This is a genomic window from Selenomonas sp. KH1T6 (assembly GCF_900108415.1).
Lineage (GTDB): Bacteria > Bacillota > Negativicutes > Selenomonadales > Selenomonadaceae > Selenomonas_B > Selenomonas_B ruminantium_A.
Genome location: NZ_FNWN01000011.1, coordinates 1 through 103,376, shown reverse-complemented (window position 1 = coordinate 103,376; position 103,376 = coordinate 1). Strand labels below are relative to the sequence as shown.

At 52.1% G+C, this 103,376-nt stretch carries 93 protein-coding genes, 4 tRNA genes and 1 pseudogene; 89 read left to right on the top strand and 9 right to left on the bottom strand.

The features are described from left to right. A partial coding sequence (locus BLW59_RS17105; protein WP_139283609.1) for a helix-turn-helix domain-containing protein occupies positions 1 to 302 on the bottom strand: 302 nt, incomplete at its 3' end. Positions 303 to 877: 575 nt separating this feature from the next. Here BLW59_RS17105 and ileS point away from each other — a divergent pair. Both ileS and BLW59_RS08730 read left to right on the top strand, forming a co-directional pair. After that, a complete protein-coding gene (gene ileS, locus BLW59_RS08735; protein ID WP_074697477.1) occupies positions 878 to 4,006 on the top strand; it encodes an isoleucine--tRNA ligase in 3,129 nt (1,042 codons plus the stop codon). Next, positions 3,999 to 4,367 (top strand): metal-sensing transcriptional repressor, encoded by a 369-nt coding sequence (locus BLW59_RS08730; RefSeq protein ID WP_349254360.1) that lies wholly within the window; start codon positions 3,999 to 4,001, stop codon positions 4,365 to 4,367. The genes ileS and BLW59_RS08730 overlap by 8 nt, the downstream gene beginning before the upstream one ends. A gap of 292 nt (positions 4,368 to 4,659) precedes the next feature. Here the strand turns inward: BLW59_RS08730 and BLW59_RS08725 are convergent. Then, positions 4,660 to 4,749, bottom strand: a pseudogene (locus BLW59_RS08725) (isocitrate/isopropylmalate family dehydrogenase); the annotation flags it as partial. Between the two features lie 225 nt (positions 4,750 to 4,974). Between BLW59_RS08725 and BLW59_RS08720 the strand changes: the two are divergent. The 60 genes from BLW59_RS08720 to BLW59_RS08425 all read left to right on the top strand — a co-directional run bounded on the left by BLW59_RS08720 (position 4,975) and on the right by BLW59_RS08425 (position 60,768). Further along, the gene (locus tag BLW59_RS08720) at positions 4,975 to 5,454 is read left to right on the top strand and encodes a methylated-DNA--[protein]-cysteine S-methyltransferase (protein WP_413778183.1); all 480 of its coding nucleotides are present in this window, start codon (positions 4,975 to 4,977) and stop codon (positions 5,452 to 5,454) included. 206 nt (positions 5,455 to 5,660) lie between these two features. Continuing rightward, positions 5,661 to 6,737, top strand: a complete 1,077-nt coding sequence (locus BLW59_RS08715) for a BMP family ABC transporter substrate-binding protein (RefSeq protein WP_139283608.1) — start codon at positions 5,661 to 5,663, stop codon at positions 6,735 to 6,737. A 64-nt stretch (positions 6,738 to 6,801) separates the two neighbouring features. Continuing rightward, positions 6,802 to 7,827, top strand: a complete 1,026-nt coding sequence (locus tag BLW59_RS08710) for a BMP family ABC transporter substrate-binding protein (RefSeq protein WP_175463397.1) — start codon at positions 6,802 to 6,804, stop codon at positions 7,825 to 7,827. Then, complete coding sequence (locus BLW59_RS08705; protein ID WP_074697475.1) at positions 7,820 to 10,552, top strand: hybrid sensor histidine kinase/response regulator; 2,733 nt, start codon at positions 7,820 to 7,822, stop codon at positions 10,550 to 10,552. The genes BLW59_RS08710 and BLW59_RS08705 overlap by 8 nt, the downstream gene beginning before the upstream one ends. A gap of 225 nt (positions 10,553 to 10,777) precedes the next feature. Next, positions 10,778 to 11,590, top strand: coding sequence for a Cof-type HAD-IIB family hydrolase (locus BLW59_RS08700; protein WP_029544956.1), 813 nt, complete (start codon positions 10,778 to 10,780; stop codon positions 11,588 to 11,590). Next, on the top strand, positions 11,583 to 12,521 hold the full coding sequence (locus BLW59_RS08695) for a ComEC/Rec2 family competence protein (protein ID WP_029544954.1): 939 nt from the start codon (positions 11,583 to 11,585) through the stop codon (positions 12,519 to 12,521). The genes BLW59_RS08700 and BLW59_RS08695 overlap by 8 nt, the downstream gene beginning before the upstream one ends. Beyond that, positions 12,518 to 12,718 carry a DUF3006 domain-containing protein gene (locus BLW59_RS08690; RefSeq protein ID WP_074697474.1) on the top strand — a complete coding sequence of 67 codons (201 nt, stop codon included), beginning with the start codon at positions 12,518 to 12,520 and terminating at the stop codon, positions 12,716 to 12,718. The genes BLW59_RS08695 and BLW59_RS08690 overlap by 4 nt, the downstream gene beginning before the upstream one ends. 88 nt (positions 12,719 to 12,806) lie before the next feature. Continuing rightward, positions 12,807 to 13,880 carry an N-acetylmuramoyl-L-alanine amidase gene (locus BLW59_RS08685; protein ID WP_074697473.1) on the top strand — a complete coding sequence of 358 codons (1,074 nt, stop codon included), beginning with the start codon at positions 12,807 to 12,809 and terminating at the stop codon, positions 13,878 to 13,880. A gap of 19 nt (positions 13,881 to 13,899) precedes the next feature. Then, positions 13,900 to 14,499 (top strand): GerMN domain-containing protein, encoded by a 600-nt coding sequence (locus BLW59_RS08680; RefSeq protein ID WP_051650379.1) that lies wholly within the window; start codon positions 13,900 to 13,902, stop codon positions 14,497 to 14,499. Positions 14,500 to 14,639: 140 nt separating this feature from the next. Continuing rightward, complete coding sequence (gene tig, locus BLW59_RS08675) at positions 14,640 to 15,929, top strand: trigger factor (RefSeq protein ID WP_074697472.1); 1,290 nt, start codon at positions 14,640 to 14,642, stop codon at positions 15,927 to 15,929. A gap of 42 nt (positions 15,930 to 15,971) precedes the next feature. After that, on the top strand, positions 15,972 to 16,586 hold the full coding sequence (gene clpP, locus BLW59_RS08670; RefSeq protein WP_029544946.1) for an ATP-dependent Clp endopeptidase proteolytic subunit ClpP: 615 nt from the start codon (positions 15,972 to 15,974) through the stop codon (positions 16,584 to 16,586). A gap of 11 nt (positions 16,587 to 16,597) precedes the next feature. Continuing rightward, complete coding sequence (gene clpX, locus BLW59_RS08665; protein WP_029544944.1) at positions 16,598 to 17,863, top strand: ATP-dependent Clp protease ATP-binding subunit ClpX; 1,266 nt, start codon at positions 16,598 to 16,600, stop codon at positions 17,861 to 17,863. Positions 17,864 to 17,939: 76 nt separating this feature from the next. Beyond that, complete coding sequence (gene lon / locus BLW59_RS08660) at positions 17,940 to 20,252, top strand: endopeptidase La (RefSeq protein WP_074697471.1); 2,313 nt, start codon at positions 17,940 to 17,942, stop codon at positions 20,250 to 20,252. Between the two features lie 61 nt (positions 20,253 to 20,313). Next, a complete protein-coding gene (gene yihA / locus BLW59_RS08655; protein ID WP_029544941.1) occupies positions 20,314 to 20,943 on the top strand; it encodes a ribosome biogenesis GTP-binding protein YihA/YsxC in 630 nt (209 codons plus the stop codon). Positions 20,944 to 21,011: 68 nt separating this feature from the next. Next, positions 21,012 to 21,467: an AsnC family transcriptional regulator gene (locus BLW59_RS08650; RefSeq protein ID WP_074697470.1), complete on the top strand. Its 456-nt coding sequence runs from the start codon at positions 21,012 to 21,014 to the stop codon at positions 21,465 to 21,467. 30 nt (positions 21,468 to 21,497) lie between these two features. Further along, positions 21,498 to 21,980 (top strand): Lrp/AsnC family transcriptional regulator, encoded by a 483-nt coding sequence (locus BLW59_RS08645; protein ID WP_074697469.1) that lies wholly within the window; start codon positions 21,498 to 21,500, stop codon positions 21,978 to 21,980. A gap of 113 nt (positions 21,981 to 22,093) precedes the next feature. Continuing rightward, positions 22,094 to 23,281, top strand: a complete 1,188-nt coding sequence (locus BLW59_RS08640; RefSeq protein ID WP_074697468.1) for a pyridoxal phosphate-dependent aminotransferase — start codon at positions 22,094 to 22,096, stop codon at positions 23,279 to 23,281. Between the two features lie 183 nt (positions 23,282 to 23,464). Continuing rightward, positions 23,465 to 24,094, top strand: a complete 630-nt coding sequence (gene udk / locus BLW59_RS08635) for a uridine kinase (protein WP_074697467.1) — start codon at positions 23,465 to 23,467, stop codon at positions 24,092 to 24,094. A 115-nt stretch (positions 24,095 to 24,209) separates the two neighbouring features. Beyond that, positions 24,210 to 24,286, top strand: a tRNA-Asp gene (locus tag BLW59_RS08630). A gap of 5 nt (positions 24,287 to 24,291) precedes the next feature. After that, positions 24,292 to 24,366, top strand: a tRNA-Gly gene (locus BLW59_RS08625). 4 nt (positions 24,367 to 24,370) lie between these two features. Next, positions 24,371 to 24,445 (top strand) — tRNA-Gly (locus BLW59_RS08620). Between the two features lie 4 nt (positions 24,446 to 24,449). Continuing rightward, positions 24,450 to 24,523: transfer RNA gene (locus BLW59_RS08615), tRNA-Cys, on the top strand. 179 nt (positions 24,524 to 24,702) lie between these two features. Then, a complete protein-coding gene (locus BLW59_RS08610) occupies positions 24,703 to 25,185 on the top strand; it encodes a type II secretion system protein (protein ID WP_139283607.1) in 483 nt (160 codons plus the stop codon). A gap of 158 nt (positions 25,186 to 25,343) precedes the next feature. Then, on the top strand, positions 25,344 to 25,778 hold the full coding sequence (locus tag BLW59_RS08605; protein WP_175463396.1) for a prepilin peptidase: 435 nt from the start codon (positions 25,344 to 25,346) through the stop codon (positions 25,776 to 25,778). After that, entirely contained in the window at positions 25,775 to 26,278 is a 504-nt protein-coding gene (locus BLW59_RS08600) for a hypothetical protein (RefSeq protein ID WP_074697465.1), read from the top strand. Before BLW59_RS08605 ends, BLW59_RS08600 begins: the two co-directional genes overlap by 4 nt. Next, positions 26,271 to 26,678 carry a hypothetical protein gene (locus BLW59_RS08595; RefSeq protein WP_175463395.1) on the top strand — a complete coding sequence of 136 codons (408 nt, stop codon included), beginning with the start codon at positions 26,271 to 26,273 and terminating at the stop codon, positions 26,676 to 26,678. The genes BLW59_RS08600 and BLW59_RS08595 overlap by 8 nt, the downstream gene beginning before the upstream one ends. After that, a complete protein-coding gene (locus tag BLW59_RS08590; RefSeq protein ID WP_037377060.1) occupies positions 26,662 to 27,195 on the top strand; it encodes a hypothetical protein in 534 nt (177 codons plus the stop codon). Before BLW59_RS08595 ends, BLW59_RS08590 begins: the two co-directional genes overlap by 17 nt. Next, positions 27,185 to 27,640, top strand: coding sequence for a hypothetical protein (locus tag BLW59_RS08585; protein ID WP_074697463.1), 456 nt, complete (start codon positions 27,185 to 27,187; stop codon positions 27,638 to 27,640). The genes BLW59_RS08590 and BLW59_RS08585 overlap by 11 nt, the downstream gene beginning before the upstream one ends. Next, on the top strand, positions 27,606 to 28,850 hold the full coding sequence (locus tag BLW59_RS08580) for a PilN domain-containing protein (RefSeq protein ID WP_074697462.1): 1,245 nt from the start codon (positions 27,606 to 27,608) through the stop codon (positions 28,848 to 28,850). Before BLW59_RS08585 ends, BLW59_RS08580 begins: the two co-directional genes overlap by 35 nt. Continuing rightward, complete coding sequence (gene pilO, locus BLW59_RS08575; RefSeq protein ID WP_074697461.1) at positions 28,847 to 29,377, top strand: type 4a pilus biogenesis protein PilO; 531 nt, start codon at positions 28,847 to 28,849, stop codon at positions 29,375 to 29,377. Before BLW59_RS08580 ends, pilO begins: the two co-directional genes overlap by 4 nt. Positions 29,378 to 29,491: 114 nt before the next feature. Next, a complete protein-coding gene (gene aroC / locus BLW59_RS08570) occupies positions 29,492 to 30,661 on the top strand; it encodes a chorismate synthase (protein ID WP_074697460.1) in 1,170 nt (389 codons plus the stop codon). Next, positions 30,658 to 31,188, top strand: coding sequence for a shikimate kinase (locus BLW59_RS08565; protein WP_074697459.1), 531 nt, complete (start codon positions 30,658 to 30,660; stop codon positions 31,186 to 31,188). The genes aroC and BLW59_RS08565 overlap by 4 nt, the downstream gene beginning before the upstream one ends. Continuing rightward, a complete protein-coding gene (gene aroB / locus BLW59_RS08560; protein WP_074697458.1) occupies positions 31,181 to 32,281 on the top strand; it encodes a 3-dehydroquinate synthase in 1,101 nt (366 codons plus the stop codon). The genes BLW59_RS08565 and aroB overlap by 8 nt, the downstream gene beginning before the upstream one ends. Positions 32,282 to 32,593: 312 nt before the next feature. Beyond that, entirely contained in the window at positions 32,594 to 32,935 is a 342-nt protein-coding gene (rplS, locus tag BLW59_RS08555) for a 50S ribosomal protein L19 (RefSeq protein WP_029544913.1), read from the top strand. 74 nt (positions 32,936 to 33,009) lie between these two features. Then, positions 33,010 to 33,531, top strand: a complete 522-nt coding sequence (gene lepB / locus BLW59_RS08550) for a signal peptidase I (RefSeq protein ID WP_029544911.1) — start codon at positions 33,010 to 33,012, stop codon at positions 33,529 to 33,531. 19 nt (positions 33,532 to 33,550) lie between these two features. Next, positions 33,551 to 34,306, top strand: a complete 756-nt coding sequence (locus tag BLW59_RS08545) for an exodeoxyribonuclease III (RefSeq protein WP_074697457.1) — start codon at positions 33,551 to 33,553, stop codon at positions 34,304 to 34,306. 15 nt (positions 34,307 to 34,321) lie between these two features. After that, complete coding sequence (locus tag BLW59_RS08540) at positions 34,322 to 35,950, top strand: peptide chain release factor 3 (RefSeq protein ID WP_029544908.1); 1,629 nt, start codon at positions 34,322 to 34,324, stop codon at positions 35,948 to 35,950. Positions 35,951 to 36,606: 656 nt separating this feature from the next. Beyond that, positions 36,607 to 37,761 carry a cell division protein FtsZ gene (gene ftsZ / locus BLW59_RS08535; RefSeq protein ID WP_074697456.1) on the top strand — a complete coding sequence of 385 codons (1,155 nt, stop codon included), beginning with the start codon at positions 36,607 to 36,609 and terminating at the stop codon, positions 37,759 to 37,761. Positions 37,762 to 37,844: 83 nt separating this feature from the next. Then, positions 37,845 to 38,591, top strand: coding sequence for a tRNA threonylcarbamoyladenosine dehydratase (locus BLW59_RS08530; protein WP_029544905.1), 747 nt, complete (start codon positions 37,845 to 37,847; stop codon positions 38,589 to 38,591). After that, positions 38,588 to 39,628 carry a DNA polymerase III subunit delta gene (gene holA / locus BLW59_RS08525; RefSeq protein WP_029544904.1) on the top strand — a complete coding sequence of 347 codons (1,041 nt, stop codon included), beginning with the start codon at positions 38,588 to 38,590 and terminating at the stop codon, positions 39,626 to 39,628. Before BLW59_RS08530 ends, holA begins: the two co-directional genes overlap by 4 nt. 23 nt (positions 39,629 to 39,651) lie before the next feature. After that, positions 39,652 to 41,691, top strand: coding sequence for an NAD-dependent epimerase/dehydratase family protein (locus tag BLW59_RS08520; protein WP_074697455.1), 2,040 nt, complete (start codon positions 39,652 to 39,654; stop codon positions 41,689 to 41,691). Further along, positions 41,691 to 42,596 carry a hypothetical protein gene (locus BLW59_RS08515; protein WP_074697454.1) on the top strand — a complete coding sequence of 302 codons (906 nt, stop codon included), beginning with the start codon at positions 41,691 to 41,693 and terminating at the stop codon, positions 42,594 to 42,596. The genes BLW59_RS08520 and BLW59_RS08515 overlap by 1 nt, the downstream gene beginning before the upstream one ends. Next, complete coding sequence (locus BLW59_RS08510; RefSeq protein ID WP_074697453.1) at positions 42,589 to 44,409, top strand: DUF2194 domain-containing protein; 1,821 nt, start codon at positions 42,589 to 42,591, stop codon at positions 44,407 to 44,409. Before BLW59_RS08515 ends, BLW59_RS08510 begins: the two co-directional genes overlap by 8 nt. Next, on the top strand, positions 44,409 to 45,848 hold the full coding sequence (gene pelF, locus BLW59_RS08505) for a GT4 family glycosyltransferase PelF (RefSeq protein ID WP_074697452.1): 1,440 nt from the start codon (positions 44,409 to 44,411) through the stop codon (positions 45,846 to 45,848). The genes BLW59_RS08510 and pelF overlap by 1 nt, the downstream gene beginning before the upstream one ends. Continuing rightward, positions 45,836 to 47,317: an exopolysaccharide Pel transporter PelG gene (gene pelG / locus BLW59_RS08500; RefSeq protein ID WP_074697451.1), complete on the top strand. Its 1,482-nt coding sequence runs from the start codon at positions 45,836 to 45,838 to the stop codon at positions 47,315 to 47,317. The genes pelF and pelG overlap by 13 nt, the downstream gene beginning before the upstream one ends. Then, positions 47,314 to 49,581, top strand: a complete 2,268-nt coding sequence (locus tag BLW59_RS08495) for a hypothetical protein (protein WP_074697450.1) — start codon at positions 47,314 to 47,316, stop codon at positions 49,579 to 49,581. The genes pelG and BLW59_RS08495 overlap by 4 nt, the downstream gene beginning before the upstream one ends. A 19-nt stretch (positions 49,582 to 49,600) precedes the next feature. Next, positions 49,601 to 50,581 (top strand): endo alpha-1,4 polygalactosaminidase, encoded by a 981-nt coding sequence (locus tag BLW59_RS08490; RefSeq protein WP_074697449.1) that lies wholly within the window; start codon positions 49,601 to 49,603, stop codon positions 50,579 to 50,581. Positions 50,582 to 50,600: 19 nt separating this feature from the next. Beyond that, positions 50,601 to 51,365 (top strand): ABC transporter ATP-binding protein, encoded by a 765-nt coding sequence (locus BLW59_RS08485; protein WP_074697448.1) that lies wholly within the window; start codon positions 50,601 to 50,603, stop codon positions 51,363 to 51,365. Then, on the top strand, positions 51,365 to 52,111 hold the full coding sequence (locus BLW59_RS08480; protein ID WP_029544887.1) for an ABC transporter permease: 747 nt from the start codon (positions 51,365 to 51,367) through the stop codon (positions 52,109 to 52,111). Before BLW59_RS08485 ends, BLW59_RS08480 begins: the two co-directional genes overlap by 1 nt. Before the next feature lie 18 nt (positions 52,112 to 52,129). Then, entirely contained in the window at positions 52,130 to 52,975 is an 846-nt protein-coding gene (locus tag BLW59_RS08475; RefSeq protein WP_029544885.1) for a metal ABC transporter ATP-binding protein, read from the top strand. Further along, positions 52,975 to 53,817, top strand: a complete 843-nt coding sequence (locus BLW59_RS08470) for a metal ABC transporter permease (protein WP_029544883.1) — start codon at positions 52,975 to 52,977, stop codon at positions 53,815 to 53,817. The genes BLW59_RS08475 and BLW59_RS08470 overlap by 1 nt, the downstream gene beginning before the upstream one ends. A 40-nt stretch (positions 53,818 to 53,857) precedes the next feature. Beyond that, a complete protein-coding gene (locus BLW59_RS08465; RefSeq protein WP_175463394.1) occupies positions 53,858 to 54,811 on the top strand; it encodes an NAD-dependent epimerase/dehydratase family protein in 954 nt (317 codons plus the stop codon). 102 nt (positions 54,812 to 54,913) lie between these two features. Continuing rightward, entirely contained in the window at positions 54,914 to 55,201 is a 288-nt protein-coding gene (locus BLW59_RS08460; RefSeq protein WP_029544879.1) for a hypothetical protein, read from the top strand. After that, complete coding sequence (tadA, locus tag BLW59_RS08455; protein WP_029544877.1) at positions 55,188 to 55,670, top strand: tRNA adenosine(34) deaminase TadA; 483 nt, start codon at positions 55,188 to 55,190, stop codon at positions 55,668 to 55,670. Before BLW59_RS08460 ends, tadA begins: the two co-directional genes overlap by 14 nt. Before the next feature lie 195 nt (positions 55,671 to 55,865). Beyond that, positions 55,866 to 56,090, top strand: coding sequence for a FeoA family protein (locus BLW59_RS08450; RefSeq protein WP_029544875.1), 225 nt, complete (start codon positions 55,866 to 55,868; stop codon positions 56,088 to 56,090). A gap of 52 nt (positions 56,091 to 56,142) precedes the next feature. Then, positions 56,143 to 58,038 (top strand): ferrous iron transport protein B, encoded by a 1,896-nt coding sequence (gene feoB / locus BLW59_RS08445; RefSeq protein ID WP_074697446.1) that lies wholly within the window; start codon positions 56,143 to 56,145, stop codon positions 58,036 to 58,038. Positions 58,039 to 58,071: 33 nt separating this feature from the next. Next, positions 58,072 to 58,230, top strand: coding sequence for a FeoB-associated Cys-rich membrane protein (locus BLW59_RS08440; protein WP_074697445.1), 159 nt, complete (start codon positions 58,072 to 58,074; stop codon positions 58,228 to 58,230). Between the two features lie 127 nt (positions 58,231 to 58,357). Continuing rightward, on the top strand, positions 58,358 to 58,729 hold the full coding sequence (locus BLW59_RS08435; protein WP_074697444.1) for a RidA family protein: 372 nt from the start codon (positions 58,358 to 58,360) through the stop codon (positions 58,727 to 58,729). Positions 58,730 to 58,902: 173 nt separating this feature from the next. After that, positions 58,903 to 59,649, top strand: a complete 747-nt coding sequence (gene sigH, locus BLW59_RS08430; RefSeq protein ID WP_029544867.1) for an RNA polymerase sporulation sigma factor SigH — start codon at positions 58,903 to 58,905, stop codon at positions 59,647 to 59,649. 123 nt (positions 59,650 to 59,772) lie between these two features. Next, on the top strand, positions 59,773 to 60,768 hold the full coding sequence (locus tag BLW59_RS08425; protein ID WP_074697443.1) for a sirohydrochlorin cobaltochelatase: 996 nt from the start codon (positions 59,773 to 59,775) through the stop codon (positions 60,766 to 60,768). A gap of 104 nt (positions 60,769 to 60,872) precedes the next feature. On the opposite strand, the gene BLW59_RS08420 is transcribed toward BLW59_RS08425, so the two are convergent. Further along, positions 60,873 to 61,079, bottom strand: coding sequence for a hypothetical protein (locus tag BLW59_RS08420; protein ID WP_029544863.1), 207 nt, complete (start codon positions 61,077 to 61,079; stop codon positions 60,873 to 60,875). A gap of 224 nt (positions 61,080 to 61,303) precedes the next feature. On the opposite strand from BLW59_RS08420, the gene BLW59_RS08415 reads away from it, so the two are divergent. From BLW59_RS08415 to BLW59_RS17970, 6 genes are all read left to right on the top strand, one after another. After that, a complete protein-coding gene (locus BLW59_RS08415; RefSeq protein WP_029544861.1) occupies positions 61,304 to 61,750 on the top strand; it encodes an Hsp20 family protein in 447 nt (148 codons plus the stop codon). Between the two features lie 232 nt (positions 61,751 to 61,982). Further along, a complete protein-coding gene (locus tag BLW59_RS08410) occupies positions 61,983 to 62,768 on the top strand; it encodes a CheR family methyltransferase (protein ID WP_074697442.1) in 786 nt (261 codons plus the stop codon). Between the two features lie 51 nt (positions 62,769 to 62,819). Continuing rightward, positions 62,820 to 63,797: a phenylacetate--CoA ligase family protein gene (locus tag BLW59_RS08405; RefSeq protein WP_074697441.1), complete on the top strand. Its 978-nt coding sequence runs from the start codon at positions 62,820 to 62,822 to the stop codon at positions 63,795 to 63,797. Positions 63,798 to 63,871: 74 nt separating this feature from the next. Beyond that, a complete protein-coding gene (addB, locus tag BLW59_RS08400) occupies positions 63,872 to 67,441 on the top strand; it encodes a helicase-exonuclease AddAB subunit AddB (protein ID WP_074697440.1) in 3,570 nt (1,189 codons plus the stop codon). Further along, a complete protein-coding gene (addA, locus tag BLW59_RS08395; protein ID WP_074697439.1) occupies positions 67,428 to 71,285 on the top strand; it encodes a helicase-exonuclease AddAB subunit AddA in 3,858 nt (1,285 codons plus the stop codon). The genes addB and addA overlap by 14 nt, the downstream gene beginning before the upstream one ends. A 267-nt stretch (positions 71,286 to 71,552) precedes the next feature. Next, complete coding sequence (locus BLW59_RS17970; RefSeq protein ID WP_217634612.1) at positions 71,553 to 71,810, top strand: hypothetical protein; 258 nt, start codon at positions 71,553 to 71,555, stop codon at positions 71,808 to 71,810. 235 nt (positions 71,811 to 72,045) lie between these two features. On the opposite strand, the gene BLW59_RS08385 is transcribed toward BLW59_RS17970, so the two are convergent. Beyond that, on the bottom strand, positions 72,046 to 72,273 hold the full coding sequence (locus BLW59_RS08385; RefSeq protein ID WP_074697437.1) for a hypothetical protein: 228 nt from the start codon (positions 72,271 to 72,273) through the stop codon (positions 72,046 to 72,048). After that, positions 72,270 to 73,784 carry a DNA methylase gene (locus tag BLW59_RS08380; RefSeq protein ID WP_074697436.1) on the bottom strand — a complete coding sequence of 505 codons (1,515 nt, stop codon included), beginning with the start codon at positions 73,782 to 73,784 and terminating at the stop codon, positions 72,270 to 72,272. The genes BLW59_RS08385 and BLW59_RS08380 overlap by 4 nt, the downstream gene beginning before the upstream one ends. A gap of 220 nt (positions 73,785 to 74,004) precedes the next feature. On the opposite strand from BLW59_RS08380, the gene BLW59_RS08375 reads away from it, so the two are divergent. The 4 genes from BLW59_RS08375 to BLW59_RS18125 all read left to right on the top strand — a co-directional run bounded on the left by BLW59_RS08375 (position 74,005) and on the right by BLW59_RS18125 (position 75,990). Beyond that, positions 74,005 to 74,661, top strand: coding sequence for a vWA domain-containing protein (locus tag BLW59_RS08375; protein ID WP_029543178.1), 657 nt, complete (start codon positions 74,005 to 74,007; stop codon positions 74,659 to 74,661). Positions 74,662 to 74,802: 141 nt separating this feature from the next. Then, positions 74,803 to 75,216: a peptide deformylase gene (locus BLW59_RS08370; protein WP_074697435.1), complete on the top strand. Its 414-nt coding sequence runs from the start codon at positions 74,803 to 74,805 to the stop codon at positions 75,214 to 75,216. Continuing rightward, on the top strand, positions 75,216 to 75,677 hold the full coding sequence (locus tag BLW59_RS08365) for a YaiI/YqxD family protein (protein ID WP_074697434.1): 462 nt from the start codon (positions 75,216 to 75,218) through the stop codon (positions 75,675 to 75,677). The genes BLW59_RS08370 and BLW59_RS08365 overlap by 1 nt, the downstream gene beginning before the upstream one ends. Positions 75,678 to 75,846: 169 nt before the next feature. After that, positions 75,847 to 75,990 (top strand): hypothetical protein, encoded by a 144-nt coding sequence (locus BLW59_RS18125; RefSeq protein ID WP_318258445.1) that lies wholly within the window; start codon positions 75,847 to 75,849, stop codon positions 75,988 to 75,990. Positions 75,991 to 76,128: 138 nt separating this feature from the next. On the opposite strand, the gene BLW59_RS08355 is transcribed toward BLW59_RS18125, so the two are convergent. Next, a complete protein-coding gene (locus BLW59_RS08355; RefSeq protein ID WP_318258444.1) occupies positions 76,129 to 76,794 on the bottom strand; it encodes an Rpn family recombination-promoting nuclease/putative transposase in 666 nt (221 codons plus the stop codon). A gap of 579 nt (positions 76,795 to 77,373) precedes the next feature. Between BLW59_RS08355 and BLW59_RS08350 the strand changes: the two genes are divergently transcribed. The 14 genes from BLW59_RS08350 (at position 77,374) to BLW59_RS08285 (ending at position 100,609) form a co-directional block, all read left to right on the top strand. Continuing rightward, positions 77,374 to 78,366 carry a GHMP kinase gene (locus BLW59_RS08350; protein ID WP_074697432.1) on the top strand — a complete coding sequence of 331 codons (993 nt, stop codon included), beginning with the start codon at positions 77,374 to 77,376 and terminating at the stop codon, positions 78,364 to 78,366. After that, complete coding sequence (locus BLW59_RS08345; RefSeq protein ID WP_074697431.1) at positions 78,366 to 79,310, top strand: NAD-dependent epimerase/dehydratase family protein; 945 nt, start codon at positions 78,366 to 78,368, stop codon at positions 79,308 to 79,310. The genes BLW59_RS08350 and BLW59_RS08345 overlap by 1 nt, the downstream gene beginning before the upstream one ends. An 86-nt stretch (positions 79,311 to 79,396) precedes the next feature. Then, entirely contained in the window at positions 79,397 to 80,719 is a 1,323-nt protein-coding gene (locus BLW59_RS08340) for an HAD-IIIA family hydrolase (RefSeq protein ID WP_217634611.1), read from the top strand. After that, entirely contained in the window at positions 80,716 to 81,279 is a 564-nt protein-coding gene (locus BLW59_RS08335; RefSeq protein ID WP_074697429.1) for an SIS domain-containing protein, read from the top strand. Before BLW59_RS08340 ends, BLW59_RS08335 begins: the two co-directional genes overlap by 4 nt. Before the next feature lie 2 nt (positions 81,280 to 81,281). After that, positions 81,282 to 82,838, top strand: a complete 1,557-nt coding sequence (locus BLW59_RS17730) for a hypothetical protein (protein ID WP_074697428.1) — start codon at positions 81,282 to 81,284, stop codon at positions 82,836 to 82,838. Then, positions 82,828 to 87,150, top strand: coding sequence for a glycosyltransferase (locus tag BLW59_RS08325; protein ID WP_074697427.1), 4,323 nt, complete (start codon positions 82,828 to 82,830; stop codon positions 87,148 to 87,150). Before BLW59_RS17730 ends, BLW59_RS08325 begins: the two co-directional genes overlap by 11 nt. 16 nt (positions 87,151 to 87,166) lie before the next feature. Further along, positions 87,167 to 88,117 (top strand): class I SAM-dependent methyltransferase, encoded by a 951-nt coding sequence (locus BLW59_RS08320; protein ID WP_074697426.1) that lies wholly within the window; start codon positions 87,167 to 87,169, stop codon positions 88,115 to 88,117. Position 88,118: 1 nt separating this feature from the next. Then, positions 88,119 to 93,491: a glycosyltransferase gene (locus BLW59_RS08315; protein WP_074697425.1), complete on the top strand. Its 5,373-nt coding sequence runs from the start codon at positions 88,119 to 88,121 to the stop codon at positions 93,489 to 93,491. Positions 93,492 to 93,544: 53 nt separating this feature from the next. After that, positions 93,545 to 94,609 (top strand): DUF2971 domain-containing protein, encoded by a 1,065-nt coding sequence (locus BLW59_RS08310; protein ID WP_074697424.1) that lies wholly within the window; start codon positions 93,545 to 93,547, stop codon positions 94,607 to 94,609. A gap of 78 nt (positions 94,610 to 94,687) precedes the next feature. Further along, a complete protein-coding gene (locus BLW59_RS08305; RefSeq protein ID WP_074697423.1) occupies positions 94,688 to 95,614 on the top strand; it encodes a DUF1796 family putative cysteine peptidase in 927 nt (308 codons plus the stop codon). A 48-nt stretch (positions 95,615 to 95,662) separates the two neighbouring features. Then, the gene (locus BLW59_RS08300; RefSeq protein ID WP_074697422.1) at positions 95,663 to 96,133 is read left to right on the top strand and encodes a hypothetical protein; all 471 of its coding nucleotides are present in this window, start codon (positions 95,663 to 95,665) and stop codon (positions 96,131 to 96,133) included. 119 nt (positions 96,134 to 96,252) lie between these two features. Next, entirely contained in the window at positions 96,253 to 98,784 is a 2,532-nt protein-coding gene (locus BLW59_RS08295; RefSeq protein ID WP_074697421.1) for a heparinase II/III domain-containing protein, read from the top strand. 31 nt (positions 98,785 to 98,815) lie between these two features. Continuing rightward, a complete protein-coding gene (locus BLW59_RS08290; protein ID WP_081348458.1) occupies positions 98,816 to 99,055 on the top strand; it encodes an acyl carrier protein in 240 nt (79 codons plus the stop codon). Positions 99,056 to 99,076: 21 nt separating this feature from the next. Further along, positions 99,077 to 100,609, top strand: coding sequence for an AMP-binding protein (locus BLW59_RS08285; RefSeq protein ID WP_074697420.1), 1,533 nt, complete (start codon positions 99,077 to 99,079; stop codon positions 100,607 to 100,609). 192 nt (positions 100,610 to 100,801) lie between these two features. Here the strand turns inward: BLW59_RS08285 and BLW59_RS08280 are convergent, their stop codons facing one another. Together BLW59_RS08280 and BLW59_RS08275 are read right to left on the bottom strand one after the other, a co-directional pair. Beyond that, a complete protein-coding gene (locus BLW59_RS08280) occupies positions 100,802 to 101,044 on the bottom strand; it encodes a transposase (protein ID WP_413778184.1) in 243 nt (80 codons plus the stop codon). Positions 101,045 to 101,094: 50 nt separating this feature from the next. Next, complete coding sequence (locus BLW59_RS08275; RefSeq protein ID WP_074697419.1) at positions 101,095 to 101,970, bottom strand: transposase; 876 nt, start codon at positions 101,968 to 101,970, stop codon at positions 101,095 to 101,097. 75 nt (positions 101,971 to 102,045) lie between these two features. Between BLW59_RS08275 and BLW59_RS17725 the strand changes: the two genes are divergently transcribed. From BLW59_RS17725 to BLW59_RS08265, 3 genes are read left to right on the top strand one after another with little or no spacing between them, the layout of a single operon-like run. Further along, positions 102,046 to 102,210 carry a hypothetical protein gene (locus BLW59_RS17725; protein WP_175463391.1) on the top strand — a complete coding sequence of 55 codons (165 nt, stop codon included), beginning with the start codon at positions 102,046 to 102,048 and terminating at the stop codon, positions 102,208 to 102,210. A gap of 60 nt (positions 102,211 to 102,270) precedes the next feature. Further along, positions 102,271 to 102,738 carry a helix-turn-helix domain-containing protein gene (locus BLW59_RS08270; RefSeq protein ID WP_074697418.1) on the top strand — a complete coding sequence of 156 codons (468 nt, stop codon included), beginning with the start codon at positions 102,271 to 102,273 and terminating at the stop codon, positions 102,736 to 102,738. A gap of 15 nt (positions 102,739 to 102,753) precedes the next feature. Next, entirely contained in the window at positions 102,754 to 103,083 is a 330-nt protein-coding gene (locus BLW59_RS08265) for a helix-turn-helix domain-containing protein (RefSeq protein WP_074697417.1), read from the top strand. Between the two features lie 56 nt (positions 103,084 to 103,139). Here BLW59_RS08265 and BLW59_RS08260 read toward each other — a convergent pair. Continuing rightward, a partial coding sequence (locus tag BLW59_RS08260; protein ID WP_175463390.1) for a transposase domain-containing protein occupies positions 103,140 to 103,376 on the bottom strand: 237 nt, incomplete at its 5' end.

The window sequence follows — 103,376 nt, the reverse complement described above, 5'->3', positions numbered from 1 at the left end:
CAATTTCTTAGCTGATGTGTGTCGTGAATAGCATATTTGCGACATATATCCATCAAGCTGCCCTCACCATTCAAATAACTGATAACGGCCCGGGTCTTGAGTTCTGCTGTGTAAACACGATTGCGTTTACGCGGCGAAAAAGCTGAGGAGCCCTCCGATTCGTACTGATATATCCATTCGTCAATGGTTGTCCTATTTACTTGTAATAATGATGCGGCTTCACTACGTGTCATTCTACCCGAAAGGCATTCTTGGGCAACTCTGGTTTTCTCTTCTGCTGTTGCTTTTTGCTTACATGGCATGAAAAATCCCCCTATGATGACAGTTTTATTTTTTACTGTCTCTCATAGGGGGAGCATATCAGTCATGCCTTCCGGGTTTTTCTTATGTAAAGGAAACACTGATTAATTCAGCCACCCATCTTGACGTATCTTGTCTGCCCTCCCTGCGTTGACAAATCCTCGACATAGCCCGCTATGCCTCCGGTTTGTCGCCTTGGGAAGGACAAACAATCTGCGCCAATCTGTATGACTTCATTTAATCAGTGTTTCCTAAAATTTGTCTGCATTTGATTGAAAAATACTTTATCTTATGGTAGAATATTTTTTGTGTTAATATGTAAATGCGTTGATGGAGACAGTAGGCACGCAGGAACGTCAAAGCGAACCGGGGCTGGTGAGAGCCGGGGGCTAGTAGGGCGGGCTGAACATCACTTCGGAGCAGCAGGCTGAGAGTCCCTTGGGACACGTAAGCCCCGCCGGTTCTTCCCGTTACGAAGCAGCGTATGATGGTACGTGGCAAATAGGTGGTATAAGTGTAGGCAAGGCCTGCATCCTGTTTGGGATGCAGGCTTTTATATTTTTTAGGGGGAATAGAGTTGTATAGCAAAGTAGACACCAACCTTGATTTCGTCACCCGTGAGAAGGAAGTAGAAGAATTCTGGAAAAAAGAGGGCATTGCTCAGAAGGCCATTGACCAGCGTGAGGGCTGCGATACCTTCACTTTCTACGATGGTCCGCCGACGGCTAACGGCAAGCCCCATATCGGCCATGTGCTGACCCGCGTCATCAAGGACATGCTGCCCCGCTATCAGTCCATGAAGGGCAAGAAAGTCCTGCGCAAGGCTGGCTGGGATACCCACGGCCTGCCGGTGGAGCTGGAAGTTGAGAAGCTGGTGGGCATCAACGGCAAGGAGCAGATTGAGGAATACGGCATCGAGCCTTTCATCAAGAAGTGCCGGGAGTCCGTCTGGAAGTACAAGGGCATGTGGGAGGAGTTCTCTGACGTGGTCGGCTTCTGGGCTGACATGGACCACCCCTACATCACCTATGAGAATGACTTCATCGAGTCCGAGTGGTGGGCACTGAAGGAGATCTGGAAGAAGGGCCTCCTCTACAAGGGCCACAAGGTTGTGCCTTACTGCCCCCGCTGCGGCACCCCTCTTTCCTCCCATGAGGTGGCACAGGGCTACAAGGACGTGAAAGAGCGTTCTGCCATGGTGAAGTTCAAGGTCAAGGACGAAGATGCATACTTCCTGGCCTGGACCACCACTCCCTGGACCCTGCCTTCCAACCTGGGTCTCTGCGTGAATCCTGAGGTTGACTATGTGAAGGTCAAGGTGGCAGGCGTGGTCTACTACCTGGCTGAGGCTCTGGTGGATACCGTCTTCGAGGGCGTGGAAGGCGAGCGTGAGGTGCTGGAGCGTTACAAGGGCAAGGATCTTGAGCATCGCGAGTACGAGCCCCTTTACCCCTATGCAGAGGGCAAGCTGAAGAAAAAGGCTTTCTATGTGGTCTGCGATGACTATGTAACTACCTCTGACGGTACCGGCATTGTCCATATCGCTCCGGCTTTCGGTGAGGACGATAACCGTGTCTGCCGCAAGTACGATATGCCTTTCGTGCAGTTCGTCAACAACAAGGGCGAGATGACGGAAGAGACCGACTGGCCCGGCGTCTTCGTGAAGGATGCCGATCCCCTGATCATCGATGACCTGAAGAAGAGCGGCAAGCTCTTCAAGGCGCCCAAGTTCGAGCACAGCTATCCTCATTGCTGGCGCTGCGACACTCCGCTCATCTATTACGCTAGGGAAACTTGGTTTATCAAGATGACGGATGTGAAGGACAAGCTCATTGCCAACAATAACACCGTCAACTGGATTCCGAAATCCATCGGCGAGGGCCGCTTCGGCGACTGGCTGGAGCACGTGCAGGATTGGGGCCTGTCCCGCAACCGTTATTGGGGCACGCCGCTGCCGGTGTGGGAGTGTGAGTGCGGTCATCAGCATGCCATTGGCTCCATTGCCGAGCTGAAGGAAATGTCCGACAACTGCCCGGAGGAAATCGAGCTGCACCGCCCCTACATCGATGCAGTGACCATCAAGTGCCCTGAGTGCGGCAAGGAAATGCACCGCGTGCAGGAGGTCATCGACTGCTGGTTCGACTCCGGCGCCATGCCCTTTGCCCAGTGGCATTATCCGTTCGAGAACAAGGATATCTTCGAGAAGCGCTTCCCGGCTGACTTCATCTCCGAGGCAGTGGACCAGACCCGCGGCTGGTTCTACTCCCTGATTGCCATTTCCACTTTGCTCTTTGACCAGGCACCTTACAAGAACGTCATTGTGCTGGGCCATGTGCAGGATGAGAACGGCCAGAAGATGTCCAAGTCCAAGGGCAATGCCGTTGACCCCATGGACGCCCTCCGCAAGCATGGCGCCGATGCCATCCGCTGGTACTTCTACGAGAACAGCGCGCCCTGGCTGCCCAACCGCTTCCATGACGGGGCTGTGCAGGAAGGACAGCGCAAGTTCATGGGCACCCTGTGGAACACCTACGCCTTCTTCGTGCTCTATGCCAATATCGACGAGTTCGATGCGACTAAGTACAGCCTGGAGTACGATAAGCTCAGCGTCATGGACAAGTGGTGCCTGTCCCGCCTGAACACCATGGTGAAGGAAGTGGACAGCTGCCTCTCTAACTACCGCGTGACTGAGGCTGCCAAGGCTCTCCAGTCCTTTGTGGACGAGCTTTCCAACTGGTACGTGCGCCGTAGCCGCAGCCGTTTCTGGGCTAAGGGCATGGAGCAGGACAAGATCAATGCCTACATGACTCTCTATACGGCTCTGGTGACTACTGCCAAGGCTGCTGCTCCCATGATTCCTTTCATGACTGAAAGCATCTACAGGAATCTGGTCTGCAGCATTGACAAGGCTGCTCCCGTGTCCGTGCATCTGGCAGACTTCCCAGTGGCAGACGAGGCCCTCATCGATACCGAGCTGGAGCAGAACATGGAACTGGTGCTCTCCATCGTGGTGCTGGGTCGCGCTGCCCGCAACGAGGCCAACATCAAGAACCGCCAGCCCATCGGCCACATGTTCGTGAAGGCTGCCGGCACTCTGGATGATTTCTTCAAGGAGATCGTGGAGGACGAGCTGAATGTGAAGGAAGTTGTCTTCAAGGAAGACATGGAGGACTTCACCATCTATACCTTCAAGCCCAACTTCCGCGCTCTCGGCCCCAAGGTGGGCAAGAACATGGGGGCAGTGAAGAATGCTCTTGGGGCCATGAATGGCCGTCAGGCCAAGGAGTCCCTGGACAGCACTGGCAGCCTCAAGGTCACCCTGGCCGATGGCACGGAGTACAGCCTCACCTCTGAGGACGTGGAGATTTCCATGAGCCAGGCCGAGGGCTACAACTGCCAGAGCTACGGCGAGGTGGCTATTGCCCTGGAAACCACCCTCAGCGAAGAACTTCTTGAGGAAGGCTTCCTGCGGGAGATCATCAGCAAGGTGCAGACCATGCGCAAGGAGAACGGCTACGAAGTCACCGACCACATCAAGGTTGGGCTCTCCGGCAATGACAAGCTCCTGGCCATCGTGAAGAAGGCAGAGAACGAGGAGATGCTGCGTTCCGTGACCCTGGCAGATGAGGTGGTCTACGGCAGTGACGTGACCCATGCCAAGGAGTGGAACATCAACGGCGAGACGGTGGTGTTGTCCGTTGAGTGATGCGAAGCGTCTGGCCGTGGACAAGGACCTGATGGTGGAACTTGACCATGACCATGTGCTGGTGGATGGCAAGATCGTCCACCGCCACCCACATACCCATAGCCATACGCATACCAAAAGCGTGGTGAACCGCCTGGCCCGCATCATCGGCCATCTCCAATCCGTCAAGAAGATGGTGGAGGACGGCAGGGACTGCACGGAAGTGCTCACCCAGCTGGCAGCGGTGGACAGCGCTCTCAAGGGAGTCAGCCGGGTCATCATCAAGGACCACATGGAGCACTGCATCGTGGATGCGGTGCAGCATGAGGACCGTGAGGCCCTGGAAGAACTCAGCAAGGCTATAGACAGTTTCATAAAGTAAGGAACTATCACGAAATAAATCAAACATCTTGCTTGTCTAAATTTCTGCTGTCTGCGTTGTCGTCGTTCGGCGTAGCCGGCTACGCCTCGCTCCTCCGCCTTGACAGCAAAAATTTATCCTACGCAATCTGCATAATTTATTTCGTTCCAGTTCCTAAGCAAAGCGCCCAACCGCAATCCTGTTTTGCGGTTGGGCGCTTTTGCAATCTGAATTTCAATGGAGGCGGTGTTTTTAGAACTTGAACTGCCGCAGGGCCTGCTGCTGTTCGTGGGCCATGTTGGACAGGGGTTCGCTGGCCGACGCTCCAGATGGCAGCCAGGGGGTTCGCCAGACCTTGGCCAGCGATATCTGGGGCGCTGCCGTGGATGGGCTCGAACATGCTGGCGGCGTCCACCATTATTGGATATGGTTTGGCCGAGCTGTTTGATCTTCTTCATCTTGTTCCCTCCAGTCTTGTTATTTCAAGTCCTGTAAACAAGATGAAGTATATCAGATGTAAATGGAAATATGATGGTTGACTATGGAAACTAAATGAAAGATTATGTGCATACCTGCCGCCGTTTCCTGCATGACGGACTGAAGCTGAAGGAATAAGGAGTGGTCTATCTTGAAGTATTATGCTGGTTGTTATGAATCTCCCCTAGGCTCCCTGCTTATGACCAGCGATGGGGAAGCTCTCACCGGGCTGTCCTTTGTGGATGAGCCCTCGGCATTGCAGGTGACGCAGGCCCTGCCTGTTTTTGCGGATGCCTGCCGCTGGCTTGACTTATATTTTTCCGGTAAAGTGCCGGATTTTACGCCGCAGCTTTCATTGCAAGGGTCAGATTTTCGGCGGGCAGTGTGGGAAATACTGCTCACTATTCCCTATGGTCAGACAATTTCATACGGGGAGATAGCCGACATGATTGCCAGGGGACGGCAGCTGGGAAAAATGTCTGCCCAGGCAGTGGGCGGGGCTGTAGGACATAACCCTGTAGACATCATCGTTCCCTGCCACCGGGTGGTAGGAAAGGATGGCAGCCTCACAGGCTATGGGGGAGGGCTTTGGCGGAAGGAATGGCTGCTGAAGCTTGAAAACATCACATAGCATGGAGGTGGTACAATCCTGCCTCTTGGGCGAGCAAAATATCGTACACAAAAAGAGATTCTTTTGCTAAAATTATAAGTAACCAAGGTTTGAACATTTTTGTTTGTGCTGGACCATGTAGCAATGAAGCTGACAGGTGGCGGAAATTTTCCTGCGATATCTGTCGACTTTGGGAAAGGAGGAGCTTTGTGCGGAGAATCCTCATTTTGACAATTCTGGTTCTCATGGCGGTCATCGCGGGAATCCTGCTGATCAGAGATGATTGGCAGAGCGTGGATTTGGCCAATAAGACAACCAAAGTGGGACTGCTTCTGAACGGTTCACGCTCAGACCGCAGCTTTAGCCAAACACACTATGAGGCACTGGAATCCCTGCAGGACGAGCTGAATCTGGAAATCGTCTGTCAGGAGAATGTGTCCGCCGACTGTTACAAGGATATCGAAAGCCTCATTCGGGACAAGGGCTGCAAAATCATCGTGGGAGTATCCTTTGGCTTCGGTGAATCCATGCAAAAGGCTGCGGAGAAGTACCCGGATGTGTATTTCCTTCATGCTACGGGCACAGGACACAGCAGCAATCTGTCTTCCTTCTTCGGCAGGATGTATCAGGCACGGTATCTTTCGGGCATTGTGGCAGGGATGCGGACGGATACGGGAGCCATCGGCTATGTGGCGGCCTTCCCCATCCCGGAGGTAATCCGGGGCATCAATGCCTTTGCGCTAGGAGTGCGAAGCATACGCCCGGACGCGCAGGTCTATGTACGCTACTGTAATTCCTGGACGGAGGACAGTGCGGCCGGAGAAGCATTCAACAATCTGATGGACAGCCATCCCGACATAGACACCATGGCCCTGCATACGGACTCCATTCATCCCCATAGGGAGGCGGAGAAGCGGGGCGTGTGGTCCATAGGCTACAATCTGGACAATAGCGATGAATTTCCCAAGACCTATCTGACTGCCTGCATCTGGAAATGGAATGTATGCTACCGCAAAGAAATCCTGAGCTGCCTGCAGGGAAAATTCCATGGAAGCCATGAGTGGATGAACCTGGAGGACGGCATTGTTTCGCTTTCGGATTTCACCAGAAATGTGAAGCCGGAAACAAAGCAGGAAGTGCTGGCGGCCAACATAAAGATGCGGAGCCGGAAATTCGATGTTTTTTATGGACCGATTACAGACAACATGGGCAATGTCCGCGTGGAGGCAGGGGAATCTATGTCGGACAGCGAAATGCTCAACGGATTTGATTGGTGTGTGGAGGGTGTGACGGTTGAAGAGTAAGGAATGGCTGAGACGCAAACTACCGCTGCTGCTTGTATTGTTTTGCATTTTGGCGATTGTGGTCGTGATAAGGAGTTTCAAACTTCCCGAAACAGAAAAGCAGCCTGTGGTTGGTCTAGTCCTGATTGGAGCGAAAGCGGATCGGGGCTGGAATGAGAGCCACTACGATGGCCTGTCGAGCGCCTGTGACGTATACGGGTGCGTCCTCCGGGTGAGGGAACATGTGCCGGAGGATGAGAGGGCACTGAACCATGCTGTCGAGGAACTGATCAGCGAAGGCGTCAATGCCATCTATCTGACCAGCTTCGGCTACGGTCAGTATGTGGACAGGATTGCCAAGCAGCACCCGCATGTTGCCTTTTTTTCCATTTCCGGCAAGGGCAAGGAGAAAAACTGCACTACCTATTTTTCCCGTCTCTATCAGGCGCGGTACCTGGCGGGTATTGTAGCAGGCAGCGAGAGCCGGACAGGGGTGCTGGGCTATGTGACTGCGACGCCGAATGCTCAGGCCAATCGCAGCATCAATGCTTATGCTTTAGGAATGCGCGTTGCCAACCCGAAGGCGCGGCTCATTGTCCGTTTCGTCAATAGCTGGGATAATGAAGAAGAGGAGCGGGCAAGTGTCGCCCTTCTGGCCAGCAGGGGCGCAGATGTCATCACCTATCATGAGGATATGCCCCATGCTGTGCGGGAAGCGGAGGAACTGGGGCTTTTAAGCACTGGCTATGACAGTGTGTATGAACAGTACTCCGAGCGGTTCCTGACGGCGGCGCTGTATGACTGGACTATGGTATACAGGAGAGTGCTGGGGGACTATCTGAGCGGGAGGACGAACACGTCCCGCAATTACTGGCTGGATATAGCAGAAGGCGGTGTCAAGCTGTATCCCCTGTCTCCGCTGGTGCAGCCCTGGACCAGCGCGCTGATGAAGCGGGAAGAGAAGCGTATCATGACGAACTGGGATGTGTTTTCCGGCTTGATACGCGACAACAAGGGAAACATTCGTTGCAGGGAGGGCGAAAGAATCAGTGACCATGAGCTGTTTACCGGTATGGATTGGTTTGTTGAGGGAGTAGAGATATATGAATAGCAGATTCTCTTTTAAAGGGAAGGGAAGCAATCTCCTGGCCACCCTCTTTTTTGCTGCGATATTGCTGGTTGTGGGGGCGCTGTTTCAGCAGCGGATGAGCGAGCTCTTGATTCATTATACAGAGAATCAGACGAAGCGGCAGGCGGAGACACTGGCAATACAAGCTGCGGAAAAGCTGGGAGCGGAGCTGGACATTCTCAACTATATCGCTTCCAAGATTGAAGCTAATCCGGAAGAAATGGAGAGGCTCATGCCCTTGGTCTTCAATGAGGCAGGCTTGAAGCAGGGGCTGCTGGCTATTGACGGCCAGGCAATTTTGGGGGACAGTCTGTCCCTTTACACCTACGATGGCATACAGACCTCTGTGCGAGGGGAAAGGGCAATCACCTTTGTGCAGGATCGGGGAATTCTGTTCACCTGTCCGGTGTTCCATGGCAAGAATATCAAATATGTTCTCTATCGGCTCTACCCCCCCGAAACCATCAGGGAGAGGTTTTCTATCAGCTGCTATGATGATATCGGCAGGATGTGTGTCGTCACACGTAAAGGTGATATTATCATTCCCTTTGCACAGCTTGACGAGGAAGATATGGATTTCATGCAGAGTGGAGAGCTAAGGGAGTTCTTCCATTCCATGCATCGGGATATGGAAACCTCCATGGCGGCGGCTCGCACCTTCAATACGACCCGGGGAGATATGCTGCTGCTTGAGGCGGAAATCCCGGGAACGAACTATCTGATTGCGGGGTTCGTGCCGAAGGAAAAAGCCTCCGAGGGAATCGGAAGCCTTACGCTTTTGGTGGTTTGGGTATTCGGCTTGCTGATGCTGCTGGTTGCGGTTGGTGCCATGTATCTGGTCCAGATCCGGGATGATATCTACGAGAGTGAGGAACTCAAAAAGGCAAAGGCCATGGCCGAGGAAGCTTCCCGCGCCAAGAGCAATTTCCTTGCCAATATGTCCCACGAGATCCGTACACCCATCAATGCTGTTCTCGGCATGAATGAGATGATCCTGCGGGAATGTGAGGACAGGAACATCCTGGCTTATGCCGAAGATGTGAAGGCTGCCGGCAACACTTTGCTGGGGATCATCAATGACATTCTGGATTTCTCCAAGATCGAGGCAGGCAAAATAGAGATCATTTCCGCGGAATACGACCTCTTGGGCAGCCTCAACGACCTTGTGACGATGATTCAGGTGCGGGCGGAAAGCAAGAATCTCTCCCTGGTGCTGGAATTTGATCCCCAGCTGCCCAAACGGCTCTATGGGGACGAGATCCACATCAAGCAGGTTATCACGAATATCCTGACCAATGCGGTGAAATATACGGAAAAGGGAAGTGTGACATTTTCCGTTGGTTTTGACCGGAGCGAGGAGGCGCCGGATGAGGTGCTGCTTCATGTCTCTGTGAAGGATACGGGCATAGGCATCAAGCATGAGGATCTCAAAAAGCTTTTTTCCGAGTTTGAACGCATCGAGGAAAAGCGCAACCGCAAGATCGAAGGCACTGGCCTGGGCATGGCCATCACAGGAAAACTGCTTCGCATGATGGGTACAGAGCTGCAGGTAGACAGTGTCTATGGCAGCGGCTCCGAGTTTTACTTTTCCCTGCGGCAGAAAGTTGTCAGCTGGGAATCTTTGGGAGACTACCAGGAAGCCCGTCAGGCGCATCTTTCCGAGCATAAAAAATACCAGGAAAAGTTTGTAGCCCCCGATGCCTGTGTCCTGGTGGTGGATGATACCCCGCTGAATCTGGTAGTGTTCAAGGGGCTTCTGAAGCAGACGCAGATTCAGATCGATACGGCCAGCGATGGGGACGAGGGAATCTCCCTGTCCCGGGAAAAGAAGTATGACCTCATTTTCCTGGATCATATGATGCCAGGGAAGGATGGCATCGAAACGCTGAAGTGCATGAAGGAAATGCCGGACAATCCGAACCGCGAGACGCCTGTGATTTCTCTGACGGCCAACGCTATTTCGGGGGCTAGGGAGGAATACCTGGCTGCCGGGTTCCAGGACTATCTGACCAAGCCCGTAGACAGCGCTAAATTGGAAAGCGTGCTGATCCAATATCTGCCTCAGGAAAAAGTGCGCGTGCGGGAGGAGGGAACGGAAGATGCACCTGCTGAAGAAAATATTCTGCCCTCCTGGCTTCAGGAGCTGGAGGGAATCGACACGCAGGAGGGCATAGGGCATTGCGGTTCGGAAGCTGCCTATCTGGACACAGTGAAGGTGTTTGCCGAGTCGGCCTGGTCAGGGATTGCGGATATCGAAGGCTATTTCCAGAGTGAGGACTGGCCAAATTATACGACCAAAGTCCATGCCCTCAAGAGCACGGCGCGCATCATCGGTGCGAAACTGCTTTCAGAAATGGCGAAACGCATGGAGTATGCGGGAAATGCCGGCGAGATAGAGAAAATCAAGGTGGAAACGCCGGCGCTATTGTCCATTTACCGCGGTTTCGCAGAAAAACTCGCGCCTCTTTGCCCGCCGAAGCAGCGGGACGAGGAAAAAATGCCCATTGATGAGGCGGCGCTGAGAGAAGCATACGATACCTTGAAGGAATTTGTCGCCTCCTTTGACTATGACAATGCGATGTTTGTTCTGGAATCATTGGAGGACTATCGCTTGCCGGAAGATGAGGAAAAACGCTATCAGAGCATCCGGACAGCAATAGAAAAGCTGGATTGGGAAAAAGCAGGGCAAATCCTTGCAGACGGGTAGGCAGTTTGCCTTGAAGAACAAGTAAAAAAATCCCCCGAAATGTGATGATATCCCCCTGGCTACCAACAGGAAAAGCGGTCATATCCTGCTGCAGTATGCAGACAAGAAACTGAATGAGTAGTTTTGTATGGGCACCTGGCCTTCAGGCTGGGTGCTTTTTTTCTTGAATAACCATGACAAATCTAGTACTATAGGGGTTAGTTAAGTCTTAAAAGGTGGGATTCCATGAAGAAAGCTGTTTTTTTCGATATTGATGGCACCCTGATCGATATAAGGAAGGGGCACACCAAGCTGACGCCAAAGGTGAAAGAGGCTATCAAGGAGCTTCGGCAGGCGGGGCATTATGCCTTCATTGCCAGTGGCAGGCCTCTGGCCTACCTGGATGAAGAGCTCATGCAGCCGGGGCTGTTCAACGGCTTTGTGCTCATGAACGGAGCTTTTGTGCTGGCGGACGGGCAGGTTTTGAATGACCAGCCTTTGCCGAAAGAGACGGTGCAGGAAATCGTCAGGCTCTGTGAGGAGCATCAGGTGCAGTATGTGCTGGAGGGCAGGGAGAAGATTTACTTGCGGCCGGAGTTTGACCAGGTGCGGCGCTTCTATGTGGGCATAGATGTTTCCCTGAAGAATTTCGTGGAGGAATTTGAGCTGGGGGACATTGAGGTCTACAAGATGGAATTTGTCTGTGACAATCCCGGCGGCAACGGTCTCTTTGAGAAGCTGCTGAACTGGCCGGGGCTTACGGGGCTCATGGACCCTGCCCACCTGAAGAACATGGAGCTTTATGCTACAGAAGTGACCAAGGGCACGGGCATTGAGCATGCCCTTGAGAAGCTGGGGCTGCCCCAGGAGCAGAGCTACGCTTTCGGGGATGGCCTCAACGATCTGGAAATGATGGATACGGTGGGCACGGCTCTGGTCATGGGCAACGGCCAGCCGGAGCTGAAGGAAAAGGCCGATTTCATCATGCCCACGGTGGCAGAAGACGGTGTGGCCTATGGCATAAAGCATTACATCCTGGGAGGCGAAGACAATGCGTGAAAAAGTGGGAGTGCTTTTGGGAGTGCTCCTGATGCTGTCGGCGCTGCTGACGGGCTGTGCCCCGGGAGGAAATGGGGGCGGCACTTCTTCGGCAGAGAGCAGTGCAGCACAGGTGCAGCAGGAAAAGGCGAAACTGACAGTGAAGATGCTGGATGTGGGCCAGGGGGATGCAATCCTCATTGAAACCGGGGAGCAGACAGTCCTGGTGGACACCAGCGATGTTGACGAGCGGGAAAAGCTCAAGGCAGAGCTCAAAGAAGCCGGAGTGAAGCGGCTGGACAAGGTCATCCTCACCCATCCCCATGCCGACCACATCGGTGGCATGGACGTGATTCTCTCTGATTTTGAAGTGGGAGAGGTCTATGACAACGGCATGCCGTCCACTTCCAAAATCTACCTTCGTTATATGAAGGAACTGAAGGCCAAAGACATCAAGCGCCATGGCCTCAAGGCTGGTGAAGTGCTGGAACTGGGGGGCGGCGTGATGTTCAAGGTGCTGGCTCCCTCGGAGGAACTGGCAGCCAAGGGCACCCAGTCAGGCTACAAGCATGACCCGAACAATGAATCGGTCATGGGACAGCTTATCTACGGTGACTTCAAGATGATGTTCACCGGCGACGGCGAAGGCCCTGAGGAAAAGGATATACTGGCTGCTCTGGGGGGCGCAGATATTCACAGCCAGGTGCTGAAAGCCGGCCATCACGGCAGCAAGACCTCATCTTCCAAGGAGTGGCTGAGGGCCGTGAATCCGGAAGTGGGGCTTATCTCCTGCGGCGCGGGCAATGACTACGGCCACCCCCATAAAGAAACCCTGAAGAAGTATCAAGCCCTGAAGATGAAGGTCTATGAGACTGACAAGAACGGCACCATCACTTTGACCAGTGACGGCAAGACTTATGAGATAGCTGTGGAAAAGGGGGATGTCCAGTGATTTCGGCATATCTTGACCGCTTTGAGGGCAGTCTGGCAGTATTGCTCTTAGGTGAGGAGGAAAAAAAGGTAAACTTTCCCAAGTCTTTCCTGCCTGAGGAGGCTGAGGAAGGTGACTACCTGAAAATAGAAATCAGCCGGGATGAAGAAAAAACTGCAGAAGCTGAGGCAGAAGCTTTGCGGTTATTGCAGGAATAAGGCTGGCTTTGCAGAAATTTCCCAGAAAGGGAGACTAAAATATACGGAAGTTTGTTCGTTGGTTGTTTACTAGGGAGGAGTCCTTTTGATGTGCAAGTTTTTCTGCCGTGCAGTTTCGGCGGCAGCGCTTCTGGTGATGTGCCTTTCCATGCTGGTCATGGGGCAGGGCAGCGTAGAGGCAGCGGAGAAGTCACCCGTACATGAGCTGAATTATTTCAAGAGCTATGAGACTGAGATCCAGGGAGCCAAGGCTTTCCGGATTGAGATTGGCATGGACAAGGATAACCTTGATTACCAGGTCATTCCCAAGACCTTTCTTCATAAGCAGCTGGTGCTGGATATGAAGAGCACCAAGCCCGGGAAGCTGAAGAAGAATATCAAGCTCAATAATTCCCTGGTCAAGCGCCTGACCATCAGCGAATTGGAAAGGCGCCATACCCAGGTGGTCATAGAACTGGGCAAGAATGTCACTGAGGATATGTACAGTGTCCATGTGGAAAAGGCCGACCATAAGGCAGGGAAACCATATCGGCTGGTAGTGGACATCTTTGCAGAGCCCCAGGGCGGCGCCGATGAGAATTTCAAGGGCGTCAAGGGACGCACTATCGTCATTGACCCCGGTCATGGCGGCAGCGATTCTGGAGCTGTGGGTCCCACGGGCCTGGCGGAAAAGACCGCGACCCTGGCTGTATCAAAGAAGGTCAAGACCCTGCTGGAGGCTTCCGGGGCGCGGGTGGTCATGACCCGTGACCGCGATGTTGATGTCTATGGCCGCAATGCCACCGACAGGCAGGAGCTGCAGGCCCGGGTCAACGTGGGTGAGTTCACTCCCGGGGCCAACATCTTTGTTTCCATCCATTGCAATGCATTTTCCAATCCTGAGGCCAAGGGAATGGAAACATATTATTTCCCCGGTTCTGTCAGGGGAGAGCAGCTGGCAACTTCCATTTACAATGAGCTTCTGAAGGATGGCGGCCTGGCTGGCCGTGGTGTCAGGACGGCCAACTTCTACGTCATCAAGCATTCTTCCATGCCCGCCACCTTGCTGGAGCTGGCTTTCATCACCAATCCCAGGGAAGAAGCCCTGCTGGGAGATGACAAGTACCAGACCACTCTGGCCAAGGCCATTGCGCGCGGCATCAGCCGTTATTTCGGCGAGTAAGAGCAGGGAGGGGAAATAGATGAAGATTTTTGCAAGCAAGAGATGGCTGGCTGCCTGCCTGATGGTGCTGACGCTTTTGGTGACAGCAGGCTGTCAGGAGGGCCAGGGCACCAGCAGTTCCTCCGGTTCTTCCGGCTCCATCACCACGGTACAGGAAAAGCAGGCACCCAAGGCAGAGAAGCAGGAGAAGAAGGAGGAAAAGCCCCAGGAGATAAGCACCAAGGTCTACTATCCCAATGCCGATGGTACCAAGCTCATCGCTGTGAAGCGCAAGTTCACGGTGAGTGCTGACAAGGACAAGTATGCCGAGGCCGTGAAGTCTCTCATGCAGGGCACCAAGGAAAAGAACCAGAGCGTCATCATCCCCAAGCAGGCCAAGCTCCGCGGCGTGAAGCTGGAGGGGGGCGTGGCCAGGGTGGACTTCTCCCAGGATCTGGTTAAGCACTTCGTGGGCGGCTCCACTGGCGAGGAGATGCTGGTGGGCTCCATTGTGAATACCCTGACGGAGTTCCCGGAAGTGAAGCAGGTGCAGATTCTCATTGAGGGCAGTCCCGTGGAGACCATTGCCGGCCACATGGACCTCAGCACTCCTCTGGAGCGCATGAAGGATTTGCTCTGATTCACACATTGATTTTTTGACTTTATAGTCTTTAAGCGCACAGAATTGCTTGTAATTCTGTGCGCTTTGTGTTATGATTTCTAAAGTATGGCTATGTATAAGCCAATTGAAATGGATAAAACAGGAGGTCATTTTAGACAATGAAAGTTACGGCAGCAAACGGAGAGAACCAGCAGGTCACTCTTACTATTGAAGTTGAAGCAGCAGAGGTAGCAAAGGCAGAGGAGCGCGCCTGCAAGCGCCTCGCGGGCCGTGTGAATATCCCTGGTTTCCGCAAGGGCAAGGCTCCCAAGAGGATTGTGGAGAACCACCTGGGCAAGGAGTATGTGCTCCAGGAAGCATTTGACAGCTTCCTCGGCCCCCAGTCCCTGGATGAGGCTTTCAAGGAGCAGGATATCGTTCCTGTGACCCGTCCCGAGGTTGAGATCGTGACTCTGGAAGAGGGCAAGGACCTGGTGTTCAAGGCTACTGTCACCCCGCGTCCGGCAGTGACTCTCGGCGAGTACAAGGGCCTCCACATCGAGAAGGTTGTGGACGAGGTCAAGGACGAGGACGTTGAGAAGCAGCTGAAGAACATGCAGGAGCGCCAGGGCAACATGGTGGATGCTCCCGAGGGCAGCGATGTGCAGGACGGCGATTTCATCACCCTTGATTTCGACGGCTCCGTTGACGGCGTGGCTTTCGAGGGCGGCAAGGGCCAGGATTATCCTCTCCAGATTGGTTCCGGCAGCTTCATCCCCGGCTTCGAGGATCAGCTCATCGGCGCCAAGGTCGAGGAGGAGCGCGATGTGAACGTGACCTTCCCCGAGGAGTACCATGCCAAGGATCTGGCTGGCAAGGCTGCTGTCTTCAAGTGCAAGGTGCACAGCATCAAGCGCAAGGAGCTGCCTGCTCTGGACGATGAGCTTGCCAAGAAGGTCAGCAAGTTCGAGACTCTTGAGGAGCTCTGCGCTGATATCCGCAAGAACCTGGAGGAGAACGCTGAGCGCAAGGCTGAGAACGATCAGCGCACCGCTGCCATCGAGAAGGCCAGCGAGAACATCACTGTGGACATTCCCGCTGTGATGATCGACAACCGCGTGACTGCCATGATCCAGGAGATGTCCATGCGCCTCGAGCAGCAGGGCATGAAGATGGAGCAGTATCTCCAGTTCGCAAATACAGATATTGCCAAGATCAGGGAGGATTATCGGGAGACCGCGGAGAAGAATGTACGTACGGATCTCATGCTTGAAGAGGTAGCAAAGGCTGAGGACATCAAGGTTGAGGGCAAGGATCTTGACCAGGAAGTTGCCATGATGGCCATGCAGTATGGTGCTACTCCGAAGCAGATCCAGAAGATCATCAAGGAGCAGGGACGTCTGGGCGATCTGGCTGCTACTGTGCTCCGCAAGAAGACTGCACAGTTCATCATCGACAGCATTGCCTAATCCCTCGGTTTCTTCTTTCGTTTCCCTAATGGGGGTAGACAAATGAACTATGTACCTATGGTAGTGGAGCGTTCCAGTCGTGGGGAGCGGGCTTATGATATTTATTCCCGCCTTCTGAAAGACCGCATCATCTTCTTGGGCGGCCCCATTGACGACAACGTTGCCAATTCAGTAGTAGCCCAGCTGCTTTTCCTGGAGTCGGAGGATCCTGACAAGGATATCCATCTCTACATCAACAGCCCGGGCGGCGTGGTGACCGCAGGTCTTGCCATCTACGACACCATGCAGTATATCAAGCCTGATGTGTCCACTATCTGCATCGGGCAGGCAGCCAGCATGGGTTCCCTGCTGCTGGCAGCCGGTGCCAAGGGCAAGCGCTATGCCCTGCCTCTGGCCCGCATCATGATCCATCAGCCTTTGGGCGGTGCTCAGGGCCAGTCCACGGACATTCAGATCCAGGCCAAGGAAATCCTGCGCCTGCGTGAAGTGGGCAATGATATTCTGGCCAATCATACCGGTCAGGACAGGGACAAGATCAATCAGGACACTGAGCGTGATAACTTCATGAGCGCCGAGGAAGCCAAGGCTTACGGTCTCATTGATGAGGTCATCACCCGTCCCAAGAAGACGACTGCCAAGAAAACCGCCAAGGAATAGGAGGTGATGTCATGCTGAAGTTTGGGGATGACAAGGGTCAGCTGAAGTGTTCTTTCTGTGGCAAGACCCAGGAGCAGGTCAGGAAACTCGTGGCTGGGCCCGGGGTTTATATCTGTGATGAATGCATCGAGCTTTGCAACGAAATCATCGAGGAAGAATTCAGCGAAGATGTAGAAGTGGAGCTCAAGGACGTCCCGAAACCGAAGGACATCCGTGCTATTCTGGATCAGTATGTCATCGGCCAGGAAGAGGCGAAGAAATCCCTCTCCGTGGCTGTGTACAATCACTACAAGCGTGTCAATTCCGGTCAGGGCAAGAGCGATGATGTGGAACTGCAAAAGTCCAACATCCTCATGCTGGGGCCTACGGGCAGCGGCAAGACTTTGCTGGCACAGACTCTTGCCAGGATCCTGAAGGTGCCCTTTGCCATTGCTGATGCCACGGCTCTTACGGAGGCAGGCTATGTGGGCGAGGATGTGGAGAACATCCTCCTGAAGCTCATCCAGGCTGCTGACTACGACGTGGAAAAGGCAGAGCGGGGCATCATCTACATCGACGAAATCGATAAGATTGCCCGCAAGTCCGAGAATCCTTCCATCACCCGTGATGTATCAGGTGAAGGCGTGCAGCAGGCTCTGCTGAAAATCTTGGAGGGAACCACTGCTTCCGTGCCGCCCCAGGGCGGGCGCAAGCACCCTCATCAGGAGCTTATCCAGATTGACACCACCAACATACTCTTCATCTGCGGCGGTGCCTTTGACGGCATCGAGAAGGTCATCGAGGCTCGTTTGGGCCAGAAGCAGATGGGCTTCGGGGCTTCCATCAAGTCCAAGAAGCAGAGGAACATCGGCGAGACCCTCAGCAAGGTCCTGCCAGAGGATCTCCTGAAGAACGGCCTCATTCCGGAGTTTATCGGCCGTCTGCCCATCGTGGTGACGCTTGATTCCCTGGATGAGGACGCGCTGGTGAGCATCCTCACCAAGCCCAAGAATGCTCTGGTGAAACAGTACCAGCGCCTGCTGGAAATGGACGGGGTTAAGCTTTCTTTCGAGGAAGAAGCCCTGCGCCAGATAGCCAAGGAAGCCCTGAAGAGAAAGACCGGGGCCCGCGGCCTGCGCTCTATCCTGGAGGGCGTCATGCGCAACGTCATGTACGAGATTCCTTCCGTGGAAGGTGTCTCTGCCTGCAAGGTTACCAAGGAGGCCATCACGGCGCGCAAGGATCCGGTTCTCACCATCGCGAAAGCCGGCCAGAACAAAAAAGAAGAATCTGCCTGAGTTGCAGACTTATGGATAAGGCGCTGCCTGAGCAGCGCCTTATCTTAATATACATTGGATTTTAGGAGGAATGACAATGGCAGAGACCAGAACGCTGCCGGTGCTCCCTTTGCGGGGCATGACGGTCTTTCCGTATATGATCATACATCTGGATGTGGCCCGGGAGCGCTCCATGGCCGCTCTGGAGCAGGCCATGGTGGGGGACAGGAGAATACTCCTGGTCACCCAGCAGGACGCAGAGGTTGATGCCCCGGAGGGCAAGGACCTCTACGAGACTGGCACCATTGCCGAGGTGCGCCAGCTCATCAAGATGCCCGGCGGCACCATGCGTGTGCTGGTGGAGGGACTGGTGCGCGGGGTCATCGAGAGCTTCCAGGCACTGGAGAACTACGATGAAGCAGCAGTGACTGCTTATGAGGACGAGCAGCCCAATTCCCTTGAGATGGAGGCTCTCTCCCGTGGCGTGAGCCATGAGTTCGAGGAATGGGTGAAGCTCTCCAAGAAGATTCCTGCCGAGACGCTGGTGTCCGTGGCCATCATTGACGATGCAGGCAGGCTGGCTGACCTCATTGCCAGCCATCTGAATCTCAAGGTGGAGACCAAGCAGGAACTCCTGTCCTGCATAGATATCAAGGCCCGTCTGGAAAAGCTCTACGCTGTATTGGCACATGAAATAGAGCTCATGAAGATGGAGCAGAAGATAGGCGTCCAGGTGCGCAAGCAGATGGAGAAAATCCAGAAGGACTACTACCTGCGCGAGCAGATCAAGGCCATCCACAAGGAGCTGGGGGACAAGGACGATCGCACCAGCGAGATAGAGGAGTACAAGAAGCGCCTGGAGGAGGGGGAATACCCCGACAAGGTCAGGGAGACCGTGGAAAAGGAGCTCAAGCGGCTGGACGGCATGAGCAACATGAACTCCGAGACCAGCGTCATCAGGACCTATCTGGACTGGCTCCTTGACCTGCCCTGGTGCAAGGAATCCGAGATGCAGGTGGATATAAATGAAGCCAAGCGGGTCCTTGACCACGACCACTACGGACTGACCAAGGTCAAGGACAGGATCCTTGACTATCTGGCTGTGCAGCAGCTGGCCGAGGACAAGCGGGCGCCTATCCTCTGTCTGGTGGGGCCCCCCGGCGTGGGCAAGACCTCGTTGGCAGCTTCTGTGGCCCGGGCTACGGGCCGCGAATTTGTCCGGGCCTCTTTGGGGGGCATCCGTGACGAAGCGGAAATCCGGGGTCATCGCCGCACTTATGTGGGAGCTATGCCCGGCCGCATCATTGAGAGCCTCAGGCATGCGGGCACGAAAAATCCCCTCTTCCTGCTGGATGAGGTAGATAAACTGGGCAATGACTACCGGGGAGACCCGGCGGCAGCTCTCCTGGAGGTGCTGGACCCTGCCCAGAACAACACCTTCAGTGACCACTATATCGAGCTGCCCTTTGACCTGTCCAAGGTCATGTGGATCATCACGGCCAACAATCTCAGCAATATCCCCAGGGCTCTGCGTGACCGCATGGAGGTCATCACCCTCTCCAGCTATACTGAGCTGGAGAAGCTGGAAATTGCCAAGCGCTATCTGGTGGCACGTCAGCGCACCCAGAACGGCCTCAAGAGCAAGGATATTTCCCTCAGTACCACGGTGCTCCAGAAGATTATCCAGGAGTACACCCGTGAGGCCGGTGTCCGTGAGCTGGAGCGGGTCATAGGCCAGGTGTGCCGCAAGGCCGCCCGCAAGATTGTGGAGGGAGAGGAAGCTCCCATCAAGGTCACCAAGACTAACCTCAAGGACTTCCTGGGACGGGCCAAGTTCCTGGAGACCAAGGCTGAGAAGAAGCCCCAGGTGGGCCTGGCTACGGGCATGGCCTGGACGGAAGTGGGGGGAGACATCCTGCCCACGGAGGTCACCATACTCAAGGGCAAGGGCAAGCTGATCCTCACGGGGCAGTTGGGGGATGTGATGCAGGAATCTGCCCAGGCAGGCCTCAGCTACATCCGCAGCCGTGCCCAGAAGTTCAAGCTGGAGGAGGACTTCTACGAGAAGGACGATATCCACATCCACCTGCCGGAAGGCGCCATCCCCAAGGACGGGCCTTCGGCGGGCATCACCATGGCCACGGCTATGATTTCCGCTTTGACAGGCCGGAAGGTCCGGAGCGATGTGGCTATGACCGGCGAGATCACCCTGCGGGGCAATGTGCTGCCCATCGGCGGCCTCAAGGAAAAAGTCCTGGCAGCTTACCGCGAGGGCATGAAGACCATTATCCTGCCCAAGGAAAACGAGCGGGATATCGAAGATATTCCCGAGACGGTAAGGGAGAAGCTGGAATTCGTCCCTGTGGAGCACATGGACGAGGTGCTGGCTACGGCGCTGTGCGGGAAATAAATCAGGATTGGCGAAATAAAGCCTCCCTCTCAGAGGGAGGCTTTTTGAAAGGAGCGATATCATGGCAGAGAAGGAGAGCGTGGTTATCACCCAGGGCAGGTACATTGCTTCGGCGGTGAAGCGGGAACAGTATCCGGAGGGCAATTTGCCGGAGGTGGTCTTCATCGGCCGCTCCAACGTAGGAAAGTCTTCTCTCATCAACTCCCTCACCAGGGTCAAGGGACTGGCGAGGGTTTCTTCCCAGCCTGGCAAGACCCAGACCATCAATTTCTATGAGCTGGGGGCCAAGGTGGAGGGGGCTGAGGAGAGGAAGTCCTTCTATCTGGTGGACCTGCCCGGCTACGGTTATGCCAAGACCGGGAAGGAAAAGAGGAAGCTTTGGTCGAAGTTCATCGAAGAATACCTGCTGACCTCTGAGAATCTGCAGTTCGTGTGCCAGCTCATCGATATCCGCCACGAGCCCATGGCCTCTGATGTGGACATGTTCAAGTGGCTGGTGGAAAACAACATCCCAGTGCTGATTGTGGCCACCAAGGCTGATAAGATTGGCAAGAATGTCAGGCAGAAGCAGATTGCCCTCATCAAGCGCAGCCTGGGAGTGGCGGAACTTTCCGTGCTGCCCTATTCCTCTTTGAAAAATGAAGGGCGTTCAGATTTGCTTGACGTAATCGGTTCGATTTTGGTAGAATAAGAATAAAGAAAAATGAATCGGATTCATAGTTTCAACAGGGGATTGTGTATCGGGGAGGGGAGAAGATAATGGAGCTGACGGCCTTTGACAAGGAGCTGTTGAATCTCTTGCAGGGACACCTGCCCGTTTGCAGCCGTCCCTTTGCCAGACTGGCAGAGGAGCTGGGCACGGAGGAAAGCGTGGTGCTCCAGCGGGTGCAGGAGCTGAAGCGGGAGGGGTATCTGCGCCGCATAGGCACATTCTTTGATTCTAATAAGCTGGGCTATCATGGGACTTTGGTGGCCCTCAGGGTAGAGCCGGAGCATATCCCGGAGGTGGCAGATGCCATCAACGGCTACCCCGGTGCCACCCACAACTATGAGCGGGAGGGCAGGTACAATCTCTGGTTTACCCTGCTCACGCCCAATGAGCAGCAGGAAAAGAGCATCATTGCCCAGGTCAGGACCCTGCCTGGCGTGGAGGATGTGCTGAACCTCAAGGCTCATAAGAAATACAAGATAAATGTGCAGTTCAAATTACAGTAAGGATAAAGCAGCAGAAAGCGGTGACATCAGGTGGAAGCAGCAGGGGTAAGCGAGCTTGACAAAAAGGTGATCCGGGCGCTGCAGGGGGAGTTCCCTCTGGTGGCGGAACCCTACAAGGTGCTGGCAGAAGGCATAGGCATTTCCGAGGACCTTTTCCTGGAGCGGGTAAAGGCTCTGGAGGAAGACAAGAAAATCCGCAAGATGGGGGCGGTGCTCCGCCACCGTGAAGTGGGTTTCAAGGCCAATGTGCTGGCAGCCTGGGTGGTGCCCCAGGAGGAACTTGACACCATAGCTCAGGAAATGGCCCGTCATCCGGCGGTGACTCACTGCTATGACCGCACGACGGCTCCTGGCTGGCCCTATAATCTCTACACCATGATCCACGGTCACAGCCGGGAAGAGTGCGAGGCCATTGCCAGTGAGCTGGGAGAGGCTGCAGGTGTCACGGAGAGCATCATGCTCTACAGCAAGCACGAGTGGAAAAAGACCAGCATGAAATACTTTTGCGAGTGAGAAGAAGGACTCTCCGATATGGAGGGTCTTTTATTTTGCAAGGGTATATGTTAAAATGTAAAGCGTGTTGTATCGGATAAAGATATTTGTTTATATTGTAGGGAGATGTACTTATGGTAGACCAGAAGATGTATGAGCTAGGCACCAGGAAATCCACCATCAGGGATGTCTTTGAATATGGCCGCAAGCTGGCGGCGGCAGAGGGGGAGGACAAAGTCTTTGACTTCAGTCTGGGCAACCCCAATGTGCCCACGCCGGAATATATCAAAGAGGCGGCGGTGGATATCCTCCAGACCATGGAGCCCAGCGCCGTACATGGATATACTATAGCTCCCGGTGCACCTGCTGCCCGCAGGGCCATTGCCAAAAGCATCAATGAGCGCTTCGGCATGGAAATCAGCGAGCAGAATCTCTTCATGACCGCTGGTGCCGCTGCTGCCTGCACCATCTGCTTCAAGGCACTCTGTGAGGCGGAGGATGAGTTCCTGACCTTTGCCCCCTTCTTCCCGGAGTACCGCTGCTTCGTGGAGTCCGTGGGTGGCAGGCTGGTTGTGGTGCCCGCCAAGACGGAGGATTTTCAGATTGATTTCGAGGCCATGGAAAAATGCCTCACGCCCCACACCAAGGCTGTCATCGTGAACTCTCCCAACAACCCCAGTGGAGCGGTGTATTCCGAAGAAACCATCAAGAAGCTGTCTGAGGTGCTCAGGGGCAAGGAAAAAGAATACGGACATCCCATCTTCCTGATCGCTGACGAGCCGTACAGGGAGATTGCCTATGAGGGCTTCACGGTGCCTTATATCCCAAAGTTCTACGACAATACTCTGGTCTGCTACTCCTACAGCAAGTCCTTCTCCCTGCCTGGTGAGCGCATAGGCTATATCATGGTGCCGGACACGGTGGCAGACTTCCAGCAGGTCTATGGTGCTATTGCAGGTGCGGCCCGCGTCCTGACCCATGTGAATGCGCCCTCCCTCTGGCAGCTGGTCATTGCCCGCTGTGCCGGACGTCCCTCTGATATCAGCACCTACCGCGAGAACGGGCAGATGCTCTACCAGGGCCTCATCGAGGCAGGCTTTACCTGCGTCAAGCCCCAGGGTGCTTTCTACCTCTTCCCCAAAGCGCTGGAGGAGGACGATTACGCCTTCTGCGAAAGGGCCAGGAAGTACGGTCTGCTGCTGGTGCCGGGCACGGACTTCGGCTGCCCCGGCTACTTCCGCGCCGCCTACTGCATCAAGACCGACACCATCCGCCGCTCCCTGCCGCTCTTCAAGAAGCTGGCAGAGGAGTATAAAAAATAACGAGTAAGAACTTGTTCTTCCTCGTTGAAACACTGATTGGAAGATTTTGCCTACGGCAAAATTTGAACAATGGTGTTATGATAATATAACTGTTTTCTGTACCGCCCTTTACAAGAGGGCGGTTTCTTTATATCATATAGAAATAGTTTTTGCGTTTCAATAATTTGGAGGTATGTGAGTTCCATGGGAAAGATAATCGTCATTGGCATTGCAGGCGGCACAGGCAGCGGGAAGACTACCATCACCAGGAAGCTGGTGGAGAATTTTGGTGACCAGGTGACGGTGATTTACCACGACAATTACTACCGGGCTCATCACGATATGCCTCCCGCCGAACGGGCCAGGCTGAACTTCGACCATCCGGACGCCTTTGATACGGAGCTCATGCTGGAGCATCTGACCGCCCTCAAGAATGGGGAGGCTGTCGAGTGTCCCGTCTATGACTATTCCATCAACGACCGCAGCGACAAGACCATCATCGTGAAGCCTTCCCGGGTCATCGTGGTGGAGGGCATCATGACCTTCCATGAAAAGTGCCTGCGGCAGCTTATGGACATCAAGCTCTTCGTGGATGCTGACGCCGATGTAAGGATCCTGCGCCGCATCATGCGCGACGTGCGGGAGCGGGGCCGTCAGCTGGACGGCATTATCCGGCAGTATCTTGAGACTGTGAAGCCCATGCACGAGGCTTTTGTGGAGCCTTCCAAGCGTTATGCTGACATCATCATCCCCGAGGGCGGGGAGAACAAGGTGGCCCTGGAAATGGTCATGAACCGGGTGCAGTTCCACCTGAATGAGGGGGCCAAGGCTTGAGGTTTGGCTGCTTCTGAAATTTTTTCAAAAAAAGTAAAAAAAGGTGTTGACAGCAGATAACCATCTGCGTATAATAATACATGTCGCTGAACGAAAGCGACAAGAAAGTTGGAACGGCCCCATAGTTTAGTTGGTTAGAACGCCGCCCTGTCACGGCGGAGGTCAGGAGTTCAAGTCTCCTTGGGGTCGCCACTATTGCGGAAATAGCTCAGTGGTAGAGCACCACCTTGCCAAGGTGGGGGTCGCGAGTTCGAGCCTCGTTTTCCGCTCCATATTGCGGAAATAGCTCAGTGGTAGAGCACCACCTTGCCAAGGTGGGGGTCGCGAGTTCGAGCCTCGTTTTCCGCTCCATACCGGCGACATAGCCAAGTGGTAAGGCCGAGGTCTGCAAAACCTTTATCCCCAGTTCGATTCTGGGTGTCGCCTCCAAGTGAGTGCAAAGCCTCCCGTAAGGGAGGCTTTTTTGTCGTACAAGAAACAATTTCCTTTTTTCAGGAGGAAATGGACATTTAATCTAGAATATGTGCGCCGAGAGGACAGATGTTGAACCTGCCTTTTCGGTGCATTTTTTTACGTGATAGGTGGAGGAAGGAGTGTGCAGGGCAAAGATGGAGACAACAAAGGCAAAGCTAAGAGATGCTTATCGAAGACTGAAGAGAGATTGCGGCATCATGCGCCGGAGCACAGCAAGGAAGGAGGCTGGTGGGGGAGAACGGCAGCAGGGCTTCAGTATGCTGGCAGTGCTGATTGCCGTCCTTATTGTAGGTACCATGGCCACGGTGGCAGTTCCCCGCTTCAATGCGGCTCTGGCCACTGCCAACACGACCAAGATCAAGGCCGACCTGTCTGCCATAGATACTGCCATTGCCCTTTACAGCATTGACAAGGGCAAAGAGCCTGACACCATGGACAATCTCAAAGATTATCTTGAGGATTATCAAAATATAAAGCCTCCCACGGGAAAATGCAATGTCAAAGGAGCAGTGACGGATGTTCCCGGAACGGCGTACAGCATTTCCAAGGAGAAAAGTGAGAGGATGCAGGCGCATCTGGGGGAGAATACGGTTTATGATTTCGGCAACGGGAAGTGAAGCTGATGAAAGGCCTGAGGATAGGTTTTTATCAGCCCCTTGATGTGCGGTTGTTGAGGAGGCACTGCCCGGCAATTCTCCTTTTATCTTGTCTGTGTCTGCCCTGGCTGCTGTTTTTGCCAGAGGGGAAGATGAGAGCAGCAGGGAGTCTTTTTGCTGTGCTTTTGGTTCTGCTGGCTGTACTGGACAGCTGCTATGGCTTTTTGTATGACCGGCTTTTGCTGCCCTTGGGGGCAGCGGGTTTTGGATTGGAAGTTTTCGGGGTGCTGCCCCATGGCGTGACTGAGGCCTTGGCGGCAGCAGCGGCGGCAGGCGGGCTTTTCTGGGGGCTGCGCTGGCTGAGCCGGGGCGGCCTTGGCCTTGGGGATGTGAAGTTTGCAGCGGTGCTGGGGCTCTGGCTGGGCCTTCGGGGCGTGGCGGTGGCAATGGCCCTGGCTGTGCTGATGGGAGGGTGCCTGGCGGTTTTCCTGCTTCTGCGGGGCTGGAAAAGCGGGGAGGCTTTGCCCTTTGGTCCCTTTCTTTCCCTGGGGGCTTATGCTGCCTACCTTTTTGGTGATATTATCTGGCAGTGCTATTGGGAAATGATATTATGATGAACAGAGCAGGGGAAAGAGGCATGGCAGCGCTGGAACTGCTGCTCCTGCTGGCAGTATTGGGGCTGGCAGCACGCTGGGCTATGCCCAATGCCTTGCGCATCTATAAGTACAGTGCGGTCAGGTACGAGGCGGAGCTGCTGCTCAGTGAGCTTCGCTATGAGCAGATGCTGGCCCGTACAGCTGCGCAGAATCTGGCTGCGGACGGCAGCACGGCCATTGCCTCCACCCGCCCGTATATCCTCTTGACGGGGACGGGGTATCGTGTCTATCGGAGCAGGTATGAGGTCAAGCGCCACAGCTGCCTTGCCACTGTGCGGCTGAAGTTCAACGACAGCTGGGATGGCAGGGACCAGATGATTTTCTTCAATGCCAACGGCAATGTCTATCCAAATGTCACCATCAAGGTCTTTTCTTCCGGAGGCGAGGGGATTGGCTGCAAGCTGGTGCTGGATAACGCTGGCAGGTTCAGGCTGGAGAGGATTGATGCGGGTGGATAGGGAACGAGGGTTCTTCTTTCTGGAGGTGCTTGTTGCCGGGCTGGCCCTTTTGGTCATGGCTTCCTGTTTTGCCATCTATGCCAGGAGCATGGAGCTGCGGGTGGCAGATGGCTGCCGGGTGAGGGCTGTTTTCCTGGCCCGCACCCAGTTTGCTGCCGCGCAGGCAGAGGCGGCTGCCAGAGGACTGGCCCCCGGCAGCTATCCCTGGCAGGGACGGGCAGAGGATTTGCAGGAGGGCGGTATCGACTACGCTGTGGAGACAAATATAGGCAGTGAAGGCGGCATTGAGGGGAATCCCGCGGCGTACAGGGTTTCCGTGCAGGTCAAGTGGCAGGGCAGGGCTGCCAGAGGGCAGCTGGATTTGGAACGGGAAGTGGTGAGGCATGGGGCCGGAGAATAGGACAGGGGAGGCGGGGATAGCAGCTTTGGAGCTTTTGCTGGCCCTGCCGGTTTTGGCGCTTATTCTGGCGGGAGCTGCCCTGGGGGTGACTACGGCTGCGAAAAATTATCTGTTGCTGAGAGCACAGGAGGAAGTGCAGCAGGAAGTGCAGCTGGCCTTTGTGAGAGTGGTGGATGACTGCTTGATGGCAACTTCCATCAGCAAGGGCAGTTATCCTGAGTCCATCAAAATATATTCCGGAAAAGATGTGGTCAGGCAGTATTTCGTGAACCGTGACAGCAAGGGCGTGCGCAAACTGGTGGAAAACAGGGCTGCGCTGCCCATGACAGGAAATCATGCCTGGGCCATGGTCAACATCAGCGCCTTCGGTTTCGAGGAGGTGGACAGCATCGGCAGGCCTGGGCTGTACAGGATCTGGCTGGAAGGGCAGAGCACGATGGCAGGCACTTCGCCGTACAGGCTCACCACAGAAGTTTATATCCCTCCTGAAAAAGGGGAGAAAGAGCATGGCAAATGAGGGAGAAAGAGGGGCGGCTGCACTGTTGGCTATTTGCGCCATGACGGCGGTGCTCTGGCTGGCTATGGGGCTGCATGCGGCAGTGGAGTACGGCACCAGGGGCAGTGAGGAGTTCATACAGGAATCAAGGCTGCGTCTGGCAGCAGAGGGCCGGGTGGAAATGCTGGCCAGGGAGATAGAGCGCTGCCCTGCTGCCGTGGACGGCCTGCCCAAGGGGAAGTGGCAGCCTTATGGAGGAGAGTACAGTGACCAGGGCATTCAGGTGACAGTGAGCCTCAGGCATATTGCCTGCACACAAGGAGAAGAAGGGGAAGATATTTTCCTCAAGGCCTGGGCAGAGCCCGGGGAAAAGGAGAAGTGGAGCAAGGGGAAACTTGTGTGCGGCTGGCTGCACAGAAAGGAGGAGAGCTGTGTTTGGCGGGGCTGGAGATCAGTGGAAGAATGAGTGGCAGGAGAAGGCCGGGCGAGCCTTGTCAGGGCTGAAAGACATGGTTTATGCCCGGGGCGGCACATATTTGGGTGTTTATGGCGGAGAGGAGGAGATCTCTTTCCTGGAATTGCGGCAGGAAGATGGTGCCTGGCGCATAGGAAGGCAGGCTGAGGAAAAATGGCAGAGGCCGGAGGATTTTTCAGAGATGGCAGAGCTGCTGGCGGAGCGCACAGCCCAGCGGCTCACCAGGGAGGGCTGGCAGGATCTGCCCCTGGCCCTCTGCCTGCCTGAAAAGTGTTTCCTCTGTCATTTGTTTCCTATTTCGGCGGCCATTCCCCTTCCTGAGCAGCGCACTGCTGCCTATTGGGAAATGGACAGGTTTTTGCAGGATTGCGGCCTGTCGCCGGAAATGGTGAAGTGCATATCGCTGCCTTTGCCTGACAGGACAGATATGGTAGAGGCGCTGGCCCTTGAGAGGGAAAAAATCAGCATGCTGGAGGATGCCTTTGGGAGAAGGGGCTGTTACCTGGCCGGTCTTTACCCGGAGACGCCTGTTTTGCTTGAGTGCCAGTCTGGAAGCTGTGGCTGGCAGATAGGGGAGGCAGAGATAAGTCCGGCGGCTGAGGCCGGGGGCGCAGAGGAGCATGAACGCCGACCTCTTTTTGCCGCGGCTGCCCTGGCAGGACTGGGACGTCAGGGCTGGCCGGAGAATCTTTTGGAAGATAAGGGGGAGGTCAATGGCTGGAACTATGAGGGCATAGGCAGGGCAGCGGCAATTTTGACGGGAGTTTTGCTGATCCTCTGTCTGAGCCTTGACCTGGGAGAGTTTTTTCTGACTTCCCGGGCAGCAGAGGAGGCAGGGAGGCAGCTGGCAGAGCTTGAGCCTGCCCGGCAGGCGATGGAAGCTGACAGGAAGATGATTGCGGCGGCAGAGGTGAAGGAAGCGTGCCTGGGGCGGCTTACGGAAAAGTCCCGCCCTTTGGACAGCCTGCTTATCCACCTAGGTACAGTCACCGTGGAAGGTGCCTGGCTGACAGAGGTGGATTGCACGGAGGAAAAGATTTTGCACCTCAGGGGGGAGGCTGTGGATTACAGCGCTTTGGGGGAGTTCCTGGAGGCTTTTGAACGGGATAGGGATTTTTTCTCTGCTGTGCCTGTGCTGGAAGAATCCCGGCAGAAGGAAGGCCTGGTGGAATTCCGGCTGAAGATGGAGATGGGAATATGAGGGCGGAGGAAAGACTGAAACTGATTGTGGCGGCAGGGGCGCTGCTCCTGTGTATTTTTTATTTTCTCGTGCATGCTCCCTTGCAGGAAAAATGTCGGGAAAATGAGGAGGCGGCGCTGCAGCTCCGGGAGGAAAAAGTGGCTGTGCAGAATTTCCAGAACGCCCATCTGGACCAGGCTGCCTATAAAGAGGAACTGGCAGAACGACTGGCGCGGGCAGATAAGGCCCTGCCCGCCCACCTGAGCCAGGGTGAGTTCCTGAACAGGCTCCAGGCTGATGCCTTTGGCGCAGGGCTGAAGCTGGAGGAAGCCCTGCCACGGGAGCGGCAGGCCGTGGAGGAGCACTGCGTGGCTTTGCCTGTGCAGCTCAAGGTGGCAGGTGATTACTTTGAGCTGCTGGACTTTTTGCAGAGGCTCAGGAAGGAAGATCGGTTTTATCAGCTGAAGCAGATCAAGGTTGATGCCAAAGAAGGGGCGGGCAGACTGGAGGCCGAAATGCTGCTGGTGATGTTTGCAGAAGAAATTTAAGGCTGTTTTAAGTTTACAAATTTGCAACTATAACTTTGTAAAATGCTTGATTTATATAAGCCTATATCGTACACTATAGACAACTGATTATTCGTAGTATAACGAGGTGTAGGTATGAGCGAACTGCGTTTCATGACGGCAGGGGAGTCACATGGCCCCTGCCTGACGGCTATTTTGGAAGGACTGCCTGCGGGGCTGAAGCTTTCGGAGGAGAATATCAACCGTGATCTGGCGCGGCGCCAGCAGGGCTATGGCCGGGGCGGCCGCATGAAGATCGAGACGGACAGGGTGGAGGTCACCAGCGGCGTTCGTTTTGGGGAGACTTTGGGCGGTCCCATCACCCTGCGGGTGGTGAATGCCGACCACGGCAACTGGGGAGGGCGCATGGCGCCTTTTGGGGAACCTGAAGGAGAAAAGGTGACGGCAGCCCGCCCGGGTCATGCAGATCTCACCGGGGCGGCCAAGTATGCCCGTGAGGACGTGCGGGATATATTGGAGCGCTCCAGCGCCCGGGAGACCACCATGCGGGTGGCGGTGGGAGCTGTGTGTAAGGAGCTGTTGCGCGCTTTGGGCATGGAAATTGTGTCCCAGGTGACAAACATTGGCGGCGAGGCCGTGGATGAGGCCAAAGTCGACCGCAAGGCCCTGGGCAAGGACAATGGCTCTGAGCTCAACTGCTATGACAGTGAGGCCGAGGAGCGCATGAAGGCGAAGATCGACGAGGCCAAAAAGGAAGGGGACACTCTGGGTGGAACCTTTGAAATCATCGTGCGGGGGGTGCCTGTGGGGCTGGGCAGCCATATCCAGTGGGACAGGCGCCTGGATGCCCGTCTGGCGGCTGCCCTCATGTCCATACAGGCCATCAAGGGCGTGGAAATCGGGGCAGGCTTCAAGTGTGCTTATCTGCCCGGCAGTTTGATACATGATGAAGTCTTTTTGGACAGCGAGGGGCTGCCCTGCCGCAAGACCAACCGGGCCGGCGGCCTGGAAGGGGGCATGAGCAACGGGGAGGAAATCGTCCTCCGGGCTGCCATGAAGCCCATTCCCACCCTGATGCAGCCTTTGCAGTCCGTGGATATCGAGAGCCATCAGGCCGTCATGGCCTGCAAGGAGCGCAGCGACACCTGCGCCGTGTCCGCAGCTTCCGTGGTGGGAGAGGCCATGACCGCCTTTGTGCTGGCCCAGGCTGTCTGCGAGAAATTTGGTTCCGATGCCCTGGTAGATGTGCAGGCGGCCCTCTCCGCCTACAAGGAGCGCCTGAGGAAAGAGTGGGTGGCAGGATGAAGAACATTGTACTGGTAGGCTTCATGGGCACGGGCAAGACCAGCACCGGCAAGGTGCTGGCCCAGCGGCTGGGCAAGGCCTTCATCGACATGGACAGCCGCATTGAGGAGGAGCAGGGCACGACTATCCCTGAGATATTCGAGACCAAAGGCGAGGCGCATTTCCGCCAGCTGGAAAAAGAACTTGTGAAAAAGATTTCCCAGCGGGCCAATGCGGTGGTTTCCACCGGGGGCGGCACCATCAAGGACCCGGAAAATGTGAAGCTGCTGAAGCAAAGCGGCTTGATTGTCTGCCTAACTGCCTCCCCTGAGGTTATTTTGGAGCGCACCGAGCGCAAGGGAGAGCGCCCCGTGCTGGACGGCGCAGATGAGGGGGACAGGCTGGCGGCTGTCAAGAAACTGCTGGCAGAACGTGAGCAGTTCTATCGTCAGGCGGATTACTTCATAGATACGGGGGAGCTCTCCCCTTTGCAGGCAGCAGAACGCATTGTCCACACGCTGAAGACCAGGGGGGAACTGCATGGGTGAGATACAGAGGAAGGTCCGGGTGGAACTGGGCCCAGACAGCTACGATATAGTCATAGGCAGGAACCTCCGGCAGGAAGTGCAGGAATTTGTCAGGGGAGCGGGCTTTTCAAGCAAGGCGCTGCTGCTTACCGACAGCAATGTGGGCCCTGTCTATGGGGAGAAAGCAGTCAGCTGGCTGGCTGAGGCGGGCCTTGAGGCCACCCTGGTCACCGTGCCTGCAGGAGAAAGTTCCAAGTCCCTGTCGGTGGCGGAAACAGTTTATACGGAGTGCATCAAGGCGGGACTGGACCGCAAATCTCCCGTCTTTGCCCTGGGGGGCGGCGTGGTCGGTGACCTAGCTGGCTTTATTGCTGCCACCTATATGCGGGGGGTGCCATTCGTGCAGCTGCCCACCAGCCTCCTGGCACAGGTTGACTCCAGCGTGGGAGGCAAGGTGGCGGTAAATCATGCACTGGGCAAGAACCTTATCGGCGCCTTTTACCAGCCTAAGGCCGTCTTTATGGATCTGGAGATGATGGAAACCTTGCCTCCCAGGGAGATTTCCACGGGTTTGGGCGAGGTGGTCAAATACGGCCTTATCTACGATGCAGATTTCTTCTCTTATCTGGAAAGCCATATTGAGGAAATCCTGGCTTTGGAGCATGAATGCCTGTCCCATATCATTGCCCGGTCCTGTGAAATCAAGGCGGCAGTGGTCAGCGAGGACGAGAAGGAAGCCGGCCTGCGCCGTATTTTGAACTTCGGCCACACCATTGGCCATGCCATCGAGAAGGAAACAGGCTATGCCCGCTACAATCACGGCGAGGCCGTGGCTGTGGGCATGGTGGGAGCCTTGAAACTTTCCATTGATTCAGGCCTGCTGGCAGAGGAAGTGCTGCCCAGGACTGAAAGGCTGCTAAGGGCGCTTAAGCTCCCCGTCAGGGCTGAGGGCTGTACCGTAGATGACATGTACGAGGACATCTTCCACGACAAGAAGACCGTGGGGGGCAGGGTGGCCTGGGTGCTCATTTCTGCAATCGGCCAGACCGTTTGCAGGAGCGATGTGCCGGAAAGTGCCGTCAGGGAGGCCATGGCATACTGTCTGGCTGATTAGGGCGTGTTGATTAAATGAACTTGGCCCAGATTTATGGGGATTGGCTGTCCATTGCTAGGCGACAAACCACAGGCATAGCGGGGCTATGTCGAGGATTTGTCAACGACGCAGGGACAGTCAAGACCCGTGAAGATGGGCTGAGTGAATTAATCAACACGCCCTAGGATTGCTTACAAATTTTTTTCTGCTTCCAGATTTTTTTCCTTGAAAGGCCATTTCTTTTTTGCTATACTCATAGGGTATGTGGACGGTCCTCTGAGTGAGCCGAGAGTGGAGCTTGCCATGAACGTCTAGTGTTAGGAGGAAAAATAAATGAACATCATCGAAACTCTTGAGAAAGAACAGCTCCGTTCCGACATCCCTGCTTTCGGTCCTGGCGACACTCTGCGCGTGCATGCAAAGATCGTCGAGGGTAACCGCGAGCGTATCCAGGTGTTCGAGGGCGTAGTTATCGGCCGTCAGGGCACCGGCGTGCGTGAGACCTTCACTGTTCGTCGTATTTCCTACGGTATCGGTGTGGAGCGTATGTTCCCCGTTCATTCCCCGCGCATTGCTAAGATCGAGGTTGTTCGCCACGGTATCGTCCGTCGTGCGAAGCTCTATTATCTGCGCAACCTTACGGGTAAGGCTGCCCGTATCAAAGAGAAGCGCTAATCTGGCGCCGGATAGGGACTGCTCCTGTGGCAGTCCCTATTTGTGTTATTGGTGCTTTTTAAGGAGGAAAATAAATGAGTTCTTTAGGGGAAGAAGTCAAGGATTGGCTGATATCCATTGTCGTGGCAGTAGTGCTGGCCTTCCTGATCCGCCAGTTCGTGGTGGAGCTTTACATTGTGGACGGCCCCTCCATGCGGCCTACCCTGCAGTCTCAGCAGCGGCTGGTGGTGAACAAGTTCATCTACCGCTTCCGTGCGCCGGAGAAGGGTGAGATCTTGGTGTTCCAGTACCCCCGTGACCCCAGCCGTGACTTCATCAAGCGCGTCATTGGCGTACCTGGTGACACAGTGGAAATCAAGGACGGCAGGGTGCTGGTGAACGACCAGGTGCTCAGCGAGGATTATATCCTGGAGAAGACCCGCGGGGACTACCCCAAGTCCACTGTGCCTGAGGGCACAGTGTTCGTCATGGGTGACAACCGCAACAACTCCGAGGACAGCCGCTTTGCAGATGTGGGCTTCGTGCCCGGCGCCCTCATCAAGGGCAAGGCTGTGCTGGTGTTCTGGCCCGTAGCTGAGCTGAAGTCCCTGCCTTGACAAAGGGGAGGAATCTGCCATGAAATTCATTTCCTGGAACGTGAACGGCCTGCGGGCCTGCCTGAAGAAGGGCTTTATGGAATCCTTCCGGCAGCTGGACGCAGATATCTTTGCCCTGCAGGAAACCAAGATGCAGCCTGACCAGGCTATCCTGGAGCTGCCGGGCTACCGCCAGTATTGGAACAGCGCCGAGAAAAAGGGCTACTCCGGTACGGCGGTGTTTACCCGCCTTGAACCCCTTTCCGTTGCCTATGGCATAGGCATTGAGGAGCACGACCATGAGGGCAGGGTCATCACCCTTGAATTTGCGGATTACTACTTCGTGACAGTCTATACGCCCAATTCCAAGCGGGAGCTTGAGCGTCTGGACTACCGCATGGAGTGGGAAGACGCCTTCCGGGCCTATCTGCTGGCACTGGATGAGAAGAAGCCCGTCATCGTCTGCGGCGACCTGAATGTGGCCCACAAGGAAATCGACCTGAAGAATCCCAAGACCAACCACCGCAATGCAGGCTTCACCGATGAGGAGAGGGAGAAGTTCACAGCGCTCCTGGAGGCAGGCTTTACGGATACCTTCCGGGCCCTCTATCCCGAGAGGGAAGGCATTTACACCTGGTGGTCCTATCTGCGCAAGGCCCGTGAGACCAACGCCGGATGGCGCATAGATTACTTCGTCGCTTCGGAGCGTCTGAAGGATTCCATCAAGGACGCCACCATTCACAATGAGATTTTCGGCAGCGACCACTGCCCCGTGGGGCTGGAGCTGGACATTTAATTTGGAGGTTAGATTTTGTCAGCATTGCAAGAAGAACTTGACCGCGAGATAGGCAAGCGCCGTACCTTTGCCATCATCTCCCACCCTGATGCCGGTAAGACCACCCTGACGGAGAAGCTGCTGCTCTACGGCGGCGCCATACATCTGGCAGGCTCCATCAAGAGCCGCAAGACCCAGCGCCATGCGGTGTCCGACTGGATGGAGATTGAGAAGCAGCGCGGTATTTCCGTTACCAGCTCTGTGCTGCAGTTCGACTATCAGGGCTGCCGCATCAATATCCTGGACACCCCGGGCCATCAAGACTTCAGTGAGGATACCTACCGTACTTTGATGGCAGTGGACAGCGCCGTCATGGTGCTGGATATTGCCAAGGGCGTCGAGGCCCAGACCAAGAAGCTCTTCAAGGTCTGCAAGCAGCGCGGCATTCCCATCTTCACCTTCGTGAACAAGCTGGACCGCTTCGGCAAGGCGCCCCTGGACATCATGGACGAACTGGAGAATGTGCTGGGCATCCGTTCCTATCCCATGGATTGGCCCATCGGCGTGGACGGCCAGTATATGGGTGTCTATGACAGGCAGAAGAAGCAGATTGAGCTTTTCGCCGAGGACAGCTCCCACGGTCAGGAGGAGCGCTTCTCTGAGACCTTCGCTCCTGATGACCCCAAGGTGCGTGAGCGCATTGGTGAGGAAGCCTGGCAGGCCCTGCAGGACGACCTTGAACTCCTGAATGAGGCAGGGGAGGACTTTGACCTGGAGCGCATTGCGGCAGGGGAGCTGACCCCCATGTTCTTCGGCTCCGCCATGACCAACTTCGGCGTGCAGAACTTCCTGGAGGAGTATATCCGCCTGGCACCCACGCCTGCACCACGCAATTCTTCTGACGGCGAGATTTGCCCGGATGATGAGAAGTTCTCCGCCTTTGTCTTCAAGATCCAGGCCAATATGAACCCGGCTCACCGTGACCGCCTGGCTTTCATCCGCATCTGCTCCGGCAAGTTCGAGCGCAATATGAATGTCTGGCATGAGCGCAGCGGCAAGATGCTGAAGCTGGCCCAGCCCCAGCAGTTCTTGGCCCAGGACCGCCAGATCATCGACACGGCTTATCCCGGCGACATTGTGGGACTCTTTGACCCCGGCGTCTTCGGTATTGGCGACACCATCTGCGATGAGGGACACAAGTTCAAGTTTGCGGACTTCCCCGTGTTCCCACCCGAGAAGTTTGCCCGTGTGTCTGCCAAGGACACCATGAAGCGCAAGCAGTTCGTGAAGGGCATCGAGCAGCTGACTCAGGAAGGCGCCATCCAGCTCTTCCAGCAGGCCGGCGCAGGCACCGAGTCCTATATCGTAGGCACCGTGGGAACCCTGCAGTTTGAGGTGCTGGAGTACCGCCTGAAGAACGAGTACAACGTGGATATCGTCATGAATATGCAGCCCTACGAAGTGGCCCGTTGGCTCACCTTCGAGGACGAGAGGGAAGTCACTCCCGAAAGCCTCAAAGGCGCCGACCGGGGCATGTTCGTCTACGACAGGCATAACAATCCCGTGCTGCTGGTGAACAACGAGTGGGCTCTTGGCTGGATCAGGGACAACAACCCCCAGCTGGAACTGCACCCCGCACCTGTGGGCAGGAAGCAGATTCTCTGAGCAGGAACAAATATTGGACAAACAAGTCTGAAAATGATAGAATGATAGCAGGAGAGCGTTAGATACGCTTTGAAGCCCCCGGGTTTGTGTATTGCCCGGGGGCTTTTTTAGTAAACGCGATAAAAGATGTTGACCTCCACCGCTTGCGGGGGAGGGGGACCACCGAAGGTGGTGGAAGGGGGAATGCGGGGACGAACTATGCTCTTCGAAGTCGCTTCACCTCTTCGCCCCTTCCACCAGCTACGCCGGTCCCCCTTCCCCGTTTCACGGGGCAGGTAAGACCTAAAATATTATTGCGCTTACTATAGTCATTTGTCTATCGACAAATACCCATATTTGAGTTATAATCATCCTAACGGTTTACTGCCGTGGCGTTATTTCTTTAGAGGAAAATTAAATGCTGGATGCGTTGGGTAAGGAGTGTTTGGCGTGAAGCTGGATAGCCTGAAGATCGTTCTGGCCTGTTTGGCGGTATTTCTCTTCAGCTGATTCGTGGATGGATCTTTTGAAGGCAAAGAAGCAGGGCTGCGTTGGTGCGGCTTTGCTTCTTTTCTTTTTTAGAAAGCATTTGCTGATAGATGGGGGAGCCGGCAGGAATCTGCTGTGTTCGGGGAGAATATAAAAAAGGATGTACAGCAGAGAGGGGAGTTGTATATATGGCAGCAGAAGAAACCTTGATCATAAAACCAAAAGTCAAAATAAAAGTTTTCGGCGTAGGCGGCGGTGGCAACAGCGTCCTCATGCGCATGGGACAGCACAACGACCTGGATATTGAGCTGATAGCTGTGAACACGGATGCCAAGCAGCTTTCCCTGGTCTCACAGGAGGGAGTGAAGCCTTTGCAGATAGGCGAGGCTCTCACCCGGGGGCGGGGAACCGGCGGCAGTGTGGAGTTGGGAGAGCAGGCGGCGAAGGAAGCGGAAAACCGTCTGCGGGAGGCCATGAGCGGAGCTGACCTCATCTTCATCACCGCAGGCATGGGCGGCGGTACCGGCACTGGGGCTGCTCCTGTAGTGGCGCGGCTGGCCAACGAATTGGGGATCCTTTCCGTAGGTGTGGTGACGGTGCCTTTCAGCTTTGAGGGCAGCCGCAAGAAAAAGCTGGCCATGGAAGGCGTAGTCAAGATGCAGTCCCAGATGGATGCCCTGATTGCCGTGGAAAATGACAATCTCATGAAGCTGCCGGAAAACCGGCGCATGTCCATGGTGCAGGCCTTTGTCTGCGCGGACAACATCCTGAAGCAGGCTATCAACTGCGTGGCAGAGCTGATTCTCACCACCGGTGTCATCAACGTGGATTTTGCGGATGTCACCACCATTTTCCGTCAGAATCCCAGCAGTGATGCCCTCCTGGGGATTGGCAGCAGTCCCCGCAGTGCGGTGGAGGCAGTGAAGCAGGCCGTGGAAAGCCCTCTTATCAACAAGAGCCTCAAGGGGGCCCGGGGGGTTATCATCAATCTTACGGGCGACGAAAGTCTCAGCCTTTACGATGTGGACGATGCTACCCGTTACATTTACGAGCATACGGATCCTGATGTCAATATCATTCTGGGAACGGTTATAGATGAGGCAATGGATGGCACTGTCCAAGCTACTATCATCGCTACAGATTTTGCAGACAGCATGCCTTTGAAGGCTCCTACAGTGAAGGTGCCGGAAAGCAAGGTCCAGGCACCGCCCAAGGAGGCAGCCTTCTCTTTGGAGACGCCTTCCTTTATGGTCAAGCCTCCAGCAGCACCGGAGTTCAAGAGCCAGGGGGCTTTTGCCATCCCGGCATTCAAGCTGGCTCCTGATGATTTGGAAAAAAAGTGATGAAGTTGATGCTTGTCTGTTGCATCTTTGGCGGCGGCCGCCCGGCTGCCGTCTTTTCTAGTTGAGGGTTTCAGGAGGCCTTTATGAGCGAAGAAGTACATGAATTTTCACGTTTGGAACTGTTGGTGGGAAGGGATGGCTTGCGGAAACTCAGCGAAGCCAGGGTCCTGCTCTTTGGCCTGGGAGGCGTAGGTTCTTATGTGGCAGAGGGATTGGCACGTGCAGGTATTGGCAGCTTCCTTCTGGTGGACAATGATACAGTGAGTATTTCCAACCGCAACCGCCAGCTGCCTGCTCTGGCCTCTACGGTGGGACGTCTGAAGACTGAAGTGGTGGCAGAGCGCCTGAGGGATATCAATCCTGCAGCCAGGGTGGAAACCAGGGAAATGTTCTACCTGCCGGAGAAGGCTGAGGAGTTTTTTGCAGAGGCGGGAGAGATTTCCTATGTGGTGGATGCCATCGATACCATCACAGCGAAGATTGACCTGGCCTGCCAGTGTGAGCGACGTGGCATTCCCTTGATAGCCAGCATGGGCACGGGAAATAAACTGGACCCTACCCGCTTCGAAGTGGCAGACATTTACGACACCAGTGTGGATCCTTTGGCCCGGGTCCTGAGGAAAAAGCTGAAGGAAAAGGGTGTCAAAGGGCTGAAAGTGGTATACTCCCGGGAGCAGCCCCTCCCTGTGAGTGCGCCCGGGGAAAATCCGGATGGCACTCCCCGCCGTGCTGTTCCCGGCAGCATTTCTTTTGTGCCTTCTGTGGCAGGACTGATCATAGCAGGTGAAGTGGTGCGGGATCTGTTGGGAATGGAGAGGACTTCCCGATGAAATATGTGGACTTCATGGGCAGGCTGCAGGGGGCAGAGCTGCCTCATATTTTTCTGCTGGCAGGTGAAGAAAGGTACTATGTGGACAGAGCCTGCCGGGCCATTTTGCGGCGGCTGGGGGTGGACAAGGAGGATTCTGCCGAAGCGGTGCAGAAATTATCCGGAGATACAGGCCTTGATGTGCTTATGGGCAATATTGAGACAGCGCCTTTTTTTGCGGATAAGAACGTCATCTGGGTGCAGGATACAGCCCTTTTCAGGGCCGTCAAGGCAGAGGGTAGCAAGGAAAGAGAAAAGCAGCTGGAAAAGCTGATGGCTCTCTTTGCGGATATGCCTCCCTATAGCTATGTGATTTTTACTTCCCGGGAAAAGGCAGACAAGCGGAAGAAAATCTGCAAGCTGGCAGAAAAATATGGGCTGGTGCTGGAGGCAGAGCCTGTGCGGGCCTGGAATATTGACGAATGGCTGCGGGGCAAGCTCCATGAGATAAAGAAGGAGCTTGCTCCGGAGGCTGCCGCTTACTTCCACGGGGCAGTGAGCCTCATGCAGCCTATCTCCCTGGAATTCCTGGATCAGGAGTTTGACAAACTTTCCATGTATACTCAGGAGCGGCGCATTGCCCTGGCTGATTTGAAGCAGGTCTTTGCCTCCCTGCCGGAGATTTCCAATTTCGCCCTGCTGGATGCAGTGAGCAGCCGTCAGGCAGGCAAGGCGTTGTCACTCTTGAAGCGGCAGCTGCTGGAGGGCACATATTTCACGGTCATATTGGCTCTGCTCACCCGCCATGTGAGGCAGCTGTGGCAGGCCAGGGAGCTGATGGCACAGGGAATAAGGGGCAAGGCTCTGGCTGGTCCTCTGGAGCTGAACCCCTATATTGCTGAAAAGCTGGGGCAGGCGGCAGAGAAGTTCCCGGAAAAGGTATTGAAGGCTGCCATGCTGGAGCTTATTGATGCGGATTACAAGCTCAAGACGGGGCAGGCCGGAGAGGAAGTTTTGGAACACGCCATTATTCTCCTCTGCCAAAGGCAGAGGTCTTGAAAGCAGAATGGGGTTGAATTTTTGTGGCAGGCAAGCTGAATGAAAAGGTGCTGCTGACGGGCAGGCAGGTTTTCTGGCAGGATACCCTGCAGCGGCTCTTTGCCAAGGAGGGCTGGGATTTTTACGTCCTGACAAAGGATTTCCCAGCTCCGGAGGAAGTCTTCCGCATCCATAATGTGCCTGTGGTGCTTTATGTGCTGGACAGTCAGGCGGAGCCAAAGTCCTGGGCGCCTGAATTGAATGAAATACTGGCCATGTGCCGTGAGCATGGTGTGAGGCGGTTTTACCTGCTTGAATCCCTGGAAATGCCTGAGGCACGGTTGGAGCTGTCAGAGAAGATCGCTTCCGCCTGGCGGGGGGGCGAGATGACGGTTTCCTTCCTGCGCCTGCCGGAAGTCTATGGTCCGGGAGCTGCGCCGGAGGACGGGCTGGCAGCTGACTGGCTGGAAGCATCCCGGCGGGGAGAGAGCCGTACGGGCTTCATGGAAACAGAGGAGAAGAGGGAGTTCCTCTATGCGGATGATGGGGCTTATGCCATCTTCAGGACCATCGCCCGTGATTTTGCAGGGGAGTCGCTGGATATCGTCACCGGCCAGCCCGTCAGCGCCAAAGAACTGGCCAGAACCATCGGAGAGGTGACGGGAAAGCCCTTAAGCTTGTCTGTAAGTGAGGCTTCCTTCGGAGGCAGGCTGCCAGACAGCAGCCTGGTGCGGGCAGAAATCGGCTGGAGTCCCAGGTACAGCCTGAAGGACGGACTGGCCATGGCCTATGAGGCACTGCAGGATGAGGGCGAGTCGTGGCAAAGGTCAGCCCGTCGGGACAGGCGCATCAATCAGCTGCGGGGATGGAAGGAAAAATTAGTTCCCTATGCGGAAAATCTTGCCGGCGCCCTGCTGATGGCAATAGCTGCTCATTTCCAAGGCGGCACTACTGTCAATCCTGCTATTTATTTCGATCTGAATTTTGCCTATATCGGAGCTATGGGCATACTCTACGGCAAAGGCCAGTCCCTGATTGCCATGGTGTTTTCTTCTGTCATACTTTTGGGCGTGCTCCTCAGGGCAGGAGCAAATGCAGTGGCGCTCATGTATATGCCTGAGCATCTGCTGCACTTTGTGGCCTATCTTTTCGTGGCGGTCGTTACCGGCTACTTTGCCGATGCCAGGGCTTTTGAGAGGCAGAGCAATGAGTGGCATGCGGAGCAGGCCCGGGAGCGCTATGATTTCCTGCGCTCTCTTTACGATGAGTGCGTAGTGGTGAAGGACAGGCTTTATCGCCAGATTGTGAATTCCGATGACAGCATAGGCCGCTTGTACAGGATCATCCGTTCTCTGGACAGTGTAGCAACAGAGAATCTTTTCACCCAGGCCGCCGGAGTTACCACCCAGGTCATGGGGGTTGAAGATATTGCCGTCTATGTCCTCAGCAAAGATGGATACTACCTGAGGCAGAAGGTGAGGAAGGGGCGCCTTGCCTTTCAGCAGCCGAGGTCGCTGAGAGTGGAAGAGCATGATTATCTGAAGAACCTGATTGCGGAGAAAAATGTCTACGTCAATCGGGAACTGGTGAAGGATACGCCAGATCTGGCGGCCCCTATCCTCTATCAGGGGGAGGCTATCGGGGTGGTGGAGCTCTTTGGACTGGACTTCAACAAGTGGAGCCTCTATCATCAGAACCTGTTCTCCATCACTATGCGGCTGATTTCTGCCTCCATGGGCAGAGCTTATCAGTATGAAGCCGAGGCCCAGGATAAGCGCTACTACAGTGGCACCAGGATCCTGCGGGAGGAAGCTTTCAGGGAAATATTGCAGGAGCTTATGGAACGCCGCAGGCTGCAGGGGGAAATGCCCCTTGGCATCTTGAAAGTTTCCCGGGAAGGCCGCAGCTACGAAGAATTGGACAGCATTTGCGGCAAGGTGACCAGGAACGAGGATTTCTTAGGCGAGCATCAGGGGGGGATATACATCCTGCTGCCTGATGCGGATGATAAGGTCTGCATTATGGTGATGGAACGTTTGGCCAGGGAAGGTGTCACGGCAGTGCGGGAGGAGAAGATGCTTTGATGGCTGGGCTGGACTGGACGATACTTTTGCTGGCGCATTTGCTGGCAACAGGACTCTTTCTTTTCCTGAACCTCAGGGGCAAGACCAGGCTGAGAGCTGTGGCTGAGGCGGCTATTGTCCTATGCGTGCCTGTGGCGGGGCTGGTCATCCTCTGCCTGTTCAAGCTGACAGGCAGTGTCTTGAAGCTTTGGGATCTGCACGAGGCTGAGGAGGAGGAAATGGGGGAAGCTTTCTTCATTGGGGTGCCGGTGCAAAAGGATGTGGTGCCCTTGAATGATGCCTTCCTGGTGGAGGACAAGCTGCAGAAGCGCCATTTCTTCACGGAGAGCATCAAGCAGTCCCTGGTGGAGAACCAGCAGATCCTGCGCATGGCCATGCACGATAAGGACAGGGAGATTGCCTACTATGCCGTGTCTATGCTCACTTCCCGCATGGAGAATCTGGAAGGAGAGCTTTTTGACCGTGAGACCAAGGTGCTGAAGGGTGAGCAGCAGGAGGATCTGCCTCTGCTGCAGGAGTATGCTGGGCTGCTGAAGGAATACATGGGCAACAAGAATTTCATAGATCATGTGACCTGGCGGAAGAAGCAGGAGCTATATGTGGGCATTCTGGACAGGCTTACCAGGCTGGCGGCGGATAATAAGGAATACTATCAGGAGGAAGTGGAGCAGCTGCTGCAGCTGCCGGACTACCCCGGGGCTGAGCAGGTCTGTGAGGATTTCCTGGACAGGCATCCTCGGGCAGAGGAACCGTATCTTAGCTTTATTTCTCTTTACGTGGCCTGGAAGAAGCCGGACAAATTGCAGGAGTGCCTGAAAAAACTCAAGGCGCTGCCCATAGAGCTTTCTCCGGAGGCTCTGAGGGTGATTCGATTCTGGGATAAGGGGGCGGCAAGAGTTGGATAAGCGGTATATTGTACTGCTATGTGTGCTGGTGTCCCTGCTGGCGGCCTTCTTTCAGTTCATCAGGATGGACGGCTTCCTGAAGTTCGGCGGTGAGACCAACATCCTGCCCCGGCTGCCCCAGCTGGAGAATGATGGGGAGCAGGAGAGCAGCAGGGACAGGTATCTCATCATCTACGACAATCACGATGTGTCCAGCGTCTTTGCCCGTCACCGTCTGGAGTGGCTGCTGGATCAGGAGAAGAAGGATCATTATTACGCTCTGGCTGGGGACAGCAGTTTGGAGGATTTCTCCTCCTACCGCGGTGTGCTGATTGCCACCGGGTATCTTGATAAGGTAGCATCCTGGGACAAAATCAGGTCCTATGTGGAAAAGGGCGGCACAGCTGTGTGCATGATGCGGCCTGAGAGCATTAATGACGGCGGCCTGACTCCTGCCTATCTGGCCCCCATAGGCATCAAAGCTCTGCGGGGGGAGGGGGATGTGAAGGGGATCAGCCTGCCCACGGATTTCCTGGTGGGGGGCAAGGGCTATGCCTTTGGGGATACGGCCTACAGCAGCAATACCACACTGGTGGAGCTGGAGCCGGAGGCCGCTGTGCATATAGCTTCTTATGAAGGGGAGCCGCTGTTGTGGGAGAAAAAGCTGGGGCAGGGGAAATACTATGTCTTTGACGGCATTGTCCGGGATGACAAGACCAATATCGGCCTGTTGATTTCCCTGATCAACCACTGCGGGGAGGACACTATCTATCCTGTGTTAGGCTACAAGGTCTTTTATATCGACGATTTCCCTGCGCCTGTGCCGGAGGGAAACTTTGACCGCATTTATGAGGAACTGGGGGTCAGCACGCCGGAGTTCTACCGCAATGTCTGGTGGCCCTACATGCGGGAATGCGCTGAAGAGTTCGGCCTGAAGTACACGGGGCTGATCATCGAGTCTTATGGCGACCAGGTGAAGGGACCCTTCAAGCCTCTGACGGGGCGCACTGCCCGGGACAACCTCATCATCTACGGCAGGGAGCTTTTGGATATGGGGGGGGAACTGGGCATACACGGCTACAACCACCAATCTTTGGCGCCAGAGAGCTATCAGCTGGATGATCTGGACTATGTGCCCTGGGAAAGTCAGGCAGATATGCTGGAGGCGATGAAGGAACTGCGCCGCTATATCACGGAAGCCTATCCACAGTACCATTTCCGCTGTTATGTGCCCCCTTCGGATATCCTCAGCCCCGAGGGCAAGGAGGCCATCCGGGAGGCCTTCCCGGAGGTGGATATCTTTTCCTCACTCTTTGATGGTCCCTACGCTTCCAGGGCCTATATCCAGGACTACGAGCGAAAGAACGGCCTCTATGAGATGCCCCGCACCACGGCGGGGTACTCCCCAAACGGCCAGGCCCTCTACGAGGATATCAGCATGATGAACTACATGGGCTGCTTTTCCCATTTTGTCCACCCGGATGAGCTTTATTACGAGGAAAGCGCCCATCTTACTTGGGCGGATATGGCTGAGGGGTTCAAGAAGTACATGGGCGAAATCACCACCCGCTACAGCTGGTTGAAGCCCATGACAGCTTCCGAGGCGGCTCTGGCCTTTGATGATTATCTGGATATGGACTACCGGGTGGAGCGGTCAAAGGAGAAGCTGGTTCTCACCTGCTGGAATTTCCGTCAGCCTCTGCGCTTCATACTGCGCAGCGGCAAGGTGCTGGATCATGCTGAGGGGGCGGAGGTCACGAAGATTGGCGACGAAGCTTATCTTGTGGAGGCTTCAGAGCCCAAGTCCGTGATTTATTGGAAGGAGGAGCCTTGATGAGAATCTGCCTGCTGGTGGAAGGTTCTTACCCATATGTGGTGGGGGGCGTTTCTTCCTGGGTGCAAATGCTCATGGCGGGCATGCCGGAGCATGAGTTCTTCCTCTACTCCATTGGTGCAGAGGAGAAAGACAGGGGCTGCTTCAAGTACAAGTTCCCCCCGAATGTGGTGGGCATACAGGAGGAATTCCTGGACGAAATCCTGGGGCTCAAATCCCACGGCATGGAAGAAAATGTGCTCACGCCTGAGGAATGCCGGGTGCTATATGATCTGGTGGTGGGACAGAAGCCCATCGACATCAAGGAATTGGCCTCCATCTTCCGCGGGGGCAGGCGCTTCAAGGGCATGCTGGGGATTTTCATGACCAGCGATTTCTTCGATGTGATTCAGAGAGTGTACGAGGAAAAGTACAGCTATCTGCCCTTTACGGAGTTTTTCTGGACACTTCGCTCCATGCTGCTGCCCCTTTTCTATTTGCTGCAGCAGGAACTGCCCGAGGCGGATGTGTACCACAGCGTGGCTACGGGTTATTGCGGCGTCATTGGGGCGCTGGCTTCGGAAGTCTACCACAAGCCATTTCTGATCACGGAGCATGGCATCTATTCCCGGGAGCGGGAGGCAGAAATCATCAAGAGCGACTGGGCCAAGGGCGATTTCAAGTCTGTCTGGATCCAGTATTTCTACAATCTGGCCAAGCTGTCCTACACCTCTGCTCACAGGGTCTACACCCTCTTTGAGCATAATGCGGAGGTGGAAATGGATCTGGGCTGCGACCCGGCCAAGATTGGAGTAGTGCCTAATGGCATACGACTGGAGCGCTTCAAGGACATACCAGAAGTGGAGGACCATGATGGGCCTTTCCGTATTGGGGCAGTAGTGCGGGTGGTGCCCATCAAGGATGTGGTGACGCTGCTGAGGGCTTTCTTCCTGGTCAAGCAGGAAATGACGGATGCGGAACTCTATGTCATGGGCAATGTGGAAGAATCCCCGGAGTACTATGACCTGTGTATGCAGACGGTGGAAATGCTGCAGATGGAAGATGTCCATTTCACCGGCTCCGTGCAGGTGACAGAGTATCTTCCCAGGATGGACCTGATGGTGCTGTCCAGCATCAGCGAGGGGCAGCCCCTGGCGGTGCTGGAGGGGCAGGCGGCCCATAGGCCTTTCGTCACTACGGATGTGGGCTGCTGCCGGGAGCTTATCTACGGTGCTTCCGATGACAAGCTGGGCACTGCGGGAGCCGTGGTGGCGCCCATGGATTTTGAAGCCATGTCCCGGGAAATACTGCGGCTGGCCAGGAATTACCCGCTGCGCAGGGAAATGGCCCGCATTGGCTACGAGCGGGTATGCAGGATGTATACTTATGACATATTCATAGAGAGTTACAAGCAGATTTACAAGGAAGCCGGGGAGGCAGGAGCAAGATGGCAGGGGTAGGTTTTGAACTCAGGAAACTTTTCCAGGCGAGAACCATGACGGGCCATGTAAAGGCTTATTCGTATTCTGCCATCATCACTGCCGGACCTTTTGCCCTGATGACGGGCATGGTGCTGGCTGTGCAGATGCTGTTCTCTTATTACGAAATAGGGGAGGAAGCCGGTCAGATTTTCGTGGGGGCGGTGGTGTATGCCTTTGTCTTTTCCCAGGTACTGTCCAGCGGCTTTACCATGGTGCTTACGAGATATCTGGCTGACTGCCTGTCAGTGCATCATTATGAGGATGTGACCGCCTCCTTCTTTGGTCTGGGCTCCATCCTGACGGTGCTGGGGGCGGCAGTATCGCTGGCCTTTTTCTGGGACAAGCCTTTGGATTTCGTGACCAAATTCCTGTCTTATCTGTTTTTTGCCCTGTTGCTGCTGGCCTGGGCAGAGAGTGTCTATCTGTCGGCTGTGAAAAAGTTCAAGGGCTTGCTGCTGAGCTATCTGACTGGTGTGATGCTGGCCATTTTCCTCGCTTGGGCCTTCCTTCATTGGCAGCTGCTGCCGGCTGAACAGTGCGGCCTGCTGGCGGTGGATGTGGGCATGACTTTAGTGGTGCTGCTGTTCCTGCTGCATATTGTGGACTACTTCGGCCTGTCCCCAGAGGGGCAGAACTTCGCCTTCCTGCCTTATCTGGAGAGGCATTGGCGTCTGTTCCTCATTTCCTTTGGCTATATGCTGGGCATCTTCCTGCCCAATATCATCATCTGGCAGGGGCCATGGAGCACCGTGGCTGGCGGGACTTTCCGCTTTGCGCCGGTGTATGATGTGGTGACCTTCTTCGCCTTTATTTCCGTGCTGCCCCTGATGATGCTGTTCGTGGTATCTGTGGAAACGGCTTTCTATGAGCGGTACAATGTGTATTTCACTCATATCACCAAGCGGGGCAATTTCCGGGAGATTGACGATGCCAGGAAAGACCTTCTGCATACCCTGTGGTTCGAAATACGCCATATCGTGGAGTTCCAGCTGGTGTCTACTTTGGTGTTCCTGGTGCTGGGAAATTATATACTGAGCAATGCGGGCATCACTTATGCCCAGGTGAATATGTACAACGTGATACTTTTCGGAGCCTTCTTTACGGGGCTGTTGCAGCTGATTTATATTCTTATGGTTTATTTTGATTATCAGAAAGATGTGCTGAGGATTTCTGCCTGCTTCTGCCTGAGCAATCTTGTGCTGGGCCTCTTGGGCTTGTGGTTCCTGGGGCCGGACAGCTATGGTTTCACTTTCTTCCTGGCAGGCCTTCTCAGCTTTGCTTTTGGCTTCTGGCGGCTGAGCCATTTCAGCCAGCGGATAAATTATTTTGTCTTCTGCTCCCAGCCTATGTTCTACCAGCCGGTGCAGGGGCCGCTTACGAAACTGGCCCTGTGGCTGTACGGTGAGAAGTATGTGGAGTTGGAGCTTTTGGGAGGTGAGCGGAAATGAGGATGAGCAGGAAAAAGCGCAGGAGGCTGGCAGAGGACAGGGAGCCGGCAGAACCCTCTGAACCCTCTTTCCGCATGAGCAGGAAGAGGCTCAGAAAAAGGCGGGAAAGCCAAAGGGCCGCCATAGTCCTGGAACCGCCTGTCTCTTTCCGTATGTCGAGAAAGCGGCTGCGGAAACTGCGGGAGGAAAGGAGGCGGGCGGTTGTACCAGATCCGCTGGAGAACTTCCGCATGACCAGGAAGCGCCTCAGACTGAAGCGGGAGGCCCAAAGGCCATCGGCTGCTGGTGCATTCTCCCTGAGCCTGCTCTTTGCTGCATCTGGCCTGGGGGAGGCTTCCTCACTTTCCACCATGCATGACGTTCCTGCAGAGTTCCAGGCTTTGCGCAATGCCAGAGAGGAGATTATCAATTATCGGGAGGCAGAGCGGAGCCTGAGAAACGCCCAGAACAATCTGCTGGAGGCAGAGCGCGCCCTGGCTGAAGCCAAAAATAACAGAGAGGAAGCAAATGAAGGGCTGATGCGGGCCAGATTGAACCTGGAAGCCGCCAAGGTGCATCTCGAGGAAATCAAGTCTGCCTTGGAAGATGCCAGGTTGGAAAGTGAGCAGCGCACTCAATTGGCGTTGGCATGCCAGCAGGCAGTAGCAGACTACCTGCCTGATATTTCTGCTCAGGAGGCTTCTGTACAGCAGCTGTCTGCTGAGGAGAACCGCATTGCTGGTGAATATGCTGCCCGTTATGAGGTCGTTGCAGGACAGGTGGACGAGCTGGCAGCCCGCATCGAGCAGGCCTGGGAAAGTGTGGACTGGCAGCAGAACCGCATTGCAGAAGTCCAGGCCATGGTGGCTGGCGTGAATGTGGAAGATCCCGTTTCGGATAACAATGCCTCTGCCTATGAAAGCCGTCTGGAAGAAATCAGTAATGCTCTTGAGCAGGAGAACGCCTTCCTGGATGAAATGAATGCTTACCTTGACGAACTGGAGGCTGCCCGGGATCAGGCGGAAGCAGCGGAGGAAGAAGCACGTGATTTGGTGAAGGACCTCACTGAGCAGCAGGCTGATGTGGAAGCAGATCTTGTTCAGAGCGAACAGGATGCGGCAGAGGCGGAGAAATGGCAGGAAGAGGCAGAGAAGGGACTGTTGGAGGCCGAAAAATACCATGCGGACGCAGGAGAGGATGTGCGAAAAGCTCAATATGAGCTGGAGCACTTTGGCGAGGGCCGTTCCTTCCAGAGCCGGTTGGAATACTACAGCTGGCATGGCCCGGAGCATGGACATCAGCTGGTGCTGGGGCAGGAGTTTTACAATAGTACCAGGAAGTACGACTTTGGCGTGAACTTTGGTTATGTGGTATCCAGTTCCGGACACCAGGAGGGTCATGACAAGGTGACTGGCATGACGGATACCCAGCTGACGGTCACTCTAAAAAATGACCACCCTGTAAATGAAGTGCATTATGAACTTGGCATCAACGTGCCCACGGGCAAGGAGGCCCATGTCAACTCCCAGCTGACAGAGGGGTTGGCAAAGTATACCTCCTTCAACAACGGCTTTATTTTCACTCCTGCTGTGGAAGTGCGTCATCGCTTCAGCGAAAAGGAAAGTGTGGCCGCCAGGCTGAGCTATTCTTTCCGGGGAGAATACCAGGTAAAGTACACAAATGGTGAGGGCCTTGAGGCCTGGGAGAAAATCTCTCCTGGCAATCAGCTGGTGCCGGAGATCAGCTATCTTTATGCCGGGGAAAAGGACCAGTACACCATCAAGGCAGGTTATACTCACAGTGGCAAAACCACCCAGTATGGCGATGTAGTTTCTAAATATCGTGATGGAGATGGCTTTGGGGCCAGATGGTTCTACAATCACGACATGACGCCTGCAGATTCCTGGCAGGCTTATGCGGCTTACAGCAGGGAGGGCAGTGCCTTTTACTTTGATGGCGGGGAGCATCCCTATAATGATGCCCTCAGCTGGCATGAGTTCGGCCTGGGGTGGCGGCATAAGTGGGAGAAGGGGCAATATGTGCAGCTGATGCTGAATTACCAGAAGGCACAGGGCAATCTCTATCGCTACAGCACGCGGGGACTGGAGTCGGAGGAGAATTATCTGTTCTCGCCCCGCAGGCTGTCTGCTACCCTTTCCTATGGGCAGAAATTAAGTGACAGGGATAATCTGGAAATAAGGCTGGAGCGATATGTCATCAGTGAAAAACATCATCGCGGTTACAACGGCTGGGGTCTGGCGCTTATGTATAACCGTTCATTCTGAAATATAAAGGAGGGCCTTCATGAAGGCATGGAAAATAGTGGCAGCAGGCATGGCTCTCCTGCTGGGGGCGGCAGCTGCTTCCAAGGCGGAGCCGGCGGTGGATTATCCTGCAGCCATGGTGGATCTGATTTGTGATCTGAAGTCATATTCTGCGGAAAAGAAGCCTGGCTTTGGCCTCCTGGGCAATGGCGGGGCGGGGCTTTTCCTGGAGATGGACGGCAACACTGGTGAGAATGTGGGGCGCCTCCTGCAGGCTTTGGACGGCATCATGACGGAGTCCATTTATTTCCGCTGGGATGTGGATAAGGGCAGGGCAGAAAAGACTTCCAAAGAAGACACAAAGTATTTTCATCAGGCACTAGCCCCTGCTTTGCAGGCAGGAATGCCTGTCTTGAGTCTTGACTATGTGGATTCCGAAGATATGGCGGCGAAGTCTTATCAACTGAATGAAGAAAAGGGGTATATCCCCTGGGCCTCTTTCCGCAGGGATTTGGATGAACTGCCAGAGGAGGCTCCTCACAGGGCAAATAATGAGGATATCAGAAGCCTCAATCAGGTGAAGAATTATCTGGTGCTCCTGAATCCGGGCAATTTTGCTTCCCGGGAGGCGTATCTTGAAGCCCTGCGGGGAACAGATTACGATTTGCTGATCGTTGACCTTTTCTATGGGGAAGACTCCCTGACAGCAGAGGAGGTCGCTTCGCTCAAGCAGAAGAACGGCGGCGGAGCTCGTCTGGTCTACGCCTATATGAGTGTAGGTGAGGCAGAGACATACCGTTATTATTGGCGGCAGGAGTGGCAGAGGCAGCTGCCTGACTGGCTGGACGAAGCCAATCCGGACTGGCAGAACAATTTCAAGGTCAAGTACTGGCGGAGGGAATGGAAGGAGCTGCTGTACGGTTCCGGGGATTCCTATCTGGATAAGATCATGGCAGCAGGCTTTGACGGCGCTTTCTTGGATGTGATAGATGCTTATTACTACTTCCTGAGCGCAAAATGATTTTTCACATGAGGCAGCAATGATAGAAATAAAATCTTTGGTCAAGCAGTTCCCCCATAAAGATAAGACGGGGAAAGAAACTTTTAAGACGGCGGTGGACAACCTTAACCTGTCCATAGGTAGTGGTGAGGTTTTTGGGCTTTTGGGCCCTAATGGGGCGGGGAAGACCACCACCATCCGCATGCTTACCATGCAGGCCAGGCCTACGTCCGGAAGCATACTTTACGACGGTGTGGAACTGGAGGGTCATGAGTTGGAGCTGAAAAGCCTGATTGGCGTAGTGCCCCAGCACGTGAACTTTGATCAGGATCTGACGGTGGGGGAGAATCTGGAGCTCCATGCCAGGCTTCACCATCTGGCTGCTGCTGAAAGAAAGCGGCGCATAGCAGAGCTGTTGGAGTATGTGGAGTTATCCGAGGTGATAAATGACGGAGTGCGGCGCCTTTCAGGGGGCATGAAGCGGCGGCTGCTGATAGCAAGGGCGCTTATCCACCGCCCCCGCATACTTTTCATGGATGAGCCTACAGTGGCTCTCGATCCCCAGGTGCGAAGGAAAATCTGGGAACTGGTGCGTCAGATGGCGAAGGAGGGCGTGACGGTTTTTCTCACCACTCATTATATTGAAGAGGCAGAGGCCCTTTGCGACAGGGTGGCTATCCTCAATAAGGGCAGACTGGCAGCGGTTGACAGCCCTGCTCATTTGCGGGATAATTTCCAGGAAGCAAATCTTGAGGAAGTGTTCCTGAAACTCACCGAGGAGAAAACAGGGAAGGGAGGAGCCTGATGGGAAGATTTTTCTCTGATGTCATTACTGTCTTCTGGCGTGATTGGATAGTGCTGAAGCGCCGCATGGTGAAGTTCATCCTCTCCCGCATGGTGGCTCCGCTCCTCTATCTGGTGGCCTTTGGCTGGGGTCTGGGCAGGAGCATTCAGGTGGAGAGCGGCAGTTATCTGGACTTCCTGGTGCCGGGCATACTGGCGCTGAACTCCATGAACATCAGCTTCAACAGCATCACTCCTGTCCATGCGGAGCGGGTTTATCACAAGAGCCTGGAAGAGTATATCATTGCTCCCATCTGCCCTGATGCCTTTGTCATTGGCAAGGTGCTGGCTTCTGTCCTGCGGGGGCTGATTTCTTCTGCCATCATTCTGCTGTTGGCTGGCGTGTTTGGCGCGCACTTGAGCTTTTCCCCGCTGTTCCTCCTGGTGCTGGTACTGAACTGCGTGGTCTTTGCAGAAATCGGATTTCTGGCGGCCATGAAGCTCAGTACCTATGAGGCTATGGCCCAGGTGAATACATATATCCTGCTGCCTATGTCCTTTCTCTGCGGCACTTTCTTCAAGACCGCGGCTTTGCCGGAGGGAATCCGGCATTTTATCGAGCTTCTGCCCCTGACCCATACCAGTACCCTCTTGCGGGCGCTGTCGGCAGGGGAGGCCATGCCCTGGCTGTCGCTTTCTGTGCTGGCGGCCTATGCTCTCCTGTGCTTTTGGCTGGGGCGCAGGGCTTTCAGGCAGCTTACCCTTTGATGTGGAAAGGAAAGAGAATTGTTCAAGAATATCATGCACCACAGGGCCTCTTCCAGTGAGGACTGTGCCAAACTGTGCTGTACGCGAATCGAAGATTTCGGGGTGAAGGTGGGACGGCTCAACATCTTCGACCATGTGAATATCCATGTGCACTGCGGCCAGCTCACGGCCCTGATCGGTCCCAATGGGGCAGGCAAGAGCACCCTGCTGAAGGCTATCCTGGGGGAAGTGCCCCATACGGGGAGCCTGAAATACGTCGATGCCAAGGGGAAGCGTACAGGCCATCCTCTCATCGGCTATGTGCCGCAATATCTGAGATTTGATGTAAGTGCCCCTACCAGTGTCATGGATATTTTCATGGCCTGCCTCTCCGATAAACCCGTCTGGTTCTGGCCGGGCAAATCCCTGCGCAGCCGGGTGGAAAAGAGCCTGCAGAGGGTGAGGGCGGCCCATCTTATCGACAGGCGGCTGGGAGCCCTCTCAGGCGGCGAGCTGCAGCGTGTGCTGCTGGCGCTGGCCCTGGACCCTATGCCTGACCTCTTGCTCCTGGATGAGCCTGTGTCCGGCGTTGACCAGAATGGACTGGAGCTGTTCTATGAAATCGTGGCGGAACTCAGGGAAAAGGAGGATATGGCTATCATCCTGATATCCCATGACCTCAACATGGTGGCCCGGCATGCCGATCAGGTGGTGCTCATGGACAAGGGCGTTGTTTCCTGCGGCACCCCGGAGGAGGTCTTTGGCGACAGCCGTACCCAGAAGATTTTCGGCATGCTGGCAGGACAGAATCTGGCAGAACTTCACAAGGTGGAGGCGGCTCATCCGGAAGATGCGGGCAGGCCGCGCAGGGAGGTGCAGGACTGATGGAAGCTATATACAGCCTGATGGACACCTGCCTGCCCTTTGCCTGGGCAGGGCATACTTTCATGAAGCACGCTTTCCTGGCGGTGCTGCTGGTGATGCCGCTCTTTGGACTGCTCAGCACCATGGTGGTAAGCAACCGCATGGCCTTCTTCTCTGACTCTCTGGGGCATGGAGCCTTCACGGGCATTGCCATAGGGGTGCTAGTGGGTTCTGTGTCGCCTTTGCTGTCCCTGATAGTCTTTTCTGTGCTGTTCGCCTTGTTTATCACCTATATCAAGAACAAGAGCTCGGCTTCCACTGATACCATCATAGGCGTGTTTTCCTCCATGGCCATTGCCGTGGGCCTTATGATCATGAGCTATGGGGGGAGCTTCAATAAATTCTCCTCCTATCTGGTAGGAGATATCCTGAGCATTGCCCCGGAGGAACTTGGGGCACTGCTGGTGGTTTTCCTGTTGGTGCTGGTGGTGTGGAGCGTTCTCTTCAACAGACTGCTGGTGCTTTCCATCAATCCTTCTTTTGCCCGCAGCCGGGGCGTCAATTCCTTTTGGGCGGAAAGCCTGTTTGCCGCCACCCTGGCGGTGGTTGTATCCATCAGCATCCAGTGGGTGGGCATCCTCATCATCAATGCCATGCTGGTACTGCCTGCGGCGGCGGCCAGGAATGTATCTTCCAATGTGAAGCAGTATCATCTGCTGTCGGTGCTGATTGCCTGGGCGGCAGGTATAACAGGTCTGATCCTGGCCTATTATTTCAACATGGCGGCAGGTGCTGCTATTGTGGTTATTTCGGCAGGGTTCTTCTTCCTGACTTTGCTATTGAAGCCATATTTTGTGAGATAGGTTTGCCACCCTCTGACTAAGTTGGGAGATGTTTTGTGAGATGAAATACTTGATTACGGGGGCCACTGGCTACATCGGCTCTATGCTGGTGCACAGGCTGGCAGAGTCCGGTCGGGAGGTCGTAGCCCTGGTGCGCAGCGTGGAGAAGGCCAGGTCTATGCTTCCTGCCAAAGCTGAGATTGTGCCGGCAGACCTGACGGACAGCAAGGCCATGGAGGACGTGGATCTCTCCTTTGACTACCTCATACATTGTGCTGCTGTCACGGCTTCAGCCGAAATGCGCAATCACCCGGCAGAGGTGACGGCCAGCATTGTGAATGCTACTCAGAATGTACTGGGACTGGCCCGCAGGGCAGGGCTTAGGAGCATGGTCTATGTTTCCTCCATGGAGGTCTATGGCAGCCTGGACTGCCCGGACGGGCACCGGGCTGGTGAGGAGGAGGCTGGTGCAGGGCAGGTGGATATCCTGGCAGCCCGGAGCTGCTATCCTTTGGGCAAGCGCATGGCGGAGAATATCTGCGCTGCCTATGCTGCTGAATATGGTGTCCATGTGAAGATCGCCCGTCTGGCCCAGACTTTTGGGCGGGGGGTACTGCCGGGGGATAACCGTGTCTTTGCCCAGTTTGCCCGCTCGGCAATGAAAGGCGAGGATATCGTGCTCCACACAGAGGGCAAGTCCATGGGGAATTACTGCGATATAGATGATGCGCTGGAAGGCATCCTGACTATTCTGACCAAGGGGCAGGATGGGGAAGCCTATAATGTGGTGAATGAAGAAAACACCATGAGCATAAGGGAACTGGCGGAGCTTTCAGCAGAAGTCCTTTCAGGGGGGCGCAGCCGGATCGTGGTGGATATTCCTGAGGGCAATCTCTATGGCTATGCAGCAGATACGGGCCTCAGGCTCTCGGGAGCAAAACTTCAGGCTTTGGGCTGGCATCCGACGAGGAATTTGAGGGACATGTTCGCTGCGTTGGGCAACAGCTTGAAATAATTGGTGAAATTCATCAATCTTTCCTTAACCTTTCTGCATTTTTCTACGATATATATTGCATGAGATATCTCTTGCCGCTATGCAGGTTCGGAGGTGGAGATGATGCTGGAAAGGATAGAAAGGGTGACCCGGGTCAAGGGAACGGAACTGGATATAGGGCGTTCCTTCAAGCGGAAAGAGGGCTATGAGGAGGAGAAGGGCAAGAAGCAGGAGTTCTCCAAGATGCTGCAGAAGGAAATGCAGAAGGAAGTGCGCCCAGACAATGACGGGGGGCCGGGGGTGCCCAGGGCTTATGCCCTGACCCTGAACTCCAAGCCCACTCATTCCCTTTATTACGATATGCAGGTGGATATAGCTAAAGCAAGGGAGCTAATTTATGGCAACAGATGAAGATTTTATGCGGCTGGCCCTCCGGGAGGCGGAAAAAGCCTATGAGCTGGAGGAGGTTCCCATCGGTGCCGTGCTTGTGGACGAGCAGGGCCAGGTGGTGGCCTCGGGGCACAATATGCGGGAAATATGGCATGATGCTACGGCTCACGCGGAGCTTATCGCCATTCAGGAGGCCTGCCGCAGACTGGGACGCTGGCGTCTTTCGGGCCTTACCCTCTATGTGACCATAGAGCCCTGCCCCATGTGTGCAGGGGCTATTGTCATGAGCAGGGTGGACCGGGTGGTCTATGGCAGCACCGATGCCAAGGCGGGAGCCTGCGAGTCAGTCTTCAATATTCCAGGCAACGAGACCCTGAACCATCGGCCGGAAATCCGGGCGGGGGTATTGCAGGAGGAGTGCGCCGGTATCATGAAACGCTTCTTCAAGGAGCGCCGGGAAAAGAAGAAAATGCTGAAACAGGCTGAATAAGCAAGGTAATTATGGGGATGACTTTCTGAGAAATCGGAGGGTTATCCCTCTTTTATTGCAGTATTCTGATTATCTGACTTTTTCTTATCTGACCTATTGACAATGAAAATGAGATAGTTTATCATAATTCTTGTATTTAATTCTCATTATTATTCTCATTATCATTTGTAACAATGTAATAAGGAGGCGTTTCTCTTGACGTTGAAGGATGGAAAAACCGGCATGACGCTCAAGATCCAGCAGATTGGTGATTCAGCTTTGAAGGAAAGGCTGATGACCATGGGGCTCATACCGGGCACGAAGGTGAAGGTGCTTCGTTCGGCTCCCCTGGGAGATCCTATTGCCATCAATGTCCGCTATTATAATCTGGCTTTGCGACGTGATGACGCTGCGCAGATTGAGGTACAGCAGGTTAACTGAGTGCCCTACAGGAAGTTGGAATCAATTCGCAAAGGAGTAGTGAAAGCAGCAAATGTCAACTATAGCAATAGCACTTACCGGCAATCCCAACACCGGCAAGTCCACAATTTTCAATGAACTCACCGGCGCCCGCCAGAAAATCGGCAACTGGCCCGGTGTCACTGTGGACAAGAAGGTGGGCTACACCCGCCACAAGGACCGTGCCATTTCCATCGTAGACCTGCCGGGGACCTACAGCATCAACGCCCGCTCCCCGGAGGAGAAAATCGTCATTGACTACCTGAAGCACAACACCCTGGACATGGTGGTGGATGTGGTGGACAGCACCAACATCTCCCGCAATCTGTTCCTGACGGTGCAGCTTTTGGAGCAGGGGATTCCCCTGCTCATCGATCTGAATATGACGGATGAGGCAGAGCGACGCGGCGTCCGCATCGATGTCAGGAAGCTGGAAGAAGTGGTGGGCATGCCTGTGGTGCAGACCGTGGGACGCAGCTCCAAGAGCGCCAAGAAGCTGCTGGATGTGTTCACTACCACCGTTATGAGCAACTATGAGGCCAGCCCCCAGGTAAAGGTTCATATCGAGAAAATCAAGGAAATCCAGCGCAGCGACCTGAGTGAGAGCGATAAGCAGGAGAAAGTCATCGAGGCCCGCTATGCCCTGATTGACCAGATCATGGATGCTGCTGTTGATATGCGGAACGTGGGCCAGTCCACTTCCGAGAAGTTCGACAAGTTCCTGGCCAACGGCGTGCTGGCCCTGCCTATCTTTTTGGCTATCCTCTACGCTGTGTTCCAGATTACCTTCACCTGGATTGGCCAGCCTCTGGCTGATGCCCTGGATGAACTTATCAATGAGGACTTCCTGGCCTGGGCCGGGGAAACCCTGGAAGCCGCTGGCGTGGCTGAGTGGATGCAGGCCCTCATCACCGATGGCATCATCGGCGGCGTGGGTGCTGTGCTGACCTTCGTGCCCCTGATCTTCGTGTTGTTCTTCTGCCTGTCCTTCCTGGACGGCACGGGCTATATGGCCCGCATCGCCTTCATCATGGATCCCATCATGCGCCGTTGCGGCCTGACGGGCAAGGGCATCATGCCCCTCATGATGGGCTTTGGCTGCGGCGTGCCCGCCATCATGGGTGCCCGCGCCCTGGATTCCAACAAGGACCGCCTCGTTTCTATTCTCATCACTCCGTTCCTCACCTGTGGTGCGAAGCTGCCCATCATGGCGCTCTTCGCCGCCATGTTCTTCCCGGATGACGCTGCCAATGTGGTCTTTGCCATGTATATCGTAGGCGTGGTCATGGCCATCATCGTGGCCAAGGTGCTGGGGGAGACCATGTTCAAGGAAGAGGGTTCCACCTTCCTGCTGGAGCTGCCTCCTTACCGCATGCCGGATATGAAGACGGTGCTCCTGGAGACCTGGGACAAGGGCAAGGGCTACCTCATCAAGGCCGGTACTATCATCTTTGCCGCTTCTGTGCTGATATGGCTCCTGTCCAACTTCAATGCCGAGGGCATGTGCGAGATTGAGGAAAGCTTCCTGGCAACCCTGGGCGGCTGGATGTCCACTCTCTTCGTGTTCCACGGCTTTGGCACCTGGGAAGCCGGTGCTGCCGTTATCTCCGGTATCCTGGCCAAGGAGGCTGTGGTATCCACCATCGGTGTGCTCTATGGCGCTGCTGATGTTTCCACTGAGGCTGAGGAGGCCGTAGAGGCTGCCGAGACCATGATGCAGACCGGCATGGCTACTTCTTTCACGGCTCTGTCTGCCATTGCCTTCATGGTGTTCTCCCAGCTCTACACCCCCTGCGTCACTGCTCTTGGTACCATCAAGAAGGAAGCAGGCGGTTGGAAGTGGATGGGCTTCTCCGCAGTCTATATGTTTGTGGTGGCCTGGTTCGTTTCCCTGCTGGTCTATCAGATTGGCAAGGTGCTGGGCTTCTGATTTTCCCTTTTGGGATAGATTGGAGTATCAATTATGTCTACCTTTATTGTAGGCTTGGTTCTGGCGGTAGCTTTGTTTTTCGCTGTGCGCCATGTGTATCGCAACTGGCGTGACGGCAAGGAAGACTGCTGTGGCAGCACCGGCGGCAACTGTAGTTGCTGCAGTGGCTGCCATGGGATGGAAAAGAAATAACGTGAAAAAGAGAGGTTCCCTGCATTGGTGGGGAACCTCTCCTTTTGTGTATGTAACCTTGTAAATATCCACATCTTAGGCTAAAATAGATATTGTTGACATTTGTAAGATACAGGAGGAGTATACTATGGAAATCATTCATACCGACAAAGCACCTGCAGCAGTGGGACCTTACAGCCAGGCCGTCAAGGCAGGCAATACTCTTTATCTCTCCGGTCAGATTGCCATCAATCCCGCTGAGGGGAAAATCGTGGCAACGACTATTGAGGAGCAGGCCGAGCAGTGTTGCAGGAATGTGGAAGCGGTGCTGGCGGCTGCCGGCACGGATATGAGCCATGTGGTCAAGACCACATGCTTCCTGGCTGAGATTGCCGATTTCAAGGCCTTCAACGAAGTCTATGCCAGGCACTTCATCAGCAAGCCTGCCCGCAGCTGCGTGGCTGTGAAAGACCTGCCTGCAGGTGCCTTGTGCGAGGTGGAGGCTTTGGCAGTGCTTTGATGGCAAAGCGCTTTCAAGGAGACTGCTGGTCTGAATTTAAGCCTTCCTGTTTCGGATATGTTGAATTATGTCTCCGTTGATGGTATAATTTTCTATATTGAAGGGTTGGAATCTATCTAACAATAGATATAGCAAGGGATGCACGAGGCACCTGAGGTAAAGGGGAACATCCGATGGAAGCAGAATCAACTATGCAGAATGCACTGGAAGATGCCTATAGTGAATTTACTGATCTCACGGATGAGGAAGTCCTGCTGGAGATCAAGGATAATAACAACAAGGCGGCACTTGACTATCTCATCAACAAGTACCGTAATTTTGTGCGGGCAAAAGCCCGTTCCTACTTCCTCATTGGTGCAGACCGGGAGGATATCATCCAGGAGGGCATGATTGGCTTTTACAAGGCCATCCGTGACTTCCGCAATGACAAGCTTTCTTCCTTCCGTGCCTTTGCGGAGCTCTGCGTGACCAGGCAGATCATCACTGCTATCAAGACGGCCACCAGGCAGAAGCACATACCTTTGAACTCCTATATTTCCTTGAATAAGCCCATCTACGACGAGGATTCTGACAGAACTCTCCTGGATGTGCTTTCCGGAGCCAAAGTCTCTGATCCGGAGGAACTGGTGATCAGCCGGGAGGAGTTCCTGGATATAGAGAAGAAGATGGAAGAGATCCTGTCAGACTTGGAATGGCGGGTGCTCATGAGTTATCTGGATGGCAAGTCTTATCAGGAGATTGCCGAGGACCTGAATCGTCATGTGAAGTCCATAGATAACGCCCTGCAGCGGGTGAAGCGCAAGCTGGAGAAGTACATGGAGAACCGGGGAGACGACCTGGATATCAGCACTGTGTACAGAGGCCTTTCTTCCATCAACAGGCGCCTGAGGGGCGTTATGGATGATGGCTTGCAGGATTGAATACGGTATCGCTATTATTACTATATCAGATTGTAAGCCATGATTTTGATGTTGAGGGCTTGTTCTTAGCAGGGCAAGCCCTTTTCATATATTTCATTTTTATTTTTTATGGAGGGATTTTTCATGAAAAATTGGCAGAAAATGCTGGTAGCTTCTTTGGCCTGCTCCGCCGCTTTCGGCATGGCACAGCCCAATGTGGAAGCTGCCTATCAGCTGAATCCGGAGGTCAAGACGGCAACGCCTGCTCTGACAGCAGCTTCCCAGATTGGCGTGCTTTCCTATGAGAACCCGGAACTCAAGAATCTGGCTGACAAGGATGCCATTGTGGTCATGAGCTTCGGCACTACCTTCAAAGACACTCGTGAGAAGACCATCGATGCTACGGTGGCTGCCATTCAGGCCAAGCATCCTGGTGTGAAGGTAGTCACGGCTTTCACCTCCCACATCATCATCGACCGCGTGAAGGCCAATGAAGGCATCACCTATCCCACCCCGGAGCAGGCTCTGGACCAGCTGAAGGCTGAGGGCTACACCCGCGTGGCTCTGGTGAGCCTGGATGTGATTCCCGGCATGGAGTACAGCTACAACACTGGCGTGTTCCATCATTACAAGAAGAAGTTCAAGAAGATGACCTGCGGCACTTCCCTCATGTACTGGCAGGGTCAGGAAGAGCAGGCTGATGATGTGGCTGAGACCATCAAGGCTCTTGCTACCCAGTTCCCCAAGCAGGGGAAGGAAGATGCCATCCTCATCATGGCTCATGGCACCCCGCAGATTTCCAACGCCTACTATTCAGTCATCCAGGCCAAGCTGGACGAGATGGGCTACAAGAACGTCTTTGTCTACACTGTGGAAGGCTGGCCCAGCCTGGAGACCGTGCTGCCTAAGCTGAAGAAGAACGGCATCAAGCACGTGACTCTCATGCCCATGATGATGGTGGCTGGCGACCATGCCAACAACGACATGGCAGGCGATGAGGAAGATTCCCACAAGTCCATCCTGGAGTCCAAGGGATACAAGGTGGATGCCTACATCCACGGCATCGGCGAGAACAAGGCTGTCCGCGACCTCTATGTGCAGCGCGCTGAGGATGCCTGGAATGCCCTGGAGGCCAAATAAGCTAAGGCAATCCTTTAAAGAACCTCAATAAAAATGAAATGAAATGTATGAAAAAAGCCCGGCAGAGGAGAAGACTCCCGCCGGGCTTTTCAGTTAAGAAATGATTATTTCTTCAGAGCTTCTTTGAGGACTTCCGTCATGGCCTGCTGCACTACGCGCATCACATCCTCAAGCAAGGCATTGTACATATCGCCGCCGTCCACTACCCCGCGACCGTTCTCTGTGACGAAGAACTTCTTGGGATGCTCGTTGGCCTTGTATGCCTCATTGAGCTTGTCCTGCACCAGTTTCTCGATTTCCTGTGCTGTCATTAGAGTCACCTCTTTTCAACATAAACTTCATTTATTATTATACGACAGAATTCGGTTTTTTTCCTTGTTTCAGAGAAAAAAATTTGTGAATGGACAAAAAAGTGTTTCTTTGATGGTACGGCGGTTTTGAATTCACGGTGACAAAAGCCTGTGCCTGCTGTATAATTGTATACAGCAGTACAGGTAAGACATGGATAGTTTCTTCTGTTGATGGAGGGATGAATATGTTCCGTACAGTACCTTTCAATCTCAAAGAGAATGTGGGAAAGGGCCAGGAGGCCGTAGAGCGCCTGTTGGAGTTCATGGCTGACCAGCCGGGCAACCCCATGGGCAGGGTCAGCGGTGCCTTCGCTTCTTTCCGGGTGGATGTCATTGATACAGAGGCTGCCTATGAGCTCTTTGGTGAGTTGCCGGGCTTCCGCAAGGAGCAGATCACTGTTTCCTATGATGAGGAAGGCTATCTGCGCATCAAGGCAGAGCGTTCGGAGCTGGAACCCGAGGATGTGAAGTATCTCTGCCGCGAGCGCCGCACAGGGGAGTTTGAGCGCGTCTTCAAGATTGACGGCATTGACAAGGACTCTGTCAGCGTGGCTTTTGACAACGGCATCCTGCATATCGTGCTGCCCAAGGTTTCCAAAGACGCCAACCGTACAATCTTTGATATTGAGTAAAAAGCAAATATTTGATGATAGTCCTGGATATATACAATATCTGGGACTATTTTTTTCTAAAAAGAAGGATTTAAGCAGGGGGAAGGGGAATTAACACACACAAGCAAAATACTTCGTGCGAAGCAGCTGCTTCGCATTATGTCCTTACACGCAATCTAAGTTCATCTGTGCTCTGCGAGCTTGATTCACCATGATTTTACAGTGAAATTTGACATTGGGAGGTAAGACCGCTATGATGGATGATAAGGACTGGGCTGGCTTTAAGCAGAAGCTCAAGGCGAAAACGGAAATTGACCTCGATCTCTATAAAGAGCCTCAGATGAAGAGGCGCATCGGCAATCTGGTTACGAGAGCCGGTATGGACTCTTTCTGCGAGTACTTCGACAATGCAGCCAAGAACAAGGATGATTTTGCGGCTTTCATAGAATACCTGACCATCAACGTGTCAGAGTTCTTCCGCACGCCGGAGAAGTTCGGCAAGCTGGAAACGGACGTCATTCCCGACCTCTTGAAGCGCTCTCCGAAGCTCAATATCTGGAGCGCAGGCTGCTCCATTGGGGCGGAGCCTTATTCCCTGGCTATCATCATGAAGGAAATGACCCCGAATGTGCGCCACAGGATACTGGCCAGCGACCTGGATATTGAAATCCTGGCCAAGGCCAAGCGCGGTGTCTACAATGAGGGCGAAATCAAGAGCATGTCCAAGGACCGCCTGAACAAGTATTTTTCCAAGGTAGACGGTGACAAGTTCGCCGTCAACAGCGACATCAAGTCATGTATCGAGTTCAAGCGCCATAACCTGCTGAAAGACAAGTTCGAGAATGGGTTTGACCTGATTCTCTGCCGCAATGTGGTCATTTATTTCACAGAGGAAGCCAAGGACCAGCTTTATGCGAACTTCTTCCAAGCCCTGAAGCCTGGAGGCATCCTCTTTGTGGGAGCTACGGAAGCCATCCTGAACTTCCGCAAGCTTGGCTACACCAGCTTCCAGCCTTTCTTCTATCAGAGACCTCTGTGATGGTGTTTCTGGTGAAGAGCCAGAATATTTATCAAAGCGGGTGTTATAGGCATGTATGCTAATCAACATATAGAACAAATGGATAGGGAGTCCATGCAGGAAATGCAGCTGGGGCTTTTGCAGAAGCAGTTGCGCTGGGCAGAGGAAAAGAGCTTTTTTTACCAGCAGTCCTTTGCCAAGGCCGGCGTGAAAGCAGCGGAGGTAAAGTCCCTGGAGGATTTGCGCCGCTTTCCCTTCCTGCACAGCAATGAGCTGCACCAGATTGACTCCCTGGATATCCTAACGTTGCCTATATCAAGTATCCTGCGTTTCACCCACATGCAGCAGATGGCAGGAGAGCTGCTGAGGCTCTATACCAATGGTGATATTGCCCACAATGTGGAGATGATGACCCGCTGCCTGGTGGGGGCGGGCATTACCAATACTTCAGTGGTGGCTCTGCAGGGAGACCTCTCTGACAGCCGCCTGCTGGATGTGCAGTATGCTCTGGAGATGATTGGCGCCACGGTGGTGCCAATGGGGGTTGATTATCGTCAGTGGCTCAGGCTCATGGAACTGGTGAGCATGGATACCATTGTCACTACGCCCCAGCTGATTATGCAGCTGGTGATACAGCTGCAGGCTCAGGGCAAGAATATCATTGATTTCCCCCTGACCCAGATTATCTGCATGACCCCCACGGGCATACAGAACCCCATGCAGCGCCATATCCAGGACCGCACCCGGGCCAGGGTTTTCAATCTGTACTCCTCGGCGGAGCTGGGCACGGCAGGCATGCTCTTCCAGTGTGAGGCCCGCAGCGGGCAGCATATTCAGGAAGATTACTTCTATCCGGAAATCATCGCCTTCAACAGCGATATGCCGGTGACAGACCCTCACCAGATGGGGGAACTGGTGGTGACTTCCCTGCAGGCTGAGGCCATGCCCCTCATACGCTACCGTACAGGCCAGGCCGTCAGCATGATTGAGGAGACCTGTTCCTGCGGGCGCACCCTCAGAAGGGTGACCACGCCTTTCAGCTTCGGCTGATAACTTCGTAATATGAGCCTCCCTCACAGAGGGAGGCCTTTTTATGCTGAACGTTGTAGAAAGGTATCTGAAATATGACAGCCAAATTAGATTTTATCGTAGGCCGTTCGGGTACGGGCAAGACCAGATACTGCCTTGATTCCATCTGCGCCGCCATCAAGGAGGCGCCCCTGGGTGACCCCCTGGTGCTTTTGGTGCCGGAGCACATGACTTACAAGATGGAGCGCCTGCTGGCTGAAGCTCTGCCCAAAAATGGCAGCGGCTTCATGCGGGCAGTTGTGTTCGGCTTCCGCCGCTTTGCCCGTCAGGTATTGTTGGAGACAGGGGGGGCGGGGCTGCCCCGCATCAGCGATGTGGGACGTCAGCTGCTGCTGCGCAAGCTCCTGCTGAAGCACCAGCAGGCAGGTGACCTGACGGTCTTTGCCCGGGCTGCCAGGCAGCGGGGCTTTACGGACAGCCTTTCCGGCATGATCAAGGAATTGAAGAGCTACCGCCTGCCCACAGAGCTCCTGCGGGAAACGGCAGCTGGCTTGGGGAAGGGGCGCCTTTCCGGCAAGCTCACGGAAATTGCCCGCCTGGTGGACGATTTTCAAGAGGAAATGCAGGGCCGCGCCAATGACAGCGAGGATTTGATGGCCCTGCTGGCTGCCAAGATTCCCAGGTCCACCACCCTGAAAGGTGCGGAAATCTGGGTGGACGGCTTTACTTTCTTCAATCCCCAGGAAATGGAAGTGATGGGAGCCCTGATGTCCGCGGCGGCTGCCGTCCATGTGACTCTGCCCCTGGGAGGACATAACCTGCCCGGAGGTGCTGTGAATCTGAAGCTGCCGGAAAATGAACTGGATACGGGACTTTTCCATCGCTCTTATCAGACTTTGGAGGCATTGAAGGAGGTTTGGCACGGGCTGGGAGGCGGCAGCTTTGGCGTGGCTTTGCTGGAGAGGGGCCAGAGGGCCAAAATTCCTGCCCTGTCCTTCCTGGAAAAGCATCTTTTTGCCACTGGGGAAGTTGTGTGCGAGGATAGCAGGGGCTTGCGGCTGGTGGAAGCAGCCAACCGCCGCCTGGAGGTGGAGGCCCTTGCCTCGGATATCCTGCGGCTGGCCCGCTCCGGCTGGCGTTATCGTGACATAGGCGTGCTGGTGCGGGATGGCGAAGCCTATGACAGTCTTCTGCAGCTGGTATTCCAGGAGTATGGCATCCCCTATTTCTATGATGGCAAGCGCCCCAGCATACATCATCCGCTGGCAGAGCTGCTGCGCTCGGCGTTGGAGACTTTGCGCCAGGGCTGGCGCTATGAGTCTGTGTTCCGATGCCTGCGCACGGGCTTCTTCCCCTGTGTCAGAGACGATGTGGACAGGCTGGAAAACTACGTGCTGGAATTCGGCATACGGGGCAAGGGGCGCTGGACCCAGGAAGCCCCCTGGAACTGGCATCGTCGCAGGAGCATTGAAGGGGAGGAGGAACTGGAGGAAAAAGAGGCTGAAAGGCTGCTCTATCTGGACGGCCTGCGCCGGCTGGCAGCCCGTCCCTTGATGCATTTGGGCGAGGCGCTGCATGAGGCGAAGAATGTGCGGGAGATGACAGCTGCCCTCTATGAGTTCCTGGTGGAGCTGCAGGTGCCCCAGCGCCTTTCTGAGTGGGAGGAGCTGGCAGAGGCCGAGGGCCGTCTGGCAGATGCGGCGGAGCACCGGCAGATTTGGGAGGACTGCATGGAGCTCTTCGACCAGCTGGTGGAAATCAGCGGCGGGGAGGCCATGGGGCTCCTGGACTACGAGGCAGTGCTCAGCGCCGGCCTTGATGCCCTGAAAATCTCCCTGATACCTCCGGGCCTTGACTATGTGACCCTTGCCTCCTTTGACCAGAACAGCCTGGATAATACCCCGGCCCTCTATATCCTGGGGGCCAATGTGGGCATCATGCCCCGGCGCAGCAAGGAGCAGGGGCTCCTGACAGATGCGGAGAGAGTGCATATTGCCGATGTCTTTGCGGCCAGAGCCAAGGCGGGCAAGGGCAAATATGCGATTTCCCAGGGCAGCCAGGAGAGAAGCTTTGGGGAGAGGTTCCAGCTTTACCGTGGCTTTTCGGAAGCCAGGGAATATCTCTGGGTGTCCTATGCCCTGGCGGACAGCGAAGGCTCCGGCCTTCAGCCGGCCTCCCTTGTGCAAAGGCTCAGGAAGTTCTTCCCGGAGGCAGAGTTCCTTTCCATTCCTCTGGAGACGGTGGAGCGGGAGGATGAGCTGCTGCTCTCTGCCCCGGGACCTGCCCTCTCCGGACTGGCTTCCGCTCTCAGGGGCCAGAAGGAACTGGGCAATATGCAGCCCTTCTGGCAGGATGTATACAACTGGGCCAGGGAACAGCCTGAGATGAAGGACGCCCTGGAGCTGGCTCTCGCCGGACTTTTTGCCAGAGGGCGGGCAGAGTTCCTGCCACCGGAACTGGCCCGGCAGCTCTTCCTCAGCGGCGGGAGGCTCAGGGGCAGCGTCACCCAGTTTGAGCTTTTCAGCAAATGTCCCTTTGCCCATTTTGCCAGCTATGGCCTGAAATTGCAGGAACGGAGGGAGTACAAGTTCCGCTCTTTGGATCTGGGGCAGCTTCTGCACGCAGTTCTCAGCAGCTATGGCAGGCTGGTGGGGGAAAAGTACCATAATGAGTGGGGGGCAGTGCCGGAGGAGCAGCGCGGAGAAATCTGCTATCAGCTCATTGAAGAACTGGCTCCCAGGCTTCAGAGCGAGGTGCTGCTGAGCCGTGACAACTACCGCCACCTCAAGCGCCGGCTTCAGGCCACGGCAGAGCGGGCAGTGGGGCAGCTCACGGCCTGGGCGGTGCTCTCCAAATTCCGTCCTGCCTTTTTCGAGGAACACTTTGGCGGAGCCGGGGACAAGGTGCGGATGAAGCCTCTGCCCTTGGAGGGGGGATACTCCCTGTCCTTCAAGGGGCAGATTGACCGTCTGGATGTGCGGACGGATGCTCCCTATTATCTGGTGATAGACTACAAGACAGGCCAGGCGGCCATCAATGTCTTTGAGGTGTATTATGGCCTGCGGCTGCAGCTTCTGGCCTATCTGCTGGTGGCCAAGGAACTACTGGCCCAGCAGGGGGAGCAGCGCCTGCCAGCAGGCATGCTGTATGCTTTCCTCCAGAATCCCCTGATCAAGGGCAGGGAGAAGGGCAGGCTCTCCGGGGAGGAACTGCAGAAGCAGGTGAAGATGAAGCTGCGCATGCCAGGCTGGGTGGTGGCTGACCGGGAAATCATCGAGGCCCTGGAGGCAGGAGCCCAGGGGGAATATATCTTTGCCAAGGTCAAGGAGGGCAAGGGTGAGGAGGAGATATCCTTTGTGCCCCCGGACAGCGTGAAGAAGCCTCAGGAGTTCGAACTACTGCTGGCCTACGTGGAGCATATCCTAAAGGAAACGGGCAACAGGATCCTCGCCGGAGAAATAGCTGTCAGCCCCTACAGGCTGCGCCATGGCAAGCAGGAAGAAAACGCCTGCACCTATTGCCAGTTCAAGGATGTGTGCGGCTTTGATACCAACCTGCCCGGGTGCAGCTACAGGGACATCAGGCCGGAGGAAGCAGCTGTTCTGGAAGATAAGATGGCAGAGCTGATGGGAAGAGAGGATTGGAAGACAAATGGAGTACACTGACGACCAAAGGAAAGCCATCGAGGAGCGGGGCCGGAATATCCTGGTGGCCGCTGCTGCAGGCTCAGGCAAGACCCGGGTGCTGGTGGACCGCATCATAGGACGGCTCTTGCGGCGGGAATGCAGCGTGGATGAGCTGCTGGTGGTGACCTTCACCAATGCAGCTGCGGCAGAGATGCGGGAACGTATCGGTGCCTCTCTGGAGGCGCGGCTGCTGGAAGCAGAAACGGCAGAGGAAGCCGGCTGGCTGGACAGGCAGAGCGTGCTGCTGACGGGGGCTTCCATCAGCACTTTCCATGTGTTCTGCCAGCGGATAATCCGCCAGCATATCGAAGCCATTGATGTAGACCCCCAGTTCCGTCTGGCCAGCGAGCAGGAAATGGTGCTCATGAAGCGGGATGTGCTGGAGGAGATGCTGGAGGAGCATTACCGGGAACCGGAGAGGGAGAGTTTTGGCTCAGAGGAGGAATATCTGGCAGCTTGCACAGGCTGGCAGGAATTCCTGGCCTTTGCGGATGACTATGGCAACGACCACGGGGATGAGGAAGTCTACAAGGCTGTCCTGAGCCTCTATGAGTTCAGCCAGAGCCAGCCGTTGCCTGAGGCCTGGCTGAAGAAGCAGGCGGAAAGGTATCAGGCTGCCGAGGGACAGAGTATCTGGGAAACTTCCTGGGGAAGAGAGCTTTGGGCAAGGCTGGAGGAAGGGCGGCGGAACCTTGAGGCCCAGGCCGGGGAATTTGCTCACTGGCTGAAAGAGGGAGCCTTGCGGGAAGCTGGCACTCCTGACAGGAAGGCCGTAGAGGCAGCTCTTGCCCCTTATGGGGAGGTGCTTCAGACTACCCTCTCCGCCATTGAGGACATTTTCCAGGCAGGTCAGGACTGGCAGGGCCTATCGGAGGCTTTCCAATCCTTCAAGCCGGGGAAGCTGTCTTCTGCCAAGGTCTATAAGCCTTTGAAAGAGGATTACCCTGCCCTGAGGGAAACTTTTGACGCAAGGCACAAGGCCTTGAAGGAAGCAGCCAAGGCTTTGGGTACGGATTACTTCCGCTATACCGAGGAAGAGACCCTTGCCATGCTGGCAGAGTGCGGACCCACCATCAGGCGGTTCACAGACCTGGCCCTTGACTTCATGGCAGCCCTGCGCCGGGCCAAGCAGGAGCGCAATGTGCTGGACTTCAACGACCTGGAGCATTATGCCCTGCAGATTCTCTGCGCTGATGAGGAGGGGCTTTTGGCAGAGGTGCCCCGCTATGTGCCCAGCGAGGCGGCGCTGCAGTGCCGGGAAAAGTACGTGGAAGTCATGGTGGATGAGTATCAGGACACCAACAGCGTGCAGGAGGCCATCCTGTCGCTGGTGGCCCGCCCCCGCTGCCGCTTTACCGTGGGGGATGTGAAGCAGAGCATCTATCGCTTCCGCCTGGCCAATCCATATCTGTTCCAGCGTCAGTATGATTCCTTTCCTTTGGAGCCGGGGGAAAATGATGAAAACGAGCTCATCACCATGCGGCAGAATTTCCGCAGCCGCAAGGAAGTCCTGGCACCTGTCAATTTCATCTTTGACCAGGTCATGCACCGGGAGCCCATGGAAATAGAGTATGATGAGCAGTCAAAGCTCTACCCTGGGGCAGATTTCCCGGAGGAAGAGGGGAGCATGAAAGGTGGCGTGGATATAGACCTGATTCTCGCAGGCAGCAGCGGGGAGAGTGCAGCAGATGAGGAAGAAGAGGAAGCAGAGGAACTGACCGGCTTTGCCCTGGAAGCCAAGCAGATTGCCCTGCGCATTGAGAAGCTCATAGAAAAAGCCCCCAAGGTCTACGAGGGGGGCAAATACCGCCCCCTGATGTACAGGGATATTGCGGTGCTGTTGCGGGCGGTGAAGGGGAAAGCTGAGATATTGCTGGAAACCCTGCGCAAGCACAGCATTCCTGCCTATGCCGATGTCAGCGGGGGCTACTTCAAGGCGCCCGAGGTCAGCCTGATGCTGGATCTTTTGAGCATTGTGGACAACGCCCGCCAGGACATTCCCCTGGCTTCGGTGCTGGCCTCTCCCCTGGGGGGCTTTGCCATGGAAGACCTGGCCAAGCTCAGGCTGGCCTCTGATGAGGAAGACCTCTATGGAGCCCTGCTCACAGCCCAGGCAGTGGAAAGCGGCCTGGAGCCTGAACTGTCTGCCAGGGTGGCAGCTTTCCAGGAGAAGCTGGCCTCCTGGCGCAGCTTTGTGGTGAGTCACAGCGTGCCGGAGCTCATCTGGAAGCTCTATCGGGAAACTGGTTACTACGACTATGTGGGGGGCCTCAGGGGAGGACTCCTCAAGCAGGCCAACCTGCGCATGCTGGCAGACAGGGCGGCTGACTATGAAAAAACCAACTACCGGGGGTTATTCCGCTTCCTGCGCTTCATCGAGGAGCTGAAAAAGCGGGAGACGGACCTTTCCACGGCCCGCACGCTGGGGGACAGCGAGAATGTAGTGCGCATCATGAGCATCCACAAGAGCAAGGGGCTGGAGTTCCCTGTGGTCTTTGTGTCCGACCTGGGCAAGCAGTTCAACCTCAGCGATGCCAAGGGCACCTTCCTCTACCATCAGGAACTGGGCATCGGTCCCCAGCTGGTGGAGCGCAGCCAAGCTGGACGGCAGCAGTATCAGACCTTGCCCTGGAAGCTCATACAGCAGCGCCTGACAGCTGAATCCAAGGCCGAGGAGCTGCGTGTGCTCTACGTGGCCCTGACCCGGGCCAAGGAAAAGCTCATTCTCACAGGTGTACTGAAAGCCGGGGAAGAGGACATGGAAAAGGTCATGGGCGGCTTATGCCGGAGCGTAGGCCGGGAGGAGGCTGCACTGCCGGAAGCTGCCTTGAAGTCCGCCAAATGCGCTTTTGACTGGATTCTCCCTGCCGTGGCCCGCCATCAGGCAGGCAGGAAATTGCGGGAACTGGCTGGCCTTGCCCCGGAACTCCTTGACTGGGGTTTGGAGCTGGAGCCTGGGGCAGAATTCAAATTGAACCTTATTCCGGGCAGTGAGCTGCAGGGGGAGGAGCAAGCTGAAGAGCTGGCAGATGAGCTTATGCAGGCCGTGGAGGCAGGGGAACCCCTGCCGGATACAGAAAACAGGGAGGCTGTGCGGGAGCGTCTGGGCTGGCAGTACGACAGCCTGGGGCTGGAGCAGGTTTCTGCCAAGGCTACTGTCACGGAGCTGAAATCCCGCAGCTGGCAGGAACAGGCCAGGGAAGAGCCGTACTCCCTGCTGCCGCTGGGAGAGCAGAGCCAGGCTGCTCCTGCGCTGGAAGAAGAATGGGCCCGTCCCCACTTCCTCCAGCAGAAGCAGGAGAAAAAGACCTTCACCCCCGCCGAGCGGGGCACTCTCATGCACACTGCTCTGCAACATATAGACTTCAACACACCCGCCGATTTCACAGCCGTGCGTCGGCAGCTGGAGAACATGGAAATGGCAGGTATTTTCCAGCCCGGGGAAAGGCAGGCTGTGGACGGAGGAAAGATTGTCAATCTCCTGTCTTCCCCGCTGGGTGAAATGTTGCGCAAGGCCCGCAGCATCTACCGGGAGCAGCCCTTCTGCCGCCTGCTGCCCGCCAGCCGCTTCTATCCAGAGGCAAAAGACCCTGAAGCAACTATTTTCCTGCAAGGCGTCATAGACCTGCTCTTTGAGGATGAGCAGGGAAAACTGGTGCTGGTTGATTACAAGACGGACAGGGGAATCACAGGAGAGCAGGCTGTAGGACGCTACAAGACTCAGGTAAGCCTCTATCGGGAATCGGTTGAAGCATTGCTGGGGCGCCAGGTGGACAGATGTTATCTTTATCTGCTGCAGAATGGTATTATGGCCGAATGTTAAGGAGACGCTGAATAGATCAGTGTTTCCTCAGATGTTTGATTAGGGGGGGCTGGCTGTGCTTGAAAAAGGCCGCATTGCCTGGCATATTTGAAGGGAACTGTGCAAGCCTGCCTCTCATCTGCTTGGTGTGTATTGCTGCCCGTCCTTCTGATTGCATTGCAGGTTTGCGTCAATGGAAGTTTTGATATGGCCTCAAGAACGTATGGAGTAAATCCTCTGCTGGCTTATATCAGCAATATTGGCGGCTGCATAATGGTGATGCGCATAATGCAGTGGCTGGTAAGGGAAAGTGAAGCATTCCTGGTGGAAATGGGCAGGCGTTCCATGGCTATTTATATTTTGCACCCGCTGGTGCAGATTATTATTACTGATATTTTGCTTTCAACGATTGTAGAGGGGGATTATGGGACTATTTTCTACGTTTGGCAGGCGGGGATGCCAATTGCGATTTTGGGCATCTTGCTTCCCATATATGTGTCCCGCCATTGGGCGCAGAAACCTTTTTTGCGTTATTTGGGACTCTAAGGGCGGGGGGGGATTAGAGAATTGTTATGCGATGTTGTATAATAGTTGTGTTAAAATCCTTAAAACGAATAGAGGCATGAGATTGAAGGTACGGAGGAACTATGGCAAAAGAAATAATGAAGGATGTGCTGCTCCTGGGTCAGGGGCCGATGCAGCTGACCAAGAAGATATATCTATAGCTGAGGACTTGCTTAATACAGGAACAATGTGAATAGTTCAGCGCAAACACCGCAGTTTAGATGCTATCATCATAAGCTGTGGTTATTTTGCTGTTATGCCGTTGCTTTTCCAGTTTTGTTGAATGTTTTGTGGCTGTTTCTTGGATAGCTTCTTCGTGGCCCACGACAGCTGCGAAGGGGGAGAACTGGGCGGCGCGCTTTTCCATGGGCATAGGCGGGTGCTGGGTGAAGGTGGGGCGGGGCAGGTGTATGATGTCGCTGTAGTGGCTGGTATTTTCGTTCATGCCTTATGGCCTCCTATCTGCTGGTTCCGTTCCACGGTCATGGCTCCCTCTTGCAAGTTGGTTGCTTTCAGGATGGCGTTTTTGCCGTATTTGTGCTTGATGGCAAGCATGGCGTGCTGGAGGGATTTTTCCTTGTGCTCATCCTGAGCCTTACGCTGCTGTTCTTGTCGGATTTCCGCGTAATCAGTGAAAAGGTCAAGCTGTTCCGGGGCGGCCTGCTTCTTTTGAGTCAGCTGGCGCTCATCCAGCACATGATTGGCCGTCACGGTGACACGGCGCACCAGCAGGTCTGGCTGAGTGATGCGCTCATACAGGCCCACTACGGCTTCTAATATCAGTTTGCTGGAAGAGGTATGCCTGCCCAGATTTACGGAGCCGTGGGCCGCCTTGGGGACTGTTCTGCCGTAATGGTCAACGTGCATTTCTCCGCAGTAGCCATGCTTCATGTTTTCTATGTCGTAGCCGATATTGAGGACAATCTGGTCGGTGACCAGCCCCTTGTCTACCAGGTCAAGCACCAGCAAGTCGGTCATTTCCCACACTATGAGCCTTGCTTTATCATGGGGGTATGGTTTCAGCAGAACCTGCCCGGAGCCGAGGCTGCTGGAGGCGGGGCGATAAGCTTTTATGGCCTCGATGGTGCATGGCTCCCAGCCCCAGGCATGGTCGATGAGCAGCTCAGCATTTACGCCAAAGAGCTTGTAGAGCAGTTCTGCGTTATGGTAGTCTGTGGCTTTGCCTAGGGAACAGCGGGCTATATCTCCCATGGTCAGCAGCCCGTGTTCACGGAGCTTCCTGGCGTAGCCCTTGCCCACCCGCCAAAAGTCGGTGATGGGGGTATGAGACCAGAGTTTCTGCCGATAGCTCATCTCGTCCAGCTCGGCGATGCGGACTCCGTCCTTGCCAGATGAGGGCATTTTCTTTGCCACGATGTCCATGGCGATTTTAGCAAGGTAGAGGTTGGTGCCGATGCCGACAGTGGCGGTGATGCCAGTTTCTTCCAGCACCTCCCTGATCATGCGGCGAGCCAGCTCGTGAGCAGTCATGTGGTAGGTCTGCAGGTAGGGCGTCACATTCATGAAGACCTCATCCACGCTGTAGCTGTGAATGTCATCGGCAGAGATATAACGGAGGTAGATTTCATAGATGCGGGTGCTGTAGTCCAGATAAAGTGCCATGCGGGGCTTGGCAACTATATAGGATAGAGCGAGGGCGGGACTTGCCTGAAGCTCGTTTATGTCGCAGGATTCTCCCTCCAGTATATGCTTCGGAGCCTTGGCCTGGCGGAGACGGTTGGCGATCTTTACTTTCTGCACCACCTCGAAGAGCCGCGCCCTGCCGGGGACACCGAAGGTCTTGATAGCGGGAGTGGCCGCCAGGCAGATGGTTTTTTCCGACCGGCTCTCATCTGCGACCACAAGGGCGGTAGTAAGAGGGTCAAGACCGCGTTCCACACATTCCACGGAGGCATAGAAGGACTTGAGGTCGATGGCGATGTAGGTTTTATCCATATTCGTAAATCCTTGATTTTCGCATTTTAGTTTGAGGTGCCGATTGGCGTCCAAGATTTCTCTATGCGTTTATCTTATCAATTTTTGAAGGTGGATTCAATCGGGGAAGCTGGTCGTTTAACCACCTCTTTAGAGTTATTGAAATTGTCGCATGGCAGGCGACCTGACGCCCCCTTATCTTCGGTAGAATAAAGCTATCAAAGAAAAGGGGGCGTTTGCAATGAAGAAGGGGTTAACTGAAATCGTGTTCATTCTGGACAGGAGTGGATCTATGAGCGGCCTGGAGGCAGATACCATTGGCGGCTTCAACTCGCTCATCAGGAAGCAGCGGAAGGAACAAGGGGAGGCCATTGTTTCCACTGTGCTGTTTGATGACAAGTGCGAAGTGCTCCATGACCGGGTGCCGATGGACAAGGTGCAGGAGATGACAGAGGAGACCTACTTCGTCCGTGGTTGCACGGCACTTCTGGATGCTGTGGGTGGTGCTATTCACCACATTGGCAACATCCACAAGTATGCCCGTGATGAGGACAGGCCGGAGAAGACAATCTTCATCATCACCACGGATGGCATGGAAAATGCCAGCCACCAGTATACCTTCAATAAGGTCAAGGCTATGGTGGAGAGGCAAAAGGAAAGGTTCGGCTGGGAGTTCCTGTTCCTGGGGGCAAATATAGATGCCATTGAAGCTGCCGGGCATATTGGCATTCACGCTGACCGGGCTGTGACCTATCAGAATGATGAAGCAGGAACAGCACTGAACTACGAGGTAATGGAAGAGGCAATACATCATGTGAGGTGTTGCTCTGAGCCATTGGGAGCCAGTTGGAAGCGCAGGATTGATGAGGATGCAAAGCGGCGCAGCAGAAAAAATTGAAAAGCTGTGCCTGGGCTGCCTGGTTACTTGCCGGGGAGCCCCTTTCTTTGGTGGTAGAGAATTGTTATGTGGTGTTGTATAATAGTTGTGTTAAAATTCTTAGAATGAATAAGGGCATGAGATTGAAGGGGCGGAGGAACTATGGTAAAAGAGATAATGAGAGATGTGCTGTTCTTGGGGCAGAAGGCCGAGGCGGCCACTAAAGAAGATATATCTATAGCTGAGGACTTGCTGGACACTCTCCGTTTCCATAGAGAACACTGTGTCGGCATGGCCGCTAACATGATTGGGGAGCGAAAAGCCATCATTGCCATAGCCGAGGGAAACAGGTTCACAGCTATGCTGAATCCGGAGGTAGTGAAGAAATCTCCCAAGACTTATAAGGCCACGGAAGGCTGCCTTTCCATCCCCGGGGAGCGTGAAGTGGAGCGTCACGACTGGATTGAGGTCAAATACAGGGATATAGCTTGGCGCAAGGAAAAGCGGAAGTTCACAGGCTTTGAGGCAGAAATCGTGCAGCACGAGCTTGATCATCTGGAAGGGAAGCTCATCTGATGCGGATTTACGTTGATGCTGATGCCTGCCCAGTGGTACGGCAGACGGAGCAGGTGGCCGAAAGATATGGTGTGCCTGTGACGCTTCTATGTGACACCAATCATGTGATGACTTCTGATTACAGTGAGGTACGCATCATAGGTGCCGGGGCAGATGCTGTAGATCTGGCATTGATAAATCTTTGTCAGGCTGGAGATATTGTAGTGACCCAGGACTATGGTGTGGCAGCTATGGCCTTGGGAAAGCGTGCCTATGCCATACATCAGAATGGCTGGTGGTATACGGCCGAAAATATCGACCGCCTGCTGATGGAGCGGCACATGGCCAAAAAAGCCCGGCGCGCCAAGAAAAAGGTGCATCTAAAAGGTCCTGCCAGGCGTACCGGGGCAGATAACGAGAAATTTGTGGAGGGGCTTGCCCGTCTGCTGGAGGTGGTGAGGAATAGCGATGGATTGGCTTAAACTGGAGATATACATACCAGAATCTCATTTCCCGGCTTTGCAAAAGGCATTGCAATCAGCAGATGCCGGGCATATAGGCAATTATGACAGTTGCCTTTCTTATTCCCACGTCAAGGGTACATGGAGGCCGCTTAAAGGAGCCAGACCATATATTGGAGAGGAAGGCACCGTGAGTGAGGCAGAGGAACTAAAGGTAGAGGTAAATGTCCGCAAGGACAAGCTGGAGAGCACCTTGCGGGCTATAAGAAGTGTTCACCCCTATGAAGAACCTGTCATAAATGTAATTCGGCTTTATGCATTTGGGAAGGAATGAAAATGACCATCATAAGTGTAGTTTTCTTTATCATCTTGCTGTTTCCTATTACATGAAAAATATAAAGCACACTGTTTACCCTGAAATATAATGGCAAACGGTGTGCTTTATAAGAAATTTTTTGGGTGGGAACTCAACTTAGTTGTAAGCGAGATTATTCATATGGGCAATTTTTATGACATTTTCCATTGAAGTTGATGCGAGACGAGATATTTTTTCGTAGGGTTCATGTTCGCGTAGCATATTTAGAACAAACTCTGTAGTCTTTGCATCAGCGACTTCTTCAGCCCTTACTTCCATAGCCCTGTTCCAATCCCATTTGAAGCTAACCATATCGAAAACCTCCTGTTCCTTCTTGGCGAAGTAGTCAGCCAAAAGGTTGTGTTCTTTGCAGTATTTGATAGCTGAGGCGATGGCCTGGTGGAGAGTCTTGCCAGCGGCCACTTCGGTGCGTACCTGGTCAACGAAGATGCTGTAGCACTTGAGGTCGTGGCATTTCTGCAGGAGCTCGCTGTTCTTGGCGTAGTTGATATTGAACACCGCGACCACGAGTTCCAGGGTATTCTCATTCTCCTCGAAGGCATCGGAGAGCCGCATGGTCCACTTTGCCGGGGCATCGTCCTTGCCGTTGTAGAACATGTAGAAATGTGGTGCGGGGAGAGGGATGCGGGTCTTCTTGTAAGGGGCATCCGGATTTACCTGCTGCCTGTACAGCTTGGCAATATACCATAGCATCCGCAGGGGCATATTTTCAGAGAGGGTTGACTGGTGCTCCATGAGTATGATGTGCTGGTTGCCAGCCATGAAGCTGATGTCATTCTTTATGTCCTCGAAAAAGGTGCCCCGAAGGGTGGTGATCTTAATGTCGCTCAGCGGTACGAGCTTCCCGGTCAGCGCCTTGTAGATGCGCTGCAGACGTCGCTTGTCTATTGAAGATGTTCCTGAAGAGTGAATCTTTGTATGTACGTTTGGCCTTCATATGATGTCTCCCTTCTATGATGATTATACCATGAAACCAGCGGGGAAGGAAGATTGTCTATGCCAAGAATCACTCTTGCAAATCATTAATAAATATGCTATCTTATTCAAAGCTAGTTGCAAGAAGTGTCTATGTGTTTGTAAGGAGTGTTTGGGATATGGTTTTTCAGGAAAGAAAAATGATGTCCGGCGCCTTTATGTACAACTTAAATAGACATGTGTCCACAGGGGGGGCATAGCTGGCGCGTAGCTGAAACTATTCAGAATAATGCGCCCATAGTTTCCCTTTGTAATTTCATAGGCATAAGTATAAGCCAAGTGCATTTTTGAGCACTTGGCTTATTTTGGTGTCCAAAATAAATATTTGCCAACTATTTGTTATAGGATGGCCCTAGGAGGATTCAGATGATCATCACCAAGACTCCCTTCCGCATCAGTTTCTGTGGCGGTGGCAGCGATATGGAAGACTTTTACAAGGAACATGGGGGGTGCGTGCTCAGTACCACCATCAACCGCTATGTGTACCTTATCGTGCACCCTTATTTTGAGAAGGGACACACGGTGCTAAAGTATTCCGAAAATGAGCTGGTGGATAATCTCCATGACATCCACCACTCCATCTTCCGTTGCGTGCTGAGAGATATGAACATCAACGGGGTGGAGATTACCAGCACCGCCGATATTCCCAGCGGCACCGGCCTTGGCTCCTCCAGTTCTTTCACCGTGGGTCTTCTGCACACCATGTACTGCTATCAGGGCAAGTACGTCAGCAAGGCCCGCCTGGCAGAGGAAGCCTGCGAGACAGAGATAGAGAAGCTCGGTGCTCCCATAGGCAAGCAGGATCAGTATGCGGCAGCTTTTGGCGGGCTGAATTTCATCACCTTCCGTCCCAATGGCACGGTGGGGGTGGAGCCACTGATAGCCCACAAGAAGACTCTGGGGAAACTGCAGGAAAATCTGGTGATGTTCTATACAGGGCTGAAGCACGATGCCAATAAAATTCTTTCGGAACAAAAGAGCAATATAAGCCAGAAAGCCAAAGCCGAAAATCTTCAGCGCATGTGTGAGCTGGCACATGTCATGAAAGATTCTGTGGAAAAGGGGCAGTTGGAGGATTTCGGCAGCATTCTGGATGAGAGCTGGCAGAAGAAGCGGGAGCTGGCAGGCAGCATTTCCAACTCCTACATAGATGACCTCTATGAATGCGCCATGAAGAACGGTGCCATGGGCGGCAAGCTTTTGGGCGCTGGCGGCGGCGGTTTCCTGCTGTTCTACTGCCCCAGGGAAAAGCAGCCCCGTCTGGCCCAGGCCTTGAATCTGGAGACATTCCCTTTCTCCTTTGAGTATGATGGCAGTTCCGTGGTGTATATCGGCGACAAGTATTGGGAGGAAAACTGATGAAAGCATTAGTAATTGGCGGTGCCGGCTTTATCGGCAGTCATCTTTGTGAGGCACTCCTGGAGGACGGCCATGAGGTGGCCTGCCTGGACAATTTCTCGCTGGGCAACAAGGACAATCTCCGTCAGGTGCAGGACAAGGAGAATTTCAGCCTCTACGCTCTGGATGCCTCTGAGGGAGAAAGCTTACGGGCAGCCTTCAGGGAGATTCAGCCTGACTATGTGTTTCATCTGGCAGCCAACTCAGACATCCGGGCCAGTGCAGAGAATCCGTCCGTGGAGTACAAGAACACCTATACTACCACCTACCAGATACTGCAGTGCATGAGAGAGTTCGGCGTAAAGCGCCTTTTCTTCGCTTCTACCTCTGCCGTCTATGGTGACAAGCGGGATGTGCTCCTGGATGAGAATACCCCGAATCTTGCTCCTGTCTCCTACTACGGCGCAGCCAAGCTGGGCAGCGAGGCCCTGCTCAGCGCCTACTCCTACATGAATGATCTCTCTACTCTGGTATTCCGCTTCCCAAATGTCATAGGCCCTCACCTTACCCATGGGGCGGTGTATGACTTCATCCACAAGCTGAAGAGAAACCCCAAAGAACTGGAAATTCTTGGCGATGGCCGCCAGACCAAGCCTTATATCTATGTGAAAGACCTCATTAGGGCTATCATGTTCTTCCTGGACAAGGTGCCCCAGGGGGTGACTATCTACAACGCAGGTGTAGAAGGGGCCTCCAGCGTCACCGGCATGGCAGACATTATCTGCGAGGAAATGGGCCTCCATGATGTGGCCTACCACTACACTGGCGGCGAAGGCGGCTGGAAGGGGGATGTGCCCCGCTTCAACTACTGCCTGGACAAGATACATCAGGCCGGCTGGAAAGCCGAACTGAACTCAGACGAAGCCGTGCGCAAGACCGTGCAGGACGTACTGAAGGAGGTCTAAGCCTTCCCCTTTGGGGAAGGGGGACCGCGAAGCGGTGGATGAGGTGGTCGCTTGGCAGCAGCCGCAACTTGTTGGGAGAGAGCATATTGACAAGAGAGTATACAGCAGTCATCCAGGCCGGGGGCAAGGGCACCCGCATGAGGGAACTCACTGGCGACAGGATACCCAAGCCCATGCTGGAGCTGGGCGGCAAACCCATGATTCAGTGGCAGGTGGAGAACCTGAAAAAATACGGCATCAGAGAATTCGTTTTCATCATCGGGCATTTAGGTGAGAAGGTCAAGGATTACTTCGGTGATGGCACAGCCTTTGGCGTACATATCAGCTATGTGGAGGAGAATGAGCCTTTAGGCTCCGGCGGCGCTTTGTGCTATCTGAAAGACATGGTGGGGGCAAGTGATGTCCTGCTGGTCTTTGGTGACGTGATGTTTGACATAGATGCGCCCAGGCTTCTGGGCTTCCATGAGGAAAAGCAGGCAGGAGTGACCCTGCTGGTGCATCCCAATGCCCATCCCCAGGATTCTGATTTGGTGGTCATGGATGAAAACAGCAAGGTCTTGCGCTTTGATTTCGCCAAGAATCAGAGGGATTACTACTATGACAACTGTGTCAACGCAGGCATCTATGTGCTGGCAAATGAGGTCATAAAGTCCCTGGGTGAGCCTGCTCCGCTGGATTTGGAAAAGGAACTTTTCAGATCTGCGCTGGAAGATGGGAAAATATACGGCTATCGTACTACAGAGTATGTCAAGGATGCAGGCACGCCCAAGAGATTCCGGGCCGTGGAAAGGGAGCTCCTGCAGGGCGTCTGGCAGAGCAGGAATCTTGAGAGTCCTCAGAAATGCGTATTTCTTGACAGGGATGGCACCCTCAATATCTACAAGGGCCTTATCAGCAGCCCAGAAGAGTTGGAATTGGAAGCAGGTGTAGCAGAAGCCATCGCCCTGCTGAATGCCGCAGGCTATCTGGCCATCATTGTCACCAATCAGCCTGTGGTGGCCCGTGGACTTTGCAGCATGGAAGAGGTGCGGGAAATCCACAAGAAGCTTAGTGTCCTCTTGGGTGAGCAGGGGGCATATCTCGACGATATGATTTTCTGCCCCCACCATCCGGACAAGGGCTATCCCGAGGAAAATCCCGCTTACAAAATTCCCTGCCACTGCCGCAAGCCTGACACGGGCATGGTGGAGGAGATGGCAGAGAAGCACCACGTGGATATAAAGAGCTCCTGGTTCGTAGGGGATACCACGGTGGATATCAAGACCGGGCAGAATGCAGGGCTGCATACAGCTTTGGTGAAGACAGGTGAGGCAGGGAAAGACGGCAAGTACGAAGTGCAGGCAGAGTTGGAAGCAGAAAACCTGTTGGATGCAGTGAAAAAGATTTTAGCAGAAAGGAAGCCACAATGAAAGACTACACTAAAAAGATAAGCTCATACATCGACCAGGAAAAGCAGGTGCTGGACACCATATCCCAGGAGGATATCAACCAGGTGATGAACCTGCTGGAGGAAGCCCGCTTGAATGGCCGCCGCATCTTCACCTGTGGCAACGGCGGCAGCGCTAGCACGGCCTCCCACATGGTATGCGATTTCAACAAAGGCGTGAGCCTCAATCAGGAAACTAAATACAACTTTGAATGCCTCAGCGACAATGTGGCCGTCATGATGGCCATTGCCAACGACATCAGCTATGACGATATATTCGTCATCCCCCTGCAAAACAAACTGCAGAAAGGTGATGTGCTCATCGGCATTTCCGGCAGCGGCAACTCCGAGAACGTGGTACGGGCTTTTGCCTATGCCAAGGAAAAGGGGGCCAAAACCATCGCTATGACCGGCTACTCTGGCGGCAAACTGAAAGAGATGGCTGACTATAGCCTCCATGTGAATGTGGATAATATGCAGATTGCCGAGGATGTCCACCTTATACTCAACCATTTGATGATGTATATACTTGCAGGTGAGTGAAGTTGAGCAGCAGTCTTCTTGAGACATATATCCCTTATAACCAAGGGGGGAAGGCACGTATCCTCTTCCTATTCGAGGTAGCTTCCTTCTGGCCATCCTGGGAGTCTGTTTACGAGGCTTTTCAAAAGGACAAGCGGGCAGATGTACGTCTGGTGCTGATGAGCAGGAGAGCCATCGAGCGCTCCCAGCTGGTATCTGCCAAAAGCTTTCTGGAAGAAAAGGGGTATGCCTATGAGCTGGATCAGGACTTTGACTTTAGGGGTTACAGGCCTCATGTGGTCTTCATGCAGAGTCCATATGACCTGACCTTCCACACTCCGGACATGCTGGCCCTGAGTTTCAGGAAGCAGGGCAGTCGGGTGGTCTACATTCCATACGGCATCGAGATAGCAGATACAGTTACCGCCCGCCGCGACCACTTCCAGAACTTCGTGGTGGAAAACTGCTGGCGCATTTACACCAGTTCGAAAAGCATGGCGGAAGAATACAAGAAGCACTGCATGAACTACAGGGCAGTGAGGGCTTTGGGTTCGCCTAAGTTTGACTACTGGTCGGGCGGGACGAAAGAGCTCCTGCCCATAGCAGCCAAGGCTCATGCACAGGGCAGGCAGGTTGTGCTTTGGAAGATGCACTTCTCCAAGGATATCATAGACAAGGGCGAGCGGGTCATGATCACCCCGGATCTTGACGAGTATCTGGATTTTGCCAGAAGCTTGGACAGCTATGAGAATCTGGAGTTCATTTTCCTGCCTCACCCCAAGATCCTCCATGGCATCGAGGCCTATGATGTGAAGGGGGATGATGAGCTGATCAAAAAGACTGTGGCTCTGGTGGCCCTGCTGCGCAGTCAGGAGAATGTCCTGATTTACGAGGGGGACGACTATCGTCCGGCTCTTGCTTCGGCAGATGCCATCATGCTTGACAGAAGCGGCACCATGGTGGAAGCAGCCATGACCGGCGTGCCTGTCCTCTTCACGGAGAATGAGAATTACAGGGAAGTGTGGACACCGCCTGTCAAGGCTTTGACCGGAGGCTTTGCCAAGGGCACCGGGGCCAAAGATATGGAGAAGTTCCTGGCATCGGTGCAGGCCGGAGAAACAGAGGCGTATCTGGGCTACAAGGAAGCTCTTGAGCAGGAGTTTCCCAAAGCCGATGGCAATTGCGGTTTCCGCATCAAGGAGGATGTGCTGGCAGGTTTGCAGGAGGCGCCCCGCCAAATTCCACGCATAGCCCTCTATGCCACAGGCCGCATCTGCCGCTACTATCTGGAGCAGAAGGACTGGCAAAAAGGCATTGAGATTGCCGCCGTCATTGACTCCAACCCGAAGAATTGGGGAAAGGAATTCTGCGGCTATATAGTAGCTCCCCCCGAGCAGCTGAAGGAAATGGATTATGATGCCCTGGTCATCATGTCGGATTTTTTCTATCACGAAATCAAGAAGTCTCTGGTCTATGAGATGCGGCTGGAGGAGCGGAAGATTTGGCGGCTGGATGAGTTTGTATGTGAGATTAGAAGAGCTGGAGAGAATTGGGAGGATTCAATTCACCATGGAGTATAGGCATCGTGTTGGCCAGGTTAGGGTGGCTTTTATCTTTCAGGCAGGCTCCTTTTGGCCTTCTTGGGAAAGCGTCTGGGAGTCAATCAAGCAGGACAGTAGATTTGAAGCCTGCCTGTTTCTGGTGCCTTGGAGTGAAGAAGCAGGGGATAAAGATCAGATGGAACACGGGGAAGAGTTCCTGCGTGAAAAGAGGATATCCTATGAGATCTTCACCAATGAGGCCATCAATGCCTTTGCTCCTCATTGGCTGCTTTATCAGACACCTTATGAGAGATGGCATCGTCTGCCTGAGGCTTGGTCTGCCCGCTATCGTCTGGCGGGCAGCCGCATTGCTTATATTCCCTATGGTATCGAGATTTCTGATACGCCTGAGTCCAGAAATATGCACTTTGCTCAGCCTCTGGTGAGGAATGCCCAGGCAATCTTCGTTATGTCCGAAATCATGAGGGAAGAGTATCTCAAGTACTGTCTTAATCCAGATGCTGTGCAAGTCACAGGCTTGCCTCGCTTCGATGCCCTGCAGAGAGAATTTCCTTTGCATGAGGACCTTGAATCCAGGATTGATGGCAGGAAGGTTGTTCTCTGGAAGGCTCATTTTCCCAAGGAATTCCAAGAAGATGGTAAGACGAAGACTGCCACGCCGGATTTGGAAGAATATTTGGCTTTTGTTGAATATGTGCGTCAGCATGAGGACTTGTTCTTCATTTTCTTGCCGCATCCAAAATTTGTGGGCAAGTCTGTGCCAACCCGGCTGCGAGCCATAGCCAGAAGGCTTTTGGATACGTTGAGCAATTTGTCCAATGTGTATATAGACCAGCAGGAGGACTACCGTCCTTCACTATTGCGGGCGGATGCCATTATCGTAGACCGTAGTGCAGTCATGGTGGAGGCAGGTTTGAAGGGAATCCCTGTCCTTTATATGTGCAATGCGGACTATGATGAGCCTATGACAGCGCCCGTGCAACCTCTTTTGGAATCCTATGAGAAGGGATCCGTAGTTGAGGATATGACTGCTTTTTGTGACAGACTGCTTCGGGGAGAGGATGAGGGCAGAGAAAAGAGACAGAAAGCCTTTCATAAATGCGTGCCCTATTTGGATGGCAGATGCGCACAGAGAATACTAGATTGCCTGTGGAATGGCGCACGGAATAGTGAACCTGTCGGCCTTCCAGATAGATTCCTTCCCAACACAAGGCTGGTCGTCTTTGGTGCGGGAGAGGCATATAAGTTCACCTTGGCGCAGCTTGAAGCGCGGAGGGATAAATCCATTTCCCTTAAGTATCTGGCAGAAGATGTCAGCTCTGTAGTTGCTGACGATTTTGACTATGCGGTGCTGGCCGCAGAAAATGGCTTCCTTGAGAATTACGGTATCCTACGGCAGACTGGCTGGTCTGGGGAAAAAATTCTGGGCTTTGATCAGGCAGTGACTCTGGTCAAACAGCAGAAAAGCTGCAAATGCCTGGGGCTGGTATCCGTGGTCATGACGGTATTTGGTTGGAAGGAATACCTTCCTGAGGCTGTACAGTCCATACTTGATCAGACATATTGCAGTTTTGAACTGCTTGTGGTGGTGGAATACGGGGCAGATATGAAAGTGGTGGAGACACTGCTGGATTTTGCCCACAGGGACAGCCGTTTGCATCTGTATTTCAATGACAGCAGACTGGGACTGGCAGAATCTCTGAATAAAGGTATCCGTGTGGCCAAGGGGAAGTATATTGCTCGCATGGATGACGACGATGTATCCAGTCCTCAGCGGCTGGAGCGGCAGGTGGAATATCTGGAAGCCCATCCTGAGATTGGCTTGTGTGGCACTTTGCAGGAGTCTGTTACCCCAGAGAAGACTGATGTGACATATGCTCCGTCAGAGCCGGAACTGCTGAAAGCCGAGATGCTCTTTGGCTGTCAGCTGAGCCATACTTCGGTGATGCTGCGCAGGCAGCTTTTTGCAGAGAACGATTGGTTCTATGACGGCACTAAGCTGGCAGAGGACTATGATCTTTGGATGCGCATTCTGGACAAGACCAGCATGAGTAATATCAATGAGCCTCTGGTAAAGCACCGTTTCGGCTTTGGCAATATTTCGCTGGAGAAAGGAAACAGGCTCTCGGAGGAGTTTGCTCTTAGGATCCGGCACAATGTAGAACATTTCCTGAAGGTTGATTGCAGCAGTTACAGCGCTGAAGCTTTTTGCTCCTGGCGCAGATTCCCCAGCAGGCTTGCAGAAGGGCAGCTCATCGATCTGCTGCTGGAAGAAGTAGACCTTCTTCAGCGTATGGATGAAGCCAACAGGATTTGCGGCTTTGCCGATAATAAGGCTTTTGTCAGGATGCTGATGCGGAGATTCCGCTGGTTCTACTACGAGACAGCCAGACAGACCGGCATGTGGGAAATGTTCTGGCTGGTCAAAAAATATAATGTGCAAGGCAGCCTGACTTTCCGGGAAAATTTAGCAGCTTGTTTTGCCTCGCTTGGACGCTTGGATAAAGATTGCGAGGGAGCCAGCCTGATGCTAAAGAATCTGCTAAGTCTGCCTCAGGGCAGCAGGATTGTCCTCTATGGTTTAGGCGAGTCCTATCAGCGGATGCTGGGCAAGTGGGGCAGACAGGCTGTAGCTGCTGGTTATAACATCCTTGGGGTTATGGATGCTAAGGTCAGAACTAAAGAGTTTCCCATGTTGGAGTTATCTCAGATGGAGAATCTGGCTTATGACAGAATCCTCATTTCCACGGGCAAGTATTTCCAGGAAATACGCAGCAGGCTGATGGATAAAGGAATCCCGCAAGAAAAGATTGGCATGATGGATCAGCTGTGGCTTACCTTGCAGGAGAAGATACGCATTGTATTTGTGTTCCAGGTGCCATCATTCTGGCCTTCTTGGGAATCCCTATACAATGAGTGTCTGAACGACAGCAGGTTTGAGGTGCGTTTGCTTTGGATTGATGATCTTTCCTGCGGTGACAAGGCCCAGATGGAAAATGGCCGTGAATTTCTTGAGGAGATGGGGCTTTCCTACCAGATCTTTTCTCCCCAGGAGGTGCTGGAGTACCGTCCTCACTACATGGTCTATCAGACACCCTATGACAAAGGGCATCGCCCACTGGCATATTGGACTATGAGGTACAAGCGAAATGGCGCACGCATTGTTTATATTCCCTATGGGGTAGAGATTTCAGATACGATGGAGTCGCGTTATAAACATTTCACCCTGCCACCTGTACTTAATGCTTTCCGCATCTATGTGATGTCGGAGGCCATGGAGGAGGAATACAAAAAGCAGTGCACCAATGCTGCAGCAGTCCGCCCATTGGGGTTGCCAAGATTTGACGCCTTTGCCCATAGGGAGTGCTTTCCGCTTCCTGATGGGTTGCAGAAGAAAATAGGTGGGCGCAAGGTGATTCTTTGGAAATCACATTTCCCCAAGGTGTTTCCCAGTGGTGGCAGGAAACTGCAGGCCACACCAGATTTGGATGAATTTTTGAAATTTGTTTCATATATCCGCACACATGAGGAGCTTTTCTTTATCTTCATGCCTCATCCCAAGTATACAGACAGCACCATTGAGCCAGATCTGCGTGAAAAGGCAGTCAGGCTGTTGGAGGCTTTAAAGACCTGTGACAATGTATATGTGGATATGGCAGATGACTATCGTCATACACTTATGCATGCAGACGCAGTGATGATTGACCGCAGTGCAGTTATGGTGGAGGTAGCTGCCCTGAAGTGTCCGGTGCTGTACCTTTATAACGCCAATTATAGAGAACCCATGACAGCACCGATTCAGAAACTGCTTGATTCTTATGTATGCGGTACCAAGGCAGAAGATATGGCTATGTTCTGCGACCAAATTCAAGATAAGGAAATTGCCCGGCAATTGACAGCTAACATTGCGTCGGAGGCATGTTTGCCACTGCTGGATGGGCAGATAGGGCACAGGATAAAGGAAGACCTTTGCCAGTCCGTAATAGAACCGTCTAATAGCAGGGCTGTGAGGATGGTAAGCAAGGATACTCGTCTGGTTATCTTTGGAATAGGCGACATTGGAGACTACTGTGTCAGACATCTGGAAGGACATGAATGCGGAAATATTATTGCCTATACGGATAATAACAAGAAATGTCAGGGACAGCAGAAGCATGGTATTGAGATAGTTTCTCCAAGTGACTTGCCAAACATGGATTACGATTATGTGATTATTGCTACAGAGCGTTACTTTAATGCCATTTATCATCAGCTGGTTGAGGATTTGAAAGTACCATTGGAAAAAATCATGAATTATGACGAGTATCTGATGGCTTGTATATATGTCTAAAGAAGGATGAGAGGCAATGGAGAATCAGCAGGACGAACTTTTGAGCGAAAGGGAGCAGCTTTTGGCTGCTATAGATAAGTCTGTGGAGCGGTGGACTTGGGACAGATATCAACGCATGGAAAAGCAGCTCCTTCCAAGACTCAATAAGGAGATTGACAAAAGGATAGAGCGATGGACTTGGGACAGGTATCAGCGCATTGAGAAGCAACTTCTTCCAAGAGTTACTGAAGATATTGATAAAATATCAGAGAAATGGACTTGGAATAGGTACCTGCGCATCGAGGGGCTAATATGGAATCTTCTTTTCGAAATAAGGCCGGAAATGATGAAGGATTCTCTTGGGGATTCTGCTGTGTATGATTTCGATTTCTATTTGCGCAACAGATACGGGTCAGTTCATTCTGCTATTGCCATTCTTCGGTTAGTATTTCAATGGCTTCCACATAAGAGTATCGTGGATTTTGGTTGCGGTATAGGTTCTTGGCTGTGGGTGGCAAGCGCTTTGGGTTCTCAGGAGATTCTAGGATTGGATGGTCCATGGGTGCCCAAAAGCATGCTCATGATTCCTGTGGGTGATTTTAGACCTACAGACTTGCAGGAATCTGTGACTTTAGAGAGAAAATTTGACCTTGCTATGTCGTTGGAAGTGGCCGAACATCTTCGCCCGGAGTCAGCAGATACTTTCGTGGCAAGCCTTTGCCGCGCATCTGATATTATTCTCTTCTCTGCCGCACACCCAGGACAAGGCGGCGATGATCATATCAATGAGCAGCCAAGGGAATATTGGGAAGAAAAATTTGGAGCTCATGGATACAAGTCGATTCTTATATGGAATTATATTTCGGAAGCAAAAGGCAAGGCGGAAAAATGGTATCAAGACAATTTGATATTGCTTGTACATAACGGTAAATATGAGGAAATAATAAGCCTGTTGGATAAGAGTGATAGATCTGTTGGGGGTAAGTAAATTGGCTAAAGTAACAGTGTTAATGCCTGTTTTGCGTGGCATTGAATATCTTGAAGAAACTTTGCAGTCCGTACAAGGGCAGACTGTGGCGGATTGGGAACTTCGTGTAGTGTATGCATCTGATTTGGATGCAGAAAATTTGGAGACATTGCAGGGCTATGCAGATAAAGATAGTCGTATTATGCTGCAAATGTCAGATGGATGGGGCAATCAAGCTGAGATGATGAATCTGGGTTTTGAAAATGCTCAGGGGGAATACATAGCCAGAGCAGAAGTGGGAGCAGTTTTTGCGGCTGACAGGCTGGAAAAACAGCTGGCTTTTCTGGAAGCACATCCTGAAGTTAGTTTTTGCAGTTCTTCGGTAAATATGGTCAACAACGAGGGCAGTAGTTCTTTACTCAAGGCTATTTGTGATGAGGCGGGACTGCGCGCTTCCATGATTTTTGGCTGTGAAATCAATCATCAGAGTGTCATGCTGAGAAAAGCAGATTTTGACAATAAGAATCTTCTTTATGACCCGAAATGGCTTAGTGAGTATGAGCTGTGGGGAAGAGCAATGCTGGAGGGGCTTTTAATGGCAAACTTGCCTGAGGCCCTTGTTTCTTGCTATGCCCAGAGCAATGGTATGGATATGGGTACCAGAGAGCGGTTGCATGCAGAAACCCGTCAGTTGGTTATGCGGAATGTTTCTGCTTTGGGTATTGATATAGCTGACTACAGTCCTACTCTCTTTGCCGGTTGGCGGAATCGTCCTGAAGGTTTTGCCAAGAAGCATCCTGTGAATTTCTTGAAGCGTGGTTATTTGCTCCTGCAGGAAATGGCAGAGGCAAACAAAGAGAAGAAAATGTTTGACGAGCCAGCCCTGGAAAAAGTTCTTTTCAAGCGTTGGGACTGGATAAGGAAAAGTTGTGGCCTGGAGTTTGTGGCAGGACAGTATGGCAAGTTTGCTGAGGCGAAGGCGCCAAAAGTCAGCGTGATTATGCCGGTGGGCAAGTGTGCCGGGACATTAAGCCGAGCCATTGATTCCATGCAGGCACAGACTTTTGGCGAATGGGAACTGCTTCTTATGCAGGTGGCAGGACAGGAAGATGGCAGCGGCGAGATAGCTGCCATGTATGCCAAAAATGATGCCAGAATTTCCTACCTGCCCATGGAAGAGGAGAGAACGGAAACTGAGGCCATCAATGCTGGGGTTGGCATGGCCTCTGGCCAGTATATCGCCCGCATGGAAGCTGATGTTGTATCTGTGCCGGAGAGACTGGAGAAACAGGTTGCCTACATGGATGAACATGAGGAGGTTGTTATTTGCGGTGGCTGGCAGCGTATAAATGACGCTCATGGTGAAAGAATCCAGAAGATCGTTGAGGATAATGATATCCTTAAAGCCAGGCTGATATTCTATGGAGATATGCTTCCCGCAACTTTGATGCTGCGCAAAAAACTCTTTGAAGATGGTCTGGCCTATGATACAGAGGCTCAGGACATGGATTATGGTTTCCTGGCCAGGGCTTCTCTTTGCGGGGAGGTAGCTAATCTTCCTCTGGTGCTGGTTGCAAGGGAAGGTGGGTCTGCTACCAAGAAAAATCTGGCTATGGCAGCAGAAGAGAGCGGTAAAATAGCTGCCCAGGTACTGGAGCAGGCACTGGGAGTTTCTGTTTCTCCTTCCAGCCAGAAGCTTTTGAATGATTGGGTAAATCCTCTTGGCAAGGCACAGGATTGGAAGCGTGAGCAGGAAATCTCTCGTCTTAGCAGCATTTTGCAAGATATTTGGCGGGCTAATGATGAAAAGCAATATTATGCTCCAATGGCATTGCTGGATGTGCTGTCCAGAAAATGGTGCCAGGTAAGGCATGACGTTAATTGGCAGGATCTTGACACCAGCCGCATAGAGACTCTTGAGGATATTTTTGCAGAGGACTTCAAGCCTGAGCTTACTATGCCTTATCATATTTTCCGCAAGGAAAAAGAGGCTGGGGAGCGGAGAATACCCAAGGTAACGGCATTGATGCCGCTGTTTAATGGCAAAAAATATATTCGGGAGTCCATCGAATCCATTCAGGCACAGACTTTTACTGATTGGGAATTTTATATTGTCAATGATTTTGGCAGTGATGATGGCTGTGCAGAAATAATCATGGATTACGCGCTGCAGGATGAGAGAATTGTGCTTGTCCAGGCAGAGCGTAGGCTGGGGTTGGCTGCTTCATTGAATCTGGGTTTGGATCTTATTGAAAGTGAATATGTGGCGAGAGTGGATGTGGATGATCCATCAGAACCGGAGAGATTTGCTAAAGAAGTGGCATACCTAAACGAAAACCTTCATGTGAGCTTGGTGAGTTGCTGGCAATGGTCACTAACCACCAATAGGTCTTGTGTACAAGAAGTGGCAACTGAACCTGAAGAATTAAAGGCGGCTATGATTTTTGGCTGTGAAATCAGCCATTGTGGTGTTATGATCCGTAAGGCAGATTTTGATGCACATGGCTGGCGGTATGATCATGCTTATCTCAGTGAAGATTATGAACTTTGGACAAGAGCTATGATGGAAGGAGCCGTTATGGCTAACCTTCCAGAACCGTTGGTTACCCATCGTTGGGGATTTGGAAATATTAGTATTGATAAGGGCGCAAGATTGCGAAATGAGGTGCGTATGCTTAGCATGCGTATGCTGAGCAATATTGGTGTTAACGTTGATAAGTATGACAGAGCGCTTTTTGCAAATTGGAGAAATTTGCAACAGGGGTATTTTTCAAAGCGAAAAGCATTCTTTTTAAAGCAGGGATATGGACTATTAAGGGAAATTGAAAGTCGTAACAACGCAAGGAGATTTTTCCAACCCAAGGCACTAGGTAAAGTATTGAATCAGCGGTGGGATTGGATAAGGAAAAGCTGTCGATTGGAGTTTACAGAAAATATCACGCTAAATGTTGATGCAAACAACGATAAACCTGTAGTTAGTGCTATCTTGCCAACTTTTCGTAATGTAGAAGATATTTGTAAGATTATTGACTCTATACAGGCCCAAACTTTTGGAGCTTGGGAGCTCCTAGTGGTGAATGACTTTGGTAGTGATGACGGGACGGTAGAACTGGTTAGTATGTATGCTTTAAATGATAGGCGCATACGTTTAATTCAGGCTGAAAAAAGTCTTGGTCTTTCTGAATCGTTAAATCTTGGCATTAGGAAGGCTAGAGGAAAATATATTGCTCGTTGCGATGTTAACGGTACATATGTACTAGAACGTTTTGCTAAGCAAGTAGCTTTTTTGGAGGCTAGTCCTAAGGTTGGTGTTGTAGGTGGGTGGCAGAATCATTACGGTAAGAGCGAGTGGATTGAAGAGACAGCTACGAATCCCGAACTTCTACGGTGCAGAATGATCTTTTGGTGTGACCTGTGCACTTCAACACTTATGTATAGACGAGATGTGTTATTGGAGAATAATTTATTTTATGATTCTCATGTACAGGCAGAAGAATGGGATTTATGGGCTAAGGCTATTTCGTTTATGGATATTGCTAATATTCCAGAAGTTTTGGTGAATTATAATGATAATAATGCTATTAAGAGCGAAGCGATTGCAGACTTGGCCGAGGAAAGTGGACATATCACTGCTAAAATTTTGAAAAGTACCTTGGATATCCGTCTGTCTCTTTATGATTATCATCTTTTGAATGGTTGGCGTAATCCTATTACTAATAACAATCAGGAAGATGAACTTCCAAGGGTTCAGGAAATAATGCGCAAAATTTGGGAACGTAATGAAGACGTTGGTTTCTTCCATCCTAAGTATTTGTTACAGGCTTTGGCTGGAAAATATTTCTGGTTAAAAGAAAATAAAAATTGGAAAAAAGAAGATTATACTTATATTCGCTCTTTGAGTGATATTTTCTATCAGGGGATTATTACAAAGCATGAAAAAGAGAGTCTGCCATACTGGGCTGATAAGTTTAGTGAGGAATTGGAAAAGAGAATTGAGAGGAAAATAGAACAGTGGACCTGGGAGAGATATAAGAGAATACAAAAAGATTTGGTACCAGAAATAAAGAAAAGCATAGAACAATGGACTTGGGAAAGGTACAAACGTATGGAACAGCGTATGGTACCAGCACTCAGTAAAAATGTTGAGAAATGGACTTGGGAACGTTATCAGCGTAGCAGAATTGATTTAAAGGGAAGGACTGCATTGATACCATATTATCCTGAGTTAGGAATTCGAGTGGTATTCCTTCTACAGGTTGCATCTTTTTGGCCTGCACAAGAACCACTATATCGCGCAATTTCAGCAGATCCAAGATTTCATGTGCAGTTAGTCTGTTATGATGAGAAAATTGACAGAAGCATAAAAGTGGAGACTTCCAGGGAGTATCTGGATGAAATGGGGTATGAATATATTCCCTGGGAAGAATTTGATATTGATGATTTTAATCCACATGTTGTTTTCTTACAAACCGCTTATGACAGCAATAGGGGCGAGAAATTTAAGAGTAAGAATTTGAATCTTAAAGGTTATAGAGTTGTTTATATACCCTATGGAATAGAGATTGCTGATACACGAGTAGCCAGACATGACCATTTTGAAAATCCAATTATAGAATTTGCATGGAAGGTCTTTACTTTTTCGAATACTATGAGACGTGACTACCTCTGCCATATACATCATAGAACAGATATTGTAGCTTTAGGACTTCCGAGGTTTGATGCGCTTTGGGATAAGAGTAAATTCCCAATGCATAGTGAAGTGTTGAATAGGGCAAGTGGCAGAAAAATTGTCCTTTGGAAAGTTCATTTTCCTAAGGTTATTAAAGAAGATGGTAAAGTGATTCTGGTTACTCCGGATATTCAGGAGTATATAGAATTTGCTAAGAAGTTAGAATCAGAATATGCTGATTTGTTTTTTGTGTTTATGCCACATCCGCGTTTTTATGAATTTAATGATGATGAAAAAGTACGGGATGATATCTGTGAGTTGATGGGCATTTTGTCGGAAAAGGATAATGTATATATAGATGAGGCCGATGATTACCGTCCGTCGCTTCTTAATTCCGATGCCATAATAGTAGATAGGTCTGCTGTCATGATAGAAGCAGCCGTAGTGGATGTGCCTTTGCTTTATATGTCCAATGCTGATTTCTATGAGCCAATGACCGAGGCAGTACGTCCTTTGGTGGAAAGCTACGAGCAGGGAACTAACTGCCAGGATATGGTGGAGTTTATGGAACGCTTCCGCCAGGGTATCGACAAGAATAAAGAGCAGAGAAATCTGGCGTTTAAACAGTGCATTCCGTATTTCGATGGGAAGTGTAGTGAGAGGATTAAGGAAGACATTGTGGCATCGTTGGAGAAAGAAAGTGCTGAGTTAGATAGGCAAAAGTAATCATTGTATTTAAGAGTAGAAGAATGATGTGTTGGGAGGTACAGGTGTAAGTCATGATGGATAACAAAATGAAACTTGAGTATATAGATGATTATTTAAAGATGGAAAATGGATTTAGACCTAACCTCCCAAATGAGGTGATGAATACAGAACGAGATAAATTTTTAGAGAAGTGGCATGACAATATTCCTTCAAAGCTATATCACTATATGCCATTTTCACAAAAACACCATGTAAAATCACTAATTGATTCCAAATTATGGTTTTCATATCCGCAGTATTTTAATGATCCGAATGACTCTAGAGTGATTTCGGATGTTGATGAAGATATAAGTTGTGTGGATACGAATACGATTGTTGAATATTTCCCCAAAATGCAGTATGCACTAACGGAACAAATAAAATATAATCAAGCAGAATGGGGGCGTTTATCGCAGAAGTTGATGCGGGGAGATAAGGATGGTGACTTGCAGTTTCGTGTATATTTTTTAGAAAGGATACTTGGCAAGCAGTATGCAACGGAACATTTGTTGAATGATGTGATATTAAATCTAACTGAGAAGAAAGAGGCAACAAATGTATCTGCTTTTTATAACAGTTATAAGAAGCTGTGGAGTGAATCTGTTTTGGAAGCGTTTGATAAAGAGATTGCAATATGTTCCTTTAGTATGGTACATGATAATATGCTTATGTGGTCTCATTATTCAGATCAACATAAAGGGCTTTGTCTCGAATATAATATCAATGATATAACAAATGAATTTGGAGTAGTATTCCCTGCTGTTTATGGACGTATTGCCAGATATACGGATTTGGGTGATTTAAGTAAGAGGGATAAATACATAAAGAGGTTTTTGTTCAAGTCAAAAGAATGGGAATATGAGAAGGAATGGAGAGCCCTTTTGGATACAAGGGAGAACTGCCATAGTTTTCATGCTGATTTGAGAGGTTTTTTATCACGTCAAATTAAGCCTGCTAAAATATATGTTGGAAATAATATGGGTGAAGATGATATAGCCTTCATAAAAGCAAGATGTGATGAAATGGAGATTGACTGCTATAAGATGCGAATCAAGGAAGATAGCTGGGAATTTGATGAGCCTGTGAGATGTGATTAAGGACTTCTTTTCTTTTGGGTTTGATATAAACGTTTTTGAGAAGAAATAGTTTTTTAATTGATAGAAGGTATAAAAACTATGAGTGATAATAGGATAAATAATGATGAGGATCTTTTGTCGCAAATAGACAAGATTGTTGAAAAATGGACCTGGGAGAGATATCAACGAATACAAAAGGACTTGCTGCCCCTTATTGATAAGTCCGTAGAAAAATGGACATGGGAACGTTATAAGCGCATACGGGGGAAGCATATGTCCTACGACATCATTTTGGACGATTTGAAAGAAGAACTGCAAAATATGGTTATGTGTGCAGCTGGGGGGTCAAGTACTCAAAGAGAGGAGTTCGATGCGATTATCCCCATTGGCCCGGCATGTCGTCCGGCGCATCAATTGAAATTGCATAATTTGAGAATGGCTGCATTCCCTTTAGATTGGCAGATGGATTACTCTCTGGATACAGTTGCGCATTTGCTTGAGACAGAGTTCTTCGATTTCTTTCAGGAAGTAGCAGAGGACGAGGAGCGTACCAAGAATCTTAATCCTGGGCTGCAAAAGAATAGACATGTTACTGATGTGAAAAATAAGATAGTGTCTATTCACCACTTTCCTAAAAAGTTATCACTTGAAGAAGGGCAGAGAGAGTTTCATAAGGTTATGATGCCTCGCGCTAAACGTTTGATAGATGTCTTAAAAAAGTCCAAACGTGTACTTTTTGTGTGCAACAGATCGGAGAACTCAGAAAAACTGGGTGAATTCCTGGAAGAAGTTCATAAGATTTATCCGCATGGGGACTTCACGTTAATAAATATGCGTGATAATAGTGACATGGAAGATGGCGAGCCTATGAACATTCAGGAGATGGATAAGGAATATGCCCATATAAGGGATTATACTTTCAATGATACAAATGAAATTGGAGGTATCAGTGATTACTGGAAGGGAAGCATAAAAAAGTGGCATGAGGTGCTGAAACATATTGCACTCAAAGGGTGTATGGAATAATAGTGCTGCTTAAACTATGTAGTGTTCTGAAAGGAAGTTGTGCTCTGAGTGGAACCGGCAATATTAAAGTGGTTTGAAATGGCCCGTATAGATATAAAGAATCAGGGTGAAGGTAATGATGTTAAGGTAGCGGTGGCTGTCGGAACTAATTGCAATATCACTCAGCCGCAATGGTTTTCAAAGAATGGTACCGGTTATGTTCTGGAGACGAGTGACAGGCATCAAATACTTGAATTGACGTGTCATGGTGCAGGTAAACTGATGATTCGACTGATGGGGATAGATAGACGTTCGCCCAAAGGAGAGAGACTTCCCCTTTGGGTGGATTATACTCGCCTAGCGTTGAATGAAGAGGTGATTTTCTGGGAATTGAAATCTCAGTGGCATGATAGGAATTACGTCTATAATAGAATGGTGGAAGATGGGGAGAAAATACGAGTAGAAATTTCTTGGGACTATCATGGATATAAAAAGAAAGAACTGATCAATCTAATTTCTATGTTGGGTGGAGTATATTGATTATAAATGAAAAGTTTATGTATTTGTTATGGTATATGTCGGCCTAAGTTGGGCAAAGTTTAAACTGATATAATTTTTGTATAATTTTCTAAAAGTTATGTAATGAGGTTAATTCTCTTATGAAAACATCAAAGTTTGTTAGTGAAAACGCTATCGAGTTAGAGTATATTTTCCAGAAATCAAATGCGGGATCTAAGGCCCTTATAGTTGCGTTTCCAGGTCCTGCTGGTGTTGTTCGTGGTGGTGAGTGGGGATATTTATTCACGATAAGGCGTATTTCAGATGTGAATGTTCTATTTCTAAGATCAAATGCAGAATATACTAAATCTCGTATGACTTTGTGTAATGGGAAACCATTAATAGATGAAGCTATTTATGATTTGGTAGATAAGGTATCAGAGGAGCAGGACATTGAACAGATTATTGCTATAGGCACATCTATGGGAGGATATGCTTCTTTATATTATGGTATTAAATATAATTGGGATATTATAAGTGGTGCTCCACCATATACATTTTCAAATCATTCGTCAGAAAGCATTATATATGCTACTGGGGAATCGGGTGTGAGCGGCAAAGAAAAAATGAACCGTTTATTGTATTCTGTTATGGAATCGTATGGGAGAGAAAAATATAATAAAAAATGTCTTGTAATTTGGGGGGAGGGAGAACAATACTGGAAAAATGAGTCAGAAGGACCTCAAATGCTTAGGGATATGGAAAAGTTTAAAATCAAATACGAGTATAAGTTATATCCTTTTTCAGACCATCAAACGATTTGTGATTTATTTCCTTTGGTTTTAGAAGCAAATTTAAATTATTATCTTGGTTTAGCTGATAATCCATTAAATATTGATGAAACATTAGCATCGCCTAAGGGACGCTTATATGACGATATAAGGAAGGTATGTAAAAGCATATTGTTGCGTAAGCAGTGTGAAAAGAGGATGATTCCTAATTTAGAAATACAAAAAAATATAATTTTCGGCAGTAGAGATGATAAAATTGCCTTAAGAAATTATGTTTATGTAAAATCAGGGTGGCTATGGGATGTTGAGAATTATGATAATAAAAAATGGGAAGGCTTTGATGAACCAATAAAATTTAGTAATTTTTGGGATGTAAGACAAATAAATCGTAATAGGCATATGTTGAGTTTTTATTTTCAATCGACACTGTTACGTTGGTATAAACGTCATCCTGAGACTAAGGTGTTAGATTGGTTATTAGATAATTTCTTTGAATATATGCGTAACTTAAAGGTGTTTCCAAATATTTATATGGAACCATATGATTTCTTAATACACATTTTATATCTTATTGAGTTACAGAAAATCTCCAAGAATAAGCTTTCAGAACAATATTCGGAGTGGTTTTTACATGAAATAGATAAAAGTTTAAATTTGATGGTCGATAATATGGAAAGACCGGTTCCTATACAGTGGCAATATAAGTTGGTTCTTGGCCTACTCATAATAGCTGTTTATTATAGGAACTGCGAATCCGTCTATGAAACGTTATATGCGGCTGCTTTAGATATGTTAAATGCGTTAAATGAATATCATTTTGATAAGAATGGTTGTTGCATTAGTGAGCAACTAAATATGCAAGATTATATTTATGGTGAGATAAAAAATATAATGGATTTTATATCTGCTAATAAAATGGAAGTGAATAAATCTTTTCATAAAGTAAAAAGGACTTATGGCCGTGTAGAAGATTTTGTTAAGCACATTAGGCAACCAAATGATATAATGCCTCCTGTCGGCCATACTGCTGTTGGTCAGATGTGCAGATCTAGATGGACTGTACCTCGCATATCATGTAATTTTATCAAAAGAACATCTAATATTGCTTTTTTAGAGGATGATAAATCACTTTCGTATATAACAATTAATGGTGGAGCTAATACGCACTCAAATAGAAAACATTGTGACTTGTTGTCTTTTACTTGGTATTATGATGGGGCACAAATCTTTTATGATGCTGGAGGAATTGGACAGAAGCATAACTTGGAAGAATACGCAAATTCAAGTATTGCTCATAATGCATTCATATGTGATGATATGAATTATGTTATTCCAGAATATAGCGATTGGACAACTATGGATGTGGAAATAGAGGAACATGAAGATTATGTTGTTATTCCAACTTCACATTATCTCATCGAAGGTGTAAATCTCAAGAGGAAATTTTTTTGGATAAAGCCTAATATACTCATTCTAATAGATGAAGGTAAGGCTGATAGGAATAGAAAATTTTCCCAAAACTTTTTATTGGGGGATTTTGAGATTGATAAAGAAGTCCCCTCAAAGATTTATATAACAGCATCAAATGACATAGATGGATACATTCTTCAGCATTGGGAAAAAGAGAACATCGAACTTGAAGAATATCGTGGAATGAATAAAGTTGAGGAAGAGGTGAACCCTCGTGGCACTATTATAGAAAATTGGCGTATTCCTCGCCGTGGATTAAATCTTGCTTATAGTAAGGAGGGATTGGAGATAAAATTTGTTACGTCCATTGAATTGCATAGCAGTAAGCATACTTTTGAGGAACAAAATTTACAGTCAGTAAATTTTGATTCCGAAGGAAATTTGATTGTGGTTCTTGGTGATGGTAAGATTCTCTTTGATAATAAAGATTAATTGTACTGTTTTTATTTAGGGGGTAATAAAAATGACGATGAATGAGAATTTTAAAAAAATATTAGATCAAGTTAACCCGGAGATATTAGAAGTTGAGGATGTAGATTTAATGGAGGAGGGAATTATTGACAGTTTTATCGTTATGCAGATTGTTGCCATGGTAGAGAAAGAATTTAAAATTGATTTTGATCCGGAGGATATTGTGGAAGAAAATTTTTCATCTCCTTATAAAATGTGGGAAACTATACAAAAGTATGGCTCTAAGGAATGAATTTATATGTAGGTGAAATATATGGAAAAACAATGGAAAAGCCTAGCCAATGGTAATGTTATTGACTATCTTGAAGAGACTGCTGCAAAATATCCGAACAAGATATTTATTGCTGATGAAAACAAGTCTGTGACATTTATAGAAGCAAAAGAAATTATATATAGGATAGGATCGTATCTTTTGCATCGATTAAAATGTAAAAATAAGCCTTTATGTGTTTTCGCTTGTAGGAATGTGGAGAGTATTCTCATGTTCTTGGGGGTAGTTGCAAGTGGTAATTTTTACGTACCCATTAATACATCTATTCCAAAACAAAGAATGCGTATTATGCTGGAAAATATAAAACCACGAGCAATGCTTTGTGTGAGTATGGGGGCTGAGAACTTATTATTTGATGTGCCTATCTTTAGTTATGAAGAAATGACAGTTGAAGATTTAGATATAGTTAGTCTGCAATTTGTTAGGAGAAAGTTTATTGATAGTGATCCCGTTTGTGGTATTTTTACTTCTGGTTCTACTGGAATACCAAAATGTGTGGTGAAATCTCACAGAAGTATAATTGCTATGGCAGAAATGTTTTCTTGGTTTTTCCATTTAAGTAGCAGTGATGTTTTAGGCAATCAAGTTTCTTTTGATTTTGATATGGCCAACAAAGATATTTATACGGCATTGCGAAACGGATCTACACTTAATATTATCCCGAAGAAACTTTATATGCTTCCAAATGCATTAGTGGATTATTTGAATGAACGCCGCGTTTCTGTGCTATTTTGGGCGTCTTCTGCTCTTCATGTTATGCATACATTGCATGCTTTCAAGCATAAAAAATTAGAATTTGTGAAGGAGGTGATGTGCTCTGGGGAACCTATTTCTGTTAAGGCCCTGAAATATTGGATGGATAATATGCCACAGATAAATTTCTGGAATTTGTATGGTTGCACTGAGATGACGGGAAATTGTACCTTCTATAAGATTCCGAAAGGCTTTCATGAAGAGCAGGTGCCCCTAGGTACGGAGATGCCTGGGGTAAATATATATCTTTTAAATGAACAGGATAACTTGGTTGGTGTCAATGAGATAGGTGAAATCTGTATTAGTGGGCCAGCGTTGTCCTTGGGATATTATAATAATAAAGAAAAAACTGCAGAGAAATTCGTGCAGAATCCTATAAATTCTGCATATCCAGAAATTATATATCGTACAGGTGATTTAGCTAAATATGATGAGTCAGGATGCTTAATTTTTTCTGGCAGAAAAGATGATCAAATCAAGCATATGGGCTATCGCATTGAACTTGGAGATATCGAAACAGTTGCAAATGGCATGAGTCAGTTGGGAAGGTCTTGTTGTATTTATGATAGTGCAAAAGATCGCATAGTGTTGCTATATGAAGCAGAGAATAATTTAGACAGTGTAATACGAAAGTTCCTTAAAGATAAATTGCCACAATATATGCTTCCTGGAAGGTATGTGCAGATGAAAGTTTTTCCAGAGAATTCCCATGGGAAAATTGATCGGAAGTATCTTGAAGCCGAATATGTTATTAATGGATAAGGATTGCAATGGAATATATATAGGATTATGGTAACTATTCAGTCGCCCCCTCAAGTGCCAGCATAGGCTTATCCTGAAATAGACATTCAAAAGCTAAAAGTACAGCATTTTCGGTGGCTGATGCAATTTCGTCATTTTTGAGCCTGTGAAGAAAACTCTGTAAATAGGGTCTTCTATGATGGTCAATGGATATCAAGCTGGCAGTCTATCAGGGTACATTATTGACAGTTCTCCCCTTACCTTCCCCCAGTTCCTTATCGGCACGGTCCATTTTTTAGTGGCCTCAAATGTAGCCAGGTAAAGAGCCTTGAGAAGAGCCTGAGAACTAGGGAAAACGCTCCTCTGCCGATTCAGCTTCCGGTATGAGGAATTAAGGCTCTCAATGGCGTTAGTAGTATAAAAGGCAGTACGGACACTGGTGGAAAATTTGAAGATTGGCGTTATGACGTCCTAATTGTCGTGCCACCGCTTCATAGCTGCTGGGTTCATGCACTCTCACATTTGCGCTTATGCCAAGCATCTATGTGAATGACGGACAGTATGGCGAATAATCGAATATACCACATCATGGATGAGCGACGGTGCCCTTCTTCCAGCAGTCCGTCAATCTTTATGCGTTTGTTGGCCCGTTCAGCAGATGTGCGCTTGTTGTAGGCTTGCTTCCATTGAGGCGAACCTCGTGGAGGGTCGCAGAAAAGCCGTGGGTCATCCTTGAGGTTTATATTTACAACACGTCCATAAGTGGATTTTGTGCAGCGATTGTCGCACAGGCACAGCCTTTCTGCGTATTTTGTCTTCGGGCAAATATATTTGGCTCTGTGCCGCTTCTTGTCAGTTCCATTGGGCTTCATGGGAAGTCCCAGAGGGCAGATTGGCACACCGTCATCTCCAATGGTATATCCCTTGTCCTCAGCAGATTTCGTACCGCGAGGGTTCAAGTCTATGAAGGGTGCTATGCTGTTTTTGCTGCACATCTCGTACACAGCTGTTGCATCGTGTGCAGAATCAAGGATCAAAGCGGAAATATTCAAGTCCGTGAAGAATGTCTTGATGCAGGCAAGTCCGTGCAGCATGGCAGGAAGGTCGTGGCGGGAAGCACGCTCCAGGACAGGGAAGACAGGCAGTTCGGAGTTGGCATCTGTGAAGAGATAGAGGTTATAGCCGTAGTAGAAGAAATTTCTGGACGAATCCCAGCCCCAATTGGCATCAGGCTGGGAGAACCGGCGCTTGTGGCAGCACTTGTCGATGCCCTGCTTATGGCAGTCACAGGTCGAGTGGCTGCGCTCACGGTTTGAGACCACAACGGGAGTGCTGTCACCAGCCAGAACCAACTTCTTGGTATTCAGAAGACCTTTGTGCATTGAGCCGGCCAAGAAGATACGGCTGAAGATTTTACCGATGATGGAAAGCTTGCTCTTGAGGATGCCTCCGGCACCATGCCCCTCGAAATATTTGATGATGGTGGCAGCATGATCTTTGTCGAAGGACGGAGACTTTTCACCATTGCCTTTACCGTGCGCATGCGGTCAGAGGTGCTGGATGTGTCACTGCTGGCCAAAAGGCTTGGCGGCGGTGGGCACTATAGAGGCAGGCTTTCGTGAGGCCAAGCAGGTATTGCAGGATGAGATAAGTAGGTACTTATGCTGATGGAGGAAACGAGGTTGGCTAGTGAATATAAAACCAAAGCCGGACGCCATAAGATCGTCTATAACTACACCGGTGAGTTTGATGCCTGGGTGCCTGCCACCATGGAGTTCTTAGGCACCTTGATGCCGCCTACCCTTTCCAAGCGGGCGGCTGCCATGCTGCTCCTGGTGGCTGGCATGGGCAATGAGGAGATTGTGGAGCTCACGGGCATGTGCATTCGGAGCGTCCGTGCGCTCCGAAAGACCATGGAGGAGCAGGAGCCGACCTCCGAGCTTTTCGCCATCAAGCCTGGCAGCGGGCGGAAGAGAAAGACCGAGGGTATCGAGGAGCAGGTGTGGGCTGAGTTGGACACCGGCAACTATCAAACACATAAGGATGTGGCGGATATGCTGAAAGAGAAGTTTGGCATAGATGCCTCGGTTAATCTGGCTGCCCGTCTGATGAAGCGGTGGAAGGCGGCTCGTGAAGAGAGCTCGAAGTGAGGGGAGGCAGCTTCTGTGGTTTGGAAGAATAAGTTCCATGAACGGATAAATGAATTGTGGAAGCGGGCCAAAGACCGGAATCGCAAATTGACACAGGCTGAGTATGCCGGTTGCTTCGGTGTGACCAGAAATGCTCTGCTGGGCTGGCTGCGAGGCTCAGGGCAGCCTGATACAGACGGCCTGGTCCGTATCGCCAGCACAGAGAATGTCAGCTTGTCCTGGCTGCTGGGAGCTGAGTGCTCCGGTGACAATGACGAATCCCCTCAGGATGAGCAGGAGCTGCTTCATATTTATCGAAGCATCAGCCCGGAGCATAAGGAGATTTTGATGGAGCGTAAGCGGTAAACCATCTGGTGTAGCACGTAAATGAAAAAAGCATGACCGTTCATGGCCATGCTTTTTTACTTACAGTTTTTCTGAACTTCTTCATTCCAAGGAAGCAACTCATCCAACTCGTCAGGATGGATTTTGAAATTCATGTTGGGCATCCGTTCAAACAAATAGACCAGATATTTAAAAGGATCTATGTCATTGGCTTTGCAGGTTTCAACCACGCTGTAGACGGCAGCACTGGCTGCGGCGCCTTTCGGCGAGGCCGAAAACAGCCAATTTTTACGTCCTATGGTGAAGCTTCTTAT

Bases quoted from the DNA above. Each gene is read 5' to 3' on its own strand.
- lon (WP_074697471.1), top strand. From the start codon at position 17,940: ATGGCAGAGACCAGAACGCTGCCGGTGCTCCCTTTGCGGGGCATGACG.
- BLW59_RS08275 (WP_074697419.1), bottom strand. From the start codon at position 101,970: ATGCACAAAGGTCTTCTGAATACCAAGAAGTTGGTTCTGGCTGGTGAC.
- BLW59_RS08370 (WP_074697435.1), top strand. From the start codon at position 74,803: ATGGTAAAAGAGATAATGAGAGATGTGCTGTTCTTGGGGCAGAAGGCC.
- clpP (WP_029544946.1), top strand. From the start codon at position 15,972: ATGAACTATGTACCTATGGTAGTGGAGCGTTCCAGTCGTGGGGAGCGG.
- BLW59_RS08285 (WP_074697420.1), top strand. From the start codon at position 99,077: ATGGAAAAACAATGGAAAAGCCTAGCCAATGGTAATGTTATTGACTAT.
- BLW59_RS08350 (WP_074697432.1), top strand. From the start codon at position 77,374: ATGATCATCACCAAGACTCCCTTCCGCATCAGTTTCTGTGGCGGTGGC.
- BLW59_RS08345 (WP_074697431.1), top strand. From the start codon at position 78,366: ATGAAAGCATTAGTAATTGGCGGTGCCGGCTTTATCGGCAGTCATCTT.
- BLW59_RS08680 (WP_051650379.1), top strand. From the start codon at position 13,900: ATGAAGATTTTTGCAAGCAAGAGATGGCTGGCTGCCTGCCTGATGGTG.
- BLW59_RS08410 (WP_074697442.1), top strand. From the start codon at position 61,983: ATGATGGATGATAAGGACTGGGCTGGCTTTAAGCAGAAGCTCAAGGCG.
- BLW59_RS08290 (WP_081348458.1), top strand. From the start codon at position 98,816: ATGACGATGAATGAGAATTTTAAAAAAATATTAGATCAAGTTAACCCG.
- BLW59_RS08610 (WP_139283607.1), top strand. From the start codon at position 24,703: ATGGAGACAACAAAGGCAAAGCTAAGAGATGCTTATCGAAGACTGAAG.
- BLW59_RS08420 (WP_029544863.1), bottom strand. From the start codon at position 61,079: ATGACAGCACAGGAAATCGAGAAACTGGTGCAGGACAAGCTCAATGAG.
- yihA (WP_029544941.1), top strand. From the start codon at position 20,314: ATGGCAGAGAAGGAGAGCGTGGTTATCACCCAGGGCAGGTACATTGCT.
- BLW59_RS08585 (WP_074697463.1), top strand. From the start codon at position 27,185: ATGGCAAATGAGGGAGAAAGAGGGGCGGCTGCACTGTTGGCTATTTGC.
- BLW59_RS17725 (WP_175463391.1), top strand. From the start codon at position 102,046: ATGCCCCTCGAAATATTTGATGATGGTGGCAGCATGATCTTTGTCGAA.
- BLW59_RS08470 (WP_029544883.1), top strand. From the start codon at position 52,975: ATGGAAGCTATATACAGCCTGATGGACACCTGCCTGCCCTTTGCCTGG.
- BLW59_RS08415 (WP_029544861.1), top strand. From the start codon at position 61,304: ATGTTCCGTACAGTACCTTTCAATCTCAAAGAGAATGTGGGAAAGGGC.
- aroB (WP_074697458.1), top strand. From the start codon at position 31,181: ATGGGTGAGATACAGAGGAAGGTCCGGGTGGAACTGGGCCCAGACAGC.
- BLW59_RS08325 (WP_074697427.1), top strand. From the start codon at position 82,828: ATGGAGTATAGGCATCGTGTTGGCCAGGTTAGGGTGGCTTTTATCTTT.
- BLW59_RS08375 (WP_029543178.1), top strand. From the start codon at position 74,005: ATGAAGAAGGGGTTAACTGAAATCGTGTTCATTCTGGACAGGAGTGGA.
- BLW59_RS08295 (WP_074697421.1), top strand. From the start codon at position 96,253: ATGAAAACATCAAAGTTTGTTAGTGAAAACGCTATCGAGTTAGAGTAT.
- aroC (WP_074697460.1), top strand. From the start codon at position 29,492: ATGAGCGAACTGCGTTTCATGACGGCAGGGGAGTCACATGGCCCCTGC.
- BLW59_RS08335 (WP_074697429.1), top strand. From the start codon at position 80,716: ATGAAAGACTACACTAAAAAGATAAGCTCATACATCGACCAGGAAAAG.
- BLW59_RS08565 (WP_074697459.1), top strand. From the start codon at position 30,658: ATGAAGAACATTGTACTGGTAGGCTTCATGGGCACGGGCAAGACCAGC.
- BLW59_RS08425 (WP_074697443.1), top strand. From the start codon at position 59,773: ATGAAAAATTGGCAGAAAATGCTGGTAGCTTCTTTGGCCTGCTCCGCC.
- feoB (WP_074697446.1), top strand. From the start codon at position 56,143: ATGTCAACTATAGCAATAGCACTTACCGGCAATCCCAACACCGGCAAG.
- ftsZ (WP_074697456.1), top strand. From the start codon at position 36,607: ATGGCAGCAGAAGAAACCTTGATCATAAAACCAAAAGTCAAAATAAAA.
- tig (WP_074697472.1), top strand. From the start codon at position 14,640: ATGAAAGTTACGGCAGCAAACGGAGAGAACCAGCAGGTCACTCTTACT.
- BLW59_RS08490 (WP_074697449.1), top strand. From the start codon at position 49,601: ATGAAGGCATGGAAAATAGTGGCAGCAGGCATGGCTCTCCTGCTGGGG.
- BLW59_RS08485 (WP_074697448.1), top strand. From the start codon at position 50,601: ATGATAGAAATAAAATCTTTGGTCAAGCAGTTCCCCCATAAAGATAAG.
- BLW59_RS08405 (WP_074697441.1), top strand. From the start codon at position 62,820: ATGTATGCTAATCAACATATAGAACAAATGGATAGGGAGTCCATGCAG.
- BLW59_RS08320 (WP_074697426.1), top strand. From the start codon at position 87,167: ATGGAGAATCAGCAGGACGAACTTTTGAGCGAAAGGGAGCAGCTTTTG.
- BLW59_RS08480 (WP_029544887.1), top strand. From the start codon at position 51,365: ATGGGAAGATTTTTCTCTGATGTCATTACTGTCTTCTGGCGTGATTGG.
- BLW59_RS08640 (WP_074697468.1), top strand. From the start codon at position 22,094: ATGGTAGACCAGAAGATGTATGAGCTAGGCACCAGGAAATCCACCATC.
- BLW59_RS08355 (WP_318258444.1), bottom strand. From the start codon at position 76,794: ATGGCTGGCAACCAGCACATCATACTCATGGAGCACCAGTCAACCCTC.
- sigH (WP_029544867.1), top strand. From the start codon at position 58,903: ATGGAAGCAGAATCAACTATGCAGAATGCACTGGAAGATGCCTATAGT.
- BLW59_RS08700 (WP_029544956.1), top strand. From the start codon at position 10,778: ATGAAGAAAGCTGTTTTTTTCGATATTGATGGCACCCTGATCGATATA.
- lepB (WP_029544911.1), top strand. From the start codon at position 33,010: ATGAGTTCTTTAGGGGAAGAAGTCAAGGATTGGCTGATATCCATTGTC.
- BLW59_RS08385 (WP_074697437.1), bottom strand. From the start codon at position 72,273: ATGAACGAAAATACCAGCCACTACAGCGACATCATACACCTGCCCCGC.
- BLW59_RS08705 (WP_074697475.1), top strand. From the start codon at position 7,820: ATGAATAGCAGATTCTCTTTTAAAGGGAAGGGAAGCAATCTCCTGGCC.
- BLW59_RS08435 (WP_074697444.1), top strand. From the start codon at position 58,358: ATGGAAATCATTCATACCGACAAAGCACCTGCAGCAGTGGGACCTTAC.
- pelF (WP_074697452.1), top strand. From the start codon at position 44,409: ATGAGAATCTGCCTGCTGGTGGAAGGTTCTTACCCATATGTGGTGGGG.
- addA (WP_074697439.1), top strand. From the start codon at position 67,428: ATGGAGTACACTGACGACCAAAGGAAAGCCATCGAGGAGCGGGGCCGG.
- BLW59_RS08650 (WP_074697470.1), top strand. From the start codon at position 21,012: ATGGAGCTGACGGCCTTTGACAAGGAGCTGTTGAATCTCTTGCAGGGA.
- BLW59_RS08460 (WP_029544879.1), top strand. From the start codon at position 54,914: ATGCTGGAAAGGATAGAAAGGGTGACCCGGGTCAAGGGAACGGAACTG.
- BLW59_RS08440 (WP_074697445.1), top strand. From the start codon at position 58,072: ATGTCTACCTTTATTGTAGGCTTGGTTCTGGCGGTAGCTTTGTTTTTC.
- BLW59_RS08545 (WP_074697457.1), top strand. From the start codon at position 33,551: ATGAAATTCATTTCCTGGAACGTGAACGGCCTGCGGGCCTGCCTGAAG.
- rplS (WP_029544913.1), top strand. From the start codon at position 32,594: ATGAACATCATCGAAACTCTTGAGAAAGAACAGCTCCGTTCCGACATC.
- BLW59_RS08685 (WP_074697473.1), top strand. From the start codon at position 12,807: ATGTGCAAGTTTTTCTGCCGTGCAGTTTCGGCGGCAGCGCTTCTGGTG.
- pelG (WP_074697451.1), top strand. From the start codon at position 45,836: ATGGCAGGGGTAGGTTTTGAACTCAGGAAACTTTTCCAGGCGAGAACC.
- BLW59_RS08365 (WP_074697434.1), top strand. From the start codon at position 75,216: ATGCGGATTTACGTTGATGCTGATGCCTGCCCAGTGGTACGGCAGACG.
- clpX (WP_029544944.1), top strand. From the start codon at position 16,598: ATGCTGAAGTTTGGGGATGACAAGGGTCAGCTGAAGTGTTCTTTCTGT.
- BLW59_RS08380 (WP_074697436.1), bottom strand. From the start codon at position 73,784: ATGGATAAAACCTACATCGCCATCGACCTCAAGTCCTTCTATGCCTCC.
- BLW59_RS08695 (WP_029544954.1), top strand. From the start codon at position 11,583: ATGCGTGAAAAAGTGGGAGTGCTTTTGGGAGTGCTCCTGATGCTGTCG.
- BLW59_RS08465 (WP_175463394.1), top strand. From the start codon at position 53,858: ATGAAATACTTGATTACGGGGGCCACTGGCTACATCGGCTCTATGCTG.
- BLW59_RS08495 (WP_074697450.1), top strand. From the start codon at position 47,314: ATGAGGATGAGCAGGAAAAAGCGCAGGAGGCTGGCAGAGGACAGGGAG.
- udk (WP_074697467.1), top strand. From the start codon at position 23,465: ATGGGAAAGATAATCGTCATTGGCATTGCAGGCGGCACAGGCAGCGGG.
- addB (WP_074697440.1), top strand. From the start codon at position 63,872: ATGACAGCCAAATTAGATTTTATCGTAGGCCGTTCGGGTACGGGCAAG.
- BLW59_RS08305 (WP_074697423.1), top strand. From the start codon at position 94,688: ATGAGTGATAATAGGATAAATAATGATGAGGATCTTTTGTCGCAAATA.
- tadA (WP_029544877.1), top strand. From the start codon at position 55,188: ATGGCAACAGATGAAGATTTTATGCGGCTGGCCCTCCGGGAGGCGGAA.
- pilO (WP_074697461.1), top strand. From the start codon at position 28,847: ATGAGGGCGGAGGAAAGACTGAAACTGATTGTGGCGGCAGGGGCGCTG.
- holA (WP_029544904.1), top strand. From the start codon at position 38,588: ATGAAATATGTGGACTTCATGGGCAGGCTGCAGGGGGCAGAGCTGCCT.
- BLW59_RS08600 (WP_074697465.1), top strand. From the start codon at position 25,775: ATGATGAACAGAGCAGGGGAAAGAGGCATGGCAGCGCTGGAACTGCTG.
- BLW59_RS08530 (WP_029544905.1), top strand. From the start codon at position 37,845: ATGAGCGAAGAAGTACATGAATTTTCACGTTTGGAACTGTTGGTGGGA.
- BLW59_RS08515 (WP_074697454.1), top strand. From the start codon at position 41,691: ATGGCTGGGCTGGACTGGACGATACTTTTGCTGGCGCATTTGCTGGCA.
- BLW59_RS08590 (WP_037377060.1), top strand. From the start codon at position 26,662: ATGGGGCCGGAGAATAGGACAGGGGAGGCGGGGATAGCAGCTTTGGAG.
- BLW59_RS08310 (WP_074697424.1), top strand. From the start codon at position 93,545: ATGATGGATAACAAAATGAAACTTGAGTATATAGATGATTATTTAAAG.
- BLW59_RS17970 (WP_217634612.1), top strand. From the start codon at position 71,553: ATGCAGTGGCTGGTAAGGGAAAGTGAAGCATTCCTGGTGGAAATGGGC.